General features: G+C 66.1%; 105 protein-coding genes, 1 tRNA gene and 3 riboswitches (2 of these 109 running past the window's edge). Of the genes, 54 read left to right on the top strand and 52 right to left on the bottom strand.

The window, feature by feature from the left end:
• Positions 1-2,188, top strand: the 3' portion of a protein-coding gene (locus ACZY0Q_RS18180) for a trehalase-like domain-containing protein (protein WP_463918890.1). It extends 452 nt beyond the left edge of the window; the window shows 2,188 of its 2,640 coding nt (coding positions 453-2,640); its start codon lies off the left edge, out of view; its stop codon occupies positions 2,186-2,188.
• Between the two features lie 127 nt (positions 2,189-2,315).
• Here the strand turns inward: ACZY0Q_RS18180 and ACZY0Q_RS18175 are convergent, their stop codons facing one another.
• The 4 genes from ACZY0Q_RS18175 to ACZY0Q_RS18160 form a co-directional block, all read right to left on the bottom strand.
• On the bottom strand, positions 2,316-3,464 hold the full coding sequence (locus tag ACZY0Q_RS18175) for an FAD-dependent oxidoreductase (protein ID WP_463918888.1): 1,149 nt from the start codon (positions 3,462-3,464) through the stop codon (positions 2,316-2,318).
• Between the two features lie 13 nt (positions 3,465-3,477).
• Complete coding sequence (locus ACZY0Q_RS18170; RefSeq protein WP_463918887.1) at positions 3,478-4,404, bottom strand: AEC family transporter; 927 nt, start codon at positions 4,402-4,404, stop codon at positions 3,478-3,480.
• 51 nt (positions 4,405-4,455) lie between these two features.
• Positions 4,456-4,881: an aspartate 1-decarboxylase gene (gene panD / locus ACZY0Q_RS18165; RefSeq protein ID WP_181037322.1), complete on the bottom strand. Its 426-nt coding sequence runs from the start codon at positions 4,879-4,881 to the stop codon at positions 4,456-4,458.
• A 109-nt stretch (positions 4,882-4,990) separates the two neighbouring features.
• A complete protein-coding gene (locus tag ACZY0Q_RS18160; RefSeq protein WP_463918885.1) occupies positions 4,991-5,914 on the bottom strand; it encodes a LysR substrate-binding domain-containing protein in 924 nt (307 codons plus the stop codon).
• A gap of 153 nt (positions 5,915-6,067) precedes the next feature.
• On the opposite strand from ACZY0Q_RS18160, the gene ACZY0Q_RS18155 reads away from it, so the two are divergent.
• On the top strand, positions 6,068-7,531 hold the full coding sequence (locus ACZY0Q_RS18155) for an amino acid permease (RefSeq protein WP_463918883.1): 1,464 nt from the start codon (positions 6,068-6,070) through the stop codon (positions 7,529-7,531).
• Between the two features lie 398 nt (positions 7,532-7,929).
• The gene (locus ACZY0Q_RS18150) at positions 7,930-11,460 is read left to right on the top strand and encodes a bifunctional proline dehydrogenase/L-glutamate gamma-semialdehyde dehydrogenase (protein ID WP_463918882.1); all 3,531 of its coding nucleotides are present in this window, start codon (positions 7,930-7,932) and stop codon (positions 11,458-11,460) included.
• A 617-nt stretch (positions 11,461-12,077) separates the two neighbouring features.
• Here the strand turns inward: ACZY0Q_RS18150 and ACZY0Q_RS18145 are convergent.
• On the bottom strand, positions 12,078-12,932 hold the full coding sequence (locus tag ACZY0Q_RS18145; protein ID WP_463918880.1) for a LysR substrate-binding domain-containing protein: 855 nt from the start codon (positions 12,930-12,932) through the stop codon (positions 12,078-12,080).
• 162 nt (positions 12,933-13,094) lie between these two features.
• Between ACZY0Q_RS18145 and ACZY0Q_RS18140 the strand changes: the two genes are divergently transcribed.
• Complete coding sequence (locus tag ACZY0Q_RS18140; RefSeq protein ID WP_463918879.1) at positions 13,095-14,480, top strand: MFS transporter; 1,386 nt, start codon at positions 13,095-13,097, stop codon at positions 14,478-14,480.
• Positions 14,481-14,582: 102 nt separating this feature from the next.
• On the opposite strand, the gene ACZY0Q_RS18135 is transcribed toward ACZY0Q_RS18140, so the two are convergent.
• Both ACZY0Q_RS18135 and ACZY0Q_RS18130 read right to left on the bottom strand, forming a co-directional pair.
• Positions 14,583-15,737 carry a N(5)-(carboxyethyl)ornithine synthase gene (locus ACZY0Q_RS18135; RefSeq protein ID WP_463918877.1) on the bottom strand — a complete coding sequence of 385 codons (1,155 nt, stop codon included), beginning with the start codon at positions 15,735-15,737 and terminating at the stop codon, positions 14,583-14,585.
• A complete protein-coding gene (locus ACZY0Q_RS18130; protein ID WP_185261864.1) occupies positions 15,734-15,871 on the bottom strand; it encodes a hypothetical protein in 138 nt (45 codons plus the stop codon). Before ACZY0Q_RS18130 ends, ACZY0Q_RS18135 begins: the two co-directional genes overlap by 4 nt.
• 199 nt (positions 15,872-16,070) lie before the next feature.
• Here ACZY0Q_RS18130 and ACZY0Q_RS18125 point away from each other — a divergent pair, with 199 nt between their 5' ends.
• A complete protein-coding gene (locus ACZY0Q_RS18125; RefSeq protein WP_463918875.1) occupies positions 16,071-16,448 on the top strand; it encodes a hypothetical protein in 378 nt (125 codons plus the stop codon).
• A gap of 39 nt (positions 16,449-16,487) precedes the next feature.
• Here the strand turns inward: ACZY0Q_RS18125 and ACZY0Q_RS18120 are convergent.
• Positions 16,488-16,561: transfer RNA gene (locus tag ACZY0Q_RS18120), tRNA-Gly, on the bottom strand.
• A gap of 250 nt (positions 16,562-16,811) precedes the next feature.
• Between ACZY0Q_RS18120 and ACZY0Q_RS18115 the strand changes: the two genes are divergently transcribed.
• On the top strand, positions 16,812-17,255 hold the full coding sequence (locus ACZY0Q_RS18115) for an SRPBCC family protein (protein ID WP_463918873.1): 444 nt from the start codon (positions 16,812-16,814) through the stop codon (positions 17,253-17,255).
• Between the two features lie 3 nt (positions 17,256-17,258).
• On the opposite strand, the gene ACZY0Q_RS18110 is transcribed toward ACZY0Q_RS18115, so the two are convergent.
• Positions 17,259-18,971, bottom strand: coding sequence for a CAP domain-containing protein (locus tag ACZY0Q_RS18110; protein WP_463918871.1), 1,713 nt, complete (start codon positions 18,969-18,971; stop codon positions 17,259-17,261).
• A gap of 138 nt (positions 18,972-19,109) precedes the next feature.
• Between ACZY0Q_RS18110 and dcd the strand changes: the two genes are divergently transcribed.
• A complete protein-coding gene (gene dcd / locus ACZY0Q_RS18105; RefSeq protein WP_463918869.1) occupies positions 19,110-19,685 on the top strand; it encodes a dCTP deaminase in 576 nt (191 codons plus the stop codon).
• Between the two features lie 48 nt (positions 19,686-19,733).
• On the opposite strand, the gene ACZY0Q_RS18100 is transcribed toward dcd, so the two are convergent.
• The 3 genes from ACZY0Q_RS18100 to ACZY0Q_RS18090 form a co-directional block, all read right to left on the bottom strand.
• On the bottom strand, positions 19,734-20,915 hold the full coding sequence (locus tag ACZY0Q_RS18100; RefSeq protein WP_463918867.1) for a cation:proton antiporter: 1,182 nt from the start codon (positions 20,913-20,915) through the stop codon (positions 19,734-19,736).
• Positions 20,916-20,920: 5 nt separating this feature from the next.
• On the bottom strand, positions 20,921-21,403 hold the full coding sequence (locus tag ACZY0Q_RS18095; protein WP_463918865.1) for a cation:proton antiporter regulatory subunit: 483 nt from the start codon (positions 21,401-21,403) through the stop codon (positions 20,921-20,923).
• A gap of 149 nt (positions 21,404-21,552) precedes the next feature.
• Positions 21,553-22,956, bottom strand: coding sequence for an MFS transporter (locus ACZY0Q_RS18090; RefSeq protein WP_463918863.1), 1,404 nt, complete (start codon positions 22,954-22,956; stop codon positions 21,553-21,555).
• 194 nt (positions 22,957-23,150) lie between these two features.
• Between ACZY0Q_RS18090 and ACZY0Q_RS18085 the strand changes: the two genes are divergently transcribed.
• From ACZY0Q_RS18085 to mnhG, 6 genes are read left to right on the top strand one after another with little or no spacing between them, the layout of a single operon-like run.
• Positions 23,151-26,195 carry a Na+/H+ antiporter subunit A gene (locus ACZY0Q_RS18085; protein ID WP_463918861.1) on the top strand — a complete coding sequence of 1,015 codons (3,045 nt, stop codon included), beginning with the start codon at positions 23,151-23,153 and terminating at the stop codon, positions 26,193-26,195.
• Entirely contained in the window at positions 26,192-26,785 is a 594-nt protein-coding gene (locus ACZY0Q_RS18080) for a Na(+)/H(+) antiporter subunit C (RefSeq protein ID WP_463918860.1), read from the top strand. The genes ACZY0Q_RS18085 and ACZY0Q_RS18080 overlap by 4 nt, the downstream gene beginning before the upstream one ends.
• A complete protein-coding gene (locus ACZY0Q_RS18075; protein WP_463918858.1) occupies positions 26,782-28,389 on the top strand; it encodes a Na+/H+ antiporter subunit D in 1,608 nt (535 codons plus the stop codon). Before ACZY0Q_RS18080 ends, ACZY0Q_RS18075 begins: the two co-directional genes overlap by 4 nt.
• A complete protein-coding gene (locus ACZY0Q_RS18070) occupies positions 28,386-28,931 on the top strand; it encodes a Na+/H+ antiporter subunit E (RefSeq protein WP_463918856.1) in 546 nt (181 codons plus the stop codon). Before ACZY0Q_RS18075 ends, ACZY0Q_RS18070 begins: the two co-directional genes overlap by 4 nt.
• The gene (locus ACZY0Q_RS18065; RefSeq protein ID WP_111908152.1) at positions 28,928-29,206 is read left to right on the top strand and encodes an MrpF/PhaF family protein; all 279 of its coding nucleotides are present in this window, start codon (positions 28,928-28,930) and stop codon (positions 29,204-29,206) included. The genes ACZY0Q_RS18070 and ACZY0Q_RS18065 overlap by 4 nt, the downstream gene beginning before the upstream one ends.
• The gene (gene mnhG, locus ACZY0Q_RS18060; protein ID WP_463918854.1) at positions 29,196-29,618 is read left to right on the top strand and encodes a monovalent cation/H(+) antiporter subunit G; all 423 of its coding nucleotides are present in this window, start codon (positions 29,196-29,198) and stop codon (positions 29,616-29,618) included. The genes ACZY0Q_RS18065 and mnhG overlap by 11 nt, the downstream gene beginning before the upstream one ends.
• Before the next feature lie 47 nt (positions 29,619-29,665).
• Here mnhG and ACZY0Q_RS18055 read toward each other — a convergent pair whose 3' ends face one another.
• Together ACZY0Q_RS18055 and ACZY0Q_RS18050 are read right to left on the bottom strand one after the other, a co-directional pair.
• On the bottom strand, positions 29,666-29,929 hold the full coding sequence (locus tag ACZY0Q_RS18055) for a DUF4235 domain-containing protein (RefSeq protein WP_058930858.1): 264 nt from the start codon (positions 29,927-29,929) through the stop codon (positions 29,666-29,668).
• Between the two features lie 41 nt (positions 29,930-29,970).
• Positions 29,971-30,513 (bottom strand): heme-degrading domain-containing protein, encoded by a 543-nt coding sequence (locus ACZY0Q_RS18050; RefSeq protein WP_463918852.1) that lies wholly within the window; start codon positions 30,511-30,513, stop codon positions 29,971-29,973.
• Positions 30,514-30,569: 56 nt separating this feature from the next.
• Positions 30,570-30,711, top strand: a riboswitch (TPP riboswitch).
• 65 nt (positions 30,712-30,776) lie between these two features.
• On the opposite strand from ACZY0Q_RS18050, the gene ACZY0Q_RS18045 reads away from it, so the two are divergent.
• The 6 genes from ACZY0Q_RS18045 to ACZY0Q_RS18020 all read left to right on the top strand — a co-directional run bounded on the left by ACZY0Q_RS18045 (position 30,777) and on the right by ACZY0Q_RS18020 (position 37,116).
• A complete protein-coding gene (locus tag ACZY0Q_RS18045; RefSeq protein ID WP_463918851.1) occupies positions 30,777-31,427 on the top strand; it encodes an ECF transporter S component in 651 nt (216 codons plus the stop codon).
• On the top strand, positions 31,427-33,100 hold the full coding sequence (locus ACZY0Q_RS18040) for an ABC transporter ATP-binding protein (protein WP_463918850.1): 1,674 nt from the start codon (positions 31,427-31,429) through the stop codon (positions 33,098-33,100). The genes ACZY0Q_RS18045 and ACZY0Q_RS18040 overlap by 1 nt, the downstream gene beginning before the upstream one ends.
• Entirely contained in the window at positions 33,097-33,891 is a 795-nt protein-coding gene (locus tag ACZY0Q_RS18035; RefSeq protein ID WP_463918849.1) for an energy-coupling factor transporter transmembrane component T family protein, read from the top strand. Before ACZY0Q_RS18040 ends, ACZY0Q_RS18035 begins: the two co-directional genes overlap by 4 nt.
• Positions 33,845-34,189 (top strand): SIP domain-containing protein, encoded by a 345-nt coding sequence (locus ACZY0Q_RS18030; RefSeq protein WP_463918848.1) that lies wholly within the window; start codon positions 33,845-33,847, stop codon positions 34,187-34,189. Before ACZY0Q_RS18035 ends, ACZY0Q_RS18030 begins: the two co-directional genes overlap by 47 nt.
• A gap of 112 nt (positions 34,190-34,301) precedes the next feature.
• The gene (locus ACZY0Q_RS18025; RefSeq protein WP_463918847.1) at positions 34,302-35,825 is read left to right on the top strand and encodes a UDP-N-acetylglucosamine 1-carboxyvinyltransferase; all 1,524 of its coding nucleotides are present in this window, start codon (positions 34,302-34,304) and stop codon (positions 35,823-35,825) included.
• A 64-nt stretch (positions 35,826-35,889) separates the two neighbouring features.
• Positions 35,890-37,116: a glutamate--cysteine ligase 2 gene (locus ACZY0Q_RS18020; RefSeq protein ID WP_463918846.1), complete on the top strand. Its 1,227-nt coding sequence runs from the start codon at positions 35,890-35,892 to the stop codon at positions 37,114-37,116.
• A 35-nt stretch (positions 37,117-37,151) separates the two neighbouring features.
• Here the strand turns inward: ACZY0Q_RS18020 and ACZY0Q_RS18015 are convergent, their stop codons facing one another.
• On the bottom strand, positions 37,152-37,775 hold the full coding sequence (locus ACZY0Q_RS18015; protein ID WP_463918845.1) for a LysE/ArgO family amino acid transporter: 624 nt from the start codon (positions 37,773-37,775) through the stop codon (positions 37,152-37,154).
• A 69-nt stretch (positions 37,776-37,844) separates the two neighbouring features.
• Here ACZY0Q_RS18015 and ACZY0Q_RS18010 point away from each other — a divergent pair, with 69 nt between their 5' ends.
• Positions 37,845-38,747 (top strand): LysR family transcriptional regulator ArgP, encoded by a 903-nt coding sequence (locus ACZY0Q_RS18010; protein ID WP_463918844.1) that lies wholly within the window; start codon positions 37,845-37,847, stop codon positions 38,745-38,747.
• A gap of 100 nt (positions 38,748-38,847) precedes the next feature.
• Here the strand turns inward: ACZY0Q_RS18010 and ACZY0Q_RS18005 are convergent, their stop codons facing one another.
• The 3 genes from ACZY0Q_RS18005 to ACZY0Q_RS17995 are packed head-to-tail and all read right to left on the bottom strand — an operon-like array spanning position 38,848 to position 40,720.
• Positions 38,848-40,056 (bottom strand): O-succinylhomoserine sulfhydrylase, encoded by a 1,209-nt coding sequence (locus ACZY0Q_RS18005; RefSeq protein ID WP_463918843.1) that lies wholly within the window; start codon positions 40,054-40,056, stop codon positions 38,848-38,850.
• Positions 40,053-40,466 carry a rhodanese-like domain-containing protein gene (locus ACZY0Q_RS18000; RefSeq protein WP_463918842.1) on the bottom strand — a complete coding sequence of 138 codons (414 nt, stop codon included), beginning with the start codon at positions 40,464-40,466 and terminating at the stop codon, positions 40,053-40,055. The genes ACZY0Q_RS18005 and ACZY0Q_RS18000 overlap by 4 nt, the downstream gene beginning before the upstream one ends.
• A complete protein-coding gene (locus tag ACZY0Q_RS17995; RefSeq protein WP_463918841.1) occupies positions 40,463-40,720 on the bottom strand; it encodes a DUF1737 domain-containing protein in 258 nt (85 codons plus the stop codon). The genes ACZY0Q_RS18000 and ACZY0Q_RS17995 overlap by 4 nt, the downstream gene beginning before the upstream one ends.
• A gap of 13 nt (positions 40,721-40,733) precedes the next feature.
• Positions 40,734-40,849, bottom strand: a riboswitch (SAM riboswitch).
• A 125-nt stretch (positions 40,850-40,974) separates the two neighbouring features.
• Between ACZY0Q_RS17995 and ACZY0Q_RS17990 the strand changes: the two genes are divergently transcribed.
• Together ACZY0Q_RS17990 and opgC are read left to right on the top strand one after the other, a co-directional pair.
• Complete coding sequence (locus ACZY0Q_RS17990) at positions 40,975-41,484, top strand: hypothetical protein (protein WP_463918840.1); 510 nt, start codon at positions 40,975-40,977, stop codon at positions 41,482-41,484.
• 86 nt (positions 41,485-41,570) lie between these two features.
• A complete protein-coding gene (gene opgC / locus ACZY0Q_RS17985; RefSeq protein WP_463918839.1) occupies positions 41,571-44,054 on the top strand; it encodes an OpgC domain-containing protein in 2,484 nt (827 codons plus the stop codon).
• 80 nt (positions 44,055-44,134) lie between these two features.
• Here the strand turns inward: opgC and ACZY0Q_RS17980 are convergent, their stop codons facing one another.
• The 6 genes from ACZY0Q_RS17980 to ACZY0Q_RS17955 form a co-directional block, all read right to left on the bottom strand.
• A complete protein-coding gene (locus ACZY0Q_RS17980; RefSeq protein ID WP_463918838.1) occupies positions 44,135-45,934 on the bottom strand; it encodes a glycoside hydrolase family 5 protein in 1,800 nt (599 codons plus the stop codon).
• A gap of 107 nt (positions 45,935-46,041) precedes the next feature.
• A complete protein-coding gene (locus ACZY0Q_RS17975; protein WP_463918837.1) occupies positions 46,042-47,244 on the bottom strand; it encodes an acetyl-CoA C-acetyltransferase in 1,203 nt (400 codons plus the stop codon).
• 103 nt (positions 47,245-47,347) lie between these two features.
• Positions 47,348-47,905, bottom strand: coding sequence for a GNAT family N-acetyltransferase (locus ACZY0Q_RS17970; protein WP_463918836.1), 558 nt, complete (start codon positions 47,903-47,905; stop codon positions 47,348-47,350).
• A 13-nt stretch (positions 47,906-47,918) separates the two neighbouring features.
• Positions 47,919-48,383, bottom strand: coding sequence for a pyridoxamine 5'-phosphate oxidase family protein (locus tag ACZY0Q_RS17965; RefSeq protein ID WP_463918835.1), 465 nt, complete (start codon positions 48,381-48,383; stop codon positions 47,919-47,921).
• An 84-nt stretch (positions 48,384-48,467) separates the two neighbouring features.
• On the bottom strand, positions 48,468-48,935 hold the full coding sequence (locus tag ACZY0Q_RS17960; RefSeq protein ID WP_463918834.1) for an NUDIX hydrolase: 468 nt from the start codon (positions 48,933-48,935) through the stop codon (positions 48,468-48,470).
• Between the two features lie 68 nt (positions 48,936-49,003).
• Positions 49,004-49,945, bottom strand: a complete 942-nt coding sequence (locus tag ACZY0Q_RS17955) for an aminodeoxychorismate lyase (protein WP_463918833.1) — start codon at positions 49,943-49,945, stop codon at positions 49,004-49,006.
• Between the two features lie 95 nt (positions 49,946-50,040).
• Between ACZY0Q_RS17955 and cls the strand changes: the two genes are divergently transcribed.
• A complete protein-coding gene (gene cls, locus ACZY0Q_RS17950) occupies positions 50,041-51,513 on the top strand; it encodes a cardiolipin synthase (protein WP_463918958.1) in 1,473 nt (490 codons plus the stop codon).
• Positions 51,514-52,054: 541 nt separating this feature from the next.
• Here the strand turns inward: cls and ACZY0Q_RS17945 are convergent.
• The 7 genes from ACZY0Q_RS17945 to ACZY0Q_RS17915 form a co-directional block, all read right to left on the bottom strand.
• On the bottom strand, positions 52,055-54,163 hold the full coding sequence (locus ACZY0Q_RS17945) for a chorismate-binding protein (protein ID WP_463918832.1): 2,109 nt from the start codon (positions 54,161-54,163) through the stop codon (positions 52,055-52,057).
• A gap of 99 nt (positions 54,164-54,262) precedes the next feature.
• Complete coding sequence (locus ACZY0Q_RS17940; RefSeq protein WP_463918831.1) at positions 54,263-55,273, bottom strand: bile acid:sodium symporter family protein; 1,011 nt, start codon at positions 55,271-55,273, stop codon at positions 54,263-54,265.
• Positions 55,274-55,434: 161 nt separating this feature from the next.
• A complete protein-coding gene (locus tag ACZY0Q_RS17935; RefSeq protein ID WP_463918830.1) occupies positions 55,435-56,058 on the bottom strand; it encodes a LysE family transporter in 624 nt (207 codons plus the stop codon).
• Positions 56,059-56,139: 81 nt separating this feature from the next.
• Positions 56,140-56,529: a type II toxin-antitoxin system VapC family toxin gene (locus ACZY0Q_RS17930; RefSeq protein WP_463918829.1), complete on the bottom strand. Its 390-nt coding sequence runs from the start codon at positions 56,527-56,529 to the stop codon at positions 56,140-56,142.
• Positions 56,529-56,837, bottom strand: a complete 309-nt coding sequence (locus ACZY0Q_RS17925; protein ID WP_463918828.1) for a type II toxin-antitoxin system Phd/YefM family antitoxin — start codon at positions 56,835-56,837, stop codon at positions 56,529-56,531. The genes ACZY0Q_RS17930 and ACZY0Q_RS17925 overlap by 1 nt, the downstream gene beginning before the upstream one ends.
• A gap of 89 nt (positions 56,838-56,926) precedes the next feature.
• Positions 56,927-57,745: a methyltransferase domain-containing protein gene (locus ACZY0Q_RS17920; RefSeq protein WP_463918827.1), complete on the bottom strand. Its 819-nt coding sequence runs from the start codon at positions 57,743-57,745 to the stop codon at positions 56,927-56,929.
• Positions 57,746-57,789: 44 nt separating this feature from the next.
• A complete protein-coding gene (locus ACZY0Q_RS17915) occupies positions 57,790-58,305 on the bottom strand; it encodes a MarR family winged helix-turn-helix transcriptional regulator (protein ID WP_463918826.1) in 516 nt (171 codons plus the stop codon).
• 213 nt (positions 58,306-58,518) lie between these two features.
• On the opposite strand from ACZY0Q_RS17915, the gene ACZY0Q_RS17910 reads away from it, so the two are divergent.
• Positions 58,519-60,723: an MMPL family transporter gene (locus ACZY0Q_RS17910; RefSeq protein WP_463918825.1), complete on the top strand. Its 2,205-nt coding sequence runs from the start codon at positions 58,519-58,521 to the stop codon at positions 60,721-60,723.
• A gap of 6 nt (positions 60,724-60,729) precedes the next feature.
• Here ACZY0Q_RS17910 and ACZY0Q_RS17905 read toward each other — a convergent pair whose 3' ends face one another.
• Positions 60,730-61,659 (bottom strand): NAD-dependent epimerase/dehydratase family protein, encoded by a 930-nt coding sequence (locus ACZY0Q_RS17905; RefSeq protein ID WP_463918824.1) that lies wholly within the window; start codon positions 61,657-61,659, stop codon positions 60,730-60,732.
• 128 nt (positions 61,660-61,787) lie between these two features.
• On the opposite strand from ACZY0Q_RS17905, the gene ACZY0Q_RS17900 reads away from it, so the two are divergent.
• From ACZY0Q_RS17900 to ACZY0Q_RS17840, 13 genes are all read left to right on the top strand, one after another.
• A complete protein-coding gene (locus tag ACZY0Q_RS17900; RefSeq protein ID WP_463918823.1) occupies positions 61,788-62,519 on the top strand; it encodes a TetR/AcrR family transcriptional regulator in 732 nt (243 codons plus the stop codon).
• 115 nt (positions 62,520-62,634) lie between these two features.
• Positions 62,635-62,994: a hypothetical protein gene (locus ACZY0Q_RS17895; protein WP_463918822.1), complete on the top strand. Its 360-nt coding sequence runs from the start codon at positions 62,635-62,637 to the stop codon at positions 62,992-62,994.
• 224 nt (positions 62,995-63,218) lie between these two features.
• Positions 63,219-65,090, top strand: coding sequence for a molecular chaperone DnaK (gene dnaK, locus ACZY0Q_RS17890; protein WP_463918821.1), 1,872 nt, complete (start codon positions 63,219-63,221; stop codon positions 65,088-65,090).
• A gap of 2 nt (positions 65,091-65,092) precedes the next feature.
• Entirely contained in the window at positions 65,093-65,779 is a 687-nt protein-coding gene (locus ACZY0Q_RS17885) for a nucleotide exchange factor GrpE (RefSeq protein WP_463918820.1), read from the top strand.
• Between the two features lie 141 nt (positions 65,780-65,920).
• On the top strand, positions 65,921-66,895 hold the full coding sequence (locus ACZY0Q_RS17880) for a DnaJ C-terminal domain-containing protein (RefSeq protein ID WP_463918819.1): 975 nt from the start codon (positions 65,921-65,923) through the stop codon (positions 66,893-66,895).
• A 15-nt stretch (positions 66,896-66,910) separates the two neighbouring features.
• Complete coding sequence (locus ACZY0Q_RS17875) at positions 66,911-67,336, top strand: heat shock protein transcriptional repressor HspR (RefSeq protein WP_308292606.1); 426 nt, start codon at positions 66,911-66,913, stop codon at positions 67,334-67,336.
• A gap of 370 nt (positions 67,337-67,706) precedes the next feature.
• Positions 67,707-68,972: an urea ABC transporter substrate-binding protein gene (gene urtA / locus ACZY0Q_RS17870; RefSeq protein ID WP_463918818.1), complete on the top strand. Its 1,266-nt coding sequence runs from the start codon at positions 67,707-67,709 to the stop codon at positions 68,970-68,972.
• Positions 68,973-69,005: 33 nt separating this feature from the next.
• Complete coding sequence (urtB, locus tag ACZY0Q_RS17865) at positions 69,006-69,890, top strand: urea ABC transporter permease subunit UrtB (RefSeq protein WP_463918817.1); 885 nt, start codon at positions 69,006-69,008, stop codon at positions 69,888-69,890.
• A complete protein-coding gene (gene urtC / locus ACZY0Q_RS17860; protein WP_463918816.1) occupies positions 69,887-71,032 on the top strand; it encodes an urea ABC transporter permease subunit UrtC in 1,146 nt (381 codons plus the stop codon). The genes urtB and urtC overlap by 4 nt, the downstream gene beginning before the upstream one ends.
• Entirely contained in the window at positions 71,029-71,832 is an 804-nt protein-coding gene (urtD, locus tag ACZY0Q_RS17855) for an urea ABC transporter ATP-binding protein UrtD (protein WP_463918815.1), read from the top strand. The genes urtC and urtD overlap by 4 nt, the downstream gene beginning before the upstream one ends.
• Entirely contained in the window at positions 71,832-72,524 is a 693-nt protein-coding gene (gene urtE / locus ACZY0Q_RS17850) for an urea ABC transporter ATP-binding subunit UrtE (RefSeq protein ID WP_463918814.1), read from the top strand. Before urtD ends, urtE begins: the two co-directional genes overlap by 1 nt.
• A 150-nt stretch (positions 72,525-72,674) precedes the next feature.
• Positions 72,675-73,046 (top strand): hypothetical protein, encoded by a 372-nt coding sequence (locus ACZY0Q_RS17845; protein WP_463918956.1) that lies wholly within the window; start codon positions 72,675-72,677, stop codon positions 73,044-73,046.
• Positions 73,047-73,205: 159 nt separating this feature from the next.
• Complete coding sequence (locus ACZY0Q_RS17840) at positions 73,206-75,131, top strand: FAD-binding monooxygenase (protein ID WP_463918813.1); 1,926 nt, start codon at positions 73,206-73,208, stop codon at positions 75,129-75,131.
• A 39-nt stretch (positions 75,132-75,170) separates the two neighbouring features.
• Here ACZY0Q_RS17840 and ACZY0Q_RS17835 read toward each other — a convergent pair whose 3' ends face one another.
• The gene (locus ACZY0Q_RS17835; protein ID WP_463918812.1) at positions 75,171-76,028 is read right to left on the bottom strand and encodes a prephenate dehydratase; all 858 of its coding nucleotides are present in this window, start codon (positions 76,026-76,028) and stop codon (positions 75,171-75,173) included.
• A gap of 160 nt (positions 76,029-76,188) precedes the next feature.
• Between ACZY0Q_RS17835 and gdhA the strand changes: the two genes are divergently transcribed.
• Positions 76,189-77,526, top strand: coding sequence for an NADP-specific glutamate dehydrogenase (gdhA, locus tag ACZY0Q_RS17830; protein ID WP_463918811.1), 1,338 nt, complete (start codon positions 76,189-76,191; stop codon positions 77,524-77,526).
• Between the two features lie 266 nt (positions 77,527-77,792).
• Positions 77,793-79,082, top strand: coding sequence for an ammonium transporter (locus ACZY0Q_RS17825; RefSeq protein WP_463918810.1), 1,290 nt, complete (start codon positions 77,793-77,795; stop codon positions 79,080-79,082).
• A 189-nt stretch (positions 79,083-79,271) separates the two neighbouring features.
• On the opposite strand, the gene ACZY0Q_RS17820 is transcribed toward ACZY0Q_RS17825, so the two are convergent.
• Positions 79,272-80,294, bottom strand: a complete 1,023-nt coding sequence (locus ACZY0Q_RS17820) for a family 43 glycosylhydrolase (protein WP_463918809.1) — start codon at positions 80,292-80,294, stop codon at positions 79,272-79,274.
• A gap of 151 nt (positions 80,295-80,445) precedes the next feature.
• Positions 80,446-82,110, bottom strand: coding sequence for an HNH endonuclease signature motif containing protein (locus ACZY0Q_RS17815; RefSeq protein ID WP_463918808.1), 1,665 nt, complete (start codon positions 82,108-82,110; stop codon positions 80,446-80,448).
• Between the two features lie 88 nt (positions 82,111-82,198).
• Here ACZY0Q_RS17815 and ACZY0Q_RS17810 point away from each other — a divergent pair, with 88 nt between their 5' ends.
• The gene (locus ACZY0Q_RS17810; RefSeq protein WP_463918807.1) at positions 82,199-82,975 is read left to right on the top strand and encodes an HNH endonuclease family protein; all 777 of its coding nucleotides are present in this window, start codon (positions 82,199-82,201) and stop codon (positions 82,973-82,975) included.
• Between the two features lie 12 nt (positions 82,976-82,987).
• Here ACZY0Q_RS17810 and ACZY0Q_RS17805 read toward each other — a convergent pair whose 3' ends face one another.
• Complete coding sequence (locus ACZY0Q_RS17805) at positions 82,988-86,470, bottom strand: DEAD/DEAH box helicase (protein ID WP_463918806.1); 3,483 nt, start codon at positions 86,468-86,470, stop codon at positions 82,988-82,990.
• Between the two features lie 192 nt (positions 86,471-86,662).
• Here ACZY0Q_RS17805 and ACZY0Q_RS17800 point away from each other — a divergent pair, with 192 nt between their 5' ends.
• The 4 genes from ACZY0Q_RS17800 (at position 86,663) to ACZY0Q_RS17785 (ending at position 89,967) form a co-directional block, all read left to right on the top strand.
• Positions 86,663-87,514, top strand: a complete 852-nt coding sequence (locus ACZY0Q_RS17800) for a DMP19 family protein (RefSeq protein ID WP_463918805.1) — start codon at positions 86,663-86,665, stop codon at positions 87,512-87,514.
• 230 nt (positions 87,515-87,744) lie between these two features.
• Positions 87,745-88,389 (top strand): protein tyrosine phosphatase, encoded by a 645-nt coding sequence (locus ACZY0Q_RS17795; RefSeq protein ID WP_463918804.1) that lies wholly within the window; start codon positions 87,745-87,747, stop codon positions 88,387-88,389.
• A gap of 155 nt (positions 88,390-88,544) precedes the next feature.
• Positions 88,545-89,123 (top strand): RNA polymerase sigma factor, encoded by a 579-nt coding sequence (locus ACZY0Q_RS17790; protein WP_463918803.1) that lies wholly within the window; start codon positions 88,545-88,547, stop codon positions 89,121-89,123.
• Positions 89,116-89,967 carry a hypothetical protein gene (locus ACZY0Q_RS17785; RefSeq protein WP_463918802.1) on the top strand — a complete coding sequence of 284 codons (852 nt, stop codon included), beginning with the start codon at positions 89,116-89,118 and terminating at the stop codon, positions 89,965-89,967. The genes ACZY0Q_RS17790 and ACZY0Q_RS17785 overlap by 8 nt, the downstream gene beginning before the upstream one ends.
• A gap of 16 nt (positions 89,968-89,983) precedes the next feature.
• On the opposite strand, the gene ACZY0Q_RS17780 is transcribed toward ACZY0Q_RS17785, so the two are convergent.
• Entirely contained in the window at positions 89,984-90,526 is a 543-nt protein-coding gene (locus tag ACZY0Q_RS17780) for a COG4315 family predicted lipoprotein (RefSeq protein ID WP_463918801.1), read from the bottom strand.
• A 212-nt stretch (positions 90,527-90,738) separates the two neighbouring features.
• Between ACZY0Q_RS17780 and ACZY0Q_RS17775 the strand changes: the two genes are divergently transcribed.
• Together ACZY0Q_RS17775 and ACZY0Q_RS17770 are read left to right on the top strand one after the other, a co-directional pair.
• Positions 90,739-91,239, top strand: a complete 501-nt coding sequence (locus ACZY0Q_RS17775; protein ID WP_463918800.1) for a sigma-70 family RNA polymerase sigma factor — start codon at positions 90,739-90,741, stop codon at positions 91,237-91,239.
• The gene (locus tag ACZY0Q_RS17770) at positions 91,236-91,901 is read left to right on the top strand and encodes an anti-sigma factor family protein (protein ID WP_463918799.1); all 666 of its coding nucleotides are present in this window, start codon (positions 91,236-91,238) and stop codon (positions 91,899-91,901) included. The genes ACZY0Q_RS17775 and ACZY0Q_RS17770 overlap by 4 nt, the downstream gene beginning before the upstream one ends.
• Before the next feature lie 88 nt (positions 91,902-91,989).
• On the opposite strand, the gene ACZY0Q_RS17765 is transcribed toward ACZY0Q_RS17770, so the two are convergent.
• On the bottom strand, positions 91,990-92,472 hold the full coding sequence (locus ACZY0Q_RS17765) for an SRPBCC family protein (RefSeq protein ID WP_463918798.1): 483 nt from the start codon (positions 92,470-92,472) through the stop codon (positions 91,990-91,992).
• A gap of 31 nt (positions 92,473-92,503) precedes the next feature.
• Entirely contained in the window at positions 92,504-93,499 is a 996-nt protein-coding gene (locus tag ACZY0Q_RS17760; RefSeq protein ID WP_463918797.1) for a DUF1206 domain-containing protein, read from the bottom strand.
• 75 nt (positions 93,500-93,574) lie between these two features.
• Between ACZY0Q_RS17760 and ACZY0Q_RS17755 the strand changes: the two genes are divergently transcribed.
• Positions 93,575-95,167 (top strand): hypothetical protein, encoded by a 1,593-nt coding sequence (locus tag ACZY0Q_RS17755; protein WP_463918796.1) that lies wholly within the window; start codon positions 93,575-93,577, stop codon positions 95,165-95,167.
• 108 nt (positions 95,168-95,275) lie between these two features.
• The gene (locus ACZY0Q_RS17750; protein WP_463918795.1) at positions 95,276-95,722 is read left to right on the top strand and encodes a hypothetical protein; all 447 of its coding nucleotides are present in this window, start codon (positions 95,276-95,278) and stop codon (positions 95,720-95,722) included.
• Between the two features lie 16 nt (positions 95,723-95,738).
• Here ACZY0Q_RS17750 and trmB read toward each other — a convergent pair whose 3' ends face one another.
• Both trmB and ACZY0Q_RS17740 read right to left on the bottom strand, forming a co-directional pair.
• Positions 95,739-96,662: a tRNA (guanosine(46)-N7)-methyltransferase TrmB gene (trmB, locus tag ACZY0Q_RS17745; RefSeq protein ID WP_463918794.1), complete on the bottom strand. Its 924-nt coding sequence runs from the start codon at positions 96,660-96,662 to the stop codon at positions 95,739-95,741.
• 19 nt (positions 96,663-96,681) lie between these two features.
• The gene (locus ACZY0Q_RS17740; RefSeq protein ID WP_463918793.1) at positions 96,682-97,101 is read right to left on the bottom strand and encodes a DUF1003 domain-containing protein; all 420 of its coding nucleotides are present in this window, start codon (positions 97,099-97,101) and stop codon (positions 96,682-96,684) included.
• Positions 97,102-97,202: 101 nt separating this feature from the next.
• On the opposite strand from ACZY0Q_RS17740, the gene ACZY0Q_RS17735 reads away from it, so the two are divergent.
• A complete protein-coding gene (locus tag ACZY0Q_RS17735) occupies positions 97,203-98,543 on the top strand; it encodes an MFS transporter (RefSeq protein ID WP_463918792.1) in 1,341 nt (446 codons plus the stop codon).
• Position 98,544: 1 nt separating this feature from the next.
• Positions 98,545-99,933 carry an MFS transporter gene (locus ACZY0Q_RS17730; protein ID WP_463918791.1) on the top strand — a complete coding sequence of 463 codons (1,389 nt, stop codon included), beginning with the start codon at positions 98,545-98,547 and terminating at the stop codon, positions 99,931-99,933.
• A 9-nt stretch (positions 99,934-99,942) separates the two neighbouring features.
• Here the strand turns inward: ACZY0Q_RS17730 and ACZY0Q_RS17725 are convergent, their stop codons facing one another.
• Positions 99,943-100,668 carry a class I SAM-dependent methyltransferase gene (locus ACZY0Q_RS17725; protein ID WP_463918790.1) on the bottom strand — a complete coding sequence of 242 codons (726 nt, stop codon included), beginning with the start codon at positions 100,666-100,668 and terminating at the stop codon, positions 99,943-99,945.
• A gap of 344 nt (positions 100,669-101,012) precedes the next feature.
• Here ACZY0Q_RS17725 and ACZY0Q_RS17720 point away from each other — a divergent pair, with 344 nt between their 5' ends.
• Positions 101,013-102,953 carry a DEAD/DEAH box helicase gene (locus tag ACZY0Q_RS17720; RefSeq protein WP_463918789.1) on the top strand — a complete coding sequence of 647 codons (1,941 nt, stop codon included), beginning with the start codon at positions 101,013-101,015 and terminating at the stop codon, positions 102,951-102,953.
• 133 nt (positions 102,954-103,086) lie between these two features.
• Here the strand turns inward: ACZY0Q_RS17720 and ACZY0Q_RS17715 are convergent, their stop codons facing one another.
• From ACZY0Q_RS17715 to ACZY0Q_RS17685, 7 genes are all read right to left on the bottom strand, one after another.
• Complete coding sequence (locus ACZY0Q_RS17715; protein WP_463918788.1) at positions 103,087-103,737, bottom strand: MBL fold metallo-hydrolase; 651 nt, start codon at positions 103,735-103,737, stop codon at positions 103,087-103,089.
• A 10-nt stretch (positions 103,738-103,747) separates the two neighbouring features.
• Entirely contained in the window at positions 103,748-104,743 is a 996-nt protein-coding gene (locus ACZY0Q_RS17710) for an aldo/keto reductase (protein ID WP_463918787.1), read from the bottom strand.
• Positions 104,744-104,828: 85 nt separating this feature from the next.
• Positions 104,829-105,467 (bottom strand): nucleoside/nucleotide kinase family protein, encoded by a 639-nt coding sequence (locus tag ACZY0Q_RS17705; RefSeq protein ID WP_463918786.1) that lies wholly within the window; start codon positions 105,465-105,467, stop codon positions 104,829-104,831.
• A gap of 9 nt (positions 105,468-105,476) precedes the next feature.
• Positions 105,477-105,866 carry a DMT family transporter gene (locus ACZY0Q_RS17700; RefSeq protein WP_463918785.1) on the bottom strand — a complete coding sequence of 130 codons (390 nt, stop codon included), beginning with the start codon at positions 105,864-105,866 and terminating at the stop codon, positions 105,477-105,479.
• Complete coding sequence (locus ACZY0Q_RS17695; RefSeq protein ID WP_248763758.1) at positions 105,866-106,189, bottom strand: DMT family transporter; 324 nt, start codon at positions 106,187-106,189, stop codon at positions 105,866-105,868. Before ACZY0Q_RS17695 ends, ACZY0Q_RS17700 begins: the two co-directional genes overlap by 1 nt.
• Positions 106,190-106,198: 9 nt before the next feature.
• Positions 106,199-106,264: riboswitch (guanidine-III (ykkC-III) riboswitch) on the bottom strand.
• 72 nt (positions 106,265-106,336) lie between these two features.
• Complete coding sequence (locus ACZY0Q_RS17690) at positions 106,337-106,867, bottom strand: ferritin (RefSeq protein WP_463918784.1); 531 nt, start codon at positions 106,865-106,867, stop codon at positions 106,337-106,339.
• Positions 106,868-106,951: 84 nt separating this feature from the next.
• Positions 106,952-107,602, bottom strand: a complete 651-nt coding sequence (locus ACZY0Q_RS17685; RefSeq protein WP_463918783.1) for a HutD/Ves family protein — start codon at positions 107,600-107,602, stop codon at positions 106,952-106,954.
• A gap of 72 nt (positions 107,603-107,674) precedes the next feature.
• On the opposite strand from ACZY0Q_RS17685, the gene ACZY0Q_RS17680 reads away from it, so the two are divergent.
• The 3 genes from ACZY0Q_RS17680 to ACZY0Q_RS17670 all read left to right on the top strand — a co-directional run bounded on the left by ACZY0Q_RS17680 (position 107,675) and on the right by ACZY0Q_RS17670 (position 109,695).
• Positions 107,675-108,514, top strand: a complete 840-nt coding sequence (locus ACZY0Q_RS17680) for an aminoglycoside phosphotransferase family protein (protein WP_463918782.1) — start codon at positions 107,675-107,677, stop codon at positions 108,512-108,514.
• Between the two features lie 89 nt (positions 108,515-108,603).
• Positions 108,604-109,203 (top strand): phosphoribosylanthranilate isomerase, encoded by a 600-nt coding sequence (locus tag ACZY0Q_RS17675; protein ID WP_463918781.1) that lies wholly within the window; start codon positions 108,604-108,606, stop codon positions 109,201-109,203.
• A gap of 90 nt (positions 109,204-109,293) precedes the next feature.
• Positions 109,294-109,695: a YccF domain-containing protein gene (locus tag ACZY0Q_RS17670; protein ID WP_058930936.1), complete on the top strand. Its 402-nt coding sequence runs from the start codon at positions 109,294-109,296 to the stop codon at positions 109,693-109,695.
• On the opposite strand, the gene ACZY0Q_RS17665 is transcribed toward ACZY0Q_RS17670, so the two are convergent.
• From ACZY0Q_RS17665 to ACZY0Q_RS17655, 3 genes are all read right to left on the bottom strand, one after another.
• Positions 109,692-110,126, bottom strand: coding sequence for a VOC family protein (locus ACZY0Q_RS17665; protein ID WP_463918780.1), 435 nt, complete (start codon positions 110,124-110,126; stop codon positions 109,692-109,694). The genes ACZY0Q_RS17670 and ACZY0Q_RS17665 overlap by 4 nt on opposite strands.
• A 60-nt stretch (positions 110,127-110,186) precedes the next feature.
• Complete coding sequence (locus tag ACZY0Q_RS17660; protein WP_463918779.1) at positions 110,187-111,056, bottom strand: DUF4031 domain-containing protein; 870 nt, start codon at positions 111,054-111,056, stop codon at positions 110,187-110,189.
• A 193-nt stretch (positions 111,057-111,249) separates the two neighbouring features.
• On the bottom strand, positions 111,250-112,359 hold the 3' portion of the coding sequence (locus ACZY0Q_RS17655) for an FAD-binding oxidoreductase (protein WP_463918778.1). It continues 225 nt past the right edge of the window; only the last 1,110 of its 1,335 coding nucleotides appear in the window; its start codon lies off the right edge, out of view — the gene reads right to left on this strand; the stop codon is at positions 111,250-111,252.

Below are 112,359 nucleotides of genomic sequence, written 5' to 3'. Positions count from 1 at the left end.
AGCGGTGGGTTTCCAGGAGGGCATTTGGATCGAACGAAAGCCGGTGGCCGTGTCCGTGCATACCAGGCCGGCCTCGCCGGAGGTGGTGCAGGGGGTGACGGAAACGGCGCGGGAGATCGCCAAGGCACATGGCCTGTTCTTCATCGTGGACGGTTCGGTCCTGGACCTCTCGGTCATGGAACCGGCCAAGGCTGACGCCCTGGAAAACCTCCGGTCCCGGCTGGGCGCCAGTGCTGCGCTGTACGCCGGGGACGCCTACAGCGACGAACTGGCCATCGCCACGCTCCGCGGCCCGGACCTGGGCCTGCGCGTGGGGCCGGGGGAGACCCGTGCTTTGCACAGGCTGCGGGACCCGGAATCCTTCGCCCGCGTCCTGGCCCTCCTGTTCGAGCTGCGGCGGGCCTGGCTTTTCGGCGAGGACGCAGTCGGGCTCGAGAGGCACACGATGATCGGCAACGGATCCTCCACCGCTTTAGTCACACCGGATGCCAAGGTCTGCTGGATGAGCCACCCGCTCCCGGATTCAGGGTCGCTGTTCGCCCACATCCTGGGCGGGGACGCCGCCGGGCACTTCTCCGTGGAGCCGCTCAAATCCTCGCAGGTTCTGGGCCAGCGCTACGTGGACAGCACCATGATCGTGGAGACGCGCTGGGCGGACGTGACCGTCACGGACTACCTGGAGCCGGCCCCGGAAGGGATCACCAGCCTGGTCCGGGTACTCTCCGGCACCGGCGGCGCCAAGATCGTCTTCGCACCCCGGCCGGACTACGCCAATGCCCCGTTCAGCATGGAGACGCGCGGCGATGAGCTGCATGTGGTGGGAACCTCCGATCCCATTTACCTTTTTGCGCCGGGTGTCAGTTTCACCATCGCCTCCGACGGCCTCCACGCCACCGCCACCGCTTCGGTCAACCTCCAGGACGGGCCGGTGGTCCTCAACCTGCGCTGCGGCGACACCGAACCTGCACAGGCTCACCACGGCGGCGAAACCGACCGGCGGGCGGGGGTGGCACTCCACTCCCGCCGCTGGGTGCAGGAACTGGAGCTGCCCTCGGTGAAGCCATCGCTGGTCCGCCGCTCGGCCCTGGTCCTCCGAGCCCTCGTACACGAGCCCACGGGTGCGGTGCTGGCCGCGCCCACCACGTCCCTGCCCGAAGGAATCGGAGGCACCCGGAACTGGGATTACCGCTACTGCTGGCTGCGGGACGGGTCCATGACTGTGAACGCGCTGGTGGACCTGGGATCCACGGCGGAGGCGGCCGGGTTCCTCAGCTGGCTGGGCCGGATCCTTGAGCACGCACCGGGCCCGGAATGGCTGCATCCGCTGTACTCGGTGACGGGGGCGCCGCTGTCCACGGAGGCCGTCATCGACAGCCTGCCCGGGTATGCGGGATCCCGTCCCGTCCGGATCGGCAACGCCGCGGACCACCAGGTCCAGCTGGATGTCTTCGGGCCGGTGGCAGAACTGATCGACAGTGTCAGCTCGCGGAACGGTGCCCTCGAGAATTACCACTGGGACCTTTTGGTGCAGATGGCGGCTGCCGTCCTGGCCCGGTGGCACGAGCCGGACCACGGCATCTGGGAAGCCCGGCGCCCGCCGCGGCACCACGTCTACACCAAGGTGATGTGCTGGGTGACGCTGGACCGCGCACTCCGGACCGCCGCCCGGCACGGCAGGACGCCGGACCCCTCGTGGGAACCCACAGCCCGGACCATCCGGGAGGAAGTCCTCCGCGAAGGCTGGGATGACTCGGCCGCGTCCTACACCGTGGCCTACGACAGCCCCGACCTGGATGCGGCCGTCCTGCATATCGGACTCTCCGGCCTGCTGGATGTCACCGATCAGCGCTTCCTGGACACCGTCACCGCCGTGGAACGGGAACTGCGCGTGGGCCCCACCGTGTTCCGGTACAGGTACGACGACGGCCTGCCGGGTTTGGAGGGCGGCTTCCACATCTGCACCACCTGGCTGATTGAGGCTTACGTTGCGGTGGGCAGGATCGAGGAGGCCTGGGACCTGTTCGACCAGCTGGTGAACCTCTTCGGCCCCACCGGCCTGCTGCCCGAAGAATACGATCCCAGTACCGAGACACACCTGGGGAACCACCCGCAGGCCTACTCGCACCTAGGGTTCATCCGCTGCGCCCGGATCCTGGACCGGCACAAGCCGGAAGCCAAAAGGCCGTAGCCCGGCGCGAACGTACAGTTGAGGCCCTGTTTCTATAGCTTTTTGGGGCCTCAACTGTACGTTCGCGCCAAAGGGCGTCGCGCCAAGGGGCGTCGCGCCAAGGGGCGCCGCGTCAAGGGGCGCCGCGTCAGCGGGCCGCGGAGAAGATCTGCGGGGCGGGCCGGGTCCCGGTGGCCAGGTCCGCGAGGATCCGCCCCACCACGGGAGTGAACTTGAAGCCATGCCCGGAGAAGCCGGCGCCGATGACCACCGGGCCGATCCGGTCGAGGATGAAGTCCTCATCCGGCGTGGTGGTGTACGTGCAGCTGATGGCCTCGAATGACTCGGCGTCCACGCCGGGCAGCCAGGTCCGGGCGTAGTCCTGCAGGGCCGCGAGCTGGACCGGCTCGGGGACGAAGGACCGCCGGTCCGGATCCACCACGGGGCCGACGCCGTGCCAGCCGGCTTTTATGCCTTCGCCCGGCGTCTGCATCCCATAGACGGGCGAATACCAGCCCTTGTAGACAGGTCCGGGTCCCGGACTGTGGTTGAAGCCGGGCCACACCGCTCCTTGGTCGGCAATGCGGAAGTGTGCCGGTTGCTCCTGGGTGACCGTGAGCCGGGGAATCGTGAGCTTCCCGCTTCCGGCCGCGCCGGACAGCAGCTTCTCCGTCCAGCCGCCGGCTGTCACCACGGCCTGCGCGGCGGTGACCACCTCTGTCCGTCCCGATGCGCCGGGGCTTCGGTCCGCCAAAGTGAGCCGGACGCCGTCGTCCATGATTTTCAGTTCCACTACCTGGGTGTGGTGCCGGATCTCGGCGCCGCGGGCTGCGGCGAGCCGCTGGAAGACGGGGAGCGCCGCCTCGGGATTCAGCTGGCCGCCGTCGGGCATGTAAAGGACCTGCTGGTCGAAGCGGATGCCGCGCCACCGCTCGGCGGCCTCCTCCGGCTTCAGGGACTCCGCCCGGAGGCCTGCCTCGGTGAGCGCCGCCTGCACCAGCGCGAGCCGCGGATCAGGGCCGTGGTTGACGATCCCCGTACGCGTGAGCAGCTGTTCGTCGCTGTCCTGCTCGAGCTCCTCCCACAGCGCCAGCCCCTCGGCCAGCATCGCCACGTACTCCGGCCGGTGGTAGCCCGGGTTCAGGTTGCGGGTGCTGCCATGCGATGCCCCGTTGTGGTGGCCGGGGCCGAACTGTTCCAGCAGCGTGACCTGCCGGCCCCGGCGGGCCAACGCCCAGGCGGCCGCGGAGCCCATTGCTCCGCCGCCGATCACAACAGTGTCCAGGATTGTTTCCATAGGGCTCCTCAGGTCAGTTAAGCAGCAGTGCGACGCCGATCATGGCGGGTACCGCCACCACCGTGGTGATCAGGACGGTGTCCTTGGCCACGGTGAGGCCGGTCTGGTAGCGGCTGGCGGCAACAAAAACGTTCTGCGCGGTGGGCAGGGACGCCACCACCACGGCCGCGAACAGGGCCGGGCCGTCGATACCCAGGGCAAAACGGGCAAAAACGTAGGCAATGGCCGGCTGGACCGCCAGTTTGAAGGCACTGGCCAGGAGGGTGTCCACGCGCCTGCCGGTGGCGGCCTGCAATGGCCGGCTGCCGTTCAGGCTCATGCCGAAGGCGATCAGCATGGCCGGAATTGCGGCACCGCCAATGAGGTGGATTGGCTCCAGGAGCAGCGGCGGAACCTCCCAGCCGGTCCCTGCCACCAGCAGGCCCAGGCCGGAGCCGACAATCATCGGGTTCCGCAGGATCATCAGGATGAATCCCCAGGGCGTGGTGCGGTGTGAGCTGGTACTGGCGTCCAGGATCATCAGGAAGATCGGCGTGAAAAAGGCCAGCTGGAAGATCAGCAGCGGCGCCACGTAACTGGCGTCGCCCAGGACGTAGACGGCGATGGGGATGCCAAGGTTCGCGGAGTTGGCCAGTGAAGCAGCCATCGAGGACATTAGTGCTTCCGGCAACGCGCGCTTCAGGACGAACTTCACGATGCTGAAGAAGATAAGGGCGGTGCAGACCGCGGACACCGCGGTGACCAGCAGCGGTTCAGCGAACACTTCCCCCAGCTGCGCCTTGCTGAGGGTCTCGAAGAGCAGGGCAGGGCTCGCCACGAAGAAGGTCAGGGCACTGAGGACCTGGCGGGCGTTGTCGCCAAGAATCCGTTGGCGGCCCACAAACCAGCCCACCATGATGATGAACCAAACAACAAAGAAGCCCTGCAGCACGCCTACCAAAACAAGCCTCCGAGGCTGCGGCGGCGGTGTCTGCCCGGACTCACGCTCCGGCTACAAGGCGGCGTTGTTAAGGGCGAACGGCGGGCGCATCAGGCCCGGCGTGTGGCACTCAGCGGGGTCGTTACCGATCTGGACAATCTTGTTGTCCTTATCCACATGGATGACCTTCGGGGTGTAGGCATGGGCCTCTTCCGTGGTCATCTGGGCATAAGTGATGAGGATGACAATGTCGTTCTCATGCATCAGGTGGGCTGCTGCCCCGTTGATGCCAATGACACCGGAGCCGCGCTCGCCGGCGATGGTGTAGGTCTCCAGACGTGCACCGTTGGTCACGTCAACGATGGCCACGAGCTCGCCGGGAAGGATATCGGCAGCATCCAGCAGGTCCAGGTCAACGGTGACCGATCCCACGTAGTGCAGGTCGGCATGCGTGACGGTGGCCCGGTGGATTTTGGACTTGAACATTGTGCGATTCATAACCCGCCCAGTCTAGCGCCGGCTCCCGGACCGCGCTGTGACGCAGTGAACATGGCGCCGGAGGCTGTTTCCCTCCACCTACCGGGCGAATGGCCGGACCATCCGGCACCTACCTGGCAGCGTCGTCGTCCGTCCTTGCTACGGAGATGGCGGTGGCTGCCAGCGTCTCGCGGGCGGCGAGGATGGCCGGCCGCTGCGCGCTGGCGCGGCGCACCGACGTGAACACGGTCCTGCGCGGGTGCCCCGGAAGATCCAGCAGCCGGGCGGTGGTGTCCCGCCCCGTCCAGACGAGGTCCGGCATCAGCCCCACGGCATTTCCGGACTCAATCAGCCTGATTTGCGCCTGCAGGTCTGCTGTTTCGAAGCGCACATCGGGCTCGAACCCGGCACTCCGGCAGGCCTGTTCCGCCCAGTGCCGGGATGCTGCACCGCGGGGCTCCATCACCCAGGGCAGCGTGGCAGTGTCCTCCAGCGTCGTGATGGGCGGCCGGCTGGAATCCGCCGGCGGAACGGCCAGCCGGATCGCATCAGTGGTCAGCTTGATGCGGTCCAGCTCCGGGTACCGCGGGGCGGCGTGACCCGGATACTGTTCGGCGATGACCAGGTCAAAATCGCGTGCCCACGTCTCATGAAGGGCCGTTTCGGGCTCGCGCTGGATCATTTCGATCCGGACCTCCGGGTACTCCGCCGTCATCCGCGTGAGCGTGTCAGGCATCAGCGCCAGGGCCGCAGACTGGAAAACGGCAATCCGGACCGTGCCCGTGACGGTGGTCAGCGACGCCGCCAGGTCCGCCTCCGCCTGCTCCAGGGTTTCGAGCAGCTGGGCGGTGTGGGCCACCAGGACCTCAGCCTGGGGCGTCAGTTGCACGCGGCGCCCCGTTTTACGGAGCAGTTCCACGCCCACTTCCTTTTCCAGCAGGGCCAGTTGCTGGGAGACCGACGACGGGCTGTACTGCAGCGCCTCCGCCACCTCCGCCAGCGTGCCCCGGATCTTAAGTTCGCGGAGAAGCCGCAAGCGGCGGACATCGAGCATGGCCACATTCCTTGATGAATCTAATGGATATAGGTTAGAAGTAGTCACTTTATCTAACGCAATTGCGCTTGCATACTGGTGTATCTGAGTTACGCCCGTCACAGCCTCTTCCGGGGCGCCGTGATGGGGCCGCACCCCACGTAGGAGTTCCTGATGAGCCCTAAAGATATGACCCAGTCGATCATGCGGCGCAAACCGCTCGACGACATCGAAGAAGAGAACAAGCACAGTGGTCTGTTCAAGTCCCTAGGGCTCTGGCAGCTCACGGCCATCGGCGTTGGCGGCATCATCGGCGTCGGCATCTTCTCCCTCGCTGGCCTGGTGGCCGCGGGCAGCGAAGGAAACCCGGGTGTGGGGCCCGCGGTGCTGATCTCGTTCCTGATTGCCGGCCTGGCGTCTGCTGCGGCAGCGCTGTCGTACGCGGAATTCGCCGGCATGATCCCTCGGGCCGGCTCGGCCTACACCTACGGCTATGTTGCGCTGGGCGAGGTGATCGGCTGGTTCATCGGCTGGGACCTGCTGCTCGAATACATTGCGATCGTGGCTGTAGTGGCCATTGGCATCTCCGGTTACCTGGAGGCGTTCCTGTCCGGAATTGGCATCCACCTGCCGGTGTGGATGACCTCGACGGCGGATGAGGGCAAGGGCGGCATCGTCAACATTCCCGCCATCCTGGTCTGCCTGCTGGTGACCTGGATCCTGTCCCGCGGAACGAAGGCATTCGGCCGGTTTGAACTCTATGCAGTAGCAATCAAGGTTGTCCTGATCCTTTTCATCATCGGGCTCGGCATCTTCTACATCGACACCAACAACTACAACCCGTTTATGCCCAGCGGATTTGGGCCGGTCCTGGCGGGATCGGCAACAGTGTTCTTCGCTGTGTTCGGCTACGACGCCATGAGCACCGCGGCCGAAGAGGCCAAGGATGGCAAGAAGCACATGCCCAAGGCCATCGTCCTGTCCCTGATCATCGCCATGCTGCTCTATGTCGCGGCCACCCTCGTCCTGACCGGCATGCAGAATTACAAGGACATCGACCCCAAGGCCGGCTTCGCTTCCGCGTTCACCGGGGTGGGCCTGCCCGTGATTGCCACCATCATTTCCGTCTTCGCCGTGCTGTCCATCCTCACGGTGATGCTGACCTTCCTGCTCGGCGTCACCCGCGTCTGGTTCTCCATGAGCCGCGATGGCCTGCTGCCCGGCTGGTTCGCCAAAACAGACCGGCATGGCACGCCGCAGCGCGTCACCTGGATTGCCGGCGTCGCCTCCGCCCTGCTGGCCGGCGTGTTCCCCATCAAGGCCGTCGCTGACCTCACGAACATCGGCATCCTGGCCGCATTCGTCGTCGTCTGCTTCTCAGTGATCGTATTCCGCTACAAGAAGCCGGACGCCCCGCGCACCTTCCGCCTGCCGCTGATGCCGGTCATTCCCGCTTTCGGTGTGCTCGCCTCCGCGTTCCTCATGTTCCAACTGCACTGGGAGACCTGGGCGCGGTTCGGCGTCTGGCTGGTCATCGGCCTGGCCATCTACTTCTTCTACGGCCGCAAGCACTCGCTGATGAACCCGGACAGCCCGCGCCACGAAGAAGCCGTGGAGATGCACCGCCCGCTCAGCTGACCCCGGCGTCCCCGCAGGCGTCCACCCGCCCGACCGATCCCGGACGCTCTCTCACTTAATGTACGTTTTTCCCTAACGCTCTCTCACTTTCGGGGCGCGATCGACGAACCCTCTCCCACGTCCTGTGGGGGAGGGTTTGTCCGTTTTTGTCCGTCTTTCGGGAGTGAGAGAGGGTTGCCCAAAAACCTGCGGTAAGTGAGAGAGGGTTGCCCGAAAACCTGCGTTAAGTGAGAGAGCGTTGCCCAAAATGGGGGGATTTCCCGAACGTTCGGACGGAAAATCGAAGCATTGATTTTTCTAACCTGTATTGCTCAGAAAACGTCGCTTTATCTTACGTGAACGGAAGATCATACTGAAGGAAAGAGCGACCTCACCAACGGAAAGAACGAGTGTTAGATATGACCAACATTTCAACGGAGCCCGGCGTCTTCACCGGGAAAACGGCCGCCGAACCGGCCGTTGCAGCCACATCCCACGTGCCCGAAGCCCAGGCCTTGGCCGGGGAAGCGATCGGGCTGGTGCGCCACTGGTTGACGGAAGCCGCCAAGGTCCCCGTGGATGCCTCCGCTGAACAGCTAGCCGGCGTTTTGAAGGACCCCAACGGGCTCGACTTCACCGTCGGCTTCGTGGACGGTGTGGTCCGCCCCGAAGACCTCCACGTCGCTGCCCGCAATCTTGCGGCCCTGGCACCCAAGGTCCCGGCCTTCCTGCCCTGGTACATGCGCAGCGCCGTCCGCCTCGGCGGCACCGTGGCGCCGGTCCTGCCGCAGGTGGTCATTCCGATCGCCCGCCGGGTGCTCCGCGAGATGGTGGGCCACCTGATCGTTGACGCCACAGACGCCAAGCTGGGCCCGGCCATCGCCAAGATCCGCAAGGACGGCATCAAGCTCAACGTGAACCTCCTCGGCGAGGCCGTCCTGGGCGAACACGAGGCGTCCCGCCGGCTCGCGGGAACCCACACGCTCCTGGCCCGCCCGGACGTGGACTATGTCTCCATCAAGGTGTCCTCCACTGTCGCCCCGCACTCCCCCTGGGCCTTTGACGAGGCCGTGGAGCACGTCGTTGAGAAGCTCACTCCGCTCTTCGCGAAAGCCGCGTCCTTCGCCGGCGCCGGGAAGACCGCCAAGTTCATCAACCTGGACATGGAGGAATACAAGGACCTGGATATGACCATTGCGGTCTTCACCAGGATCCTGGACAAGCCGGAGTTCAAGAACCTCGAGGCCGGCATTGTGCTGCAGGCCTACCTCCCGGATGCCCTTGCCGCCATGATCCGCCTCCAGGACTGGGCCGCCGAGCGCCGCGCCAACGGCGGCGCCGCCATCAAGGTCCGTGTGGTCAAGGGCGCCAACCTGCCCATGGAGCACGTTGAGGCCTCGCTGCACGACTGGCCGCTGGCCACCTGGGGCACCAAGCAGGATTCGGATACCAACTACAAGCGCGTCATCGACTACTCGCTGCACCCGGACCGGATCCGAAACGTCCGGATCGGGGTGGCCGGCCACAACCTCTTCGACATCGCCTTCGCCTGGCTGCTCGCCAAGCAACGCGGAATCGCGGATACCGCACAGCAGAGCATCGAATTCGAGATGCTGCTGGGCATGGCGCAGGGCCAGGCCGAAGCCGTCAAGAAGGACGTCGGCTCGCTCCTGCTTTACACCCCGGTGGTGCACCCCGCCGAGTTCGACGTCGCCATCGCCTACCTGATCCGCCGCCTCGAAGAAGGCGCCAGCCAGGACAACTTCATGTCCGCAGTGTTCGAACTCAGCGAAAACGAAGCCCTCTTCGAGCGCGAGAAGCAGCGCTTCCTCGCTTCCCTGGACAGGCTCGACGACGAGGTTCCGCCGGCCAACCGCCAGCAGAACCGCAGCCTCCCGCCGCAGCCCCTGCCGCACGATTCGTTCAAGGACACCCCGGATACTGACCCGTCGCTGCCGGCCAACCGCGACTGGGGCCGGGCCATCCTGGACCGCGTCCCGGCCTCGACACTGGGCAACGCCGCCGTCGAGGCCGCCACCGTTAAGGACGCGGACACGCTCAACGCCGTCATCGCCACTGCCGTAGAAAAGGGCAAGGCCTGGGGTGCCCTGTCCGGCGACGAGCGCGCAGAGATCCTGCACCGCGCCGGCGACTTCCTCGAGGCCCGCCGCGCGGACCTCCTGGAGGTCATGGCCAGCGAGACCGGCAAAACCATCGACCAGGGCGACCCCGAGGTCAGCGAAGCCGTGGACTTCGCCCACTACTACGCCGAGTCCGCCCGCAAGCTGGAAACGGTCGACGGCGCCACGTTCGTCCCTGCCAAGCTCACCGTGGTGACGCCGCCGTGGAACTTCCCGGTTGCCATCCCGGCGGGGTCCACCCTCGCGGCACTGGCCGCCGGCTCCGCCGTCGTGATCAAACCCGCCAAGCAGGCCCGCCGCAGCGGTGCCGTGATGATCGAGGCACTCTGGGAAGCCGGCGTCCCGCGCGACGTGCTGACCATGGTCCAGCTGGGCGAGCGTGAACTCGGCCAGCAGCTGATCTCCCACCCCGCTGTGGACCGCGTGATCCTCACCGGCGGCTACGAAACCGCCGAGCTGTTCCGCTCCTTCCGCAAGGACCTGCCGCTGCTGGCCGAGACCAGCGGCAAGAACGCCATCATCGTTACGCCGAGCGCCGACCTGGACCTGGCCGCCAAGGACGTGGCGTACTCCGCGTTCGGGCACGCCGGCCAGAAGTGCTCCGCCGCGTCCCTGGTGATCCTGGTGGGGTCCGTTGCCAAGTCCAGGCGTTTCCACAACCAGCTGGTTGACGCCGTCACCTCGCTGAAGGTGGGCTACCCGCAGGACCCCACCAGCCAGATGGGCCCCATCATCGAGCCCGCAAACGGCAAGCTGCTCAACGCCCTCACCACCCTCGGCGACGGCGAAACCTGGGCCGTGGAACCGCGCAAGCTGGACGAAACCGGGCGCCTCTGGAGCCCGGGCGTGCGCTACGGCGTCCGCCGCGGGTCCTACTTCCACCTCACCGAATTCTTCGGGCCCGTCCTGGGCGTGATGACCGCTGACACGCTGGAGGAGGCCATCGAGATCCAGAACCAGGTGGAGTACGGCCTCACCGCAGGCCTGCACGCCCTGGACCCGGACGAACTCGGCACCTGGCTGGACTCCGTCCAGGCCGGAAACCTCTACGTGAACCGCGGCATCACCGGCGCCATCGTCCAGCGCCAGCCGTTCGGCGGCTGGAAGAAATCCGCCGTCGGGGCCGGCACCAAAGCCGGCGGACCCAACTACCTCGTCGGCCTCGGGTACTGGGTAAGCGCCGAAGCTTCGGCCGCGGCAAGCGTCACCAACGCGGGCGTCGGCCGCATCCTGAACTCCGCGGCTGGCGCCCTGGAGCCGGCCGAACTGGAGTCGCTTCAGCGTTCGCTGGAGTCTGACGCACAGGCCTGGGCCGACGAGTTCGGCACCGCCAAGGACGTTTCCGGACTGAGTGCGGAGCGGAACATCTTCCGCTACCGTGCGCTGCCCGTCACCGTGCGGCTCTCCGAAGGTGCCCCGCTGGCCCAGCTGGCGCGGACTGTGGCCGCCGGCGTCCTGGCCGGTTCGGCACTGACCGTGTCCACCGCCGTCGAACTCCCCGCCCAGCTGCGCGCCGTGCTCACCGGGCTGGACGTCAACGTCACGGTGGAGTCCGACGCCGGCTGGCTGGCCTCGGCGGCACGCCTCGCCGCGGCGGGCAAACTGTCCGGGGCACGGATCCGCCTGATCGGCGGCGACGCCACCGCCCTCGCCGAAGCCACGGACGGGCGTCCGGACCTGGCGATCTACGCCCACGCGGTCACCGAGGCCGGCCGGGTGGAGCTGCTGCCGTTCCTGCACGAGCAGGCCGTCAGCATCACGGCCCACCGCTTCGGCACCCCGAACCACCTCTCGGCTGGGCTGATCTAGGGCGGACCGGCCCGGCAGACACGAAAAGGCCCGGTGGCCGCCTTCGGGCGGTTGCCGGGCCTTCGCTGTTGAATGGTTACGTAGTCTTGAATGGTTACGTAGTGATCAGGTGGCTGCGCTGGGGCGAGCCTGGAGACCGTTGGTAATTAGCCCAGATACCAGCCTGGGGGAGTCCACGATGCAGGAACATTGTGGGCCGAAAAATTTTCGCAACGGGTGCAGGTGTAGGCGACTTCGCCCAGTGTCCTGACCGCCCCGTCACGCCGGTAAACCGGTGGAATGTACGACTCCAGGTAAATGAATTCATCCGTGCCGCACTTGTCACACGTGGGCTTGCCGATGTATTCGGCAGCCCGCGAAATGCCGGTGTTGTGGTTGGAATGATGGGTGACCAGCGGCCGTGCAGTGCTATGTCGCTGGGTATATATGGTGTGCAAATGGGTATTCTCGGCTGTCGTCATTGGCTGCCTATCCCGAGTGCGGCCGCATCATGGGCTGCAGGGCGCACTCGTAGTGTTTACCGGCCACTGCTTGACCCCATGGATAATCCAGCATAGAGGAGGCGGGCTTTTACTTCAATGGTTCGTTTCCAGCCCTGATTCGCGCGGCAAATACGGTCAAACCGACTTCTTGAGCGTCCGCCCGACGATTGTCTGGGTCAGGGCGTCGATCACTTCAGCGTTGGCCAGCGGGTTGCGGATCAGCGTGAAATCGACGTCGCCCACCGGCGGAAGGTCGAACCGGCGGGTGATGACCAGCAGATCCTCGGGGACCAGCGACGTCGGCATCACGGCGACGCCGATGCCTGCCCGGAGCGCCGCCAGGACGCCGCTGATCTGCCGGGTGGTGCACGTGATCCGCCACGTCCGCCCGCTTGATTCCAGCGCATCGATGGCCAGTTTCCGGCTGAGGCTGGGGGAGGGGTAGGCGATCAGGGGTACGGGATCCCCGGGCTCCAGGGACGTCTGCTCCAGCCCCACCCAGGAGAAGGTGTCGTGTTGGACCACGGTGCCGTCCTTGACGCCGGCCACCCACTTCACAAACACCAGATCCAGCTGGCCGGCGTTGAGTTTCTTGTACAGCTGGTCGCTCTGGCCAACCGTGAGCTCAAGGTTGATCTGCGGGTAGACCTGGCGGAACTCACGAAGGATCCGGGGGAGGCCGGTGATGGCCAGGTCATCGGCGGTGCCGAAACGCAGCCGGCCCCGCATGGCCGAGCCGGAGAAGTACCGGGTGGCGGCATCATGGGCCGACAGGATGGTGCGGGCGAAGCCGGCCATCGCGTCACCGTTGTCCGTCAGGCGCACATCGCGGGTGTCCCTGCTGACGAGGTGGCGCTTGGCCGCCGCCTCCAGCTTGCGGACATGCTGGCTGACAGTGGGCTGAGCCAGGCCCAGGCGTTCCGCTGCCTTCGTGAAGCTGAGCGTCTCGGCCACAGCAAGGAACGAACGGAGCTGGGCGGGTTCGAACACGATGGACTCCTCTTGCTGCCGGGCCGGCTGTACACCCACGTCAGCGCGGGTGATATTACGCTTTGTAATGGTAGTTATAGACGCGATAGGGCTACATAATCGCCTGGAACCAGCCTAGCGTGGGAAGCATCCCAGTCCGCCCGCTTCCCTGAGGACATCCCTGTGGCACCCCCATCGCCAACGTCGGCAACCGTCAGCCAGCCCGTCATCGACTCCGCCTCCGCGTCCGCTTCCGCCGCTTCCACCCAGACCCAGCCCATCGCCGTCGTCAGTGAACACCTTCCCTGGCGGCACACGTTTATCTCCCTGCGAGTCCCCAATTTCCGCATCTTCGCGATCGGGCACTTTGTCGCGGTCATCGCCCTCTGGATGCAGCGGATCGCCCAGGACTGGCTGGTGCTGGAACTGTCCGGTTCCGTCACCGCCGTGGGCATCACCGTGGCGTTGCAGTTTATGCCGTCGCTGCTTTTGGGGCCGTGGGGCGGCATGATGGCGGACCGGTTCGCCAAGCGCAGGATCCTGATCCTGTGCCAGAGCCTCGCCGCGGTCCTCGCGGCGGCACTCGCGGTGCTTGCCCTGACGGGAGCCATCGAAGTGTGGCACGTCTACGTCATCGCGCTGCTGCTGGGCCTGGTCACAGTACTGGATCAGCCCGCGCGCCAGGTGTTCGTCAACGAGCTGGTGGGTCCCAGGTACCTCCGGAATGCCATCAGCGTCAACTCCACCACGTTCCAGCTGGGCGGCCTGATCGGCCCGGCGCTGGCAGGACTGCTGCTCACCGCCGTGGGCGCCGGCTGGGCCTTCGCCGCGAATGCGCTGGCGTGCTGCTCCACGGTGACCATGCTGCTGCTTCTGCGCAAGGACGAGCTGTTCCTCAGCGCTCCCGCCCCCAAGAAAAAGGGCATGCTGCGTGAGGGGCTGCAATACGCTCTCAGCAAGCCCACTATCTACTGGCCATGGCTGATGGCCGGCTTCATCTCCGTCTTCGCCATGAGCCTGCCCGTCCTGCTCGCCGCCTTCGCGGACCGCGTGTACAACGTCGGTGCAGGCGGCTATGGCCTGCTGAACGCGCTGGTGGCACTGGGTGCGTTGGCCGGTGCTGTCGCATCGACCCGGCGCCGCCAGTTGCGGCTCCGGTCCGTGGTTTTCTGCGCCGGAATGTACGGCCTGATGCTGTGCCTGGCCGCGCTGGCGCCGTCCATGGTGTGGTTCAGCGTGGTGATGGTCCTGTCCGGATTCTGGTGCCTGATGTTCCTGACCGGTTCCAACCAGCTGGTCCAGATCAGCTCCAACATGGGCATCCGGGGCCGGGTGATGAGCCTTTACATCATGGTGCTGATCGGCGGCCAGGCCATCGGCGGGCCCATGCTCGGCTGGATCGCCGAGCACGTGGACCCGCACGTGGCACTTATGGTGTCCGGCGGGGTGCCGGCGCTCGCCGCGGTGACTGTCGGCGTCGTCCTGGCCCGGAAGGGCGCGTTGGCCCTCAGCGTGGACCTCAAGGACCGCCGCCACCCGGTGCGGATCGTCAGCCGGGCGGCCGCGTAAAAGCCTGGCGTAGAAGGCGCGAACCAAGGGCCGCGGCGTAGGCGCCGCGGCCCTTTGGCGCACGCTAGGCCGGCAGGTGCCAGCTAGGCCCTGAGTCGCACGCTAGGCCGGCAGGTGCGGGTACTCGGCCCCGCGCCGCTGGAACTCCAGCACGTCCTTGTTGAGGACCACACCCTCGCGGATCTCGATGGAGCGGGCAATGGTTTCGTTTCCGTCCCACGCCTCCGGGCCGCCGATGACCGTCTCAAGGAACGGCAGCAGGGCCTGGCTGATCTCCCAGCTGGAGGAATTCCAGAGGTAGGACGGGCTGTGGTCCACCGCGTAGTAGTTGATGTGGTCGCCGATGGTGAACATCGGTTCGGCAAACGTGGTGGAGCGCGCCCAGCTGAAGCCCATGCCCTCGTCGCAGGACACATCGACCACAAGGCTGCCCGGGCTGAACGCCGCGAGGTCCTCGGTCCGCAAGTACGTCAGCGGATTGTTCGGGTCCTGCAGCGTGCAGTTGACCACGATGTCGCTTTCGGCCAGGAAAGGCGCCAGCGGAACCCGGCCTCGCTCAGTGATGACCTGGCTCAGGAAGGGAGCCTTGTCGTCGTGATCAAACTGGACAATGTTGACCGAGTGGATCGGGGCGCCGACGGCGGCGACTCCCCGGTTGGTAAGCACCTGGACATCGTGTATGCCGTGGGCGTTCAGCGCGGTCACGGCGCCGCGGGCGGTAGCGCCGAAGCCGATCACCACGGCACTGAGCCGGCGGCCGTAGTCGCCGGTGGAGCCGGTGAGTGAGAGCGCATGAAGGACCGAGCAGTACCCGGCCAGCTCGTTGTTTTTGTGGAACACGTGAAGTCCGAAGCCGCCGTCGCTCGCCCAGTGGTTCATCGCTTCGAAAGCAATCAGCGTGAGCTTCTTGTCGATGGCCAGCTGCGTGATGGCACGGTCCTGGACACAGTGCGGCCAGCCCCAGAGGATCTGGCCGTCCCGCAGTTCCGCGAGGTCCTCGGGCTGTGGCTTGGGCAGGAGGACGACGTCGGCCTCCGCCAGCAGCGCTTCCTTGGTGGCCATTTTGCCCACCAGTGTTCCGAGGTGGGCATCCGAGACGCCGAAGCGCTCGCCGTAGCCCTGCTCCAGGATGATGCGCTGGCGGAGTTCAGGAGCGATCCGCTCGAAATGCAGGGGGTGGATGGGGAGGCGGCGTTCGTCCGGTTTCCGGGTGGAGGCCAGGACGCCGAGGGTCAGGTGGCTCTGTTTGCCACTCACTTCTTTTTTGCGGCCTTGGACGTGACGTCCAGGGAGGTGGCCGGGGCTCCGGCGGCCCGCTTGTCGGCGCGCTTTTCCTTGATGGACTTGCCGGCTTTTTTGGATGCTGCTTGACGCGGGGACTTGTCAGCCATGATTGCTCCTGTAGCGGAACCGAAGAGGTTCCTGACTTCTGACGATACACGGCAGGGCCTAACGGCCACCGGAGGATGACCGTACAAGAGTTGGAACCCGCCCGCCGGCGCGCCGGCCATTGTGCCCGCGGGTTCCCGGTGTGAAAATGGCGCTCTGGGCACTGTGCGGGGCAGGCCTGCGGGAGTACGGAACAGCATCATGGGAACTATCACGATTGAAAGTACGGTCCTTGTCCCCTATGGCCGTCCGGAGGTCTACGCGTTCTGCGTGGATGTCCAGGCCCGCTCGGCACTTCCCGGCCAGGAGGGCGTGGTGTTCCATGTCGACCACCAGGTGGCTGACCGTTCCTGGACCGAAACACACGAAACCCGTACCGAAACCATCACCTGCTCCTGCGTGGTGTATCCCGTCGCGGACAGCACCCGGCTGACCGTGACTGCGCAGTACGTTCCCAAGGGAATCGGGCGCATGTTTTCCGGTGCCAAAGAGGGTGCCTACCGGAAACAGGAGGCGGCCAGGCTGGCGACGCTGAAGAAGGCCGTGGAACGGGACATCAGAAAGGCCCGGAGCAGCTAGGAATCGCTGCGGCGCGGCGAAGACCATGGTTCGAGATTTTGGAGCGGCTGACGGGAATCGGACCCGCGTATCAAGCTTGGGAAGCTAGCGCTCTACCATTGAGCTACAGCCGCATCGCCCCGTTTTGAGCGGGGCAGAACTTAGCTTAGCGCAGATGCGATCCAGCGTCCGCAACCGTGGCCACGCACCGGCCGCGTGTCCGCCGGGATGGACGGTACCCGCCGCGTCATCCAGTAACTCTTCAATAACGGCGCTGCCGGTGGCTAGGTCCGGGGCGGACCGAGTGGCTACTCTGAACCCGTTAGCTGCGGTTTCATGGGGGAGGGGCGGGCTACCACTGACCGCCGCTAACTAAGGACTCCCATGGCATTTGCAGAGCACGAGGTACTTATCCGGTGCGACGCAATGAGCGTGTATACGTTCCTGGTGGACGGAATGAACCTTCCGCAATGGCGCAGGGGCATCCGCAGCGTTGGCCTGGTATCCGGTGCCGCCGGAACCAAGGGTGCCGTCTACCGGCAGACCACCACGGGCCGGTCAGGCCGGACCATCCCCTCCGATTTCGAAATAACGCAGGCCAGGCCGGGCGCCGAGATCCAGTTCCGGGTGATTTCCGGACCGTCGCAGCACTCCGGCGGCTATTACCTCAGCACCGAACCGGCCGGCACCAGGGTCAGGTTCGCCCTCGAGTACCAGCCCAAAGGCCTCCTGGGCCTGATGAACACCGGAATCCAGCGCGCCATCAAGGCCGAAGTGTCCCAGCTCGCGCGGCTCAAGGATGTCCTGGAACTACGGTCGGCCGCCTGAGGGCTACTGCGCCAGCCGCTGGCCCGTCCAGCTTCCGGTGATGTTCGACGGCGATGCCAGGGTTCCGGTGCTCAGGTTCCAGTACTGCACCACGTCATTGGCCCGGCGCAGTGCCACTCCCGTGGAGTTCAGGGCTGTCACGTCACGCAGCGGACGGATTCCGGTGACATCAGTCCAGCCGGTGGTGACGGTGAGGCGGGCTTCGGCGCGTGGCGCCGGAGTGCCAGCGCCGCGGTAAAGCAGCACACCGCCGTCGGACTTTATGGCCAGGAGATCCTGGAAACCGTCGGCGTCATAGTCCACCATGGCGAGCTTCCTGGCCGATACGCCGCTGGCTATCTGGGTGCGCGTGGACACGTCGGCCAGGCCCACGTTCGGGTAGAGGAACAGGTTGCCGGCGGTGTCCAGGGCGACCAGCTGCGGAAGCCGGTTGTTGGCACACCAGCCGCCCACGGCCAACGTCATGGTTTCCCAGCCAGACTGACCCAGCGCGAACGAGGTTTGGAACCCTCCGGCGGCGATACCCCGGTGAAGCGTCAGCCGGCCGTCGATCCACTGCGTCAGGAGGTCATAGGCGCCGTCGCGGTCCCAGTCCGTGGTGAACACTTCCTTGGCCGTTCCGAACCCGGAACCGATGACCTTGGCAGCACCAAAGGTCATGTTCCCTGTGGAGGGGCGGTTGATGAGCTGGCCTGAGGCGTTGATGGTCACCAGATCAGCCGCACTGTTGATCGCTGCGCTGCTCAAATCCAGGGTGGGCGGCATGTGTTTGACGGCGGGATCACACAGGGTGGGCGCCGGGGCGGGAAACGCGCCCCCGCCGGCGGAACCGCCCCCGGGGGAGGTGACGGTGCCGGCGGGCAGGGTGGCGTAGCCGAAAAAGTTAACAACGCCCCAGATCGTGTAGAGGCTGTTGGTGTAGGAGATCCCGGCGCCCATGACGTTGAATCGCGGATCGAGGAGCATCGCGTTGTGGCCGGGCGAGGTTTTCCACCATTCCACCAGCATTGCCGCGTTCCGGTCCGTGCGGATGGCGATGACCTCGCCGGCGCTGGTCGGGTTCAGGGCCCGGGGGTCGGTCCAGAAGCTGGCGCGGTGCTCGATGACATCCCGGGACGCGATGCTGTCGGACCACTCCTGCGCCATGCCGGCAACAGTGGGGTGGTACTTGACCGGCGCCAGGCCATTCGCCGCCCGGTATTTGTTGATTTCGTTGAAAACGGTGAGGATGGCGGCCGTGTTGCTGTCCGGCACCAAGGCTTCGGTGCCCAGGGATTCGGTTGTGAGGGATTCCGTGGCGGGGGCTGGCGGGGTGGGAGCCACAGTTTTGTTGGGGGCCAGTTCTGCTTCGGGGGCCCAGAGGGGCGGCAGGTAGGGCGGCTCGGGCGTGACTGGTTCGGAGGCGGCGGTCAGGGGTGCAGCCGCCGTCGCCGCCAGCGGCGCCGTTGCGGCCCGTTCCCCGGCAGGCGAGGCCGGTGTGATCACGGGTTCCACGGCTGGGGCGAGCAGGGACCCGAGGTCGCTATCCGCGTCGGCTGCGCCGCCGTCGTCGTCCGCTGTTCCCGCCGGGCTCAACGTGACCGCTCGCGGCCCCAGGGCGCCCGCCTGGACTGGCGGCCCGTCCGCCGGCGGGCCGGAATACATGCCGGCGGCCGGGGACACGAGGGCGAGCGCGCACAATATCGCCACAACGGCGGGCGCCGCAAATTTATTCAAAACCAACCCCAGATCAGTTCAGTTGTACCAACCGGGAGACCATCCGGTGGCTGTCATTCTGAGGCAACATTAGCCCCAGCAGGTGACAGCTACAACGAAAATGTGTGCGGTGTGGACAACGCATAGTAATTTGGGACGGTGCTGATCTCTGACCGCGACATTCGTGCCGAACTAGACTCCCAACGGATCGTCCTCGAACCGTACGATCCCGCGATGGTCCAGCCATCGTCGGTGGACGTGCGGATCGATCGTTTTTTCCGACTCTTCGACAACCACAAGTACGCGCATATCGACCCGGCGGAAGAGCAGCCCGAGCTGACCCGGCTGGTGGAAGTGGAGAGCGGCGAGCCGTTCATCCTGCACCCCGGCGAGTTTGTGCTGGGCTCCACCTACGAGACCGTCACGCTGCCCGACGATATTGCTGCGCGGCTGGAAGGCAAGTCCTCGTTGGGCCGCCTGGGCCTGCTCACTCACTCCACGGCCGGGTTCATTGATCCGGGATTCTCCGGCCACGTCACGCTGGAACTGTCCAACATGGCCACCCTGCCCATCAAGCTCTGGCCCGGTATGAAGATCGGCCAGCTGTGCTTCTTCCGGCTGACCTCTGCTGCGGAGTTTCCCTACGGCTCTGGCGAATACGGCAACCGTTACCAGGGCCAGCGCGGGCCGACAGCCAGCCGCAGCCACCTGAACTTCCACCGCACCGAGGTCTGAGCCCCCTCAGTGAAGGGTTGGTCGAGGCGTGAGTGGTTGGGCCGGGGCCTACGCCTTCGCGGGCAACCGGGCTGGCCCGCCGAGGGCCTTCAGTGCCGGCTCCACATAGCGCGCTGCCAGCGGCCCGAGGATGGCCATGATCAGCACGTAGGCGGTTGCCAGGGCGGCGAGGTCGTCCGGGACCACGCCTGACGCAACGGCCAGCCCGGCGATCACGATGGAAAATTCGCCGCGGGCAATCAGGGCGGCGCCGGCACGGAATCGCCCCGGACGGGCAATGCCGGCCCGCTTCGCGGCCCAGATGCCAGTGAGCATCTTGGTGGTGGCCGTGATGACCGCCAGGATCAGGGCCCAGCCGAGTACGGGCGGGATAGTGGTCGGGTCTGTGTTGAGCCCGAAGGCCACAAAGAAGATGGCCGCAAAAAGATCCCGCAACGGTTCCAGGATCCGGGTGGCGCTGTGGGCGGTGGCCCCCGAGATGGCGATGCCCAACATAAACGCGCCCACCGCGGCCGAAACCTGCAGGGCGGACGCGATGCCAGCCACCAGCAGTGCAGCGCCGAGCAGGTTGAGCAGGAAGACTTCGGAATTTTCGCTGTGCACGGCCTGGGACACCCGGTGGCCGTGGCGGAGCGCCACCATCAACACCACGGTGACCACAGCCAGGGAGATCCCCACGGTGGTGAGCCCGCCCAGGAAGCCCACGCCGGCCAAGGTTGCGGTGAGGATGGGCAAGTAGACGGCCATGGCCAGGTCCTCGAACACCAGGATGGACAGCACTACGGGGGTCTCGCGGTTACCGATCCGGCCCAGGTCCGTGATGACCTTGGCGGCGATCCCGGAGGACGAGATGTACGTGACACCGCCCATGACCATGGCGCCCACCAAGCCCCAGCCGAGCAGGAGTGCCAGTCCCGCGCCGGGAACGAAGTTCAGCACCAGGTCAAGAACACCGGCCTGCCAGGACCTGCGCAGACCGGTGAAAAGCTCGGCAGCCGTATATTCCAAGCCGAGCATAAGCAGCAGCAGGATCACGCCGATCTCGCCCGAGAGATGTGCGAATTCGTGCATACCTTCGAGCTTGACCACGCCGCCTGCGCCGAAGGCGAGTCCGCCAACGAGGTAGAGCGGGATGGGTGACATTCCGATCCGTCCGGCCAGCCTGGCCAGTAGGCCAAGGCAGAACACAACGGCCCCCAGTTCAATGAGGGTCAGGGCCAGCGGGTCCATAGCGCTCAGCCGTTGCGCAGGATGTCGGCCGCCGAATCGAGGCCTTCTTGCGTTCCCACTGCGACCAGGAGGTCACCGGAGTGAAGGACGACGTCGGGTCCCGGCGACGGGACCACCTCGCCTTCCCGCATGATCGCCACGATCGAGACTCCGCAGCGGGTACGGATGCAGGCCTTTCCCATGGGCTGGTTCTGGAACGGGGATTCCGGAGCGATGGAGAACTGCCGGGTTACGATTCCCGGGATTTCCTTGTGTTCCTCGCTCAGCTTCATGGCCAGGTGCTGACCGCCCAGGAGGTTACCCAGGGCGGCAGCCTCATCTCCGGTCAGGGGAATCGACGCCTGGCAGGTGTCGGGATCGTCCCAGGTGGAAACGATGAGTTCCATCGTGCCCTCCCGCAGCTCCACCACGCCGATGCGGCGGCCGGAAGCCGTCATGAAGTCCTTCCGCCGGCCCAGGCCGGGGAGGTCAGTCTCGTCCACGTTCATGCCTCCAGCCTAGTCTCCACAAACGCATTTCGGGTGGGTGCGCGCAGGGCGGCGCGGGCGGGGCTTAAGTGTCCGTTCGCGCTTCAAGCGGGCGGGGCTTAAGTGTCCGTTCGCGCTTCAAGGGGGCGGGGCTTAAGTGTCCGTTCGCGCTAGGAGAGGGGAACGACGGCGATGGCGGTCTTGTCCGGGGACTTGACGGGGAGCAGGACCAGCAGGCCGGCGAGCAGCACCACCATGATGCCCAGGATGCCCCAGCGCTGGGCCTCGCCGGGCGCCACCAACGGGGTGGCCAGCGTGATGCACAGGGTGAACAGCGCCGGCGCCAGGAAACTGACGGCGCGGCCGGTGGTGGCGTAGAGGCCGAACAGCTCGCCGGACTCGCCGTGGGGTGCCAGCCGGGCCAGGTAAGCCCGCGACGAGGACTGGGCGGGCCCCACAAACAGGCACAGGAACAGCCCGAAGACCCAGAAGGTGGTGGTGCCTGCCCATGCCGTGCCAAGGAAGTTGTAGTCTCCGTTGCCGAGGACCAGGATCATGGTGCCGGCGATGAGCAGCCCCACCAGGGACCCCACAATCACGGCCTTGGGCCCCACCCGGTCGTCCAGGAACCCGCCGATGACCGCCCCCACGGCCGCCACCACGTTCCCGAAGATGGCGAAGAAGATGACCTGTGGCAATTCGAAGCCGAACGTGCCGGCCGCGATGATCCCGCCGAACGTGAACACGGCAGCGAGGCCGTCGCGGAAGACGGCGCTGGCCAGGAGGAAGTAGATGGTGTGCGGGCTGGTGGCATAGATTGCCTTGATCCGGCGGAACAGCAGGCGGTAGGAGGCCAGGAAACCCAGCGGTTGGGCCCGTGCCGGCCGCGGGAGTTCCGGGACGGCGAACAGCACCGGCAGGGCAAAGATGAAGAACCACAGGGCCGAGAACACGGCCACCAGCCGGATGTTCAGGCTGTCCTCTGTGGATGCGCCGAACCAGTCGAAGCTCGGCTGCACAAAGAGCTGCAGCACAACCAGCAGGGCCACAATGCCGCCCAGGTAGCCCATGCCCCAGCCGAATCCGCTGACCTTGCCGATGTTCTTCGGCGTGGAGATCTGGGCCAGCATGGCGTTGTAGTTGACGCCGGCGAATTCAAAGAACACGTTCCCCAGTGCGATGAGGGAAACGCCCAGCAGCAGGAACTCCGGCCGCGGGAACACAAAGAAGCACAAGCCCGTCAGGATCGCGACGGCGGCCGTGTTCACACCCAGCCACAGCTTGCGGCGCCCGCCGTTGTCCGAGCGCTGCCCGGTCACCGGAGCGAGCAATGCAATGGCGATCCCCGCAATGGCCAGTGCACTGCCAAGAACGGCAGACGCCTGGTCTTTGCCACCGAAGGCGTTGGAGGTGAGGTAGACGGTGAAGACGAAGGTGGTCATGACCGCGTTGAAGGCGGCCGAACCCCAGTCCCAGGCGGCCCAGGCGAGCACCCGGCCCTTGCCGGTGGCCTGGGTTCCGGACGCGAGTTCCGATGACGGCTGCATGGCCTCAGGAGCGCTGGCGGTGTTCATAGGCTGAATCGTATCCGCCCCCGGCGAACAAGGCGGTGATGATACGCCGGACAACCGGGAAATTCCAGGGATGCACGGTCCGGTGCGGGAAAAGTGTCAGTGGTGCCTTGATAAACTGTGGCCACCGAACCTTACGAATGAACCGCCTGCCCTAACTTTTTGATAATCGAATCCCTGACGTTGCGGAGATACCAGTGATCACAGTCCTTGCCGTGCACTTTGCGGTGGCTGCCGTGGCGCCGTTTCTCTTCAGGGCGTGGGGCCGCAACGCCTTCTACGCGCTGGCGGCTGTGCCCGCTGCATCCTTTGTCTGGCTGCTGTTCCAGCACGCCGCCGTGTACTCGGACGCCGGCGCGGTCTCGGAGGTCTTCCCGTGGATTCCCGGGCTAGATCTTGAATTCGCCTTCCGGCTTGATCCCCTTGCCTGGGTGATGTCGCTCCTGGTCCTGGGCGTCGGTACCCTGGTGCTCGTTTACTGTGCCCGGTACTTCAGCCCCAAGGACCAGGATCTCGGCGGCTTCGGCGCCCAGTTCCTTGCCTTCGCCGGCGTGATGTTCGGCCTGGTGATCGCTGACGATCTTCTTCTGATGTTCATCTTCTGGGAACTCACCACCATCCTGTCCTACCTGCTGATCGGGTTCGCCCGCACCAGGCTGGCGGCACGGCGTTCGGCCCTGCAAGCGTTGATGGTCACCACCGCGGGCGGCCTGGCCATGCTGGTGGGCCTGATCATGCTCGGCCAAAGCGCCGACACGTACCGGATCTCGGCGATTCTGGCGCAGGCTCCCACGCTGATCAACGGACCTTCCGGCGCAATCGTTGCCGCCGCCGTCGTTCTTATCCTTGCGGGCGCCATCAGCAAGTCCGCGCTGGTTCCCTTCCACTTCTGGCTTCCCGGAGCCATGGCAGCCCCCACCCCGGTGAGCGCATATCTGCATGCCGCGGCGATGGTGAAGGCCGGGATCTACCTGGTGGCACGGCTCGCCCCGGGATTTTCCGACACCGCCTACTGGCAGTCCATCGTGCTGGGGCTTGGCCTGGCCACCATGCTGGTGGGCGGCTACCGGGCGCTCCGGCAGACCGACATCAAACTCATCCTGGCCTACGGCACCGTCAGCCAGCTCGGGTTCCTGACCATGGTGGTGGGGCTGGGCACGCCAGACGCCGCCCTCGCCGGCCTCGCGATGCTCCTCGCCCATGGGCTGTTCAAGGCCACCCTGTTCCTGGTGGTGGGCATCATCGACCACCAATCCGGGACCCGCGACGTTCGCCAGCTGTCAGGTGTGTTCCAGCAGTCCCGGGCGCTCGGAATCGTGGCAGGCATCGGTGCCGCCTCGATGGCCGGCGTCCCGCTGCTCGCCGGGTTCGTGGCCAAGGAATCCGTCCTGGAGGCCTTTGTCCACCACGCGTCCGACGGTAAGGCGTGGAGCATGGTGGTGCTCGGGGGCATCGTCCTGGGGTCCATTCTGACGCTCGCCTACAGTGCCCGCTTTATGTGGGGGGCGTTCGCGGTGAAACCCGGGATTGATCGGACCAAGTTCAAGGCCGTCAAGCCGTCCTTCCTGGCAGCCCCGGCTTTCCTCAGCCTCCTCAGCATCGTCTACGGCCTCTGGCCGGCGCCCGTGGACGCCTGGGTCCAGCCCTACGCCGCGCTGTTCGCCTCCACCGCGTCCGACGCCGGCACACCGGCCGAGCAGGCAGGCCACCTTGCGCTGTGGCACGGTTTGACACCCGCCTTGGGACTGACCGCCCTCACGTTCGCCCTGGGCCTGGCGATGTACTTCGGACGAACCCTGGTGGCCCGCGCGCAGTCCCGCGTGCCGGGCTGGATCGACGGCGACCGCATCTACCAGCTCACCATCGGCGCCCTGGACGACACCGCCGTCTGGATCACGGGCCGCACGCAGCGTGGTTCCCTCTACTTCTACCTCGCCGTTATCCTCACCATGGCATTCGTCCTGCCGCTGACGGCCATGCTATTGGCGGGCAAGCCACTTCCGGACAACCTGTACTTCATCGATCCCTACTCGCCGCTGCAGCCCGTGGTCGGGGCAGGAATTGTGATCGGCGCACTGGCCGCGGTCAAGGCCAACAAACGTTTCCTCGCCGTGCTGATGGTGTCCGTGACCGGTTACGGGATCGCCCTGATGTTCGCGCTCCAGGGCGCACCGGACCTGGCCCTCACGCAGATTCTCGTGGAAACGATCATCCTGGTGGCCTTTGTCCTGGCCATGCGCAGCCTGCCGGCCGAACTCCGCGACCGCACCGGCGGCAAGTACCGGGTGGTCCGGGTGATCATCGGGGCGGCGTTCGGAGTCACCATGGTCTTCGCCGCCATCCACGCCATGGGCGCCCGGGTGGCCGTGCCGGTGTCCCTGGAATTCCCCCGCCTCGCCTACGAAGGCGGCGGCGGGCTGAACATCGTCAACGTGACCCTGGTGGACATCCGTGCCTGGGACACTTTCGGCGAAATATCCGTCCTTGCCCTGGCCGCCACAGGCGTTGCCAGCCTCATCTTCGTCCGTGGCCGCGGGGACCGGAGCCGGGTCTCCGAACCGGTTGCCGAGGGAAGCGTAGGCCGCCAGACGGCGGTGGATCCTGGGTCGCGGGAGGCTGCGGCGCTGGCCATCAGCCGAAAATTCGCCGCCTCGGCCCGGGACGCCTGGATCGTGGCGGGGCGGACCCTGGCACCGGAACGGCGCTCCATCATCTTTGAAGTGGTCACGCGGCTGATTTTCCACTCCCTGATCATCTTCTCGCTATACCTCCTCCTGGCCGGCCACAACCTGCCCGGCGGCGGCTTCGCCGGCGGCCTGACAGCCGGACTTGCCCTGGCCATCCGCTACTTGGCCGGCGGCCGGTTCGAACTCCGCGAGGCCACACCCGTGGGCGCCGGAACGCTGCTGGGGATCGGGCTCGCCACCGCGGCGGCGTCCGGGGTGGTGCCGCTGCTGCTGGGCGGCCAGGTATTCCAGACCGCCATCATTGAACTCTGGCTTCCGGTGTTCGGGGACATCAAGTTCGTCACATCCACCATCTTCGACATCGGCGTGTACATCGTGGTGATCGGCCTGGTGCTGGACGTGCTGCGCAGCCTGGGCTCCGAGATCGACGAACACTTCGAAGAGCAGCGAACTGCGCCTGCCGAGGACTCACCAGACGACGACGCCGATGCGACCGCCCTGATACAGGAACCCGTGGGCATCCCCGCCGAAACCACCGCGAAGGGCCAAGGATGAGCGTCAACCTGACCCTGCTGACCGTGATGGGTGCCCTGTATGCGTGCGGCATCTACCTGATCCTGGAACGCAGCCTCACCCGGGTGCTGCTCGGGCTGATGCTGCTGGCCAACGCCACCAACCTGCTGATCCTGGCCACCGGCGGCTATGCCGGCCTGGCACCCCTGTACAACAAGGACACCGGCGCGCAGGAGTACGCGGACCCCCTTCCGCAGGCTCTGATCCTCACATCGATCGTGATCTCCTTTGCCGTGACGGCCTTTATGCTCGGCATCATCTACCGCACGTGGGTCCTGGCCCGCCAGGATGAGATCCAGGACGACGTCGAGGACCTCCGCGTCGCCGAGACGCCCCGCTTCGACGCCGAGGACGATGCCCCCATCCCGGCCGAGACTTCCGAGTTTCCCCTGACCATGCTGGGCAGCGACGGGAGCACGGTCTCAGACCACTCCTCGACGCCGGACGGCCCGGAAGCCGCCGGGGGTTCCGTGACGGTCGGTGCCAAGACGATTCCTGCCGCGGATGCCGCCGCTGAAGAGCAACCCGGCTCGCAGAACGTAACCCCTGGTCCCGAAGGAGGTGTGAAGTGAACATTGCAAGCTTTGCCCCGCTCGCCGTCGTACTTCCCATCCTCGGTGCCGCCCTCACCTTCCTTTTGATCCGGCACTCCCGCGCCCAGCGCGCAGTGAGCATCGGCGTGCTGTCGGTGACGCTTCTGCTGGAGTGCCTGCTGCTGGCATCTGTGTGGGACGGCGGAACGGCCGCCGTGCATATCGGTGGCTGGCTGCCGCCGTGGGGCATCACGATGGTAGTGGACCAGTTCTCGTCGCTCATGCTCGTGGTGTCGTCCGCTGTCAGCCTCGCCGTGCTGGTCTACGCCACCGGGCAGGGCATGGCCGACGGCGACCAGGACGCGCCGGTATCGATCTTCCACCCCACCTACCTGATCCTGGTGGCCGGCGTCTCCAACGCCTTCCTGTCCGGGGACCTGTTCAACCTGTACGTCGGCTTCGAGATCCTGCTGACGGCAAGCTATGTGCTGATGACACTGGGCGGAACCGGCCCCCGCATCCGCGCCGGTGTCACCTACGTGGTGGTCTCCGTGGTGTCCTCGGTGCTGTTCCTGATCTCCATCGCCATGGTCTACGGCGCCACCGGAACCGTGAACATGGCCGACCTCGCCATCAAGCTCGCGGACCTGGACGAGGGCACCCAGACCCTGCTGCACGTTATGCTCCTGGTGGCCTTCGGCATCAAGGCGGCCGTATTCCCGCTTTCGTTCTGGCTGCCTGACTCCTACCCCACCGCGCCGGCGCCGGTCACCGCCGTGTTCGCTGGCCTGCTGACGAAAGTGGGCGTCTACGCGATGGTGCGCACGGAGACACTGCTTTTCCCCGGCGACAGCCTGAACACTCCGCTCATGGTGGCGGCGCTGCTGACCATGGTGGTGGGAATCCTTGGCGCCTTGGCCCAGAGCGACATTAAACGTTTGTTGTCCTTCACCCTGGTCAGCCACATCGGCTACATGGTGTTCGGCCTGGCGATGTCCTCGGTGGCCGGGCTGGGCGCCGCCGTGTTCTACGTTGCCCACCACATCACCATCCAGACCAGCCTTTTCCTGGTCACGGGCCTGATCGAACGCCGCGGCGGCAGCTCCTCCGTGGACCGGCTGGCAGGCCTGGCCAAGCTGTCACCCATCCTGGCCCTGCTGTTCTTCATCCCCGCCATGAACCTGGCCGGCATCCCACCGTTCTCCGGCTTCCTGGGCAAGGTGGGACTCATCCAGGCAGGCATCGAACTGGGCACGCCCCTGGCCTACGCCCTGGTGATCGGCGGCGTTGTCACCAGCCTCCTGACCCTGCTGGCCGTTGCGAGGGTCTGGAACCGCGCGTTCTGGCGCAAGCCCTCGGACGCTGAGCACCCGGATCCCGTCCTGCTCGCTGAGCCCGAGGATTCGGACACCGGCAGCCGGGCCGGCCGCAAAAACGTCACACTGCTGCCCCGCACCATGGTGGGCTCAACCCTGGGCCTGGTGGTCCTGGGGGTTTCCCTCACAGTCTTCGCCGGCCCGCTGTTCAAAGTTTCGGACCAGGCCGCCCACGAAATGCTGGACCGGTCCGCCTATATCCAGGCCGTACTCGGCGAGGACACCCAAGTTCCCCCGCTGGCACTGAAAAACGGAGGGGGCAAATGAGCCGCCGCCGGATCTCCCTGCGCCAGGAACTGCCCCTGCTGGTATGGCTGGTGATTGTCTGGGCAGCCCTGTGGCAGGACTTCAGCCCCGGCAACCTGCTCTTCGGCGCCTTGCTGGCCGTCCTCGTGGCCCGGATGTTCTACCTGCCGCCGGTGGAACTCAGCGGCCGCTTTAACATTCTTCACGCAGTGCCGTTTGCCCTGCGTTTCCTGGGCAGGGTGGCGGCAGCCAGCGTTGAGGTTATGTATCTGGCTGCTGTCCGCGGCCCGCGGGTGGTCAATGCCGTCGTCGCGGTGCCGTTGCGGAGCCACCAGGACCTGATGGTCACCGCTACCGGGCACGTGATCTCGCTGATCCCGGGCTCCCTGGTGGTGGAAGTGGACCGGTCAACGTCCACCCTGTACCTCCACGCGCTCAACGTCAGCAGCCCGGAAGAGGTCGCGAGCCTCCGCGAGGAGGTCCGCTCCATCGAAGCGGGCCTGATCAGGATCATGGGCACCCGCGACGAACTCGAAGCAATCCGGCAGGAGACCGCAGCATGATGCAGACCGTCCTGGCTGTCACGGCAGTCATTCTTTCGTTGGCAGCGGCAGGAGCCATCATCAGGATCTCCCGCGGCCCGTCGCTGCTGGACAGGGTGCTGGCCTCCGACGTCCTGCTCGCGATCCTCGGCGCGGCCCTGTGCATCGACATGGCCGTCAACCGGCACCTGAACAACCTGATGCTGCTCGTGGCGCTGTCCATCGTCGGCTTCATCGGGTCAGTGACGGTTGCGCGCTTCGTGGCCGACCGGCGGGAGCAAGCCAATGAGTCCTGAGGCCAGCGTGGTTGATAACGTCATCGATACCGTGTCCGCGGTTTTCCTGGTGCTGGGCGCCTTCATGTCGCTCGCCGCCGCCGTCGGGCTTCTCCGTTTCCCGGACCTGCTGAGCCGCATGCATGCGGCCACCAAGCCCCAGGTGCTAGGGCTGTTCCTGCTCCTGGCGGCCATCGGCCTGCAGCTGCGCACCTGGTGGGTGTGGCCAGTGCTGCTGGTGGCCTGGATTTTCCAGCTGCTGACTGTGCCGGTTTCGGCCCATATGGTGGGCCGCGCCGGTTACCGCACCAAACACCTGCACCGCGAGCTCCTCAGCTCCGATGAACTCGAAGCCGTGGTTCAGAAGACGGCCCAATCAGCCCGGGATGAGTCATCCAGGGATGAAGCGTCCGACGGCGGCCGGCGGGACTGAAGGTCAGTCGCCGGCGGCCTGCGCGCCAGGGTTAGGCGTTGCCAGGGTTAGACGATGTCCTGGGACTTGGCAAAGCGGGTGATGGCCCGCTGCGTGCCGCGGTTGGCAAGCACCTGGATGATGGTGCTGACCGAGGCCGAAATGAGCGCGAACGTCAGCGCCGAGCGCAGGGTGGTGGGAGTGTCTTCGTCCTTGCCGGTGGGGGGCTTCCGGCCGGTGGACTTTTCCCACACGGTATTGACCACCTTGGTGCCGACGAATCCGGCGCCGAGGCTGATAGCCGTGCCGAGCAGCTTGATGAACAGGTTCATTCGTAGAACTCCTTGTGAGCGGATCCGGGACTGTCTTTAGCCTAACCCGGCTGCATGGACTCCAGAATCTCCCGCAGGGCTTCCACCACAAGATCGTGGTCCAGCATCTGGGGCAGGCCCGAGACCGTCACCGTGGCCACGGCGCCCACGCCGGCGACGTAGACCGGGAAGCATCCGCCGTGGGCCGCGTAGACGGTTTCGTCGTACCAGCCGTGGTCCTCGATGCGGCCGCCGTGCAGCCTGCCGCGGAGGCCCACCAGCAATGACGGGATCTCGTATCTGGCGGCGGTGCGCTGCTTGGCCCGGATCCAGTGCTCGTTGTCGGGGGTGGCGCCGTCCAGGGCCACGTGGAACAGGACCTGCTCGCCCTTGGTGATGTCGATCGCGATGGGCAGCCGGCGCGATTTGCCGAGCTCCACCAGCAGCAGCCCCAGGTTGAGGGAATCATCCCTGGTGAAATGGGGAAACTGCAGCTCGCTGATCTCGCCCTCGATGCGGGTAATCAGGGCCTCCAGGAGCCCCGCCGGCTGAGGCACCGTCGCATCGGGATTGAACGCAGTCACAGTCGGGTTATTGGCAGTCATGGCCCACAATCTACTCCTCCCGCGGTGTAAACTTGACCACGCCCATCAGGGCAGATTTATTACGACAGGGGAGCGCCGCCGTCGGACATCACTGGCTTTGCCAGGGAACCGCAGGTGGGCGCTGAGAGTGCGGACAGCCGCAGACCCTCGAACCTGATCCGGTTAGTACCGGCGCAAGGGAGTCGAGTTCTCGAAGTGTCCGGCCAACGGCGGCAGCGCCGCACACCGGGGCACTTTCCCCTCCTGTTCCTCAGGAGGACCGAATGACAACTGCAGCAATCAAAAAGACCGGCAATACCTGGCGTGTTGTGGACATCGTGGTGGCGGCGCTCATCGCCATCACCGGCGGCGTGATCTTCTGGGCCTGGTCCCAGGGCGCCGGCATCGTTTCCGCCCCCATGAACGCCGTTTACCCCCCGCTGACCGGCCTGATCGCCGGCGGCTGGATGATCCCGGCCGTGCTGGGAATGCTCATCATCCGCAAACCCGGTGCGGCGCTCTTCTGCGAAGCGGTGGCCGCCACCGGCGAACTCATCATGGGCTCGCAGTACGGCGCCACGGTGCTGATCTCCGGAATCCTGCAGGGCCTGGGCGCTGAACTGGTGTTCTTCCTGCTGGTGTACGGCAACTTCCGGTTCAAGTCCTTCCTGCACCAGAAGTACAACCTCATCGCCGCGCTGCTGGCCGGTGCCGGGGCGGGCCTGTTCTGCGGCCTCAATGACTCCTTCCTCCCGTGGGGCTGGAACATCGCCTACGAGCCCGCCGACAAGCTCGCGTACATCGTGTTCTGCACCATCTCCGGCGCGGTGATTGCGGGCGCCTTGTCCTGGATCGCCACCCGCGGCCTGGCCAAAACCGGCGTGCTGAGCTCGTTCGCGTCCCGGAAGGCAGCGTCGGAGCCCGTCTTCAACTGATGACCGCTTCCAACGCCGGCACTTCCGGAGTGCGCCCCGCCGCGGTGTCCGCCCGGGGCTGGGGCTGGCGGCATGCCGGACGGTCCACCCCCGCCGTCCGCGGGCTCGACCTCGACATCGCTCCCGGCGAGCGGGTGCTGCTGCTGGGCCCGTCAGGCGCGGGCAAGTCAACGCTGCTGCACGCGCTCGCCGGGGTGCTGGGGGATGAAGGGGACGACGCCGACGAAACCGGTTCGCTGCTGATCGACGGAGTGGTGCCCCGCGGGCAGCGCGGCCGCTCGGGGCTGATGCAGCAGGATCCGGAAACGCAGGTGGTTTTGTCGCGCCTGGGTGACGACGTCGCCTTCGGTGCCGAGAACCTAGCCGTGCCGCGGGATGAGATCTGGCGGCGCGTCCATGAAGCGCTCGACGACGTCGGGCTGCGAAGTGCCGGCGCAGGGTTGAACGCCGGTGGCGGAGCCGGTCTTAATGCCGACGGCGGAGCCGGTTTGGGCGCCGACGGCGGGACTGGTGCCGCCGGGCTCTCGTTGGAGCACCCGACGTCGGCCCTGTCCGGCGGACAGAAGCAGCGCCTGGCGCTGGCTGGGATCCTCGCGATGCGGCCCGGGCTGATCCTGCTGGACGAGCCCACCGCGAACCTGGATCCAGCCGGCGTGCTGGAAGTCCGCGACGCCGTGGGCCGCTGCCTGGACAAAACCGGCGCCACACTCGTTGTGGTGGAGCACCGCGTGTCCGTCTGGAAGGACCTGGTGGACCGGATTGTGGTGCTGCAACCGGGCTCAGCAGGAGGTTCCGCAGCGGGCTCCGCTGGAGGTTCCGCCGGCACGTCCGCAGTCCTGCTGGACGGGCCGCCGGACCAGGTGCTGGCGGAGGCCCGGGAGATGCTGATCGGCGCGGGCGTCTGGGTGCCGGGGTATGTTCCGGCAACGCGCCGCCGCACGTCCGCAGGCTCCGGTGAACTGCTGCTGGCCGCCGAGGATCTGGCTGTCTCCCGGGAGCGTCCGCGGCGCCGCGGCTTCCGGACCATCCCGCCCGTGCCGGTACAGCAGGGCATCACGGCCCAGGTCCGTTCCGGCCACGCACTCACCGTCACGGGGCCCAACGGCGCCGGCAAGTCAACGTTCGCGCTGACCCTCGCCGGACTGCTGGCGCCGGTGGCGGGGAAGGTGTCCGCCGCCGTCGAGCTTTCCGAGGGGGCAGGGATCGACCCCTTCAAATGGAAGGCCAACCAGCTGATTTCCCGCATCGGAACCGTGTTCCAGGAACCCGAACACCAGTTCGTCACCGGCCGCGTGCTGGACGAACTGATGTTCGGTCCGCTGCACCTGGGCCATGGCGAGGAGCGGGTTGATGAACTGCTGGAACGGCTGCGCCTGACGCACCTGGTGGACGCCAATCCGTACACACTGTCCGGCGGCGAAAAGCGGCGCCTGTCGGTGGCCACCGTCCTCGCGGCACACCCGCGCGTGCTGGTGCTCGACGAGCCGACGTTCGGCCAGGACGCCAATACGTGGGCCGAGCTCGCATCGTTCCTCTCCGAACTGCTCGACGCCGGGACCTCCGTGGTTTCGGTGACCCACGACCAGGAATTCAGTGCGGTCCTGGGCGGGGCCGAACTGCGGCTCGGCCCGGCCGCACGCGGCGGCGCCCGCCAGGCAGCAGGTGCGGCATGAGGGATGCCCTGACCCTCCGTGGCAACCAGGCGCTGCTGACGCGCGCCAACCCGCTGGCCAAGTTCGCCGTCGTTTTCCTCATCACCCTGGTGCTGGCGCTCTCCATCGACTGGGTGTCGGCCTCGGTGGCGCTTGCGGCTGAGCTGGCGCTCTTTCCGCTGGCCGGCCTCACCCTGCGCCTGCTGTGGCAGCGCGGCTGGCCGCTCATGATCGCGGCCGCCTTGGGCGGCTGGAGCACGGCGATCGTCGCGGCGGACAGCGGCGCTGTACTGCTCGACGTCGGGATCTGGTCCATCAGCGAAGGTTCCCTGCAGCTGGGGATCGGTTTTATGCTCCGCGGCCTGGCGATAGCGCTGCCGGCGATCCTGCTGATGACCTGCACAGACCCCACTGACCTCGCCGATGCGCTGGCCCAGAAGGCCCGGCTGCCGCACCGGTTTGTCCTCGGCACGCTGGCCGCGATGCGGCTGGTGGGACTGATGGCCGAGGAATGGCAGACCATCGGCATGGCGCGGCGGGCCCGCGGGGTGGGCTCGCAGGGCAGCCCGCTGCAACGGCTGCGCGCCACCCTCGGGCAGAGTTTTGGGCTCCTGGTCCAAGCCATCCGCCGGGCGTCCCGGCTGGCCATCACCATGGAAGCGCGCGGTTTTGGCACCACGCAGCGGACGTGGGCCCGGGAATCCACATATTCGACGCTGGACGCCTGGGTGCTGGTGGGCGGCGTGCTGATCGCGGCGGCCGCAGTTGTTGCTGCAGCCGTATTGGGGACCTGGAACTTCGTCTGGCGGTAGCTGGCGTGCTCTGCGGGTAACCGCCTGGCGTGAATACCAGCACGACGCCGATCCGTCGCTGGAGCTGCGCACCGGAGGGTCCGACGTCGTCAGCTGGATTCCGCGCACGCGCGACGGCGCTGCGCTGGTGGATGAGGTCTGTGACGCGCTGACGCCGGACGTTGTTTCGGTGAGCGAGGACTACTTTTGGGTGGCCTGCGAGGCATCCAGCACGCGGGCTATCGTCAGGCACCTGCGCAAGGTTCTTGGCGTGGACAAGCAGCGGATCAACGCGTTGGGGTACTGGCGGGTGACGTAGGGCCTCACCGCGCGGTTTGTCGAATATCGCATGGGGCGGGTATTCTGGCCGCCATGCCGCGCATGGGACTTCGAAACACCACTTAATAGCTCACCTGTGATATTTTTTACCTATGATTCAGGAAACCGCCGAGCATATCGCCGCCACACTCAGGGACGCCAGGACTGAGAAGGGATGGACCCAGGGCCAACTCGCCGGCGCGCTGGGAACCAGCCAAAGCGCCGTCGCGCGGATGGAGCAGGGCAAGCAGAACCTGAGCCTGAAAATGATCCAGCGGCTTGAAATGATTCTCGACCGCAGCATCGTCAAAGTGGGCAAACCGCAGATGACGCACCTGCGGATCGAAGGCGGCCGCACGCTGTCCGGGGCAGTGGATGTCAACAGCAGCAAAAACGCCGGTGTGGCGCTGCTGTGCGCCAGCCTGATCAACCGCGGCACCACCGTCCTGCGCCGCCTCGCCCGGATCGAAGAGGTCAACCGGATTGTGGAGGTCCTGACCAGCATCGGCGTCGAATGCACGTGGCTCAACGACTCAGACCTCCAGCTCCGTCGCCCCGCCGTCCTGGACCTCGACGCCATGGATGTGGACGCCGCGCGCCGCACGCGCAGCGTGATCATGCTCCTGGGCCCGCTCCTGGACGAATCCGCGGAATACCGCCTGCCATATGCCGGCGGGTGCGACCTGGGCACGCGCACCGTTGAGCCGCACATGCAGGCGCTGCGCCAGTTCGGTCTCACAGTGGAAGCGACTGCCGGTTTCTACGCCGTGCAGGCTCCGCCGCCGGACACTCACGACCGCTCCTTTGTGCTGACGGAGCGCGGGGATACCGTGACCGAGAATGCGATCATGGCAGCGGCGCACCGCCGCGGCACCACAGTCATCCGCAACGCCAGCCCCAACTACATGGTCCAGGACCTCTGCTTCTACCTTGAGATGCTGGGCGTGAAGATCGACGGCGTGGGCACCACTACGCTGAAGATCACCGGGCTGCCGCTCATCGACGTCGACATTGAGTATTTCCCGTCCGAGGACCCCATTGAGGCCATGAGCCTCATCACCGCCGGCATCGTCACCAACTCAGAGGTGACTATCCGCCGCGTCCCCATCGAGTTCATGGAGATCGAGCTGGCCACGCTGGAGCAGATGGGCCAGCAGCTGGAGATTTCCGGCGAGTACGTGGCGCGCAACGGCCGCACACGGCTGGTGGATGTGACCACCAAGCCGTCCGAGCTGCGGGCCCCGGAGGACAAGATCCACCCCATGCCGTTCCCCGGCCTGAACATCGACAACCTGCCGTTCTTCGCGGTCATCGCCGCCAATGCCCATGGCCAGACCATGATCCACGACTGGGTCTACGAGAACCGGGCCATCTACCTCACCGAACTCAACCGGCTCGGCGCCCAGGTGCAGCTGCTGGACCCGCACCGGATCTACGTCAACGGCCCCACGAAGTGGCGGGCCGCCGAGGTGGGCTGCCCGCCGGCACTCCGCCCCGCTGCCTGCCTGCTGCTGGCCATGCTTGCGGCGCGGGGAGTCTCGGAGCTGCGGAACATCTACGTGATCGAGCGCGGCTACGAGGACCTGGCGGAACGGCTCAACACCATCGGCGCCAAGGTGGAGTACTTCCAGGACTAGCGCACGGCAGAATCCGCCGGCCCGCGGACTGCCACGTCCTTGCCCGTTGCCGCACAATATAAGCATGCGTACATTCGGCGTCGAGGAAGAGCTCCTGATCGTTGATCCGGACACGGGTGAGCCGCTTGCCCTCGCGGATGCGATGCTGTCCGGCCGGCGGATGGCCGCCGACGATGCCCCGGAACATCCCTTGGCGCTGGCAGCCAAGGAAATAACCGTTCACGACGACGGGACCGGCCTGACTGCCGAGCTGAAGCTTGAGCAGATCGAGACCCAGACCCGGCCCTGCCTCGAGTATGCAGAACTGCTACAGCAGATCCGGGCCGGCCGGCTGCTGGCGGACGAGGCGGCCATTAAGAACGGTGCCAGGGTCGCCGCGCTGGCCACGTCTCCGTTTGGCCTGGCGAGCCACACCACCCCGGACGCCCGCTATGCCCGGATGCTCGAACGCTTCGGCCTGACCGCGCAGGAGCAGCTGACCTGCGGCTTCCATGTCCACACGTTCATCGAATCCAAGGACGAGGGCGTGGCCGTGCTGGACAGGATCCGGGACAAGCTGGCAGTCCTCACGGCACTGAGCGCGAATTCGCCGTTCTGGAACGGGATGCCCACGGGATTCGAGAGCTACCGCACCCAGGCCTGGAATCGGTGGCCCATGTCCGGACCCTCGGCCATTTTCAGCACCTACTCCGCATACCGGAGGGTCGTAACGCGTCTGCTGGACAGTGGCGTGCTTCTGGATGAAGGCATGATCTACTTTGATGCCCGCCTGTCCCGGAACCATCCCACCGTTGAGGTCCGCGTGGCCGATGTCTGCCTCCGCGCCGAGGACGCGGCCCTCATTGCCGTCCTGGTCCGGGCCCTGGTGGAGTCGGCCAGCCGTGAATGGCGCGACGGCGTGGAACCGGCCCCGGTGCCCACGGTGCTGCTGCGGATGGCGGCCTGGCAGGCGAGCAGCAGTGGCCTGGTCGGCGAGCTGCTGGATTTTGGCACGTTCAGGCCGGCGCCCGCCGTCGACGTCGTCCGGTCTTTGGTGGATTATCTGGCGCCTGTCCTCGCCGAGCAGGACGAACTTTCCCTGGCACGGCAAGGTGTCGAGGACATCATTGCCCGCGGCACCGGCTCCACCGAACAGCGCAGGGTGCGGGACGCGGTGATGGAAAAATCAGCGCCCGACGACGGCGGGCTGGGGGCCGTAGTTGCCCACGCCGTGGGTGTCACCATGCGTGGCACCTCCGGGCTGCTGGAGGCGGACGAAGTCCCGGAGTTGCTGCGCGTGCGCCAGTCCTGACTTCCCGGGACCTTCGCGTCAAGAATCAAACGACTTCACGCACCGATCGCCAGGCGTATCCCCAGCGTGAGCATGACAGCGGCGACGAGTCCGTCCAGGATGCGCCACGACGAGGGCCGTGCAAAGAAGGGCCGAAGGGCCCGCGCGCCGAAACCCAGCGCGCTGAACCAGGCAATGCTGGCGGCGATGGCTCCGCCCCCGAACCACCACCGCAGATCCTGCGCCTGCTGGTTGGCCACCGATCCGAGCAGCAGCACGGTGTCCAGGTAGACGTGGGGATTGAGCCAGGTCAAGGCCAGCACCGTGCTGAGGGCGGCGCCGAGGCCGACGGCGGGTTGCCGCCCCGATGCCGTCAACGCCCCCGGACGAATCGCCCGGCGCGCGGCCATGACGCCGTAGCCCACCAGGAAGGCGGCTCCGGCAAACCGAACCACGTCCACGACCACGGGGCTCGACTGGAGCAGCGCCCCCACTCCGGCGATGCCTGCGGCGATGAGCAGCGCATCGGAGACGCTGCAGACCAGGACGACGGCGGCCACATGCTCGCCGCGGATGCCCTGCCGGAGCACAAAGGCGTTCTGGCTGCCGATGGCCACGATCAGGGCGAGGCCTGTGCCGAAACCCAGTGCGGCGGGGCCTAGAAATGCAGTCAGATCCATATCCTCCAACGTACGGGCCGGACTAGGATTACTCCAGCTAAATATTCTTATCTCTATTAAGGAAAGCTAATGAAGATGTTCCAGTTTGAGCAGCTCCGGACCTTCGCGGCAGTCGTGGACGAAGGCACCCTTGAGGCGGCGGCGCGGAGCCTGTACGTCACGCCGTCGGCCATTTCCCAACGGCTCAAGGCGATGGAGGACGCGGCCGGCCAGATCCTGCTGCAGCGCACCAACCCCGTCCGGCCCACAACAGCCGGGGAAGCCATCCTGCGGTTCGCCAGGCAGGTCCGGCAGCTCGAATGGGACGCCCAGCAGGAGCTCGGGGCGAACCAGGACCGGCCGACGGCGCCCATCCCCTTGGTGGTGAACGCGGACTCACTCTCCACCTGGTTCATGCCGGCGCTGGCAAGTCTTCCGCCGGACCTCGGCGCGTGCTTCGAACTCCGCCGGGAAGATGAACAGCATTCCACCCAGCTCCTCCGGACAGGATCGGTGATGGCCGCGGTAACCGCAACGCCGGAACCGGTCCAGGGCTGCAGTGTGGAACCGCTGGGTTCCTTGCGGTACCGCGCGGTGGCAAGCCCCGGGTACCTCCTGCGCTGGTGGCCCGACGGGCCGGAACTTGCTGCAGGAAGCCTGGCTCCGGTGGTGGACTTTGACCGCAAGGATGACCTGCAGGACGGGTTCTTCCGCAGGCTGACCGGCGCGGAAATGGCGGCACCGCGGCACTATGTGCCGTCGTCGGCCGAGTTCGCCCAAGCCATCCGGCTGGGACTGGGGTGGGGGCTCCTGCCGGATCAGCAGTGCCTGGCCGACATCCGGAACGGCGGCCTCGTGGAGCTGGCACCGGCCGATCCCGTGGACGTGTTGTTGTACTGGCAGCGGTGGAAGATCGACTCGCCGGTGCTCAACCAGCTCTCCGCGGCGGTCCGGGAGACGGCGGCCCGGCAGCTCCGCCAGCCAGGCGCCTGACCGAGCACAAAGCTAAGCGCGAACGTACAGTTGAGGCCCTACAAGCCTATAGAAACAGGGCCTCAACTGTACGTTCGCGCCACGCTAGCGCCAACCAGGACTAGATGTGCTTCAGGGCCTGCTCAAGGTCGCCGATGAGGTCGTCCACGTCCTCCAGGCCCACGGACAGCCGCACCACGCCGTCGCTGAGCCCGATGGCGGCACGGCCTTCGGGACCCATGGCACGGTGCGTGGTGGTGGCCGGGTGGGTGATGAGGGACTTGGCGTCGCCAAGGTTGTTGGAGATGTCGATGATCCGCAAGGCGTCCAGCAGCGCAAAGGCGGCTTCCTTGCCCGAGCGGCCACCCGTCGTCGCAAGTTCCAATGTGAGGACGGTGCCGCCGGCCTTCATCTGCTTGGCGGCGAGCTCGTACTGCGGGTGTGACTTGAGCAGCGGGTACTTGACCCAGCTGACGGCCGGCTGCTGTTCGAGCCATTCGGCCAGCCGCAGCGCGGACGCGGACGAGTGGTTCACGCGCAGCGCCATGGTCTCCAGGCCCTTGGTGAGCACCCAGGCGTTGAATGCGGAGAGCGCCGGGCCCGTGTGCCGCATGAGCTGCTTGACCGGGCCGTCGATGAATTCCTTCGTGCCCAGGATGGCGCCGCCCAGGACGCGTCCCTGGCCATCGATGTGCTTGGTGCCGGAGTACACAATCACGTCCGCGCCGAACTGGCCGCAGCGCTGCAGCAGCGGAGTGGCAAAGACATTGTCCACGACGACGGTGGCCCCGGCGGCGTGCGCGAGCTCGCTGACCGCGGCGATGTCCACGATTTCCTGCATCGGGTTGGACGGCGATTCGAAGAACACGGCGGTGGTGGGCTCCGACAGTGCGGCAGCCCACTGATCCAGGTCCGGGCCGTCAACAAACACGGTTTCCACGCCCCAGCGCGGCAGGATTTCGTTCAGGATCACAAAGCAGGAGCCGAACAGGGAACGCGCGGCAACCACCCTGTCCCCAGCCGCCAAGAGGGCACCCAGAGCGGTGAACACCGCTGACATGCCCGACGCCGTCGCGAAGCACGCCTCGGTGCCTTCGAGCAGGCGGAGGCGTTCCTGGAAGGTGGCCACGGACGGGTTGCCGTACCGGGAGTAGACGAAGCGTTCGTCCTCGCCGGTGAAGGCACGCTCGGCGGCGGCAGCGGACTCGTAGACGAAGCCCGAGTTCAGGAAGACCGGTTCGGTGGTTTCCTGGAAGTTGGTGCGGTCCAGCCCGCCTCGGACGGCCTGCGTCTCGGCGCTCCAGCCGGCGGCGTCTTCGTTGAAGGTCACTTGGCAATTCCAAGGTTGGTGGGCAGGCCGCGGTTCTTCCAGCCGTTGACGGTGCGCTCGCCGTACCGGTCCGGCTCGCCTTCGAAACCCTCCAGGACGTTGTAGGAGGTGAAACCGGCCTGCGTCGCGGCGACGGCGGCGGCGATGGAGCGCTGGCCCGAGCGGCAGAGGAACACCAGCTCCGTGCCGTCGTCCTCCGGCGCCTGCTGTGTCAGGTCAGTGATGAAATCCGGGTTGGGGATGCCGCCCGGGAACGTCCACGGAATGAACAGGGGATCGTTGTCCGTGGCCTTGGTATCGGGGATGCCGATGTGGGCCCATTCGCCCTCGGTGCGGACGTCCACCAGGATGGCGCCCAGCTCCAGTTTGGCCCAGGCTTCCTGCGGGGTGAGGTCTCCGGCGTAGCTCACGCGTGGCCCTCGCCGTCGAACTCGAGGTCTTCCACGGCGGTGGCGACGGCGGCATCCGCACTGGCGATCGCCGTCGGGAGGATCAGTGCCTGGGCAACAATCACGCCTCCGCCGTTGAACGTCGCGGCCGGGCTGCCGTGCAGGACATACCCTTCGGCCAGGGCAGTGGAAATCCGTTCACAGAAAGACCTGTCATCCGGCCCGGTGACAAGCCGGTACAACAGTTTCTCTTCAGGGGCGGGGGCGTCAGACACGACGGAACTCCTTCTTTCACGCTTGCAGCTCGAATTGGTCGATATGCCGAGTATTCACCTGAGGCACCCCGCCGCGAAAGGGAGGGTTGCCGACCGGCCAGTCAGGGCTTGGCGCCGGTTCTCATTACTCCCCAAAAACGTAACACCCGCCCCGCTCTGCCGCACGGCCGCCGTCGTCATGTTCCGTAACCAACGCGAATTTCCGTAACCCCGCCGTGCTTCCGTAACCCGGGCGCCGACGGGACAATCGGGTCATGGGGAAGATGCGGGGCCACTCACTGACGGGCGCCTGGGCACGGGTTTTGGCCGTGGGGCTGTGCGCCGTGCCGGTGCTCCTGGGCGCGACAGGCTGCCGGGACATTTTCGCTCCGCCGCCCTGCATGCCGCCGGAGTTTTCCATCTCGCCGGCCGCCGCGAAACCGGGTGACCAGGTCACCGTCAGCGCGCCGGACACCACCTGCGATGCCCGCTACGGCGCCGACGCGCGGGTCCAGGCGGAATTGCTGGATCCGTACGGCACCACCGTGCTGCAAGAGCTCGCTCCCATGACCGACGACGGCGGCTTCACTTTGGTGTTCACCGTCCCGGCTGGCATGGCACCCGGGACAGCCGGGGTCACGGCCTACCCCTATGGCGTGGACTGGTGCGACGACACCGGGGTGAACAACAGGGCGGGGGCCGGACCGCAGACCCTCGTCGGAGTCGCCTGTGCGCAGCGGCTCGTGCCGCTGTTGGTCCTGGGACCCGAGACTAAGCAGGGCTGAACCGGACCAAAGGCGGAGGCAGATAGAGTTTGCAGAGGCACCGGCCACCGTCTTTGAAGCAGCCGTTCTTGGGGGATTACACCAGTATGCCAACAGCCACCGCTCCGACCCGCAACGCCAGCCTTGCCGGCCCTGCCAAGCAGACACGGCTGCGGGCCGCCGTCGTGCTCCTGCTCACCGTCCTGCTGGCTGTCCTGGCGATGGGACTTACCGCCGGCACCGCCCGCGCTGCCAGCACAGCTCCGGAGCCGGGAAAGCCGCTGCTGGGCGCTGTCCTTGAATGGGGCGAGGATTCGGCGGCCAGCTTTGCCGAGCGGCTGGGAGCGACGCCGGCCCTGCTGGGCCATGACATTTCCATCCCCTTCCGTTCCTCGGAAACCACCGCTATCCGGCAGTTCCTGGACCAGGCTGCAGCCCTGGGCTCCCATGCCATGCTCACCGTCAAACCCACGGTTCCGCTGCAGCAGATCGACGACGCCGCCGCCCGGTCATTTGCCGCCGAGATCACCAGGATTTCCGCGGGTTTCCGGGGCCAGGTGCTGGTCCGCTTCGCCCCGGACATGAACGGGAGCTGGCTTGACTGGGGGCAACAGCCGGCCGCCTACCGGGCCGCCTTTAGGGCAGTGGCTGCGGAGTTCAAGGAAACGGACGACGCCGGCACCGTGATGGTGTGGGCACCCTTCCTGGGGCGGGACTACCCCTTTGACCGGAACCGCAATGCCCCCGCTGCCGGCAGCGAGGGCTTGGCCCTGTTGGACACGAACGGCGATGGCACCTGGGACGGCACCGACGGCGCCTACGCGCCTTACTATCCCGGGGACGACGCCGTGGAATGGGTAGGGCTGTCCGCCTACCACGACGACACCGCGGGCACGGCCGCCGTCAACACCGTGGCCGCCCCTGGGGAACTGGCAGGCATGCTGACCGGAGTGGGCAACGAGGACTTCTACGCCACCTACGTGGAGCAACGGGACAAGCCGTTCCTCCTGCAGACCGCGGCCTTCTACAGCCCCGCTGCCGGCGGCGCCGCGGAGGCCGACATCAAACGGGGCTGGTGGGACCAGACACTCGAAACTGCGACGTCCGGACAGTTCAGCAAGACCGCTGCCGTGGTTTGGGACGAACGGACCAGCACCAGGGACACCGGCGTAGCCAGCATCGACTGGACCATCACGGGAAACGCCGACGTGGCTGCAGCGGCACGCGCCCGGCTGGACGGGTCCGGCCTCGTCACGGGTCCGGTCGAGGGAATCGTCTCCGGCAAGGAGTATGCCCAGGCCAACACCCTGACGGGCGTGGCGGCCTGGAGCGTGGGCGCGGCCCTGCTCATCTTCCTTGTTGTCCTGTGGCAGGTCCCGCGGCGGGTGACCGCCGTGGCTGCCTGGGGTTACAACGACCCGTCAAACCGGGATGCCCGCGTGGACCTGCTGCGCGGGGCAGCCATCGTCTTTGTGGTGGTGAACCACCTGGGCCTGACGTCCCTGTTCCAGCTCCTGACCCAGGAAGCGGTGGGTTTCGTCTCGGGCGCGGAGCTGTTTGTGCTGTTCTCCGGACTGGTGGTGGGCATGGTCTATGGCCCACGGGTCAAGGACGACTTCGGCACGGTGGTTGACCTGACGTCACGGCGCGCGGGCAAGCTCTATGTCACCGCCCTGGTAGTGCTGGTGGGCATTTTCCTGGTTTCCCTGTTGCCCATCTTCCAGACGGATCCCCTCACCACCTACACCGACCAGGGAACAGGAGGGGCCGGCCATGCCGCGTCCGGCCGGACCTACAACCTCTATGCCGGCATGGAATCGCTTTTTCAGTTCCCCGTTCCGCCCCAGGTCCTGCCGGCCATCCTGCTCCTGCAGTTCGGGCCGTGGCAGTTCAATGTGATGGGCCTGTACGTTGTCCTCCTGCTGGTCAGCCCGCTGATCCTCGCCGCCCTGAACCGCGGCCGGGCGCTGTGGGTACTGGCGGCAACGCTGGGCGTCTACGCAGCGGGCGCGGCCACCCGGACCAGGCTGCTGCCTTCCCAGTTCGAGGATTCATTTCCGCTGCTGGTGTGGCAGGTGCTTTTTGTGATCGGCCTGGTGGCAGGTTTCCACCGGCGGAAAATCGTTGCATGGCTCTCGGCCCACACCTGGGCGGTGGCAGCCTGCTGCGGGGCCGCCATGGTTTTCGCGTTCCTGTCCTGGGGCAACCCTTATCTTGCCAACGGGTTTGACCTGCGGCTGGGCGTCATCCCGGATTCCCTGTACCGGGCCATGTATGACTCCTTCTTTGCCCGCACCTACCTGGCGCCGGGACGGCTGCTGAACGTCGTGGTCCTGGTGGTAGCGGCCTACGCTTTCCTCACGGCCTACTGGAAGCCCACCGAGCGTGCCTTCGGATGGTTTCTTATCCCGCTGGGCCGGGCCACGCTCTACGTCTTTGTTATCCACGTGGTCCTCATCGCCGTGGTTGCCAACATCCCGGCCCTGCAGCAGGGCGACATTCTCCTCAACACGGCTGCCTACGCTGTAATCCTGGGGCTCCTGTGGGTCATGGTCCGGACGCGCTTCCTGTTCAAGATCATCCCCACCTGACCTGGCACCACATGACCTGACCTGACCCCACCTGGTCTGGCGTGACGCCAGCTGGCTTGGCCCGCCGGGTTACCGGAGTTTCACTGGTCGTGCAGTTCGCGGGTCAGGAGTTCCTGGAGGGCCGTATTGGGTTCGGTGGGTTTGCCGGCGCCGCTCAGATAGAGCCCCATCCGGGCGCCGTGGTATTCCCAATAGGCGAAGCTCAGGTTGTTTTCTTCCAGGAGCGCCAGCATGTCGGTGACCCACTGGCCGCCGCCCTTGCCCTCCATCTGGAAGGCCTGCCGGACCAGGCCGAATTCCAGGACCGACATCGGCACGTTATTGTCCTTGCCGAACTGCACGTTCTTCGCCATCTCATGGGCCAGATAGGCCTTGTCGCGTGCCATGAATCCGTCGCCGGCGGCGCCAGGCGACTCGGCGTAAACATCGAGCTGGAGGCAGATCACGGGGAGAGCGCCGGTTGAGGGTGCAATATTCTCACCCCGCATTTGGCCCTGAATGCGGTACTTGTTACCGGGCACTACCTTGAACAGGTGTGCATCGTTGCTCCATCCCGCGATCGACCCGGTGCCCGCGGCGTCGCTGATTGAGAGGCCGCCGTTGTCCTGGTAGCCGGCCGCCTCCCGTGCGAACCCGGCCGGTGACGCCGGATCCCCGCCCACCTCCCATTCTTGCCAGTCCAGCGTCCCGGCGCTGTCCAGGCGGTCAGTGGCGATCTGCCGGATTTCGGTGCCGTCAGGGCTGTACTCCGTCACCGTGATCGCGTCGAAGTAGGCCTTTCCCCGCATGCCGCCCTGGGAAATGACCAACGGGGTGGCCGCTACCGCTTTGCTGTCGGTGATCGCGACGATGCCGCTGTCGTAGGTCCTCCAGTCCGACGTTCCAAGGGGCAGCGATGGACTGGTGACACGGCTTTCCGTCAGCTGCACCCTGTCCCCGGTCGGCAGGATCACGTTCGGATCAGGGTAGCGGCCGCCGTCCTTGATCGGTCCTTCAACCCAGGACGCGTACTGGTGGGTGTACTTGATGGGCTCGTAGAAATGGAAGTCGTACACAACGTTTTTGTCGTCGACCAGAAAATGCTGATTGATTCCGGCAGTGCCGTAGCGGCCATTGACCCCGTACACCCCGCCCACCACCAGCAGATGGTTCGAGTCCACTGACCGCACCACGGCCACCAGTTCCCGTGCAAAGTCCTGCCACTGCTGACCAGTCGCATCCGTTGTCACGGGCTGGTTGAGCAGATCGTAAGCGGCAACGGCAGGCTCATCCTTGTACCGGGTGGCGATTTCGCGCCACAGGTCGGCATTTTTTTGCCGCAGCGCCGGATCGGACCAGATATCGAAGTTGACGGCGTCCCCGGTGGGATCCAGCCAGAAGCCGCCGATCGGCGTATGCAGATCCAGGATCAGGCGCATTTTCTGTTGCCGCGCCCAGGCCACGTTCTGGTCCAGCCACTTCAAGAAGACCGTAGGGGAGTCGGCGTACCACTCACCGGCAAAGGCGAAGCGGATGGCATTGAAACCCATCTGCCTGGCGCGCCCGAAGTCTGCCTCCGAATGGTCGCGGGTGCTGAGGAGATCGGACCCATCGATGTTCTTGTGGTACAGGTTGGAGAAGTTCACGGCCTTCAGCCTCGTAGGCTCGCCGCCGAGAACCAGACCCGTACCCGCGGCGGTCACGAACTGCGGGGGAGATGGTGCTTTTGGCGCCGACTCGCCCTCTTTGGTCCCGTTCAGCGCGCACCCGGCAACAACCAGCAGCGGAACCAGCACCAGCAGGAGCGTCCACAGCCACCACGGCCGCCGGTGCCCGTTCGGCGGCCACCAACGACGGCGCGGTGTCCGTTCCGGTCCGTGCGGCTGAGTGACCCCGGGCATCGAGAGCTCCCTCGTTCGGCGGGTAGAGGGCCAGCCTATTAGCTCGCGCAGCGCCTGTCGTGGTCTTTTCCATAAAGATTCACGATTAGGTAGCCCCCCGTAAGCCCCTAGCCGCGGGCTTTGAGGATCAGGGCATCGCCCTGGCCGCCGCCGCCACACAGGGCAACCACGCCTGTCCCGCCGCCGCGCCGGTTCAGCGCCAGCGCCTGATGCAGGACCAGGCGGGCCCCCGATGCGCCCACCGGGTGGCCCAGGGCGATGGCGCCGCCGTCGGCGTTGATCCTGTCCGCGTTGATCCCCAGGTCTTTGGCGGACTGCAGTACAACCGACGCGAAGGCTTCGTTGATCTCGATCAGGTCCACGTCGTCAATGCTCAGCCCTTCAAGTTTCAGGGCCCGCTCAATGGCGCGCGACGGCTGGGAATGCAGGGACCCGTCCGGTCCGGCGGTCTGGCCGTGGCTCCCGATCTCCGCGATCCAGCTGAGGCCTGCCGCCTCCGCTGCTGACTTGCTGGCCACCACCACGGCGGCCGCGCCATCGGACAGTGGGGACGCAGAACCGGCGGTGATGGTGGCGGCCGGGTCCTTGGAGAAGGCTGGCTTCAGTGCCGCGAGCGTCTCGAGGGTGGTTTCGGCGCGGATGCCTTCGTCGGCAGCAATCACGACGGCGGGTCCCCGGCGCTGCGGGACCTCCACCGGAGCGATCTCTTCAGCCAGGATGCCGGCCTCCCGGGCGGCCTCGGCCCGCTGGTGGGAGAGGGCGGCGACGGCGTCCTGGTCCTCACGGCTGATGCCGAGGCGGGCGTTCCCGGCGTCGGTGGCGGACCCCATCAGTTCGCCGGAAACGGGGTCCTGCAGGCCGTCAAAGTTCAGGGCATCCAGCAGCGGCGCATCGCCGATCGCCACGCCGCTGCGAAGCCGGGGCAGCAGGTGCGGGGCGTTGGTCATGGACTCCTGGCCTGCCGCCACAATGAACTCAGCCTCTCCGGCGCGGATCATCCGGGCGGCATCGATCACGGCGGTCAGCCCGGACAGGCACAGTTTGTTGATGGTCACAGTGGGCACATCCCAGCCGATGCCGGCGGCAAGGCTGGCCTGCCGGGCGGGCCCCTGGCCCGCGCCCGCCTGGATGACCTGGCCCACGATGACGGCCTGGATCTGTTCCGGCGCCACCCCGGACCGTTCCAGTGCGTTCCGGATGGCGTGGGCACCCAGTTCGCTGGAGGTGAGCCCGGAGAGGCCGCCGCGGAACTTGCCGAAGGGGGTGCGTGCGCCGCCCAGGATGACGGGGATGTGAGCGTCGTTGCTCATGGGTGCCTTTCGATTGCGGATTCAGGAGTGCTTGGGGCCAGCTTAGGCGAACCCTGGGCGCCGCTGAGATGCCCCAGCCGCTGTGGATTCGGCTGCGGTGGGCTCAGCCGGGGAGGAGCAGCTGGTGGAGCAGGTGGTCCTGCCAGCGGCCGGCAATTTTCAGGTACTGCGGGGCTACGCCTATTTCCCGAAAGCCGGCGCGGCCGAGGATCTTGCGTGAGGGCTCATTGTGGAGCAGCGTTGCCGCCTGGATGCGGTGGAGGCCCAGTTCCGTCCGGGCATGGTCCGCGGCAAAGCGGACTGCCGCAGTCCCGATGCCCCGCCGGTTGAGGCTGGAATCGACCCAGTACCCGAGGTTGGCGTTGAGGAACGGCCCACGCACGATGCCTGTGAGCGTGACCGCGCCGAGGATGTAAGCGGGATCATGGTGGTCCACCAGCACCCACGGAACTTCCTGGCCAACGGCGTGCTGGGCGAGCTTGGCCCGGATGATGTCCAGTTGATGCCTGGGCGTGAAGAAGGCTTTGTCCCGCTCCGGTTCCCAATGCGCGAGGTGCTGGCGGTTTCGGAGGTAGGCCTCGCTCAGCCCGGCGGCGTCGTTACGCAGGAGCAGCCGGATTTGGACCCCGGGGACAAGGAGGGCCGGGGCATCGCTAAGCAAGAACTCTCCCGCGCTACTCGAAGGAAGCACGACGGCGGTCCGACAACCGGGTGTTCCAGACGTCCGGTTTGGTGACCTGGAAGCGGCGGCCCGTCAGCGCGAGCGGGGTTAGCCGGATGTAGTAGTCCTTGGGTCCGGGCTGCCAGGGCTCCAGGCGCAGGGCGTCGACGGCGTCCTTGTCTGCCTGGGCCTCGATCACTTTGGTGTCTCCGCGCACCACCACACTCCAGGCCATCTCCGTGTGGGGATCGTATCCATCGATCTCCAGCGCCGCTGGACGGTCCGCCTGGGCACCCCACAGTTTGGAGCCACCTGCGCTGCGGAAGACGATGCTCCTGCGGTCCAGCACGTAGTTGACCGGAAAGATCTCCGGATGCCCGTCCACTACAAGGGCCAGGCGCCCCAGGATGTCATCGGCCAGCAACTCCCAGCATTCGTCGAAGGTCAATGTGTTGGTTGGGTCCGTGTGAGAGTTCATGCACCAAACCATACGGACCTGCGCGACGGACCGACAGGGCCGTTCCGCCCGACGGTCGCCGGCGCGGGTTTGGGAAGGTTCAATTCAGTGCAGTTCAAGACGCTCCAGCAGCGCGTCCAGGATGGGAAGCTGGCCCTTGACCAGCTTGCCGCGGGCATCGGTTTCCGTCACCCACCGGGCATCGTCCACCTCGGGAAAGTCCTGGATAATGCCGGATCCTCTGGGCCACTCCAACGGAAACGTGTTGCTCACAATCCGTTCGGGCTCGAAATCAGACTCAGCGGCGAACACCGTAATGATCTTTCCCGAAGGTTGGCGGAAAGCCCCCAGCTCAAAATAGTCAACGGCTGGCGGCGGCGTGCCGATCTCTTCGGTGAATTCCCGAAGGGCGGCCAGCAGGGGTTCCTCGTCGGGAAGGTATTGGCCCTTGGGAACGGACCAGGACTGGGTCTGTTTGCGCGCCCAGAACGGTCCGCCCATGTGGGCTATCCATACATCCAGCCCGTCTGCGCCGCGCCGGTACAGCAGGATCCCTGCGCTGCGAACCGGCATAGCGTCAGGCCTCCCTGTTGAACGTCGGAAAACTGCTGGATCCCGGAAGACTGTTGAATCCCAGCAAACTACTGAATCCCGGCAAGCAATGTGTTGAGTTCCGCGGTCAGCTGCTTCTGTACAGCCGGGGTCCCCACCTCCTTGCCGTCAATGTGGTTCACCGGGGCGAGCAGCCTGATGCTGGAAATCAGCCATACGGCGTCGGCGTCCAGCAGGTCCTGCGGTTCCAGCGGACCATACCCGAGCTCCCAACCGGCCGCTTTGGCAGCCGCGAACAGGGCCCCCTGGGAGGTCCCGGGGAGGATCCCGCTGTCCAGCTGCGGGGTGATGAGCCGGCGCACCGTGCGGGTGCCGCCGGCGCCGTCGTCGGACGTTTCCAGATGTGCCAGCAGCACAGTGGACGTGGGGCCTTCCAGGACCCGGCCGTCCGAGGACGTGAAGATGACGTCGTCGGCGCCTTGTTTGTGGGCGTACCGCAGGGCGGCCATGTTCGTGGCGTAGGACAGGGTCTTGGCGCCAAGCAGCAGCCACGGGGCGCGCTCAGCCACGTCGCTGTCGTAGCCGCGATCCAGGAGGATGACGTCGATCCCGGTTTCGCGCTGCCGGCGGCCGAGGGCGCCCACCGGGGAGACTTGAACCCAGCAGGTAGGGGACTCCGCACCTTCCGGGCCACGGGTGACCACGAGTTTCACCACCACTTCGTCCTCGGCCGGCGAGGCAGCGGGGTGCTGGTTACGGTGCTCCGCGACGCCCGTTCCGATGGCCGCCCGCCACGTATCCTGCTCAGGGATCAGCAGGTCAAGGGCCTGGGCCGACCCCCTCAGCCGGTCCAGATGCGACTGCAGCTTCCGGACTGCGCCGCCCACCGCGAGCATGGATTCGAACACGCCATCGCCGCGGGTGGCGCCCTGGTCCGTGGCCATCAGCTGGGGCTTGGAAGAGTCGGCCAGCCGGCCGTCCGGGAACGCGGGGTCAAGGAAAACGAGCACCACGGGCGCAGGAGAAGTCATGGCTCCAGCTTAGTAGGGCCCGCCGCGGCTAAGCTGTGGTCATTGCCCCGCCGGAACAGGTCCGCGGGTGCACGCAACCCGGGGGTATTCCAGTGCTGTGGCCAGTTTCGCTTGTGGATACCGCGCCGACGTGGCTGGTGGTGGTGCTCAGCATCGCAGACCTGGTGATCCGGGTTCTGGCCGTCGGCATCATCCCCGGCAACAGGCGCCCCACCACGGCCATGGCCTGGCTGCTGGGCATCTTCTTTATACCGTTCCTGGGCCTGGTCCTTTTCCTGCTGTTCGGAAACTTCAAGCTCTCCAGCCGCCGCCGCCAGCAGCAGGAGATCATCAACACACGGGTGCGGTCCGGCATCTCCGCGCTCGCCGACGTCGTCAGTGAATACACAGGGCCTGAATGGGTGAAGTCCGCTGGAGAGCTGAACAAGCGGCTCGGCTCCCTCCCCATGGTGGACGGCAATTCAGTGGACCTCATTCCCGGGTATCCGGACTCGATCCTGGCCATGACCGAGGCTGTGCGCAAAGCCAAGAAGTTTGTTAACGCCGAGTTCTACATCATGAGCACGGACCACATCACCAATGACCTGCTGACCGCCCTCGAGGAAGCGGCCGAGCGCGGAGTGGAAGTCAGGGTGCTGTTCGACCACATCGGCACACTCCGGGTCAAGGGGTACGGGAACTTGCTCAAGCGGTTGCGGGCCGGCAAGATCCAGTGGAAGCGCATGCTCCCCCTGCTGCCCACCCACGGCCAGTGGCGGCGCCCGGACCTCCGCAACCACCGCAAGATCATGGTGATCGACGGCGAACTCGCCTTCACAGGCTCGCAGAACCTGATCGAGCCCTCCTACAACAACCCGAAACACCGCAAAGCCGGCCGCGAATGGGTGGAGCTGATGGCCTGCCTCCGCGGACCGATCGTCACCACTCTCAACGTTGTGTTCGCCACGGACTGGCTGAGCGAAACCGACGAGTCCCTGGAACACCAGCTGCAACTCCCGGCCAACCCCGAACCGGGCAACGTCACGGCCCAGGTGGTGCCCAGCGGTCCCGGGTTCATCACGGAAAACAACCTGCGCCTCTTCAACACCCTGATCTACTCCGCGCAGCACCGGATCTCCATCTGCAGCCCGTATTTCGTGCCCGATGACTCCCTGCTCTACGCCATCACCACCGCCGCCCAGCGGGGCGTGGACGTGGAGCTGTTCGTCTCCGAAAAGGGTGACCAGTTCCTGGTCCACCACGCCCAGCGCTCCTATTACGAGGCACTGCTGGAGGCCGGCGTCCGGATCTACCTCTACAAGGCACCCTTTGTACTCCATGCCAAGCACTTCACCATCGATGACGAAGTGGCCGTGCTGGGCTCCAGCAACATGGACATGCGATCCTTCTCGCTGAACATGGAGGTCTCGGTGATGCTGCTCGGCGCGGAAATCGTCAACAACATGCGCGCGGTGGAAGACACATACCGCGACATTTCGAAGGAGCTCAAGCTCGAGGACTGGGTCCAGCGACCCCTCGCGGCCCGGTACATCGACAACGTGGCCCGGCTGACGGCTACCGTCCAGTAAGCCTGCAAATCGCGGCGCGTTCAGCTGATTGCGCACATGGCTCCGACCAGCGCCAACCGATCTTGACCAAAGATTGAGCCGTTCCGGGCTGGAGTGCCGCAGGAAGGGCGACTAGTCTGGGAATACTGGTTCATGAATCTGGCCCAGACCATCAGCGAACGTATCCTGCCTGTCTGTCGACAGCGCCGCGGGGAGCTGACAGATATGCCACAGACCAAAACAGCGCGGTTCTGGTTTCGGATGACCATAATGTCCTTCGTCCTGCTTGCCGCCGTCACCCTCGTCCAGGTTTCCGCTTTTGCTGTGGACCTCGATAGAACATGTGAGGCCGCTGGCCAGCCGCTGGACTTCAACTACCGCCTTCGACATGCGACCGACGGGACCCTGGCCTTTCCGCTGCACAACAGATGTAACCACCTGTATGACACGGTTCCGGAATGGGTCAATCCTGTCCTGACCATCCTCGCAGCAGCGCTGGCCATCGCCCTGACCGGGGCGCTGGTCACCTACGGAGCCAAGCCGGTGCCGTCATCGGGCCTGCCTAGCCGCCAGGAAAGTCCGCACCCAGCGCGGAAAGCACACCGTGCGCCTTCACGCGGATTTCGTCGTACTCCTCGTCAGGTACCGAGTCGGCAGTGATGGCGCCGCCGATGCCGAGGGTGAGAGCCGCCGTCGCCCCTTGGCCGCCGCTGCCACCGGCCTCCGCGGTGGTGACCAAAGTACGGATCGCCACCGCCAGGTCCGTGGCCCCGTTGAGCGAAAAATAGCCGATCGCGCCGGAATACAGGCCCCGCGGGCCTTCCTCCAGCCGGTCCAGGATCGCCATGGTGCTGATCTTCGGGGCGCCGGTCATGGAGCCGGCAGGGAAACATGCGGCCACCGCCTCGGCCCGCGGCGAGCCGGGCAGGAGCCGCGCGTCGATGGTGCTGACCATCTGGTGCACGGTGGCGTAGCTTTCGATCTCGCACAGCCTGCTGACTGTCACCGATCCGGGCTCAGCGAAATGGCTGAGGTCGTTCCTCAGCAGGTCCACAATCATGATGTTTTCCGCGCGGTCCTTCAGCGAGGCCGCCAGGTCCTCCCGCAACTGCCTGTCTCGCTCCGGATCAGCACCCCGGCGGCGGGTGCCCTTTATCGGTTCGGCCCGCATGCCGCCGTCGGACGTTATCCTCAGGAACCGCTCCGGCGACGTACTGGCCACCGTCAGCCCGCCGAACCGAAGGTAGCTGGCGAACGGCGCGGGGTTCTTCCGCCGCAGCGCGAGGTACGTTGGCCAAGGGGCCGCCGCGGCGGCGGGCAGCCGGGCCGTCAGCGTGGTGGTCAGGCACACCTCGTACGAGTTACCCTCATGGATTTCGTGCTGGGCGGCCGCGATTTTAGCCAGGTAGGAGGGCTCCGTGTCGCGGCTGCTGAACGCGGGCACAATGGGATGTACGACGCCGTTGCTGCCGCCGGCGTGCGTAGTTCGGGCACCTGATTCCGGCGTACTCCCGGCGACGGCGATGGCGACGGCAGCGCGGGCGTCGGCCACCCAGCTGTCGGCGTCGGGCGCTTCCAGGGCCAGGAGCCAGGCCGTTCCTTCAGCGTGGTCCAGAACGACGGCGCGGCCCGCGAAGATCAGGGCCGCATCCGGAGTCGGCGCCGCTACGTCCGTCCCGCCGGTTTCGCGCTTGAGCTCATAGCCCAGGCAGCCCAGCCAGCCCAGGGTGAAGTCGCCCGGGTAGCCGTCCGGTGTGCGGACTGCACGGCGTCCCCACACGGTGTCCAGCCAGCGGAAGAACGGTCCCGGGACACGTACCGTGGCGGAGCCTGCCGTGATGACGCTTTCGCCGGACCGGTGCGTGACCGCCTGGCCGAAGGTCCCGCCGTCGTCCGCAAGGATGCTGAAGCGGCTGCGCTCGGTGTTGGCGATGCCCGTGTTTGCGATGTCTGAGTTGGCGATGCCTGCATTGGAGGAGTCCAGCCAGACGGCGTTCGCTGAGCCGCCGTAGAGGTTCTCGAAGAGGGCGGCGGCGTCAGGCCTGGCGTCCAGCCGTTCTGCACGCAGCCTGAGGCCGCGGCGGGCGGCAAGCTCGGGAACTAGCGCCGGTCCGAGGGCGGGCAGGTACGCGAGGGCCTGCATGACGTCGGTGGTGGCGGAACCATCGGCATTGTTGAGTACGCGGATATCGGCTTGCTGGGGGACGTCGTCGGCGGCGAGCCACGCGTCTTCCTGCTCAGCCCATTGGTCCCAAAACGGCTCATATGTCCCGCCGTCGCGCTCCAAGGCCCGCTTCCGGCGGATGTCGTCCGGCGAGTCGGCCCAGATGACAGCGCTTAGCAGAGGCCGGGCGTTGGCGGCGGCCGCCCCCACTCCCTCAATGATCACGATCTCGGCGGGCAGCGTGACCCGGGTGTCGCCGTCGTAATGCGTGTCCCAGTCCCAGCTGGTCCAGCTGGCGGGCTCGGCGCGGCTCAAGGGCGTGAGTACGGTGGAAACGTAGCGCTCGATGCCCGCAGTGAGGCCGTTCCAGCCCGGGTAGATGTCCTCCAGGTGGAACAGCGAGACTTTGTGATGGTTCCGCAGCTGGGCGGCGAGCTCGATGGCCAGCGTGGTTTTCCCTGCGCCGGATCGCCCGTCAATGGCGATGATCACAGGTGCGGGGGTCATGAAATAGAGCGTACCTGCTGCTGCATCAGTTGCTGACGTGGCGCCGCCTTGCCGAGGACCGTGCGGACATACGGCCGCACTGCCGCAAGGCAGCCCTCGCTAGTCGTCCCGCAGCGGGCGTCGGGCCAGCCAGGCTGCCACGATCGCACCGGAGATGTTGTGCCAGAGCGAGAATACGGCGGACGGCAATGCGGCCAGCGGGGTGAAATGCGCGGTGGCCAGCGTGGCGGCCAGGCCCGAGTTCTGCATGCCGACTTCGAAGGCGAGCGCCCTGCGTGCCTTATCGTCCAGCCGGCCCAGTTTGCCGGCCAGGTAGCCCAACCCCAGGCCAAAGCCGTTGTGGAGGACCACTGCGAGGAAGACAATGCCGCCCGCGGCCACGATTTTGGAGGCGCTGCCAGCCACAACAATCGCAACAATGAAGGAGATGACGACGGCGGATGCCCAGGGCAGCGCCGGCAGCAGCTTGGCGATGAGGTTCTTGAAGAACAGCCGCGCCAGCAACCCGGCGATGACGGGCAGGAGCACTGTCTTGAGGATGTCCAGAACCATGCTCCCGGCGTCGATTTCCAGGAAGGAACCGGCCAGGAACAGGACCAGCAGCGGCGTAACCACCGGGGCGATCAGGGTGGATACCGAGGCCACGGCTACGGACAGGGCCACGTCCCCCTTGGCCAGGAAGGCCATCACGTTGGAGGCTGTGCCGGACGGGGCGCAGCCCACCAGGATCAGGCCTACGGCAAGCTCGGGCGAAAGGTGGAGCGCCACGGCTATCAGCCAGCCCGCGCCCGGCATGATCACGTAGTGCGCCACAATCCCCAGAACCACTGCCCAGGGGCGCTTGACCACCGAGGCGAAGTCCGGCGGGGTCAGGGTCAGGCCCATGCAGAACATGATGATGCCCAGCAGGTACGGGACGCTGGGCCCCAGCGGCTGGAACGCGGCCGGCGCAAGGAAGCCGGCGACGCCCGCCACGATCACGAGTACCGGGAAGATCGTGACGGCAAGCCGCGCGATTTTCGCTTCGGCGGCCAGCGCCGGGTTTGCGGGTACTGGGGCGTGATCAGTGCCGGGTTCTGTCGATTTGGGGGATTTGGTTGCCTCAAGCATTCATCGATCGTGACATTGATGTCCGGCAGGTGGCCACTTCATGACCATGGGCCGGGCAAAAATGTCAGACATGTGTGGCCGGTATGGCGTGCTGCGTGATCCGGCCTGGGTGGTCGGGCCTGCTTGGTCAGGCCTGCTTGGTCAGGCCCCAGTGATCAGCGCTAGTGGATCAGCGCGAGGAGAATGCCCACCGCCACAAAGAGCACCCCGAAAATGCGGCTAAGGATCTTCTGACCGCGGGCGTTGTGCGTGAAGCGCTGGAAGGATTTGGCGGCAAAGGCGAAGAAGAACCACATGACCAGGATGTCGATCACCACCACGGTGGCCGTGAGCACAAGGTACTGCGGCAGGAGCGGCTGTTCCGGGCGGATGAACTGTGGCATAAACGCGAGGAAGAAAACGATGGCCTTCGGGTTGAGCAGGTTGACCCAGAGCCCGCGCCGGAACATTGACCAGGCGGGCTCGTTCCCGAGGGCGGCGGCCTGTTCCTGGTCCAGTTCCGGTTTGCTCAAGAACTGCCGGATGCCCAGGTACACCAGGTAGGCGGCCCCGGCGTAACGGATCACGTTAAAGGCCACCGGCGAGCTTGCCACCAGCACGCCGACGCCCAACGCCACGATCACCACGTGGACAACCAAGGCTGCCTGCTGGCCAAGGATGCCCCAGATGGAGCGACGGAACCCTGACGTCAGTGAGTTGCTCATGGTGTTGATGGCACCGGCGCCCGGCGTGAAGCTGATCAGGGCACCGGCGCCCGCAAGGGCGAGCCAAAGGGAGAATTGCACCTGCCAAGTTTAGTGCCATCAGCACCACAAGAGTGCCGCTCCTACTGCAGGGCTGCAGCCCTCACTACAGGAATGCAGCCGTCACCACAGGGTGGTCACCGGCTCGAAAGCGTGAAGGTCCTGATCTGCCGTCACCAGCGTCAGCCCTTCCACCATGGCCTGCGCGGCCAGGATCCGGTCAAAGGGGTCCTTGTGTTCCCAGTCCAGCTGGCCGGCGGCCAACGCATGCGGTGCTGAGATGGCCAGCTCAGAGGCATAGAGGTGGGCCACCTGCCGTCCGAAGCTTGCCACTATCGCTGCCCCCGCCGGCAGCTTGCCTTGATGGTGTTTGTAGGACAGCTCGAATGCGGTCATGGGCGACACGTAGACCGAGTTCTCGAGCTTGGTGATGGCGTTCCTGGCCTTGGCGGACAGCTTCTTGGGTTCGGCGATGGCCCACAGGAAAACATGGGTGTCCAGGAGCAGGCGCATCAATGGTCGCCGCTCACTTCACCCATTTCCTCGTCGGTCCACGGTTCGTAGAACCCGTCAGGGATCTGGAGGGGCGCCAGGAAGCCCAGTTCGCGTTTGTGGGGGCGCTCAATTTTCACCAACCGGGCCACCGGGCGGCCTGCCTTGGCAATGACCACATCCTCGCCGTTTTCCACCAGGTTCAACAGCTCTGACAGGCGGGTCTTTGCCTCTTGGACGTTGTATTGCCCCATGTTGACCAAGTCTAGTTGGTCAACCTCAGCCGTGTAAGGCTCAGCCCAGTATTCGTTCTCTCCGTAATGGCTCATATTCCGACGCTATGGCCGCCAGGGCGGATCGGATAGGCGCTGTTGTGGCTATGTGGAAATCAAGCCTGTGGAAATTGCGCCTATGGAAATCATGCCCGGGCGATGACCTCACCGTTCGGGATCAGGAACCAGCCGTCGTCGGTGGATCCCCAGCGGTGCCAGCCCGCCGAAATCCGGGCCAGGTCCGCTGGATTTGCGAAGCCGTACTCCAACGCCTGCTCCGCGAAGGCCGAGTGCAGCACCCGTTCGCCCCAGACTCGGGCCTGCCATCTCCGCTGTTGCCCGGTGGCATACAGCCAGTTGCTGCTGGTGGGCGCCACGTCGCCGAAGCCTGCGGACTGGACCCAGGACACGAGCCTGCGGCCCGCGTCGGGCTCGGCCCCGTTGCGGCGGGCGATCCGCTGGTACAGGTCCATCCATTCGTCCAGCTCAGGGATGGCGGGGTACCAGCTCATGCCGTGGAAATCGGCGTCGCGCACTGCCACAATGCCGCCCGGCTTCGCTACCCGGCGCATCTCGCGCAACGCCTCCACCGGGTCTGTCAGGTGCTGGAGCACCTGGTGGGCATGGACGACGTCGAACGTTTCGTCCTCGAAGTCGAGGTCGTAGATGTTGCCGGCCAGGAACTCCGCATTGGCCGCGCCGCGCTCGGCGGCCAGTGCCGTGGCCTGGGCGATGATGTCCGGCGACCGGTCCAGGCCGGTGACCTTTCCGGGCGAGACCAGCCCCGCGAAGTCGCAGGTGATGCTCCCCGGGCCGCAGCCGACGTCGAGCACTGAAACCCCGGGCGTGAGGTGGGGTATAACAAAGGCGGCGGAGTTCTCCGCGGTCCTGGAGGCGTGGGCGCGGACCACCGACTCGTGGTGGCCGTGCGTGTACACGTCGTCGTCAGGCTGCTGCGTACTCATAATGAAACGCTACCCCTCCGCAGTGGAAAACGGACGGAACCTTCCTACTTGGACGGGGCGGGCGCGGCCGGGCCGCCGTCGGATGCTTCCGCGCGGGCCGCGACCGTGGCGTCCACCATGGCTGTCATGAACCGGGTGACGAGCTCCAGTTCGGTGGGGGAGAAGTCCGCCATGGCGGTACCCATGTGGCGTGAAAGCGGCAGGAACATGGCGCTGCCGTCCTGGAACGCCTTGGGTGTCATGCGGAGCTGGACCTGCCGTCGGTCCGGGCCCAGGCGTTCCCTGACCACATGCCCTGAATTATCCAGCCGGTCGATGAGGGCGGTGGTGGCGGGCGAGCTGAGGTTGAGTTCCTTGCGCAGGATGCCCGGCGTGACCACCTGGCCCTTAGCGGTGTGCCGCATGATCACGGCGAGCGCGTTGAGGTCCGTGCGGTGCATATCGTTGCGGCCGCCGGCGGTGTCCACGTAGCGGTTGGCCTCCAGCGTGAAGTCCTGCAGCAGGCGGACCAGGGCAAAGGGTGCGGAGTCCGGTGGGCGCTGAAATGCTTCGTCCGTCATGTCGGTCCCGCCTCCGCTCGCTTGCCTGGTGCTCGGGCTAGCTGGTGCCCGTGATCGTGTCTGGTGCCCTGAGGGATATTACTGCAGCGACGCCAGATGCCTGGTTTCAGCAGGAAATCCATAGTATTTATCTCCGAAGTATTTATCTCCATAGTGGAGATACTCTAGGATGGAGTAAAGTCTACCGCGTCCATCCCAAGCGAAGCAGGAATCATGAAATCCAGTCCCCAACACAGCGCGAGGGTTCCGTTTTGGCTTCGCTGGCTCCTTCCCGTTTCGTTGGTGCTCACGTGGCTGGCCATCGCCGGGGTGGGAGGACCCACATTCGGCCGGCTCGACGAGGTCTCCTCGAATGACCAGGCTTCCTTCCTGCCGGCCAGTGCCGAAGCCACCGAGGCGCAGGACTGGCAGGCGAAGTTCCGGGATTCAGACGAAGTCCCGGCCGTCATCGTTATCGAAAACGACGCCGACATCAGCCCCGCCGAGCTTGGCGACCTGGCAGCCCTGAAGGCCGGGCTGGAGGGCCTGGAACTGGGCAGTGCCGTGATCGGACCCATCCCGTCCGAGGACGGCAAAGCGGTCCAGTTCATCGCCCCGATCGGGTCCGCCGGCGAGCTGAAGGAATCCGTCCAGGAATTGCGGAACTTCCTGGCGGAGTCCGCGCCTGAAGGCATGCAGACCTTCGTCACCGGCCCTGCCGGACTGACGGCAGACCTGGTCAGCGCCTTCGCCGGCATCGACGGCATCCTGCTCCTGGTGGCACTCGGTGCGGTCTTCCTGATCCTGCTGACCGTCTACCGTTCACTCCTCCTGCCCATCGCGGTGCTGCTCACCTCCGTCTTTGCGTTGTGCGCCGCCATCCTGCTGGTGTTCGGCATGGCCAAGCTCGGCTGGATCCAGCTGAGCGGCCAGAGCCAGGGCATCCTGTCCATCCTGGTGATCGGCGCGGCCACGGACTATGCCCTGCTGTACGTGGCGCGGTTCCGTGAAGCCCTAACCCACACGCGCAACCGGACCGCAGCCGTGCTGACCGCGTGGAAGGTTTCGTTCGAACCGATCCTGGCCTCCGGCGCCACTGTCATCATCGCCTTGCTCTGCCTGCTGTTCTCCGACCTGAACTCCAATAAGGCCTTGGGCCCCGTTGCTGCGGCGGGCATTCTTTGCTCGCTGTTCGCCGCGCTGACCCTCCTGCCCGCACTGATGGCGCTTCTCGGCCGGGCCGCGTTCTGGCCGTTCCGTCCCAAGCTGGTTCCGGCGGGCGAGCGTGAACCCGAGCTGGTCACGGGTCTGGAAGGGCAGAAGGGCATCTGGCGGGCCACCGGTTCGCTGGTTTCCCGCCGTCCGCGCACGGTCTGGGTGGCCTCGGTCCTCCTCCTGCTGGTGGCTTCGGCCGGCGTTTTGCAGCTGAAGGCCAACGGAGTGCCGCAGACCGACGTCATCCTCACCGCGTCCAATGCGGTGGACGGCCAGGACGCGCTGGCGCGGCATTTCGACGCCGGCAGCGGCAGCCCCGCCGTCGTCATTGCGGATGAAAGCAAAGCCGAACAAGTGCTGGCAAAGGTCAAAGCGGCCGACGGCGTGGGGGACGCGTACCTCCTGGCTGAAGGCAGTGTGCCGATCACCGGCGCCCCCGGCGCTCCCAGCGCGCCGGACGTCCACGACGGCAAGGTTTTGATCAACGCCACGCTCAACTACGCCGCGGATTCCACTGAGGCGGAAGGTGTGGTCAAGGCGCTGCGCGAGGAAATAAAAACGGTCGATGCCGGGGCCTTGGTAGGCGGCGTGACCGCCACTGCCCTGGACACCAACACCACTGCCCAGCGCGACCTGGTGATCATCATCCCCATCGTGCTGGCGGTCATCCTGCTCATCCTGATGCTGCTGCTTCGCTCCGTGGTGGCGCCGGTCCTGCTGGTGCTTTCGGTGGTGCTGTCATATGGGGCGGCGATGGGCGTCTCGGCCCTGGTCTTCAACCACCTGCTGGGCTTCCCCGGCGCTGACGCCACTGTGCCGCTGTTCGGGTTTGTTTTCCTGGTTGCCCTGGGCGTGGACTACAACATCTTCCTGATGAGCCGGGTGCGGGAGGAGTCGCTGAAGCACGGGACCCGGCCGGGCATCTTGCGCGGACTCGGCGTGACCGGCGGCGTGATCACGTCTGCCGGTGTGGTGCTCGCCGCCACGTTCGCCGCGCTGGGCGTCATTCCCATCATGTTCCTGGTGCAGCTCGCCTTCATTGTGGCGTTCGGCGTACTGCTGGACACCGTGCTGGTGCGCTCGCTGCTGGTCCCCGCGCTGGCGTACGACATCGGCCCGCGCATCTGGTGGCCCGGAAAGCTGGGGCGGCCGGAGCTGGATGCCTCCGCGCTGCGGGACGACGAAGCCCGTCAACCCGAGTCAGAGAGTGCCGGCCGCCGCTAGGGCGGCCTAGGATTGCGCGCGCCACCAGGCCACTGTGGCCGCGGCCGCCTCGGGCAGGGGCGTCGGCCGCAGGCCAAGCGCGGCCTCGCTGGCGGCGGAGTCCATCACAAACGGCTGCTCAAACTGGTAGAGCATTTCCGCCAGTTCCCGCATGTCCTTCGAGAACACACCCATGGCCCGGAGCGCCCAGCCGGGTATGGCCCCCATTTTCGGCGCCTGTACTTCGCCGGCCTCGGTGAACGCTGTGGCCAGCTGCCGCTGTGTGACTGCCGGACCCGTGGGCGAGTGCCACACCTTGTTCCACAGCGACGGCGTTTCCGCCGCATGGATCATCGCCGCGGCCAGGTCCGGGACGTACGTGAACGAATGGGGCTGGTCGGTGCTGCCGATGACCCACAATTTTTTACCGGCCAACACTGTGGGGACCACACGCTCGCCGCCATGTGAGGTCCGCACCCGTGGGCCAAAGAAATCGCCGGCAACTACGCTGACGGTGTTGGCAGGGGAGGCGTCCCGTGCCGCCAGGAGCTTGGTCCGAACACCCCGTTTGCCGCCCTCGGCAGTCCGCGGACCCGCCTCTTTCATCGGTCGCTGCGGCTCGCTGTACGAGTAGAGGCTTTCGGGGAAGACCACGACGGCGTCCGCCCCGGCTGCCGCAGTCAGCACCGTTTGCTCGGCCGCCGGCAGTTCGTCTTGCCAGGCATCCACGCTGTAGGAGGAGCCGTGGATGCAGTGGAAGACGGCCGTTGCGCCCGCGAAGGCGTCCCGCAGTTGGGCGGCATCCTGGACGTCCGCTTTCACGCGCTCCACCAGCGGATGCTCCGGGCCGCTGCCGGAACGGGTGAGGATTCTGACCGTTTTCCCCTGCTCCGCGAGATGCTCTGTGACCGTCCAACCTACGGGGCCGGCTCCGGTAACAACATAGACGTCGTTCATGACTTCTCCTCAAGGATTCTCTTATTAGAGAGCACTGCTCTCCAATAAGAGTGCGCCGGCCAGGGGGAACTGTCAAGAGCACTGCTCTCAATTGTTGACACTGCTCTGACTTGTGCCATGCTGGACCGATGAACGACCCTGCCGTGGACGCGGAAACCACCCTTCGGACGCCGCGGGAGCGCGCCCGCGCCCAGACCATTGCTGACATTGTCCGGCTGGGCCGGGAGCATCTGGCCACGCAGGGTGCGGCAGCGCTGTCCCTCCGCGCCGTGGCGAGGGACCTGGGCGTCGTCTCGTCAGCCGTCTACCGTTACGTGGCCAACCGGGACGAGCTCCTCACGCTCCTCCTGGTGGACGCCTACAACGAGCTTGGCGATGCCGTGGATGCTGCCGTCAACGCAGTGCCGGAGCGTGACTTTGCCGGCAGGTTCAAGGCGCTTGGCCGGGCCGTACGGACCTGGGCGCTGCGGGAACCCGCGCGCTACGGACTCCTGTTTGGCAGTCCGGTGCCGGGATACCAGGCTCCCGCGGGCCAGGCCACGCCGCCGGGAACGCGCGTGATCTACCGCCTGATCGTCATTCTCGACGGCGCCCACCGGGCAGGTGCGCTGACCGCGGCGGCGCCCGCCGCCGTCGTGCCTTCCGCCTTGTCCGCCGATCTGGAAGCAATCCGCAGCGAACTCGGGCTCGCCATGCCGGACGAGCTCCAGGCGAACGGTGCCCTGGTGTGGACGTCGCTCTTCGGCGCCGTGAGCTTTGAGGTCTTTGGCCAATATGGAGCGGATACCTTCCGTGCCCCCGACGAACTCTTTGAGCACCACCTCACCGTCCTTGCGGGGGTGGCGGGGCTCGGGGCCTGACAGATACCCGCAGAACGCCCCGGCTTCTGGCGCCACCCCTGTTTAGGCCGCCTCCGGCTGAGTAGACTCCAAATGCGCCCGGATGGACGCGGGAACTCGAAGGAGAGATCACGTCATGAGTGAGAACACCGCACCTGAAGAAGAACGCCGCAAGGGCAGCACCGAACCCGGCATGGAGGGCGAAGGTGACCAGTATGAGGAGGCCGACTTCGGCGAGGCCGGCGTCGGCGGCGCGGAAAACCAGCCCGCGGAAGGCGACTATTCGGAAGGCGATTACGGCGAGGCCGGCGTCGGCGGCACGGGGAGCCAGCCCGAGGAGGGTGACTATCCGGAAGGCGACTACGGCGATGCCGGCGTGGTGGGCGGCGCGGAGAACCAGCCCGAGGAAGGCGACTATCCCGAAGGTGATTACGGCGACGCCGGCTCCGTTGACAGCGCGCGCGAGGTGGAAGTGGACGAGGACAAGAACCCGTAGCGGCCGTTCACGCACAGCGAACTACTGTCCGGGAAGCAGAATTTCGGCCGAAAAACCCCGTAAATCCAGGGAATTCCCTACAGGTGCCGTGACATATAAATCCAAAGTTGAGCGGACTCCGCTCAACTTTGGATTGACATGGCCAGCGCCATGAGTAAAGTTGAGTGCAGAACGCTCAACACTCGGGCGCCAGCAAGTTTCCAAGGAAAAGAAGGAAGCAACACATGTCACGTGCAGTAGGTATCGACCTCGGAACCACTAACTCCGTCGTCTCCGTTCTCGAAGGTGGCGAGCCCACCGTAATTGCCAACGCCGAGGGTGGCCGCACCACGCCGTCCGTCGTTGCATTCTCCAAGTCCGGCGAAGTCCTGGTTGGCGAGATCGCCAAGCGCCAGGCCGTCAACAACATCGATCGCACCATCGCTTCCGTCAAGCGCCACATGGGCACTGACTGGTCCGTTGGCATCGATGACAAGAAGTACACCGCGCAGGAAATCTCCGCCCGTGTGCTCATGAAGCTGAAGAACGACGCCGAGTCCTACCTTGGTGAGAAGGTCACCGACGCCGTGATCACCGTTCCGGCCTACTTCAACGACGCCGAGCGCCAGGCCACCAAGGAAGCCGGCGAAATCGCGGGCCTGAACGTCCTGCGCATTGTCAACGAGCCCACCGCGGCTGCACTGGCCTACGGCCTGGACAAGGGCAAGGAAGACGAGCTCATCCTGGTCTTTGACCTCGGCGGCGGCACGTTCGACGTCTCCCTGCTCGAAGTGGGCAAGGACGAAGACAACTTCTCCACCATCCAGGTCCGCTCCACCGCAGGCGACAACCGCCTCGGCGGCGACGACTGGGACCAGCGCGTTGTGGATTACCTGCTGAACCAGCTCAAGGTCAAGGGCATCGACCTGTCCAAGGACAAGATCGCCCTTCAGCGCCTCCGTGAAGCCGCTGAGCAGGCCAAGAAGGAACTCTCTTCTTCCAGCAGCACCAACGTTTCGCTCCAGTACCTCTCCGTCACCCCCGACGGCCCGGTCCACCTGGACGAGCAGCTGACCCGCGCCAAGTTCCAGGAACTCACCAAGGACCTGCTGGAGCGCACCAAGAAGCCGTTCCACGACGTCATCAAGGAGGCCGGCATCAAGCTTTCCGAGATCGACCACATCGTCCTCGTCGGCGGATCCACCCGTATGCCCGCCGTCTACGACCTGGTCAAGGAACTGGCGGGCGGCAAGGAGCCGAACAAGGGCGTCAACCCGGATGAAGTTGTGGCCGTTGGCGCAGCACTCCAGGCCGGCGTTCTGAAGGGCGAGCGCAAGGACGTCCTGCTGATCGACGTCACCCCGCTGTCCCTGGGCATCGAAACCAAGGGTGGCGTGATGACGCACCTGATCGAGCGCAACACCGCCATCCCCACCAAGCGGTCCGAGACCTTCACCACGGCTGATGACAACCAGCCGTCCGTGGCCATCCAGGTCTTCCAGGGCGAGCGCGAGTTCACCCGCGACAACAAGCCGCTGGGCACGTTCGAGCTGACCGGCATCGCGCCGGCTCCGCGCGGCGTCCCGCAGGTCGAGGTCACGTTCGACATCGACGCCAACGGCATCGTCCACGTCTCCGCGAAGGACAAGGGCACCGGCAAGGAACAGTCCATGACCATCACCGGCGGCACCGCGCTCTCCAAGGAAGACATTGAGCGCATGGTCAAGGACGCGGAGGAGCACGCAGCCGAGGACAAGGCCCGCCGCGAGGCGACCGACACCCGCAACACTGCCGAGCAGCTCGCGTACTCCGTGGACAAGCTGATCGCCGACAACGCCGACAAGCTGCCTGAAGAGGTCAAGACCGAGGTCCAGGCCGACGTCGACGAGCTCAAGAAGGCCCTCGAAGGTACCGATGACGCAGCCGTGAAGACCGCGTTCGAGAAGCTCCAGGCTTCCCAGACGAAGCTCGGCGAGGCCATCTACGCCCAGGCCGGTTCGCCGGACGGTACCACCGGCGCTGCAGGTGCCGAAGGCGCCGCTCCCGCAGGTGACAAGGCGGCCGACGAGGACATCGTTGACGCCGAGATCATCGACGAAGACGAAGCGAAGAAGTAGCCATGCCGCACCACGGTAACGAGGAAGAGCACAACTCTTCACCAGACCAGGGCAGCGGCCACCAGGAGCCGGTCATCCGGGACAACCGCAAGGTTGATCCGGTGACCGGACAGGCCCGGCACCCGGAGGGCGAGCAGCCCGCTGACGCGCCGAAGGGCGAGCCTGTGGACGGCGAGCTCGTCGACAGCGATGGCGATGCACTCGCCCAGGCCGAGGAAATCCTCAACGGCATCGAGGTGCCGGCTGAGGAATCGGTGGCACAGGGTGCAGGACAGGCCGAAGCCGCCGAGCTGAAGAACGATCTCCTCCGCCTCCAGGCCGAATACGTCAACTACCGTAAGCGTGTGGAGCGCGACCGGGCCGTGGCAGGGGAGATGGCCGTCATCGGCGTCCTGAATTCCCTGCTTCCGGTACTTGACGACGTCGACGCCGCTCGCCAGCACGGTGACCTGACCGACGGCCCGTTCGCCGCGATCGCCACCAAGCTGGAGAACGCGCTGAAGACGTACGGCCTGGTCCGGATTGATGAGACCGGAGTGGATTTCGATCCCACGATCCACGAGGCCCTCATTCAGCAGCCCGGCGAAGACATCGAGGTTGACACCGTCAGTCAGGTACTCCGCTCCGGCTACAAGTCAGGCGAACGCGTCCTCCGGGCCGCACAGGTCATCGTCGCAGTTCCGGCCTAGCATTACTCCGGTGGTTGAGCTTGGGGCCACGACCGCAGGGTTCCCTGACCGAGCTTGCGAGGTTAGGGAACGATTGGGGAGCGAGACCCAGGTTTCGGCAAGCTCAACCACCGACCCATAACTTTTTGAAAGGAAACGCCATTGGCTAGCCAGGATTGGGTGGACAAGGACTTTTACGCGATCCTTGGTATCGCCAAGGACGCTTCCGACGCCGACATCAAGAAGGCGTACCGGAAACTTGCCCGCCAGCACCACCCGGATACGAACTCGGGGGACGCTGCGTCGGAGAAGAAGTTCAAGGACATCTCCGAGGCCTACTCGGTGCTGTCGGATCCGGACGAGCGCCAGCAGTATGACGCCATCCGGGCTATGGGTGGCGGCGCGCGGTTCGCTCCCGGCGGGGCCGGCGGCGGCAACGGCGGCTTCGAGGACATGTTCGGCGGTCTGTTCACCGGCGGTCCGGGGCGCCAGCCCGGCGGCTTCAACTCGTCAGGCGGCATCCCGCCCGAGTTTGCTGACCTGTTTGGCGGTGGCGGCTTCGGCGGCCAGACCGGCTTCCAGCGTCCGCCTTCCAAGGGTGCCGACCGTACGGCGACCACTAGTATTTCCTTCTCAGGCTCCATCCGTGGCACCACCATCGGCCTGCGCGAACCCAGCGGTGACGTCATTGACGTCCGCGTTCCCGCCGGCATCAAGGACGGCCAGAAAGTGCGCGTCCGCGGCAAGGGGCAGCCGGGACCCGCCGGCAACGGCGACCTCATGGTGGCCGTGTCCGTCAAGCCGCACGAGTTTTACACGCGCGACGGCGACAACCTCCGCATCCATGTCCCGGTCACCTTCCCGGAAGCTGCCTTGGGCGCCGACATCCAGGTCCCCACCATCGACGGCGAAACCGTCAAGGTCCGTGTTCCGGCCGGCACACCGTCCGGGCGCACGCTCAGGGTCAAGGGCCACGGGGTGAAGACTTCGAAGTTCACCGGCGATCTCCTGGTGACTATCGACGTCGCGGTTCCCAAGAACCTGAACAAGGAAGCCGAAGCAGCAGTGAAGGCCTTTGCAGAAGCCACGGCCGACGCCGACGTCCGTGAAGGCCTGGCCGCCAAGGCCCGGCTCTAAGCAACGGAGCCGACAGTGGATATCAGCGCTGACCAGCCGATCTTCGTGATCTCCGTCGCGGCTGAACTGGCGGATATGCACCCGCAGACGCTCCGGCAGTATGACCGGCTGGGCATTGTTTCGCCCAGCCGGGCGCCGGGGAAATCGCGCCGTTATTCGCAGCGGGACATCAACATGCTGCGTGAAGTCCAGCGGCTGTCCCACGAAGGCGTCTCGCTTGAAGGCATTAAGCGGATTCTTGAGCTCGAGAACCAGGTGGCCGCGCTGCAGCGCAGGGTGAGCGAACTGACCGAGGAGCTGGGCCGCCGTCGTGATCCCCTTGATTCGCGGATCTTCGCGGCCGGTGCCGCCGGCGACGTGGTGAGCCTGGCCCGCGGCCAGCGCCCCCGCGCCCGCTCGCAGGCCGTGGTGGTCTGGCGGCCCAGGGCGCTGGGCGAATAGTCGCCACCCAGGCAGTCGGTCGACGCATAAATAGCCCTGTCCGTAGCTTGAGTGCTGCACATAGCCGCAGGTGAGACCCGTTTAACGGCGCCCAGACCGGATTGTGTCCGGCGGCCGGGCGAAAGTTACGACGGGGCAGGTTTCCCGCAGGTTAACTCTCCCAGCCCCCGCTTTCTCGCGGTTTTCCCCCGCACGCCTGCCGTGCGCCTCAACTCCCGGGGGCCCTGCGAGCCGCCCCGAAACGGTCTCGAAACCAACCGGGCAGGTGCCGAAACAATTCGCTCCTACGTTCATCGCAAGGGGTCACATCTGACGGACCTCGGAGGCGAGCCGCTGCCCAGCGCAGTGGCGGAGTGAGAAGCAGGTACACATGAGGGTTTCGGTCACCAAACGCGCTTTCCTTCCTCTGGCGGCAGCCGCCATGGCCACAGTCCTCGCAGGTTGCGGCAGCCAGATAGCCGATCCGGCGTCTGCTGGCTCCGCCGCGAGCAGCGCCACCTCCTGTGTTGACACCTCGGGCATCAGCGTCAAAGTGGGGTTCATCAACTCCCTGTCAGGCACCATGGCAATCAGCGAGAGCACCGTCTTCGACTCCCTGACCCTGGCCGCCGAGGAGATCAACGCTTCCGGCGGTGTCCTGGGCAAACAGCTTGAGGTCATCAGTGAGGACGGCGCCAGCGAACCGACCAAGTTCGCGGAACGTGCCGGGAAACTGATCCAGCAGGACTGCACGGCCGCGGTATTCGGCGGCTGGACCTCGTCAAGCCGCAAGGCGATGCTCCCCGTGGTTGAGGCCAACGACGCGCTGTTGTTCTATCCGGTGCAGTACGAGGGCCTGGAGTCGTCCAAAAACATCTTCTACACCGGGGCCACCACCAACCAGCAGATCATTCCTGCCTTGGACTACTTGGCGGAACAGGGAACCAAGTCACTCTTCCTTGTTGGCAGTGACTACGTCTTCCCGCGAACAGCCAACAAAATCATCCAGGCCTACGCCGCGGCCAAGGGCATCGAAGTCCTCGGCGAGGAGTACGCGCCGCTGGGCTCCACGGAATTCTCCACCATCGTCAACAAAGTCCGGGACTCCAAGGCCGATGCGGTCTTCAATACGCTAAACGGCGATAGCAACGTGGCCTTCTTCCGCCAGTACAAGAGCGTTGGCCTGACGGCGGACAGCATGCCCGTGGTCTCCGTTTCCATCGCCGAGGAGGAAGTCCCCGGCGTCGGCCTGGACAACGTGGAAGGCCAGCTGACTGCCTGGGATTACTACCAGACCCTGGACACGCCGGCCAACAAGAAGTTTGTGGCGGCATTCAAGGCGAAGTTCGGCGCCGAGCGTGTGACGAGCGACCCCATGGAAGCGGCCTACACCTCGCTGTACCTCTGGAAAGCCATGGTGGAGAAGGCAGCTTCATTTGACGTGGACAAGGTACAGGCCGCCGCGGACGGCGTGACCTTCGAAGCGCCTGAAGGCCTGGTCACCGTCAACGGGGAGAACAACCACATCACCAAGACACCCCGCATCGGCAAGATCAATTCGGCGGGCCTGATCGACACGGTCTGGTCTTCGCCCGCTCCGGTTGAACCGGACCCGTACCTGGCCACCTACGACTGGGCCAAGAGCCTGGCCAAGTAGCGGCCGCGGAACATCGACGAAAGGCCTGCTGGAATGGAACTCCTCATAGGGCAGATGTTCGCCGGACTCAGCCTGGGCTCCGTGCTGCTCCTGGCGGCACTGGGACTGTCATTGACCTTCGGCCAGATGGGGGTCATCAACATGGCCCACGGTGAGTTCATGATGGCCGGGGCGTACACGGCCTTTGTGGTCCAGCGGGCCATCTCCGACGCGGGCGTATCGCTGCTGGTGTCCATTCCCGCAGGCTTCCTGGTGGGAGGTGTCCTGGGGCTGGTGCTCGAGGCGGTGCTGCTGCGCCGCATGTACCACCGGCCCCTGGACACACTCCTGGTCACATTCGGGGTGGCCCTCATCCTGCAGCAGGCCGCACGTGACATTTTCGGCGCACCCAGCGTCGATGTCCGCGCACCGGCGTGGCTGCAGGGGAATATCGAGTTGCTGGGCGCTCCCATCCCGCTGACCAGGCTCTTCATCCTGGGGCTTTCGCTGCTGTGCCTGGCCGGACTGGTCCTCCTCCTGAAGGCCACGCCACTCGGGCGCCGTATCCGCGCTGTTGTCCTGAACCGGGATCTCGCGGAGACGAGTGGGGTGTCAACCCGGCGCAGCGACCAGCTGACATTCTTCATCGGTTCGGGCCTGGCCGGCATCGCCGGCGTAGCCGTCACCCTCATTGGTTCAACCAGCCCCTACCTGGGCACCAACTACATAGTGGACGCCTTCCTGGTGGTGGTGGCCGGGGGCATCGGCCAGATCAAGGGAGCCGTCATCGCCGCCTTTGCCTTGGGAGTACTGCAGTCCGTCTTCGAATACTCGACGACGGCCAGCATTGGCAAGGTCCTGATCCTGATCGTGATTGTGGTGTTCCTCCAGCTTCGGCCGCAGGGCATCTTCAGCCTCAAAACAAGGAGCCTGGCATGAAAAGCCTGTTGCGCGGGCGGTTGGGAACAGCAGCCGGATTCACCCTTGGCGCAGCCCTGCTCCTGGGAGTTGCACCCGCGGTGCTTCCGGCGTTCAACCTTGGCCTGCTGGGGAAGTTCCTCTGCTTTGCGATCGTTGCAGTTGGCGTCGGCCTGGCCTGGGGGCGCGGCGGCATGCTGACCCTGGGCCAGGGCGTGTTCTTCGGGCTTGGCGCCTACATCATGGCCATGCACATGAAGCTGGCCGACGCCTCGCTCTTCGGTGGCTCAGGTGTGCCGGACTTTATGTCCCTCTACGGCAGCGGCGAGGTGCCCGGCTGGTGGGAACCGTTCCGGAGCCCCGCGGTGACGCTCCTTGCTGTGGTCCTGGTTCCGGGCCTCGTGGCACTTGTCCTGGGCTTGGCGATCTTCAAGCGCCGCGTCAAAGGTGCCTATTTCGCGATTCTCAGCCAGGCGCTAGCGGCCGCCTTCGCCGTATTACTGATCGGCCAGCAGGCTACAACCGGCGGTTCCAACGGACTCAACGGATTCCGCTCCTTCTTTGGTTTTGACCTGCAGGACCCGAACAACAAGCTCATGTTGTACATGATCGCGGCGGTTGTCCTGCTGCTGTCGCTCGCCATTGCCCGGCAGCTGATGCACAGCCGGTTCGGTGAGCTGCTGGTGGCGGTCCGTGACCAGGAGGAGCGCGTCCGTTTCCTGGGCTACGATCCGGCGACCGTCAAGACCGTCATCTACGTGGTCGCCGCGGTCCTTGCAGGCGTTGCGGGGGCCCTGTTCGTCCCGCTCGTCGGGATCATCTCGCCTGCGGACGTGGGCGTGATCCCGTCCATCGCATTCCTCATCGGCGTCGCAATCGGCGGCCGCGCCACACTCCTGGGGCCCGTCCTCGGCGCTGTCTGCGTCGCTGCCGCCCAGTCCAGCCTGTCCTCAACTTTCCCGTCCTTCTGGGTGTACTTCCAGGGCCTGCTGTTTGTCCTGGTCATCGGATTTATGCCGGGCGGGCTTGCGTCTTTGCCGTCGCTGGTGGGCAGATGGCGCAGAACACCGCCCCCAGCGCCGTTGCCCGAAGCTCCTGGTCCCGAAGCTCCTGGTCCCAATCTTGAAGTCAAAGCCACCAAGCCTGAGGAGGTCAGCAGATGACGACGCCCACGCTGCTCCCTGACGGGGAGCCGCAGGCCGGGGGATGGCGCCGCGGCCGGCCAAAGTACCTTGAAGTCCGCAATCTCTCGGTTTCCTTTGACGGATTCCTCGCCGTGGACAACGTCAACCTTGATGTGATCCAGGGCGACCTGCGGTTCCTGATCGGGCCTAATGGTGCCGGGAAAACGACAGTAATCGATGCCATCACCGGCCTGGTGCCGGCTACGGGTTCTGTGAACCATACCGGCACAGAGATCCTCGGCCGGAAAGTGCACCAGATTGCCCGGCTGGGTGTGGGGCGCACCTTCCAGACCGCAAGCGTGTTTGAGAACCTCTCCGTACTCCAGAACCTCGACATCGCCGCAGGCTCCGGCCGGAGCCCGCTCCAAATGCTTCGCCGACGGAAGTCCGTGGACCCGGCCGTGGAGGAGGCGCTGGAGATCATCGGACTGGAAGGCGAGGCGGACAAAAAGGCAGGCATCCTGGCCCACGGACAGAAGCAGTGGCTGGAAATCGGCATGCTCCTGGTACAGAACTCGGACGTGCTCCTCCTGGATGAGCCCATCGCGGGAATGAGCCAGGATGAGCGCGGGGAAACCGGCGAGCTGTTGCGCCGCATTGCGGCCAACCGCATCACCCTGGTCATCGAGCACGACATGGACTTCGTCCGGGAGTTCGCCACGTCCGTCTCTGTCCTTGCCGCGGGCAAGGTCCTCAGCGAAGGAAGCGTGGCGCAGGTGCAGGCAGATAAGAAGGTGCAGGACGTCTACCTGGGGACGTCGGGAACGGAAGGACACTGATGCTGGAAATTGAAGACCTGCAGACCGGTTACGGCCGCACCCAGGTAATTACCGGGGTGAGCGTGACGGTCCCCGATGGGGCGGTTGTCTCGGTGCTGGGGCACAACGGCGCCGGCAAAACAACATTGCTGCGCGCCGTCGTCGGGCTCCTCAAACCCATGGCCGGACGCATCACCCTGGATGGGGAGGACATCTCGGGCCTCCGCCCGCACCAGCGGGTGGCGCGCGGCATGGCCTATGTACCGCAAGGCCAGCAGTCATTCGGGCAGCTGTCCGTTATGGAGAATCTGCAGCTCATCGCTGACGGGCGCAGGAACGGCACTGTACGCGTGGCAGAGGCCCTCGATATGTTTCCTGCGCTCAAGCCGCTGCTGGCACGGCGGGCCGGGCTTCTGTCCGGTGGCCAGCGGCAGCAATTGGCCATTGCCCGGGCGCTGATCACCGACCCGCGCCTGCTGATTCTCGACGAACCAACCGAAGGGATCCAGCCCAACGTTGTGGCCGAGATCGAAGCAACCATCGTCAAGCTGTCCCAGCGCAACGGCATGAGCATCCTCCTGGTGGAGCAGCACGTCGGTTTTGCCCTCCATGCGGCGGACAGCTACTACGTCCTGTCGGCCGGAAAGGTCTCCTCCTCAGGAGCCGGCGGCGCCGGATCGGCGGGCAATGTGCGGCAGGCAATGCTCATCTGAGGCAAGAACAACGCTTGTCCCATGCCGGAAAAGCGAGTACCCACTACTCGTGACCCGACAACCCCTATTGGCTTCAATGGAACTTCAGCTGGTCTCACAGCGCAGGTTCGAGGTTCTGGGGGTTTTCGCGTGTTTGGTTCTTCAGTCGTTATGTTCGCAGGGTCCAGTGTTGGGCTGATCCTGCTTGCCATCGGTCAGACCGTCGTGGTGGTGTGCATGTGCTTTGACATGGTGCGGGCGCTGTCCGTGCCGAGGTCGCACCGGCGCTACGTGGCCAGCACGGTCTTCCGGACGCTGGCCGTTCCGGCCATTATTTCCACCGGCATGAGCGTGCTGATCGACGCGCTGGCGTGGTCCTGGATGGACGTGGCCATGTCTATGTTCGTGATGGTGGCGATCATCTTCCGCCTGCACCACGACAAGGACGAGGACAGCTGGTGGAAGGGCAAGGGCAAGAAACTCGCCCGCTGGGCCCGCCGCCAGTTCAGCCCCGGAACGTCGGCAGCGCCGGCGATGGGCTAGCGCCTCCGGTGGTCCCCGGCTCACGGTCGCAGGGGCCGGTTGTGGCTTGCATCACGTACGCGTAGAATTCCACTTCAGTGCATCTATTCGTATATGGAACGTCAAGTTCTATTATCGAACTACATGCCACCCAGCCACACAACGAAGTGAGGAAAACCCGTGCAGTTCCACCACCACGGTTACGTATCCGGTGACCCGCGGGTCCAGCCAGCATCCGGCATCGGTTTGGACCGGCCTGCCGAGCTCCCCGAAGAAGTGGACGTGCTCATCGTGGGCACCGGCCCCGCGGGCATGCTCACTGCGGCCCAACTGTCCCGGTTCCCCGGCGTCACCACCCGCATTGTGGAGCGCCGCCCGGAGCGGCTCGCCATCGGCCAGGCGGACGGTATCCAGGCCCGCAGCGTCGAGACTTTCCAGGCGTTCGGTTTCGCGGAGCGCATCATCGCCGAGGCGTACCGCATCACCGAAATGGCGTTCTGGAAACCGGACCCCGCCGATCATTCCCGGATTGCCCGCGCCGCCCGCACGCCGGACGACCCCACGGGGATCAGTGAGTTCCCGCACCTGATCGTCAACCAGGCCCGCGTGCTGGACTACTTCGCCGAGTTCATGGCCAACGCGCCTGCACGGATGTCGCCCGACTACGGCTATGAGTTCCGCAGCCTCGAAGTCGGCGACGGCGACTATCCCGTCACTGTGAGGCTCGTCCACACTTCAGGCCCTGACGAGGGCCGGGTGCGGGTGGTCCGGGCCAGATACGTCGTCGGCGCGGACGGCGCGCGCAGCAAGGTGCGCGAATCGATCGGTTGCACCATGGCTGGCGACCAGGCCCATCACGCGTGGGGCGTCATGGACGTCCTCGCCGTCACGGACTTCCCCGACATCCGCACAAAATGCGCCATCCAGTCCGGTGCGGGCGGCAGCATCCTGCTGATCCCGCGCGAAGGTGGCCACCTCTTCCGCATGTACGTTGACCTGGGCGAGGTCGCGCCGGAGGACCGCGGGGCCATACGCAGCACCACCATCGAGCAGATCATCGGCCACGCGAACACCATCCTGCACCCCTACACCCTGGACGTCCGCAACGTCGCCTGGCACAGCGTGTATGAGGTCGCCCACCGCCTGACAGACAGGTTCGACGACGTCCTGCCGGACCAGCGCGGCACGCGCACACCCCGCGTGTTCATCACCGGCGATGCCTGCCACACGCACAGCGCCAAGGCCGGCCAGGGCATGAATGTCTCTATGCAGGACGGTTTCAACCTCGGCTGGAAGCTCGGACACGTGCTCGAGGGCCGCAGCCCGGCAAGCCTGCTGGCCACGTACTCGGCCGAGCGCCAGGTGGTGGCGAAGAATCTGATCGACTTCGACAAGGAGTGGTCCACCATGATGGCGAAGAGGCCCGAGGAGTTTGCGAACCCCTCCGAGCTTGAGGACTTCTACGTCAGCACGGCCGAGTTCCCCGCGGGCTTTATGACCCAGTACACGCCGTCCATGGTCACCGCAGAACCGGTGTACCAGCACCTGGCCACCGGTTTCCCCATCGGCAAACGGTTCAAGTCCGCGCCCGTGGTGCGCGTGTGCGACGGCAACCCGATGCATCTTGGCCACCACGCCACGGCGGACGGCCGGTGGCGCATCTACGTCTTCGCCGACGCGGCGCAGCCAGGATCCGAAAAGCAGGGCCCGCCGCCGTCCGTCGTCGACTTCGCCGAGTGGATGGCGAAGTCGCCCCAATCGCCGCTGGCCGCGACGCCGTCGGGCGCTGACCGGGACGCGTGGTTCGACGTGAAAGTCATGTACCAGCAGGACCACACAAACGTTGACATCGGTGCTGTTCCGGCAGTGTTCAAGCCGTCGGTCGGGCCGTTCCAGCTGACAGACTACGAGAAGGTCTACGCCGCCGATCCCGCAGCTGACATCTTCGAGCTCCGCGGCCTGGACCGCGGCGGCGTGGTGGTGGTGGTGCGGCCGGACCAGTACGTGGCGAACGTCCTACCATTGGGCGCGACGGCGGAACTCGCCGCGTTTTTCGCCCCGATCTTCCCTCGCAGTGAGAAGGGGAATGTGCATAACGAGGCATGACCGCGGCTTCGGTCCGCCGCCTGATTCGCTGACTGGGTTTCAGGCCGTGACGGTCTGCGCGGTCCGGAACTCGGCAGCCGGATAGACACCCAGGATGCGGACTTCGGTGGTGAAGAAGTCCAGCTCCTCAAGGGCCAAGCGCAACGGCACGTCCTCGGGGTGGCCTTCGACGTCCACCATGAACATCGTGGCGGCGAATTCGTCGCCCACCATGTAGCTCTCCAGCCGCGTCATGTTCACGCCATTGGTGGCGAACCCGCCCAGTGCCTTGAACAGGGCCGACGGGACGTTCCTGACGCGGAACACAAAACTGGTCACCGCCGGCCCAGGCAGTTCTTCCCGGGTTGGCAGTTCCTTCTCCCGGGCCAGGACCACAAAGCGGGTGGTGTTGGACGGGTCATCCTCGACCCGTGACGCCAGCACCTCGAGGCCGTAGATCTCGGCCGCGAGCGGGGGAGCGAGGGACAGTTTGGTGGGGTCGTTCCACTCCCGAACCTCCCGGGCGGATCCGGCAGTATCGCCGGCGATGACAGGACGCAGCCCGGCCTCCCGGATCAGGCGGCGGCACTGGCCCAGGGCGTGGATGTGGCTGTGGACCTCGGTGGCCGCCTCGATGGTGCTGCCCGGAATGCCCAGCAGGTCAAAGTGGATAGGCAGGAAGAACTCGCCCACGATCTGCAGGTGCGATTGGGGGAGCAGGATGTGGATGTCCGCCACCCGGCCGGCGATCGAGTTCTCAATCGGGATCATCGCCAGCTCAGCCTCGCCGCTGGAGACCAGCTCGAAGGCGTCCTCGAAGCTGGCGCAGGGAACGCTTTCCAGCTGGGGGAACATTTGCATGCACGCGATATTGGAGTTGGCGCCGGGCTCACCCTGGTACGCAATCTTCTGGGCCATGGTCCGTATGGTTTCACGGCTGGTGCCCACCGGCCCAACCCGCCCGCAGTAATATCGCCATTCGGGCGGAGAAGCCGATTGCGACTGCCGCAAAAAGTTCAATAACGGCAATCGTTGGTACCATGCTGAGTTGAACATTCAATGATTTTGAGGAGGCGACGTGGACGCTCGGCTTGAGGCCATCCGGAATACGGTATTGGCGCGGAACCCCGGTGAAGCTGAATTCCACCAGGCGGTGACCGAGGTTTTTGAGAGCCTTGGCCCTGTCCACGACCGGCACCCCGAGTTGCTTGAAGCCGCCATCCTGGAGCGCCTTTGCGAGCCTGAACGGCAGATCATCTTCCGCGTTCCGTGGACCGACGACTCCGGCCGCGTGCAGATCAACCGCGGCTTCCGCGTTGAATTCAACTCCGCCCTTGGCCCCTACAAGGGCGGCCTGCGCTTCCACCCCTCCGTCTACCTGGGCATTGTGAAGTTCCTGGGCTTCGAACAGATCTTCAAGAACGCGCTCACCGGCATGCCCATCGGCGGCGGCAAGGGCGGCTCGGACTTCGATCCGCGAGGCCGCAGCGATGCCGAAGTGATGCGGTTCTGCCAGTCGTTCATGACCGAGCTCTACCGGCACATCGGCGAGTACACCGACGTGCCGGCCGGGGACATCGGCGTCGGCGGCCGTGAAATCGGGTACCTCTTCGGGCAGTACAAGCGCATCACCAACCGCTACGAATCCGGGGTCCTCACCGGCAAGGGGATGTCCTGGGGCGGCTCCCTGGTGCGGCCGGAAGCCACCGGCTATGGCACCGTCATCTTCACCCAGGAGATGCTGAAAACCTGTGGTTCGTCGTTCGACGGGCAGCGCGTGGTGGTGTCGGGTTCCGGCAACGTGGCCATCAACGCCATTGCCAAAGCGCAGACGCTCGGCGCCAGTGTGGTGGCCTGCTCCGACTCCTCTGGCTACATCGTGGATGAGGCGGGGATCGACGTCGCACTTCTTCGTGAGGTGAAGGAAATTGAACGCGGCCGGCTCAAGGATTACGCAGTGCGCCGTCCCGGTGTCTCCTATGTGGAAGCCGGATCGGTGTGGGATGTCGACGCCACTGTGGCGCTTCCGTGCGCCACGCAGAACGAGCTCGACGGCGATGCTGCCGCGCGGTTGGTGCGCAACGGCCTGGTCGCGGTCGGCGAAGGCGCCAACATGCCCTCCACCCGTGAGGCTGTCTCGGTGTTCCAGGATTCCGGTGTGCTGTTCGGGCCGGGCAAGGCCGCGAACGCAGGCGGCGTGGCGACGTCGGCGCTGGAGATGCAGCAGAACGCCAGCAGGGATTCCTGGTCCTTCGAGCACACGGAACAGCGGCTCACCGAGATCATGGTGGGCATCCACCACCGCTGCGCGTCAACCGCGGACGAGTATGGCGACCCCGGCAACTACGTGCTCGGCGCCAACATTGGCGGCTTCGTCAAGGTGGCTGACGCCATGCTCGCGCAGGGGCTCATCTAGCGCGCACCCCACGCTGGCGCCCCGAGCGGCCACCGACCCAGCAGGGGTCGGTGGCCGCTTGCGTTGTTACCTGTGAAACTCGCGTGCCCGTGAGTGAAACGTTGATTTAACCAGCTAGAAACCCATCGCGGAACTGCAGCCATACAGTTGGAACCAGACGGCAATAACTGCCCTCCAATGAACGTGGAACTGGCTCCGCGTCCCTCCTCCCGAGCGGCTCTGACGGCAATTCCCGTTCTCTCTTCGCATCACGAAAGGGGTTTCCCATGGATTCGGGAAATGTCGCTTGGATTCTGGCCAGCTCAGCGCTGGTCTGTATGATGATCCCTGCCCTGGCCCTGTTTTACGGGGGTATGGTGGGGTCTCGTCGCATTCTCAACATGATGATGATGTGCTTTGGCGGCGCGAGCCTGGTGGCAGTGCTCTGGGCGCTCTTCGGCTATTCGATGGCCTTCGGAAACTCCGTGGGCGGCCTCGGACTCATCGGGGACATCACGGAATTCCCGGGCATGGGACAGCTGCTCGCCGCAGACGAGGCAGCCTCCATTCCGGTGGTCCTGTTCGCCGCTTTCCAGCTGTTCTTCGCCTGTGTCACGACGGCCCTGGTTGCGGGAGCGGCAGCCGGACGTATGAAGTTCGGCGCCTGGATGCTGTTTGCCGGAATCTGGGCAACCATCGTCTACTTCCCCATCGCACACTGGGTGTTCGCTTTCTCCTCTGCTGACGGCAGCGTCACGGGCGGCTGGATTGCCAGCGGCATCAAGGCAATCGACTTCGCCGGTGGAACCGCCGTGCACATGAACGCCGGCGCCGCGGCGCTTGCACTGGCACTCGTGCTCGGCAAAAGCTCCGGCTGGCCCAAGATGGAGCACACCAAGCCGCACAGCCGGCCGCTTGTGCTCGTGGGCGCGGGGTTGCTCTGGGTGGGCTGGTTCGGTTTCAACGCAGGCTCCGCACTCTCGGCGGGGCAGTCCGCCTCCGTTGTTTTCCTGAACACCGCGGTGGCAGCTTCGGCCGGGCTCCTCGCCTGGGCGCTGGTTGAGCGCCTCCGCCACGGCGCAGCCACCAGCATGGGCGCGGCATCCGGCCTGATCTCGGCCCTGGTTGCCATTACGCCTGCTTGCGGCGCGGTCAGCCCGCTGGGTGCACTGGCCATCGGCGCCATTGCCGGTGCCGTCTGCTCCCTCGCCATCGAACTGAAGTTCCGCCTCGGCTACGACGATTCGCTCGACGTCGTTGGCGTTCACCTTGTGGGCGGCATCATCGGCACCTTGCTGATCGGCCTGTTTGCCACGGATGCGGCTCCGAACGGAGTGAACGGCCTCTTCTACGGCGGCGGCCTTGAACAACTGGGTATCCAGTCGCTGGCCACAGTTGCCGTCCTGGTCTACTCGTTTGGCGTCACCTGGATCCTGGCCAAGATTCTCGATCGCATCGTCGGCCTGCGGATCAAGCCCGAAGACGAACTCCGCGGCATCGACATCGCCGCGCACTCGGAACTTGCTTACCTCACTGATGAAGACCCGGTGGAGCTCGGTTCGCCGCAGCGGGCCTGAAATCCAGTGGGGCCTGAACTCGAATAGATAAGTCCGGGCGGCGCCCATTGGCGCTGCCCGGCGCGAGCCCGGCTAAGGGCCGAACATCGGACCGGTGCCAGCAGCCGCTGGCTTATAGTTCCGTAGTTCGGCCTTTTGTCGTGCCGGCCTCGACGCCCTGTTCTCGAGCCCGCTTCGGATGCTTCGGCGTCAGATGGTTGTGCAGACGAGGTCGCCGTTGCGAACTTCCAGGACGGCGGCACGGACGTGGCTGAGGTGGGTCTTCGGGTCTGCTGCCATGGCGTCAATGTCCTCGCCATTCCAGTGCGGATGCGTGAAGTAAATGATCAGGGCTCGTTCCCTGCCGTCCGCCGCTGCGTCCAGCGGCACAACGTCCGCATGCCGTCCTGCTACTGGACCGCCGTCGGCCGTTTCAGGATCCGTCAGGATGAGGCCGTTAAGGTACTTCTGCCGGGTCCAGCCACCAGAGGCATCCTCGGAACGGTAGACCGCCTGGCCGCGCCACTCGTCCACAATCATCCAGAACCGGCCGCCGAGCTTGAAGACTTTGGGTCCTTCGTGCGGGCGCCCGCCGATGGTCAGGCCTTCAAGAACCCACGACGTCGGATCGGCAGGCGTGCTGGTTACCGCGCTGTACGTGTTGGATCCGCGGGCCTCGTCCTTGTACCAGAGTCGGTGCCGGCCATCACCGCAAGGGGCCACAGCCGCATCGATGACGCGAGGGGAGTCCAGATCGATAGGCCCCAGGTGTTCCCAGGTAACCAGGTCCCGGCTGGCGAGCTGGACGATAGAGGCGGTGCCGGTCCAGTCCGTACGGACGCCGCCGAGCACCGTCAGGTACATGATCCACTGGTCGCCGATCCGGACGACGTCGGGCGCCCATAGCGTGGCAGGAAGCTCAATTCCCGGCGGAACCAGTCCGTCCAGCGTTCCTTGATACGCCCAAGTGAGGCCGCTGTCGGATGAGCGGGCCACTCCAATGGCCGTGCCGTGGACCCACTCGACGCCGGTCAGCCCGGTTTCCGTGGCCCGTCGCTGCGTGTAGAAGAGCACCCAGTCTCCGGTCAAGGGGTCGGGCACCAATACGGGATCTGTGGGGCCGTCCCAGATGGGATCCCGGTAGGGAGTCCTGAAGGCATCAGCGCTGAGTGGCACGACGCTGGATGCTGCAGGTTCACGGATTGAATCTGAAGCGGCGGCTTCGGTGCGCACGGGAATCTCCAGGTGGATGCGAAGTCAGAATTCCCTACAGCATATGCGGGAAAGTGCTTTCCCGCAGCGGCTTCCCGGCTGCGTGACAGGCTCAGCAGTGCGTGATGGGGTTCAGCCTGTGCGTGACAGGGCTCATCCAGTGCGTGGGGGCTCAGCCAGTGTTAGCGCAGGGGACTGGAGGTGCCGCACCGGCCCCGGGCTGATGTGTAAGCCAGAGGAAGTCGGGTACGGATGGGAAAGGTGCCGGCTCTGCTTCTTGGAGGCGGCGCAGCCATTCCGGCTCCGGCTCCGGCTCCGGCGCTGCCGGCTGATGGCGTTCGGGCAGGGCGGGGCCAGATTCCTTATGGGGGAGTTGGTTCACTATCTGGTTCGCTATCTGGTTCGGCCAGATAGGTGGTTCCCAGTCCGGGTGTTCGCTGGCGTAGTGGCGGCCCGTGGGTGATATCCAGCCGGGTGGTTCGGTGGAACTCGCCGTGCTGGGTTTCCAGGGTGTGGTGTGTTTGAGCCGGTGGTGCTTGGGGCACGGCTGACCCAGATTGCTGATCCCGGTGGTTCCGCCCTGGTGCCAGGCGAGGAGGTGGTCAGCTTCGTTGTCCAGGGACTGGTTGCTGCAGCCGGGGAACGGGCACTTCCCATCCCGCAATCTAAGCCATTGGCGCATCGCTTTGGGTATCCGGTAGCTGTCACGGCCGATTTCCAGCGGTGCTCCGTCGCGGGGGTCGGTCAGGACGCGGTGGAACGAATCGGCGCCGTCGGCAATCAGCTGGCGGGCCATGGATGGCGGAATCGGGCCGTACCCATCGAGCGTCGCGGGTTCATCGGTCAGACCCATCAGCGCGAAGACCGGCACCGTGACCAGGACCTGGGCCTTGGGTGACGGGATCAGATCGGCATGCCCGCCCAGAAGCCAAGCCGCGGCGCTGTCGGCGCGGAGTTGGGTGAGGGTCCTGGACTCGCTGGGTCCCTGCAGGGCGCGGGCGGCGGCGGTGGCGCGGTCCCAGATCCCGGAGGCCTGATGGGCCGGGAGGTAGGCGGAGAGCCAGGCCATGCCGTCACGGTCCGGAGAGTACTCCAGCCGACGGTCGGCAATGCTGCGGGTGTGGCGTTTTTCGATGCTGTCCGGGTGGTGGCGTTCGCGCCAGGTCCGGGCTTTGGCGCGGAACCGGGACGGGATCATCTCCCCGGCCGGGTTCCGCGCCGGGTTGGGCGCGCCCGGGTCCAGGAAATGCGCTTCCAACGCCCGAGCACCCACGGCGTCCAGGTTGAGGGTTTCGTCCACCATGATCCGGGCGTGCTGCCACGAAATGGTCCCCGCTTCCAGGGCGGCCAGCGTCAAAGGCAGAGCGGTGGTCAGGCGGTGTGCTTCGCCCAGCAGCGCGTTACCCGTGCGTTCACTGACGGTCAGGGCGCAGGCGACCTCGGCCACGATGCCCATGTCCTGGGCGGTCTGCTCCTGCGGGGAAGTGATGGGGGCCGCGATGGTCTGGGCGGCCTCGTCGTAACCGCTGGCTGCATGGACCTTCACGGCAGCGAGCATGGCTTCCATCCCCACGGTCCCCGACAGGACGGTCAGGCAAAGCTCAGCCTGCCGGCGGGCCAAGTCCCCACACCTGGCGGATGGACCACTCACTGAAGGGGCATCAGTGGGACCAGTTGCAGACGGACCAATTGCCGCCGGGCTGGCGGCCGGGCCCGCGGCCAGGCCCGCGGCCAGGCCAGCAGCCGGATCCGCGGCCGTCGCTCGAAGCGCCCCGGCCAGCTGCAAAGCAGAGGCCGCGATGGTCTCCAGAATCTCTGCCGCTGCCGTGTTGTCCATACCTCCATCATGACGAGGGGGTACGACATTCAATGGTGACAGACCCCACACCCCGGCATGACAGGTGAGAACGTCCCGCGCCAGTAGCGTGTTCATCTCCGCCGCACTCCTGAAGGACATAACCATCAACCGCTCCGCCGCCACCAAAGCACTGACTCTGTTGACCAGCCTGTTGCTCGCAGGCGCCCTGGCCGGTTGTGATGCCGCGGCCCAGGCCGCAACGCAGGCCGCAAACAAGGTGGCCGAAGCTGTCAGGGAAGCACCGCCGTCGGGAAACCCCGGCGAGTCATCTGTGAGCCCGGCCGACGTGGCAACGGCCCTCGCCCAGCTGGAAACCATCCCGGTGAAGGGTCGCGCCCCCAAGACCGGCTACACCCGCGAGGAATTCGGCCCCGCGTGGGCCGACGTCGACCGAAACGGCTGCGACACCCGAAACGACATCCTCGCCAGGGACCTCGAAGATGAGACGTTCAAGCCCGGTACACAGAACTGCGTCGTTGCCACCGGTACGCTGGCCGATAAGTACACCGGCACAACCATCAGCTTCGTCCGCGGCAACACCACCAGCTCCGCCGTCCAGATCGACCACCTCATCGCCCTCAGCGACGCCTGGCAGAAGGGCGCCCAGCAGCTCAGTGCCGAACAGCGCAGGCAGCTGGCCAACGATCCCCTGAACCTGATGGCTGCCGACGGGCCTGCCAACAGCGCCAAGGGCGACAAGGACGCGGCCACCTGGCTCCCGCCAAACAAGGCGTTCCGGTGCGAATACGTAGCCCGCCAGACCGCAGTGAAGGCCAACTACAGCCTGTGGGTCACCCAGGCCGAGCACGACGCGATCGCCGGTATCCTGACAGCCTGCAGTTAGGCTTGGCCGCGCTCAGTCCTTGAACAGGCCCGCGAGGTCCTCAGCCGTGATCGAACCGCTGGACAGGGCGTCGCCCTCCATCACATCCGCGAACAGCTGCGACTTCCGGGCTTTCAGGGCCATGACCTTTTCCTCGATCGTGTCCTTGGCCACCAGCCGGTAGACCATCACGTTCCGCGCCTGCCCGATCCGGTGCGTCCGGTCCACGGCCTGCGCCTCCGAGGCCGGATTCCACCAGGGATCCAGCAGGAACACGTAGTCGGCCTCAGTCAGGTTCAGGCCAAAGCCGCCGGCCTTCAGCGAAATCAGGAACACCGGCGCGGTGCCGTTCTTGAATTCGTTCACGACGTCGGTACGGTTCCGGGTGCCGCCGTCGAGATAGCAGAACTCGATCTTCTCCTCCACCAGCCGCTCCCGGACCTTGCCCAGGAAACCGGTGAACTGGCTGAAGATCAGCGCCCGGTGGCCCTCGGCCACCAAGTCCTCCAGCTGCTCAAACAGCACGTCCAGCTTCGAAGAGCGGACGCCTGACAGTGACGGATCCACCAGGGAGGCGTCCAGGCTGAGCTGACGCAGCAGGGTCAGGGACTGGAAAATGGTGAACCGGTTCTTGTTCGCGTCCTCGATCAGGCCCAGGATCTTCTGCCGCTCGCGCTGCAGGTGCGTCTGGTAGATCTTCTGGTGGCGCGGGTTCAGCACCACCTCAAGGATCTGCTCCTGTTTCGGCGGCAGGTCCTGGATGACCTGGTCCTTGGTGCGGCGCATCATGAGCGGACGGACCCGACGGCGGAGCTTGTCCAGCTGCCCCTTGTCGCCGTTCTTTTCCACCGGCTTCTGGTAGTACTCGGCGAACCGCTTGGGGCTGGAGAACAGGCCCGGCGCCACGATGGACGTCAGCGCCCAGAACTCCATGAGGTTGTTCTCCAGCGGCGTGCCGGTGATGGCCAGCTTGAAGGCTGCGGGCAGCTTCCGGGCGCACTGGTAGGCCTTGGACTGGTGGTTCTTGACGAACTGGGCTTCGTCGAGCACCAGTCCCGCCCAGGTCTTGGAGGCGTAGGAATCGTAGTCGATCCTGAACAGCGCGTAGGACGTGATCACGATGTCCGCGCCGGCGAGTTCAACAGCCGCATCCTGGCTGTTCTTGGCAAAGGTTTCGCTTACGATGCGAACCGTGAGGCCGGGAGCGAAGCGTGCGGCTTCCGCCGCCCAGTTGCCCACGACGCTGGTGGGGGCCACCACCAAAAAGGGAGTCCCGCCGTCGGGCGCTGGAACGTCGGGCGCCGGAACTGGCGCCCCGACAGAATCAGCACCCCCAGAGACATCAGCACCCTCAGAGACAGAAGCCGCCTGCTCCTTCGCGGCGCACATCAGGGCGAGGGCCTGCACGGTCTTGCCCAGTCCCATGTCGTCCGCGAGGATCCCGCCCAGGCTGTGCCGGTACAGGAAGCTGAGCCAGTTGAAGCCCTCAAGCTGGTACGGCCGGAGCTCGGCATTGAGGGTGGGAGGCAGCGGCAGCCCGTTGATCCCGCCTTCGAGCAGCCCGCCCACGGCCTCACGCCAGGCTGCTGCCTGCTCGTCCACGATGCCGAGCTGCGCGAGCTCGTCCCAGAGCCCGGCCTGGAAGCGGCTGATCTGCAGCGGGGCGTCCTTGTTGTCCTGCAGCGAGCGCGCTTCCTCGATCAGGGCGCGCAGCTGGTGCAGTTCGGGGAGGTCCAGCGAGAAGTAGGCGCCGCTGGGCAGGAGCATCTTGGTCTGGCCCGCGGCCAGCGCGGAGAACACGGCGGCGAAGGAGACCGGCTGGCCCTCGAGCGAGATCTGGATGCCAAGGTCGAACCAGTCGCGCTGTTCCGTGGCTTTGGTGGAGATGGAAACCACCGGCGCTTCCTCGGCCTCGCGGTAGTCGGCGATGTCCCCGGCAGTGTCCACTGAAACGTCCGGCGCGTTCCGGAGTTCGGGCAGGACATCCTCGGTAAAGGCCAGTGTGTCCAGGCCGCTGAGTTCGGCGGACGCGGACAGGCGCGGCGTGCCCCAGCCTCCGGTGGCTGATTCAGCCAGGGCCGGAACAACGTTCCACGGCTGGCCGATGCCCTCCAGGATGCGGGCCTCGGCGGTGTCGTCACGGTAGCCGTGGTCGCCGGGGTGACGCCACAGCGGTTGGGCCGTGACCAGCTTTCCGGACTTGTAGTGCCATTCCCAGTGCAGGCGGACCCGGTGGTCCGCGCCGTAGTTGGCCAGCAGGGAGAGGGTGGGGAGGGCCAGCGCGGGCAGCGCCACCGACTCATCCGTCGCGGTGACCCGGGCGGCCTGCTTGAGCTTCGGGTAGAAGCCGGTGAGGAAGCGGGTCTCGTCCTTCGCCGGGATATGCAGGGGGCTGCCGGCCGTCACGAAGGTCAGCAGTTCCTCGCTCAGCCCGTTCTCCAGCGGGGCCAGCGTGATCACGTTGTCCGCGGAAACACCCGGCAAGGCCTCCCCGCCGGTGGTCAGGAAGATGCCGTGCGCGGGGCGGCCAATGGTCCCTACCGACGCCGGATCAACGTCTTCCCCCTCAACGGTGATGGTGGGCGAGAGCTCCAGCCCGCCGCCGTCGGCCGTTTCGTTTGGGGACTGCCCCGCCGCAGGTTCGTGGCCGTAACGGCTCAAATTAAGCCCGACGGCGGCGGGGGACTCCGCGAGCCGCACCGGCTCAGTGCCGCGGCTGTGAACCAGGGCGAGGCCGATCTTTTTGGCGTCGGTGAGCAGGCTCCACATGTTCTTCCCGGCGAACGTGTTCAGCCCCAGCCACAGCGCGGAGGAGTTGTGGACCCGGTTGGCGGCGGCGGTGTGTGCGGCCAGGAATGCCTGCATCCACTCGATGTGCGCCTCGTTGCATTCGCGGCGGAAGTTCAGGTAGCTCAAGGTGTTCCAGGAGACGTCGCCGCGGATCCACTTGCCCTTGGCGCCCATGATCACGGGCCGGGCCTTGAGCTGGCGCACGCTGCGGAGCGGATCGCGGCGGCCTGTGTAGGAGAAGTGCGGCGCCGGTTCCTCGATCTCGAACTGGAGGGCCAGCGGGATGCCGCTGATGGACTGCGTGATGCCCGGCTGTGAAATGAGCGGGCTCAGTGCCTGCTCCCAGTCGGCCAGGTCCAGGCTGACGGGCTGGCGGGAAAGCCGGGAAACGTCAGCGGGGGCCAGCAGCTGGACGCGGATGGCCGGGTTGTCCTCGGCGGCGAACAGCAGCGCGGCCACGTGCTTGCAGTCCTTGCGGACAGGGCAGCTGCAGACGCCCACGGTGCAGCTCCAGCCGCCCGATTTACGCACTAGCTTGGCCGTGGTGGAGTAAGGGACGTCGGCACCTCCCCGGACCTTGCCCAGCATCAGCCCGGTGGCGGCGTCGAACGACATTCCGGAAACCCGGCTGCCCATGGCATACGCCAATCCGGCCGCGAGGGAGCGGTCGTTAATGGCGGGGGTCTGTATTGCCAGTGCCGCACTCTCGTCCGGTTGGGATGGCATGGTGCGCGCTACTTTCAGCTGGCCACGGGGGTGCCGTGTCCGATCGGAGGTTATCTGCTTCATCTTAGTTCGCCCGGCGGGAGCCTGAAACTTCGCCTGACGTTCACTTCCGCCTCAACACACCGCCGCCCCCGCCGACGTAGCGTGAAAGTGTCCTGAGCAGCACCGAAGCATTCAGCAGTGAGGAATCCCATGACCATGAGCCAGAACCCTGTCGTCCTGACCAAGGCCAGCATCGATGCAGGCAGCGAGGAGGTCGTAGGTGCCAACGTTTACGTGGTGAACGCCATGTACGGGAAACTGCTCGACGCCGGCGAGATCGCGCCCGCGGCGCTCGGCAGCTACTACGTGGACTTCTACGTCACGCAGTCCCTGGAGGGCGGCTTCGCCCAGTACGTGTTTACCGCGGACCGCGACGAGGTGGACCCGCTCATCCGCGGGGGCCTCGCCGGCATGGGCGCCACCGCCCACCTGGAGCTCTTCAACCGGACTGTTGCGGCGTTTGATGCCTTGTCCGACGAAGACGAAGAGCGCTACCTCGACGGCGACCTGGACACTGAGGAAGAGTCCAACGATGCCGTCCGCACCATCGAAGAGCTCGACGGCGAGTTTGAGGAACTGTTCGAAACCGAAAACATCACCGCCCTCAACGCCGCCTGGCTCCTGCGCCAGGACGGTCTGCTGGTGCTCGACGAAGAGGAGCTCGACGCCTACATCGAGCGTCAGGTGGCACTCATCCCGAACCTCGAGGAGCGCCAGGCCGCTGCGGACGAGGAAGCGCTGGAGGACGCCCCGGATTTTGAGGTCATCATTCGCGAGCTGTGCGACATCGCCGGCTACACGCTGCAGAAGATCACCATGGGCGACCCGAACTACATGCACGACGGCGAGAAGACGCTGGCCTGGCATTTCACCACGGACCACGGCGACTTCATCATGGTCGAGGAAGAGGACGAGGCGTTCATGATCAACCCGGAGACCCAGGAAATCGTGGCCGCCGTTGAGTTCGAGGAAGCGGACGACGACGAGATGATCGACGCGTAGGACCCTCGCCTCGGTCCCGGGCCGGGTTCGTCGGAAATTTCCGGCGACCCCGGCCCGCCGTTGTTCCTGCTCTTAAGTGTTCCGGTCCACACGTCCATGCGGCTGAAAGCCGGCACTGGAAAAAGAATTTGGGCGGCGCCGTAACTTTCCCGGTCCGGCCATCGATGTAGGGGGTGATGGGTTCCTCACGGAGCCGGATCTGAATTGTTCTCTAGGTTTTGGAGTGTCATATGTCGTTGTTCACTGTTCTCGCCACCAGCAAAATCGCCGCCGGAGTTCTCGCAGCGGGCACCCTGGCCGTCGGTGGAACCGGCGTCGCAGCTGTTTCCGGCGCCCTCCCGGCCGACGCACAGCAGACCGCCCACGAACTGCTCGGCGCCCCGGCCCCGAAGCTGGCCGCTGACGCCACCGAGTCCGCCTCCGCGAACGTTTCCGGCGATGCGGCAGTGACCGGCGAAGCAGCCGTCTCCGGCGATGAGGTCGCAGCCGAGGCCAACGCCTCCGCAGCCGCCGGCACCGCGGTTGACGCTGCGGGTGCCGCAGCCTTGGGCCTCTGCACCGCGTTCACCAACGGTGGACTGAACGAAGCCTCCGAGGGCTTCTCGTCGCTGGTCATCGCCGCCGAGGGCGCTACCAATGTTGACGCCTTCTGCGCCGACGTTGTTGCGAAGGGTGCCGGTTCCGCTGACGCCGACGCTTCCGGCGAGGGTTCCGCCGCCGCCAAGGCTGAGCGCCCCGAACTGCCCGCAGTGCCGGCAGTCCCCGCCGTTCCGGCCGTTCCGGGTGTCGACGGCGTGCCCGCCGTTCCCGCCGTTCCTGCTGTTCCGGCCGTGCCGGGCGACGTTGTAGACGTTCCCGCCGTTTCGAACCGCTAGGACCTGCTCAGCTAGTGTGGACTGCGGGAACCGGCTCCGGACGGACCGGATTCCCGCAGTCCACATAGCAGCAAGATTGCTGCCGAACAGCAGCCGACCGATAGCAGCGGAGCACACCGCGCCGAATACCGGGACGAGCGAGTCCGCTGCCCGGGATGGAGGAGCCACTGGTGCTAGACACTTTGGCCGAAGAAGACATAGACACATTTGCAGACACTGCCGGTGCTGATCCGGCTGTGCTCTTCGGTGCTGTCTATCGAACCTTTGCCGGAGCGGTCCAGGGCTACCTCAAAGCCCGCGGCGTGGACGATCCCGAGGCTGTCACCCAGGACGTGTTCCTGGCGTTTTTCCCGAAGATCGGTGAGCTGACCGGCGGGCTGCAGGGTGCCAAGTCGTTGGTTTTTTCCATCGCCCACGCCCGGATGGTGGATTACTACCGGCGGGTTGAACGCCGGCCGGAGTTCACTCCGTACGACCCCCTGCAGGACGGGCGCAGCACGGCGTCCGCGGAGGATCACGCCTTAGGCCATAGCGGCGGCGCACCTGCCCTGCTTGAAGGCCTCGCCGACGACCACCGCGAGGTCCTGGCACTGCGGGTGGTGGCGGACTTATCCATCGAACAGGTGGCCGGCATCATGGGCAAGTCCCAGGGTGCCATCAAGCAGCTCCAACGCAGGGCGCTGCAAAACCTCAAGGACCAGACTCTTAGAAGAAACCAGGCAGACCATGAGTGACACCGCAGGCACGTGCAACGGTTCCCGCGACGACGCTTCTGTTGACCGGCTGCTGCTGGAGGCAGGGCTGGACGACGACGGCGCCCTCCGCCCCGCCCTGCTGGAACTCCGTGCGCTCGCAGCCGAGCAGCCGGAGCCCTCCGCTGCAGTCGCGGCGCTCATGATGCCTGCCGTGACACAGACTGCTGTCCCGACGTCGGCTTCGGCCCACTCCGCAGCCACCCGGCACCTGGCGGTGGTCCCTGAAACCGCTGCAGTTTCTCAGCCGCAGCCCGCCGCGGCCCTCACCGCGGATGCTGCGGGGGCAGCGGACGAGCCCGGCGCGGCACCCGACGAACTAGCCGCCCGCCGTCGAACCCGTCGCAGGATCACCCTCACCACGCTGTCAGTCGCCGTCTCGTTGGCGGCCGGCGGCGCCGTTGCCGTTGCCTCTGACCAGGGGATCAGGGATTCCATTGGCCAGGTCAACCATGCAGTCACATCCTTTGTGTCCTCCGTTGGTGGCGGACCTGCCCCTGCGCCGGCGGAGACCCCGGGGCCGGTCCAGCCCGGCGCCCCTGCCGTAGGGCCCACCGGACCGGCTGTCACTGTGCCGGTTCCGGCCGCTCCGGGATCCGGTTCGAGCCAGGCCACGCAGCCTGCTCCCGCCCCCTCGGGTTCAGCGCCGGCGGTGCCCCTGCCAGATCTTTCGCTGCCTGAAACCGTCGTGCCGGGTGTGCCGGGTGGGCCACTAAACGGCGAGGGGCAGCCCCCGGCCCTGCCCCTGCCGTCCGCGCCTCCAGTCCCGCTACCCGGCATCCATCCGAAAACTGCCCCGGCCCCCTCGCCGTCGTCGTCCCCGTGACTGAGCGTGCCTGCCGTCAGTAGCCTGACGCCGCCGCCTTGATCATTTCCCCGGCCGGCGTGGCCAGATACCAGACGCTGTTGACGCCCTGCCCTAGGATGTCGCCGGAATTCTTGTCCTGCGCGAAGTAGTACAGGGGCAGCCCATTCAGGGTCACCTGCTTGGCCCCGTCCGGCGTCGTGATGGTCCCGAGTGTGCCGGTGATCCCTTCAGCGGCGGGCGTCGCTGCGGTAGTGAGGAGCGGCGGCCACGCGGTGAGGCACCCTCCGGTGCAGGCGCTGGTGCCGGAGTCCTTCACGTCCTTTGTGAAGAAGTACAAGCTCATGCCCTTGGCGTCCACCACGATGTTGCCTGCGGTGGAGGATGCTGTCTTGAGGGCGACGGCGGCCGCTGCGGTGGTGGTGGTGCCAGCCGTTGGGGCGGCGGATGTGGCCGCGGGACTCGTGGCCGACGGTGTGGGCGCCGCCGTTGTTGTACTGGTTCCAGGGCTGCCGCCGCAGCCGGAAAGTGCGGCCGCGAGGGCCAGTGCGGCAAGGCCTATGCCTAGATGCTGTTTCATCGGAGTGCTCCTCGGCTGGGGCCCGGCGCGGATCACCGGACGCTAACCGGTACGACGCGCAAGGGTGAAGAATGGTTCAAGAACCAGCCCCCTGTTTCCGGCGCCAGTTCCGAGGGACCACGGCCAGTGAACCTTTTGGCTGTGGGGGACGTCGTATCAGCCGGAATGTACAGTGACGGCCGGGACGGGAACCAGGGACAGGAGGGGGCGGCATGCCGCTGGATGAGGACGTGGTGGCTGCGATCTACCGCGAGCACGGCGCAGCCCTGCGCCGCTTTGTCCTCAGCGCATCCCGCGATCCACAGCTGGCCGAGGACGTGGTCCAAGAGACCGTGCTGCGCGTCTGGCAGCAGGCCCCGGATATTACCGGGAGCCTGCGCAGCTACCTGTTCCGGACCGCCCGGAACATCATGATCGACAACTACCGCAAAGCCCAACGGCGCCCGGCCGAAGTGGTGGAACGCGATCTCGCCGATCCCGCCCAGGCCGTGGAACGCGTGGATGAACTCCTCAACCGCGTGCTGATGGAGGAGGCGCTGCTCCGGCTCAGCACCGAACACCGCGAGGTCCTCGTGGCACTCCACTACCGCCGTTTCACCGTCAACGAGGCCGCCGTGCAGCTGAACATCCCGAGCGGAACCGTGAAGTCCCGGGCCTACTACGCAGTCCGGGCGCTGCGGACCATCCTGGACGAAATGGGGGTGGAACGGTGAACGCTGCTGAGCTGCATCACCTGCTGGGCGCCTACGTGCTCGGCGGGCTTGACCCCGCGGATTCGCAACGTTTCGAAGCCCATCTCGAGTCCTGCGCGGAGTGCCAGGCCGAACTCGCCGAGCTCGAAAGCCTGCCGGCCCTGCTGGACGCACTTCCCGTCCCGGACGCGGTGGCGCTGACCGGGGGTACACACCCCGGGGTGGCCCCTGAGGCAGCCAGCTCAGTGCCCCTCACGGTCCTCGATGAACTGGCCACCCGGCGTCGTAAATTACGACGGCGGTGGGCGGCGCTGGTGGGCGCCGTCGCCGCCGCATGCCTCGCCTTGGGCCTGGCCGCTGCGCCGCTGCTCAGCCGGCCGCCGGCGCCGGACGCCAGCTACTCGGTCCAGTCCGGCAATGGCCTGCAGTTCAGCATCGACCTCGCCAAGAAAACGTGGGGCACCGAGCTGGCCGTGAACGGCAGCAAGCTGCCGCTGGACGGAACCCTCTCGCTCTGGATCCGTGACCGCGACGGCGGCGAGGACCGGGCGTGCGCCTGGACCGCCACGCCCAGCGGGAGGGCGAAGGTCACGGGGGCTACGCCCGTTCAGCTGGCCAGCATCGCCAGCCTGGAGCTGCGGGATGAAACCCAGCGGGCGGTTGCTACCATCACGGTGCCGTAATCCCACGGCCGGTGATCACAGGGCTTGTGATCACAGGGCTTGTGATCACTGTGCTTGTGATCGCCAGCCTTCGACCACCGGTGTTTGGTTAGTGTGCTTGGATGTCGCGGAACTCGGCTACCAGCCCGGGGTCCTCACAGGCGCGGGCAAACGCGTCGATCCTCCTGTTGATCTCACGGCCCAGGAGCCAGGCGCCCATCCGCTCAGCCACCGGCCGCAACCAGGCCGGGCGGCACGAAAAGGTGTACTTCCAGACGGCGCGGGTGCCGCCGTCGTCCGCGGTGAAACGCCAGCCGCCACCGAAATTCCCGAAGAACCACGGTCCGGACACCATGGTCATGCCCACGTTCTTGGGTGGCGCGTAGGAAACGTACTCGCTCACCATCACCAGGCCAAGGCGGGACACGGTCCGCGTCCGGACGCCCTTTCCGGCGGAGGTCGCGCTGTTCAGGAAACCCTGGGCAGAGATGAACGGGTCCCATTTGAGCCGGAACGCACCGGTGGTCTGGGAGAAGGCGAAGGCCGTCTCCGGATCGAGGCGGATGTGGCGTTCGGCGCGTACCTGGGGCATGCTCCCACCCTAGCCGTGGCGGGCAACGGCGCTAATGGTTCATATTCGCCAGGCGCGCCCGAACCACCATGTAGACGCCGTAGCAGATCAGTCCGGCGCCCACCGCTGCAAGCAGGTACACGCCGAAGGGCTGCTCCCGCAGCGCCTTGAGCCCGCCGTCAAGGCCCGTTGATTCCTCCGGGTGCGCGCGCAGGGTGGCGATCGTGATGAGCAGTCCGGTGAGGAACAGGACAATCCCCTTGGCAACGTACCCCGTCACGCCCAGCACGCTGACGGCGGTGCGGGCCCTTGGATCCGCAGGCATCTTGAGGTGGTCTTCGAAGGACTTCTTGATGCCACGGATGCCATAGATCACCCCGGTGACGGCCATTCCCACCCCCACCAGGACCAGGAGTACCATCCCGCCGGGCGCCTTCATCACGGCGGCGGTGAAGTCGCTCGCGGACTTCTGGTTGTCACCGCCGGAACCGCTTCCCAAGGCAAAGGAGGCAAGCGTCAGGGCCAAGCCGGCGAATACCACAGCCTGTGCTGCTGACTTGGCCTTCTTGCCCGCCTTTTCCTTCGTGGGCAGTCTGTTGTAGTCGAAGATGGCATCGCTGGTCTGCCACAGCGCAAGGGCGGCGCAGGCGGCAAAGCTTGCCCAGAGGAGGAACGGCCCGGCGGGCTGGCTGGCGAGCTCTGACACGGCGCCGCTGAAGTCGGCGCTCCCGCCGCCCCCCATGGCGAGCCGGATGGCGATGAGTCCTACCAGGAAGTGCAGGACTCCGCTGGCTGCGAACCCTGCCCGCGCGAACAGTTCCAGCGTGCGTGAATTAGTGGCACCCTCCGCCGCATCGGCGGCCTGCCTGAGTTCTCTTTTGATGGCGGTTCCTTCTGCCGGCGCCGCAGAGGCGCATATTTGTGTGCCCCCTGCACAAGCCCCATCGTGCCACGCTTGGCAACCCGCGAACAGTCCCGATCCGCCCACCCAGTTCCGTCCCGGACCTGGTGAGGGATGGGTTTTCCCGCGATGGGTAGTGATCCCCATCGCGGGAGACTTGCTGCCGTGCAACGATATGTCCAGCGATAGATCTAATTCTTATTACTCTCCGGGGGAGACACCATGACTTTTTACGGCGCGGACGTCAGCCAGCTTCGGGAGCTGGCGAAGGCTGTTGACAAGGCGGCGGCGCTGCTCAGCAGCCGAGCCAGCTCCCTGCAGGGCCAGATCCAGTCCGCGCCGTGGAAGGGCACGGACGGCGAGCTGTTCCGGCAGGACTGGTCCGGCAACCACCGCCCCAGCCTGGAGCGGGTGGCATCCAGCCTCCGCCACAACTCCAAGCTGCTCCTGCAGCACGCAAACGAGCAAGAACAGTCCTCTGCCGAGACCGGTGGCGGCAGCGGCGGCGGTGGCACCAGTGCGCTGGACAGGCTCAAGGACCTGGGCAGCCGCGCGAAGAACTGGCTGGAGGAACAGGCAGCGAAGGCGGCAGCGGCCGAGGCCCACCGCGAAGAGCTGAAGCAGGGCATGGATGACATGCTCAAAGCCAGCCCGGAGGAGCAGGCCAAGTGGTGGGCCGGCCTGTCGGAGGAGGACCGTCAATACCTGATCGAAGGCGTGGACGAAGACGGCCGCCCCCTCGCCGCAGACCTCATGAAGATGGACGGCGGCATTCCTGAGTCCGCCCAGGAGCTGGCCAAGACCCATCTGCAGGAACTCGGCAAGCCGGACATTCCTGTCTACACGGAGTCCGGCAAAGCCTCCCTTGACGCCCGGGTTGCCTGGTTCCATGCCGGCGCGGAGGTAGGCACCGTGGTGGTGGAGAATGCGGACGGTTCGGCCACCATGAAGGTGTACGGAAATGTGGGCGTGGGAGTCAACGACACCACCGGCACCGCCGGAGTCACGCTGAACGGGGAAGCCTCGCGCGAGTTCAAATTCGGTAGCGTGGAAGAGGCCATGGCCGCCCGCAACCAGATTTATACGGACCTCCCGCCGGACAGCGTCGGTGAGATCAAGGATGTAGCGGGCAACCCGCCTGGCTACATCCTGGACACCATCAACGATGCTGCGGACGACAACGGCTCCACCGGCCACGACGACAAAGCCAAGGGAACGCTGTCCCTGGAAGCCGAGGGCGAAGCCGGCCCCGCTTCAGGCTCGGCGAAGCTGGATCTCGCCTACGAGCGGAACCTGACGGACGGCACGGCAACCGCCAGCGCCGAGGTGTCTGCCCAGGGCAAGCTGAACCTTGACGGCAGGGTGTTCGAGGCCTCGGGTAAGGGCGGCCTGGAAGTAAACCTGGATAAGAACGGCAACATGGAATCGATCGCCGTATCCATGGAGGGCACAGTTGCGGCGGGCGCCACCGCGGGTCCCGACCTCCAGGGCGCCAAGGCTGAGTCCAGCGTGACTGTAGGCGCACAGGGCACCGTGAAGATCGCTGTCGATTACACCCCAGAGAACGCGGCCGTGATCGACAGCTACATGCGCAATGTAGCGATGGGAGACACGGTTGCGGCCGGTCAGGATGCCGCCAAGCTCTACGAGGCAGGTTCCGCCACGGTCCAGGAGAACCACGTGGTGACAGCGTCCAACGAGTTCGGCGTTGACCTCAAGGCCGGCGAGGTGGAGGTCAAAACGGAGAACAAGGCAACCACCAACGTGTCCACGTACTATAAGGTCCCGAACGATACGAAGCTCGAGAAGCTCTGACGTCCTGTGCCGAATCCGTCCCGTAGACCTATTCCCCGAGTTTTTGCGGCGCCATTTTGGGCACTACCGCCAGCCAGCCCGGCCAAGACTTACCGCTAAGGAGCAACCATGTCAGTGCATATCGAATCCCCGCTGGGATTCACGGCAGACTTCCCCGAGCACACCCAGGTTCTGGAGGATTCCACAGCCGGGCCCAACACCGAGCAGTATGGCCTGCTGGGAGGGGTCTTGGTCACAGTCATCAAGGATGACACCTCGGTCACGGATGCCCCCCAGGCCAACGGCTGGGCACACCTCATGTCGGGCTTCTACCTTGAAGACCGCGCAGGGACCCTGCTGACCGAAGGCGAACTGAACCTCCCCGGCAAGTCCTCGTACGCCGTCGTGGTTGGCTACGCGGATCACTTGGGTGAGGCCCGAGTCGCAGCAACTGTCGGCGTCTGGGAGAACAACCGTTTCATCGGCGTTGTGGTGATCTGGCCGTACACGAACCCGGAGATCGAGCCGCGGCTGGGGATGCTCAAGGAGATCGTCGCCGGCATCAGCGTGAGCTGACCTCAGTTTCCAGGGCTCAGCGCCGGCGGTAGCAGAGGTCGAAGATCAGCCGGCCGGCTTCGTGGGCCTTCGCCTCGAAACTCGTGCGGATCCGGCCTTCGAAGCGCGGCGCCCAGCCGCCCGTTTCATCCACGCCCTCATTGGGGCCGGTATGTGCGGTGCTGACCGGCGCCCGGCCTTCGCGGACGGGCGCGCCGCCCACCAGCGTTTCGACGCCGGATTGCCACACCTGGGTGAGCGGGCTTTCGGGTCCGTGGCGCTCGCCGGTGTGGAGGTTTTCGAAGTCCGGCGAGTCCGCGAGGACGTCGCGGACGTGGACGGCGTAGTTGGACCAGTCAGTGGCGACCCGCCACAGGCCGCCATTGGTGAGTGCCCGTGCTGCAAGTTCGGCAAACTCCGGCTGGATGAGGCGGCGTTTGTGGTGCCGTGACTTATGCCAGGGGTCGGGGAAGAATACCCACAGTTCGCTGACGGAACCTGCCGGCAGCATGGTGGCGAGGACCTCGGGCGCGTTGGCTTCCACCACGCGGACGTTGTTCAGCCCGCGGCTGTTGATCTTGATGATGGTGTTGGCCAGGCCCGGGGTGTAGACCTCCACGGCCAGGAAGTCCGTGTCCGGGTTCTCCTCGGCCGCGTGGCAGATGGCATCGCCCAGCCCCGAACCGATTTCAACAATCAGCGGCGCCTTGCGGCCGAACTCGGCCTCGGCGTCGAAGGTATAGTCCGGGTGGACCGACGTGTTGGCAACGTGCCGGGGCACGTCCAGCGCCCACCGCTCCGAGTGCTCTTCCCACGCCGTCTGGCGGCGACCCTGCAGGCGGGTCCCGCGGCGCACAAAGCTCACAGGCCTGCCGCCGTAAGTGCCGAAGGACGCCTGGGTTCCGGGCGTCACCGGGCGCGGGACATGCGGAGGCTGGGGGGATTCTGGGGATTCGCTCATCCCTTCCAGAATAGAGGAGTCAGTCCCGGACCAGCTTGCCGACAGCCAGGGAGCGCAGTTCCCGCAGGATCTCCAGCTGTTCGTCGTTGATAGTGGTAAGCCGCTCAATCTCCGCCTTGGCCTTCACGTTTGTGTCGTAGTCGTGCTGTGCCATGGCCGCAGCAATGGCATCCTGGCGCTTGGCTGCGATGAGGAGAATGGCACCTTGAAGTCCGGCAAGCATGGACAGGAACAGGTTCAACAGGATGTACGGATACGCGTCCCACGCCTGGGACGCCAGAATCCAGGAGTTCAGGGCAGCCCACACCATCATGAACGCGATGAATCCTGCGACGAACCGCCAACTGCCCATGCTGTTGCGCATAACATCCGCGGCGCGTTCGCCCCTGCTCAGGGTTGCTTTGTGTGCGGCATGCCAGGTCTCTCGCGGTTCGCTCATGCGCCAAGCGTAGGCTCTTCCGCGTTTCCCGCAGCCCCGGCCGACGCGCCACCCGCCCACCCGTCGGGACAAAACAGGCCACAAGTGCGCGCAATGACAGAATGGTCCCCGTGACCCGTGCTGACAACGTTGAAGTGCCTGGACTGCTGATCGACGCCGAAATCGACGACATCCCGCCAGCAGCCCCGACGCGTCTTCCGGGTCAGTCTGGCAGCGGTCCGGAAAGCCCGCAGAGCAGCCCGCGTGCCCTCGCATATCTGGCTCTATGCCTGGTGTTTATCGGGCTGAACCTCCGCACGGTTTTCTCCAGTTTCGCCGCGGTCCTTCCGGAGATCACGTCCGACGCCGGCCTCCCGGGCTGGGCAGTCGTGGTGCTCACCACCGTCCCCGTCACGCTTCTGGGTGTCTTCGCGCCGCTGGCGCCCGTCCTGGCGCGCCGGTTTGGCGCCGAACGCGTCCTGCTCGGCGCCATGGCTGTGCTCACGGCGGGGCTGCTGCTGCGGCCCGCGGACATCGGCGGCCTGGTGCCAGGTGCCGGCCACCTCCCAACCCTGCTGGCGGGAACGGCCGCCTGCGGTGCCGCCATCGCCCTGTGCAACGTGCTGCTGCCGGGGCTGGTGAAGCGAGATTTCCCGCACCGGCTGGGCCTCATGGGCGGGCTGTACACCACGGCCATCTGCGCCTCGGCCGCCCTCGGAGCCGGCTTTACCTACCCTGTCTTCGCGGCGACGGGGGAGTGGGGCTCGGCGCTGTGGTTCTGGGCGGTCCCTGCCGCCGTCGTACTTTTGCTGTTCCTTCCGGTGGCCTTGCGCCAGCATCCCGTCCGGCACCAGGCCGGCCACCTCGGCGTCAACGTGTGGCGTTCGGCGGTGGCGTGGCAGGTGACCATCTTTATGGTGCTGCAGGCCATGATGTCCTTCAGCGTTTTTGCCTGGCTGGCGCCGATCCTGCGCGAACGCGGCCTGGACGGCGGAACGGCCGGCCTGATGGTCTCTCTTTCGATCGTGCTCCAGATGCTGGGCTCGCTGTTTGCCCCGGCGCTGGCGGCCAGATTCCGTGACCAGCGCGCCATCGCAGTGGTGGTGGCGCTGATGACCGGAGGCGGGTTTGCGCTGAGCATTTTCGGACCCCTGGAACTCATCTGGGTGTGGACCGGGCTGCTGGGCCTGGGGCAGGGCAGCCTCACCGCGGTGGCCCTGACCATGATTATGCTGCGGACCCGCGACGGGCACACCGCCGCGCACCTGTCCGGGATGATGCAGGGCGTGGGCTACGGGTTGGGTTCCACCGGCACGCTGATGGTGGGCCAGCTGCACCAGGCCACGGGATCGTTCGCCGCCGCCGGGGTGCTGTTCCTCGTGGTGGGTTCGCTGGCCGCGGTGTTCGGTTACCGCGCGGGCCGGAACCGCTACATCGGCGACGCCAACCGGACGCGTCGATAACGTGCGCGATTCCACGCTCCCAACTACAGACCCCACCGCCGGGATCCTGCAGCGACCGTACCTGTGGGTGACCATCGGCGCGTGTGCCCTGGTGTTCCTCGCGGCGTTCGAATCGCTCGCGGTGACAACCATCATGCCCGTCGTCAGCCGCGAGCTCGACGGTGCCAGTTTGTATGCACTGGCCTTTGCCGGTCCGCTGGCCACCGGCGTGATCGGCATGGTGGCGGCCGGAAACTGGTCGGACCGCCGCGGGCCAACGGTCCCGCTGTATGCCTCAGTTGCCCTATTTGTGCTGGGTCTGATCATCGCCGGTACCGCCGTGTCCATGCCCATGTTGGTTGCCGGCCGCCTGGTGCAAGGGCTCGGCGGTGGAGCGTTGACTGTTGCGCTCTACGTGGTGGTGGCCCGCGTCTACCCGGCCGTCCTGCACCCCGGGATCTTCGCCGCCTTCTCCGCCGCCTGGGTGATCCCGTCCCTCGTGGGCCCGTTCGCGGCCGGCATCGTGGCGGAGATCCTGAGCTGGCACTGGGTGTTCCTGGGCGTGGTGGGCCTGGTGGTGCCCGCCCTCGTGATGATTGTTCCGGTGCTCCGCGGCATCGACCGGCCAGCTGAGCAGACCTCCGGGCAGACAACAGTCCCGCCCTGGGCGCTGGGCCGCCTGGCCTGGGCGGCGCTCGCCGCACTCGCTGTACTGGGGCTGAACCTCTCCGCCGGAGTCACTATCGCGGGCTTCACCGCCGCGCCGGCCCTCCTGGCTGCGGCCGCCGTCGTGATTGCCCTCATAGCCGTGCGCCCACTGGTACCCCGCGGCACACTGCTCGCCCGCCGCGGCCTGCCCAGTGTGATCCTGACCCGCGGCCTGGCGTCTGCCGCGTTCTTCGGCGCCGAGGTCTACCTGCCGTACCTGCTGATCGAGGAGTACCAGTTCCCGCCGACGTTCGCCGGCCTGGCGCTCACGGGAGGCGCGTTATCGTGGGCCGCCGCTGCCGCCGTCCAGGGCCGCCTCGGCGCCCGCCTGCAGCACCGGCTGGCCGTGCGCATCGGCTCAGCGCTGGTGCTGGGGGCCATCGTCCTCACGTTGGCGACGTCGGCATTCCACTGGCCTGCCGCCGTCGCGATTGCCGGCTGGCTCTTCGCCGGCGGCGGCATGGGGCTGCTGTATCCGCGGCTCAGCGTGATGACACTCGCCATGTCCAGCAAGGAAAACGAAGGCTTCAACAGCTCGGCGATGTCCATCTCGGACTCGCTGGGCGGGGCGCTGGCGCTCGCCGCCACGGGCATCGTGTTCGCGGCATTTACGACGACGGCGGAATCGTTCGCCGGGGTCTTCGCACTGACGGCGCTGGTGGCCGTCGCCGCGGTTGCGGTGGCGCCGCGGGTTTCACGCTAGCCAAAAAACTCACGCCAGCCGGGTGGCGCGGAGTACGGTGTCCCCGATCACGGCCTCCTCGCCGTCCGGACCTGACGCCGCCCGCTCGCGTGTGGTGTTGACCTCCAGCTGCCAGCCCGGCGAGTCCAAGCCGAGTTCGGCGACGAGCTGGGCCGGGGTGTAGAACATCTCCGGCCTGGTGTGGTTTCCCCACGGCGGCAGGCGGTGCGGATGATGGCCCACGATCAGCAGTGTGCCGCCCGGCTTGACCGCCGCAGCCGCCGTCCGCAGCGGACCCTGCCACGCCAGGTGCGGGGAATGCAGGAACTGGGAGGTCACCAGATCGAAGGTTGCGGCGGGCTGCCACTCCTCCAGGTCACACTGTTCCCAGTGGATGCGGCTGGGAATTTCACCGGCTCCCTCGGCGTGCACACTCTCACGGTCCAGAGCCGATTTTTCGTGGGTTGCAGCCCGTTCCAGCGCGACGGCGGAAACGTCGACGGCGGTGACGGTCCAGCCTTGCTGGGCAAGCCAGATGGCGTCGGCCCCTTCGCCGCAGCCCAGGTCCAGTGCCTTGCCCGGCCTCAGTCCGGCGCCTTCGCGGACCAGTTGCGGGTTTGGTTTGCCGCTCCAGAACTTCGGCTTGCTCCGGTACCTTTCGTCCCATGCCTCGGCGGCACTGCGCTGCCGTGCATCCTCAGGCCGGGTGCCGCCGTCGTCCGTTGCGTGGTGGTGGTCCGCACCCTGTTCCGTCATGCCTCAAGCCTGCGCCTGCCGGGCACCCAAAGGCAACGTCCGCACCTCCTGCAACACGTAAGTGAAAGAGGCCCGAGCGCAGGGATGGTACGCTTAGGGGACTTGATGTGCAGTGATGCCCGCTTTGCTCCTGAATTTTATGGAGTCCCTTGATTTGGGAAGCGGGTTTTTTCATGTGAGAGGCACATCCTGCGTCGATGAACGCGTTCCATTTGGTCCCAGCCGCCGCCCTGAATTGGGCAGCAGCACGGTTGATCACCTGACTTTTCTTCGGCGAAACCCTTGAGCCAACCGGCATCGGGGGCCGATATCCGTATGGATACCGCCTGAAAGACCTTGAATATATGACTACTTTTGCTGCCCTTGGCACGCCCAAAGAACTTGCCGACACCCTCACCGCCCAGGGAATTGTTGAGCCGTTCCCCATCCAGGTCAAGACCCTCCCGGACACCCTGGCCGGACGCGACGTCCTGGGCCGCGGCCGCACCGGCTCCGGCAAGACCATCGCTTTCGCCATCCCGCTGGTGGCACGACTCGCTGCGCGGGAAGCCAAGCACTTCCGCAAGCCCGGCCGCCCCATGGGCCTGGTCCTCGCACCGACCCGCGAGCTCGCCACCCAGATCAACGCCACCATCGAGCCGATGGCCGAGGCCATGGGCCTGACCACCACCGTGATTTACGGCGGCATCTCCCAGGCCCGCCAGGAAAAGGCACTGCGCGCCGGCGTCGACATCGTCATCGCCTGCCCGGGCCGCCTGGAGGACCTGATCCGCCAGCGCATCCTGACCCTCGAAGGCGTCGAGATCACCGTCCTCGACGAGGCCGATCACATGGCCGACCTCGGCTTCCTCCCGGTGGTCAAGAAGCTCATGGACATGACCCCCAGCCAGGGCCAGCGCCTGCTGTTCTCCGCCACCCTGGACAACGGCGTGGACAAGATCGTCCAGCGCTACCTGTCCAACCCGCTAACCCACGCCGTGGACGAATCACAGGCCGCCGTGACCACCATGGAACACCACGTCCTGGTGGTCAACGACCAGACCGTCAAGAAGCAGCTGATCGTTGAGCTCGCTTCCGGTGCAGGCCGCCGCGTGCTCTTCATGCGGACCAAGCACCACGCCCGCAAGCTGGCCAAGACCCTGACCGACGCCGGAATCCCCGCCGTCGATCTGCACGGCAACCTCTCGCAGAACGCCCGTGACCGCAACCTGGCCGAGTTCTCCTCCGGTGACGTCCGCGTCCTGGTGGCCACCGACGTTGCAGCCCGCGGCGTTCACGTGGACGACGTTGAACTGGTAATCCACGTGGATCCGCCCACAGAGCACAAGGCATACCTCCACCGCTCAGGCCGTACAGCCCGCGCAGGTTCGGATGGCACTGTTGTCACGCTGACCCTCCCGGAGCAGCAGTCCGACGTCAAGAAGCTGATGAAGGCTGCCGGCGTCGAGGTCAACTTCGAGCGCGTTACCGCCAACTCCCCGCTGGTTGCCGAGCTCGTGGGCGAAATGGCTGACAAGATCGATCCGCGCACCCGCGCCGCTCTTCTGGCCAAGAAGTCCGCAACGCAGGGTGGCGGCACCTCCACGGGTGCCAACGCCGAGCGCAAGCGCGCCCGCCGCAGCCAGGAAGGCCCCACTGCCGGTGGCCGTGGCGGCCGTGGCGGACGCGGACGCGTCTCCGCTGAGCCGACGCGCTCCGATCTTCCCCGCGCCGAGCGCCGCGCTGTTGCCTACGAAGGCCGCACCGAGGCACGGGCAGCATTTGACCGTGTAGCTGAGCAGAATGAGGACCGCGCCATTGCAGCAGCAGCTGCTCGCCGCAATTCCCGCGGCCACGGCGCCACCGGCTCCACGCACCGCAACGACGTCCCCGCAGCAGGTGGCCGTGCAGCGGCTGGCCGCGGTTCAGACGGCCGTCCGGATTCACGCGTTACCCGCAGCGATGCTCCCCGTGGCGGCACGGGCCGCCCGGCTACCACCGGCGGACAGCGCGGCGGACGTCCGGCAACGGGCCAGCGCGCAGCCGGAGCCCGCACTGCAGGCGCCGGTGCAGGTGCCCGCACGGGTGGATCCGGCCAGGGTGGATCCGGCCAGCGCGCCGGAGCCTCCACGGGCAACGGCGGCAACGCCGGCAACAAGGCTGTTTGGTCCTCCAACACCGGCGGCACGTCCGGTGGCTCGTACGCCGGCAACGGCGGCGGCAATGGTGGCGGCGGTGGCCGTCCGGCACGCAGCGGTCCCCGCCGAGCGTCGGCTCCTGCCTCGAACGAACGCCGCAGCCGCTAGGAATCGTGTTTTCGCTACGTAAAGTAGCTGGCGATACGCAGAATGCCGGACGCGACGGATATATCCGCAGCGACCGGCATTTCGCGTAGCGCAAATCACGAAGCGCAGCGCCAGCCTGGAAGCGTTGTGAAAGCTACCAGCCGCGGGCGCGCCACTCCTCAAGATGCGGGCGTTCCGCGCCCAGGGTGGTGGGGCTGCCATGGCCCGGATGCACCACGGTGTCATCCGGGTAGGCCTCGAACAACCGCGCGGTGACGTCGTCCAACAGCGACGTGAACCGCGCCGGATCCTTCTGGGTGTTGCCCACGCCGCCCGGGAACAACGAGTCTCCGCTGAAAATGTGGGCAGGGCCTTCGGGGTCCTGATACACAAACGCCATGGATCCCGGGGTGTGGCCGCGCAGGTGCACGGCGGTCACGTCGAAGCCGTCGAAGTTGCCGACGTCACCGTGGTCCAGCAGTACGTCCACCTTCACCGCGAGTTCCGGGGCATCATCCGTTCCGGCTGCCGTCCTGGCTCCGGTCGCTTCCACCAATGCCGGCAATGCGCGGACATGGTCCCAGTGCTGGTGGGTGGTGGCGATGAGCGCCAGCTTGGGTTTGGCCGCCGTATCCGCGGCGGCATCCTGCAGCATCGCCTGGATGGCCGGGAGATCGTCCGCGGCGTCGATCAGCAGCTGCGCGCCGCTGGCCTTCGCGGTCAGCAGATACACGTTGTTGTTCATCTCGCTGACGGAGATGCTGCGGATGGTGATGTCGCGTAGGTCGTGAATGAGCGTATCCATGGGCTTCAGTCTATTCACGGCCCTGGGACACCCAGTTCGGGTCCGCCGAGCGGGAGCCGATGACGGCGTCCGCGGCCTGCTCCAGCGCCTCGAGTTGCGCCGGGGTCAGGTCCAGGGTGAGTGCGCCCAGGTTTTCGTCGATCCGGTGCGTCTTGCGCGTGCCGGGGATGGGGACCACGGTCAGTCCCCGCCGTTTGCCCTGCTCCAGAAGCCACGCGAGTGCCACCTGGGCGGGCGTAGCGGACAGCTCGGCGGCCACCGACCGCACGGTGGCAACCACTCCCTGGTTGGCATCGGCGGCGTCCGCGGCGAACCGCGGGATCCGGCGTCGGAAGTCGTTGGCTCCCAAACTCGAAGCGTCCACCGTGCCGGTGAGGAATCCCCGGCCCAGTGGCGAATACGGCACAAAGCCCACACCCAGGCTGGCCGCGGCAGGAACTACGTTGCGTTCCACGTCACGGCTCCAGATGGACCATTCGCTTTGGACCGCGGCAATGGGGTGCACGGAGTAGGCTTCGGCCAGCTCCTGCGCGGTCACCTCTGACAGGCCAAGGTGTTTGACCTTGCCCTGCTGCACCAGCCCCGCCATGGCCTCCACGGTTTCCACAATCGGAACGCGGAGGTCACGGCGGTGCATGTAGTAGAGGTCGATCACGTCCGTGCCAAGCCGCTTCAGGCTGGCATCGACGGCCTGCCGGACGTAGGCGGCATCACCCCGGACGTCCGTATAGCCGTCAGCCGGCGAGCCCACCAGGGAAAACTTGGTGGCGAGCTGCACTTCGCCCCGGCGCTCCTTCAATAGCTGCGCGATGAGTTCCTCGTTGCTGCCTCCGCCGTAGATGTCCGCCGTGTCAATAAAGCTGACGCCGGCATCCACCGCATGATGCAGCGTTTTCAGGGCGTCGTGTGGGTCAACCTCGCCGTAGACCGGGGTGAGGGCCATCCCGCCGAAGCCCAGGGGGCTGACGGTGAGGCCGTCGCCGAGGTGTACCGATGGTGCCGTCATGGGGGCGCTCCGTTCGTTGTGAACTCTCGTCCCAGCCAAGAACCCCGACCCCTGCCCCAGTATTCCTAGACAGTGCCCAGTATCCCTAGCAGGCGTCCTGGCCCCACGGGATGATCCGGTCGGCGCCCTGGCGCGTGGCTGCGATCATCACAGCGTTCGCCTCATCGGGTCCCGCCGCCCACTCCTCCGCCGCGGTCCGCTCCATGCCGAATTCCACATGCCGGTCCACCAGCCGCGCCAGCCGCAGGGCGGGAGGGGTGTCCATGAACCAGACCTCATCCAGCTGCGCCCGGACCTCTTTCCACTCGGGCGTCTCGGCCAGCAGGTAGTTTCCTTCGGTGATCACCAGCGGCACTGACGCCGGGACCGCGATGGACGCCGCCACCGGCTCATCCAACGTCCGCCGGAACTCCGGTGCGTACACCACTGCCTCGTCCCGGCGCACAAGCCGCTGCAACAGCGACAGGTAGCCGCCGACGTCGAACGTGTCGAGGGCACCCTTTCGCTGCCGCAGCGGTGTGCCGTCAATGATGGAGTTGCCCAAGTGGAAGCCATCCATCGGCACCACGACGGCGAGGCCGGCGCCGAACTCCCGCTGCAGCCGGGCCGCGAACGTGGACTTGCCGGAGCCGGGCGCGCCGGTGATGCCCAAAACGGTCCGCCGGCCTCCGTCGAGTCTGTGCCGCAGGGCGGCGAGTGCGTGCTGTACCTCGGGGGAGTCCATGGCAAAAGCCTAAACCGGCCGCTGGTCCTGCCCGGTTTTCGCGGGCACGGACGGGACGGCGGCAGGTGAAGCCGGCAGGGACTTCAAGCCCGCGGCACAGCCCACAATCCCGGCGATGAAGAGCACCTTCAACAGGCTGAAGGGTTCGACGCCGGTGGCCATGGCCCAGCCCACTGTCAGGGCAGCGCCGATCCCCACCCAGACGGCGTAGGCCGTGCCGAGCGGAATGCTGCGGATGGCCAGGCCGAGACCGATCATGCTCAGCGTGGCCGTCACGGCGAAAACAAGCGTGGGCAGGGGGCGGGTGAAGCCGTCGGACTGGCCCAGGGCGGTGGCCCAGACGGCTTCCAGCACCGCAGAGGCCAGCAGCATCAGCCAGGCAGCGGAACGCTTGTTCATTACGCCACCACCTTCAGGCCAACCACGCACGCGGCGATCCCGGTCAGCAGCAGGAGACGCGCCGTCGTCGGACGTTCCGCCTTGGTGATGATCGCGTAGGCGGAGGTCAGCACTACGCCCACGCCCACCCACACGGCGTACGCGGTGCCGGTGGGGATGGACTGCATGGCGATGGCGAGGCCGGCCATGCTGGCGAGGACGGAGACCAGGAAGAGGAGGGCGGGGGCGAGTCGGCGCCGGCCGGAAGCCTGGAAGGTCCGGTGCAGGGCAGCGGCCCAGACGGCCTCCAGTGCTCCGGAAAGAATGAGGATTAACCACGACATGACAGATCCTTTGGCCAGTCTTGTCGCGTGCCGGGTACTGAACCGTCGTCCGGAGGGTCCTGTGCGGAGCCTTGAACCCAGCATAGCAACGCCCGACGGCGGGTGGCCGGGTTGGTGGCCAACCTCACCGCCGGGCGGGGCAGGACCTTAGAGAGCGCCGCCGGCAGTCTCCGGCGCGGAGGAGTCGCGGCCGCCGTTGCCCACGGTTTCGCGGGCGATGAAGTTCTCGATGTCGAACAGGTTGTCCGCGCGCTCGGCGATGTTCAGGAGGGTGGTCATGGAAGCGACCTCCTCCACCTGCTCCTTGAGGAACCAGAGCATGAACTGCTCGCCCAGGGCGTCGTCCTCGGTGCGGGCCGCACGGAACAGTGCCTCGATCGCGGCCGTGACTTCCTTCTCCTGCTGCAGTGCCAGGGCCAGCGGCTCGGTCACGGAGGAGAAGTCGTTGCGCACGGTGGGGACTCCCGGGATGGTGAACTCAATGTCGCGGTCCAGCATGTACTGCACCATCATCATGGCGTGGTTCCGCTCTTCCACCGACTGCCGGTAGAAGTAGCGTGCCAGCTGCGGGAGATCCTGGTTGGCGAACCAGGTGGCCACGGCAATGTACTGCTGCGAGGCCGCGAACTCGTTGCCGATCTGGGTGGACAGGAGTGAGTTAAAGGGTGTGGAGGTCATAGCCAGAGTCTAGGAGCGCCCTGCGCCGCTGACCAGTGTGGAAAGGCTCAGATAACGAAGGCGAGGCTAGCCTGCAGGCCTGGATCAGGCACTCACGCGGTCGATCGAAACCACGGCCAGGAAGCCGCGGCCCAGGACCTCGGGGGTCCGGTTATCGGAGCCGACGACGGCGTCATAGCGGTTGAGTGCCTCGGGCTCGGTGGGTGCCGGGGCGGCTGCGTCGCCGTCGGCTGCGTCGGCTTCGGCGGTCTCTGCGGTCTCCGCGCTGACGCTGAGGGTGCCCGCGCTGACGGTGGCCTGGCCCTGCAGCAGCACAGCGAGCTGGCCCTCAAAAACCGGGTGCGCGCGCTTCTTGGAGAGCTCGATGATGGACGTGAAGCCCTTGAATGAACCAGTCCGGGCGATGACATTGAGGTCGCGGATGTCCCCGGTGGGCAGGGCCCCATGCGCAGCAGCCTCGCCCGAGAACCTGAACGGCCGGTACTTCTCCAGCGGGTGCTCGGCGCCGTCCACGGTGAGAAGGAGCAGTTCGCCGTCGATCACGGTGAGCACACGTTCCATGCCCGGGAACGCCGAGAAATCCCCGGCCTTGCTGACATCGGCGATGCTGACTCGCCAGTCCCAGGCGCCGTCCTGCGCCGAGGCGGCCTTCGGGTGGCTGGCAAGCTCCCGGGTCACCCCGCCGCCGTTGCGCCACGGTTCGGACCTGAGTTCTGCGAAGCGGATGATCTCCATCGGACCAGCCTAGTTGTTTGGGCGACCCCTCCTGTGTTTGGGCGACCCGGCCACGCGTGCCATGCTGGGCGAATGCGCCAGGGAATCACCGAGGAACAGAGCCGGCTGCTGAGATCCTGGCTTGGGGAATTCAGCGTGGTGCGGGATCACTCCTGGCCACTGCAGGACACCAACGTCCTCCACGTCGCCACACGGCCGGGCGAAGAATTCATCGTCAAGGCGAGCACCGCAAGCCACCATATACACCGCGAGATCGCCGCCCATGCCCGCGGTTTCGAAGGGCTCCACGGCCGCGTACCGGTGTTGCGGCACGCCTCGGGGGAGGCAGGGATCCTGGTGACGGAATTCCTGCCGGGGATCCTGGTTGAGTGGACACCGGCCGAGGACGAGCCGGAAACGTACCGCCAGGCGGGGGAGCTGCTGGCGAGGATTCATCGGCCCGCAGGGGAATCGTCCACCTACGCAAAAGCCCTCACGGCGAAGACCCGGGCATGGATGGAACGCGCTCAAGGGCTGCTGCCGGAATCGCAGCTGGACAGCTTTGAACAGGAGCTGGATGCACTGCGGCCGGGCGTGGTGCAGCTCGTGGCAACGCACGGCGATTACCAGCCAAGGAACTGGCTCCAGGACAACGGCCAGATCAAGGTGATCGACTTTGGCCGCGCCGAACTGCGTCCCTGGGTGCACGATCTGGTGCGGCTCAGTCACCAGCGGTTCGTCCAAAGGCCCGACCTGGCGGACGCGTTCCATGCGGGTCTCGGCAAAACGGTGGCACCGGCGGACGCGGACGTGTGGCGGCTGGAGAACCTGAACCAGGCCATCGGCACGGTGGTGTGGGCCAACCAGGTGGGCGACACGATGTTTGAACGGACTGGCCGCACCATGGTGGAACGCGTGCTGTCCGGCGCTTGAAATAGAACCACCCAACGTCGGCACAGGGGGCACTTGCCTGTTACTCTCCTCCGGGGGGAGTACGCGAAGACAGCCTGAAGGAGCCCGGAATGTTCGTCAAAGTGTGTGGACTCAGTACGCCCGAATCCGTCCGTGAAGCAGTGAACGCCGGGGCGGACGCCGTCGGCTTTGTCCTCACCGCGAGCCCGCGGGTAGTCTCGCCGTCGCAGGTTTCCACTCTTCTGGCCGATGTGCCGGAAGAGGTACTTGCCATCGGCGTTTTCCGGCATGAACCTGTCGCCGATGCCATTGCCATCGCCCGTGCCGCCGGACTCGAGTGGGTCCAACTCCATGCAGACCTCACCCCCGAAGACGTCGCAACAGTTCACGACGCCGGCATGAAGCTGATCAGGGCGGTCACCATGGCAGCCACTGCGGACGCGTTCGCCAACTGGGGCGAGGAACTCCTCCTGATTGACGCCGCCGTGCCCGGCTCCGGAGAGTCCTGGGACTACGCTTCCATGGTGGATGTGACGGCGCTCCAGGACCGCAAATGGCTGCTGGCCGGCGGGCTGGACCCGGACACCGTGGCGCACGCCGCCGCAGCCTCCGGCGCCTGGGGCGTGGACGTCAGCTCCGGCGTCGAGGTTTCCCGTGGCGTGAAGGACCTGGCGAAGATCCGGGCCTTCGTGAAAGCGGCCAAGGGCTGAGTCCCGGTCCACGTTCCAGGTCCAAGTTTCAGGGTCCAATCAGGGCAGACCCCTACGTCTTTGTCAGACCCCGCGGGGCACAATGGACAGATGAAGACTCTGCTCAACATCATCTGGCTGGTATTCGGCGGACTCTGGCTTGCCCTGGGCTATTTCCTGGCCGGCATCATCTGCTGCCTGCTGATCGTCACCATTCCGTGGGGCATCGCGTCGTTCCGCATCGCGGCGTACACGCTCTGGCCCTTCGGGCGCATGGTGGTGGACAAGCCGGGCGGAACGGGTGTGTTCTCGCTCCTGGGGAACGTCATCTGGCTGGTGGTGGCCGGCATCTGGATCGCGATTGGCCACGTGGTCACGGCCATTGCCATGGCAGTCACCATCATCGGCATCCCGCTGGCTATCGCCAACCTCAAGCTCATCCCCGTCAGCCTGATGCCGCTGGGCAAGCAGATCGTTCCCACCAACAGCCCGTTCGTTACCGCTTACCGCTAGCCAGCGGCGTTCGGAGGGGTTTCGCTGAACCCGGGGACCAGTCCTTGGGCTTCGAGCTCCTCTGAACGCAGCGCACGCAGCACACAGAACTCGTTGCCGTCCGGGTCAGCCATGACCACCCAGGTGACGCCAGGTCCCTGCCCGACGGAAATGCGCGACGCGCCAAGGACTTCCAGCCGCTGCACTTCCGCGGCCTGGTCGTCCGGGCGCAGGTCCAGGTGAAGCCTGTTCTTGAGCTCCTTGCGCTCGGGCACCTTCAGGAACAGCAGGTCCGGGCTGACACCGTCGGCCGGGCTGCCTGCGGGCGGCTCCAGCACGATTTCGTCGTCCACCTCGTACGTGCGGCGCCACCCGAGGGCCTTCTCCCAGAAATCGGCCGGCACTTTGGGGTCGGTTGAATCGATGCTGATGGCCTGGATGCGTAGGTTCATCCGAGCAGTCTTGCACCGGCCGCGTCGACCGTAAAGGCTTCCGGCGGTTGCGCGGAAGCGTCAGGCCAGCTCGCCCTGCAGGTTCCGGCGGGCGGCGTCGAGCCACAGTTCCCGTGCGCGGTCGCTGTGGAACAAGGGGTCCAGTTCCAGCAGATGACGGACGACGGCGGCGCGGCCGGCTGCGAAGTCCGCGTCACCGATGTGCGCGTAGTCTTCCCGGACGGCCGCCACATACCTGGCGTACGGCTCAGGTTCGCCGCCGAGAACCGACAGGTCCGCGTCGCAGAGGAGGGCACCGTCGTCGTCCCCTGGTTCCGGGCGATGGTCCGACGTCAGCCTCACCAGCCGGGCCACTTCGTCGATCTCGGACGCCGGGAGACCTGCGTCCGCGAGACGCTCCTCGGCGAGACGGGCCGATTCCTCCTCGTCCTGGCCGGCGACCCCGCGGTAGACGGCGTCGTGGAACCAGGCTGCGAGCAGCACGGTCCGTGATGGATCGGCGGGGTCCGCGAGCAGGTCCAGGGCCTCCAGTACTGCCAGCAGGTGCGTGCAGCCGTGATACCGGCGGTGGTCCTCGCTCCACCGGTCCAGCAGGTCCAGGAAGAGGGCGTCGTGGCCGGGCATGATGGCTTCCCAGCGGTTCAGCAGCGGCACTTTGAGGGACTTGTTGCGCTGCCGGGCCGGGATGCGCAGCCCGCTGGCGATCAGCTTGCGGACCAGGATCCGGGCCTCTACCGGGATGGCGCCCGCGGCTACGAGGTCATCGAACCGGCGCTCGGCGACGTCGTAGTGGTCACCGTCGAACGCCCGGTCCGGGATGCCGGCCGCGGCGGCGAAGGCGTGCAGTTCGGCCAGTGATGAGTCCGAGATGAGGTGCGAAAAATGCGTGCCGTGGGCTGGCCACAGCGGCGGATCAAGGTAAATCGCCATGGGGGAAGTCTAGTGCGGCACTGCTCTGCGCCGGGGCCACACGCTCCTGCCCGGTTACCGGCGGGCGCGGCGGCCAATCCGGGCAGACACGCCGTCCTCCACGGTGTGTCGCAGTGTGTCGCGGCAGGCAACTGGGCAGGAACGCGCTTGGCAGTCCGGCACACCCCGGGTCACGAACGGCATCAGGAACGAGTCAGGAGCCCGCCGGCAGGATGTTCTGGTTGCCTTGGAAGACGTTCCGCGGATCGAAGTCCCGTTTGACCCTGGCCAGCCGTGCATAGTTCCCGTTGCCGAACGCGGCACGGATGCGCTCCTGGCCTTCGTTGCCGATGAAATTGAGCCACACGCCGCCCGATGCATAGGGCGCAATCTTGGCGCGGAAGTCCTTCACCCAGGCCTTGGCCAGCTCGCCTTCCTCGGGTGTGGGGGAGATGCCGTAGGGGTGGCTCACCCAGGCCGCGTTCCGGTTGATCAGGGGAGTGGCTGCCCCCGCGTTGCCGCCCACCGCGCCTCCCCACCGGGCGATGAGCTGCTGGGACGTGGCATCGGGGAGGTTGTGGGCCGACTCAACAAAGAGGTCCAGGGCCGCATCGGGAAGTTCGTCGTGGTAGTCCGCGCTCCAGTAGTTGTAATGGTCCGGCGGATCGTCGATGGAGCCGTTGAACTCTGCATACGGTGTGTCAGCAACCAGGTCAACGGCCGGCCCGAGCTCGCGGAACGGCCGGGCATGTTCGGAGCCTTCCTCCGCCTCACCCGCGTAGACGTAGCCGATGGCGACGGCCATTTTTCCCACCAAATGCCCAGGCACAAACGGCTCCGGCGGAGCGGTCAGGTACAGCAGCCCCAGCCCGACGCCATCGGGGGCTGCGAGGGCCAGGTCCCGGTACGCGCGGGAGACGTCCGTGGCCTCTTCGCCGGGCCACAGCCATAGACCGGCATGCACCGTGGGGCCGAGCCGGTGCGCCTGGAAGGTGAAGGACGTGGCCACGCCAAAATTGCCGCCGCCGCCATGGAGGGCCCAGAAGAGTTCGGGGTTTTCCCGGGCGCTCGCGGTGACACGATCGCCGTCGGCCGTCACCAGGTCCACAGAGACGAGACTGTCGCAGGCGAACCCGAAGGAGCGCTCCAGCCAGCCGGATCCGCCGCCCAGGGTGAAGCCGGCGACGCCGGTGGTGGAGGCCCGCCCGCCGGTGACGGCCAGGGCGTGCTCCTGGGTGGCGTGGTCGAACTCGCCCCAGGTGACGCCCGCCCCGGCGGTGACGATGCCGGATTCGGGGTCCACGTCGATCGACTTCATGGGCCG

This window comes from Pseudarthrobacter lactosi (genome assembly GCF_055412785.1).
Note: the sequence above shows the minus strand (reverse complement) of the source record. Positions and strands in the feature narration are given on the sequence as shown.

Excerpts from the sequence above, each read along its gene's own strand:
- mnhG (WP_463918854.1), top strand. The coding sequence starts at position 29,196 with ATGAGTCCTGAGGCCAGCGTGGTTGATAACGTCATCGATACCGTGTCC.
- ACZY0Q_RS18040 (WP_463918850.1), top strand. The coding sequence starts at position 31,427 with ATGACCGCTTCCAACGCCGGCACTTCCGGAGTGCGCCCCGCCGCGGTG.
- ACZY0Q_RS17815 (WP_463918808.1), bottom strand. The coding sequence starts at position 82,110 with ATGGACAACACGGCAGCGGCAGAGATTCTGGAGACCATCGCGGCCTCT.
- ACZY0Q_RS18100 (WP_463918867.1), bottom strand. The coding sequence starts at position 20,915 with ATGGACCCGCTGGCCCTGACCCTCATTGAACTGGGGGCCGTTGTGTTC.
- ACZY0Q_RS18175 (WP_463918888.1), bottom strand. The coding sequence starts at position 3,464 with ATGGAAACAATCCTGGACACTGTTGTGATCGGCGGCGGAGCAATGGGC.
- urtE (WP_463918814.1), top strand. The coding sequence starts at position 71,832 with ATGCTGGAAATTGAAGACCTGCAGACCGGTTACGGCCGCACCCAGGTA.
- ACZY0Q_RS17775 (WP_463918800.1), top strand. The coding sequence starts at position 90,739 with ATGCCGCTGGATGAGGACGTGGTGGCTGCGATCTACCGCGAGCACGGC.
- ACZY0Q_RS17915 (WP_463918826.1), bottom strand. The coding sequence starts at position 58,305 with ATGACGGACGAAGCATTTCAGCGCCCACCGGACTCCGCACCCTTTGCC.
- panD (WP_181037322.1), bottom strand. The coding sequence starts at position 4,881 with ATGAATCGCACAATGTTCAAGTCCAAAATCCACCGGGCCACCGTCACG.
- ACZY0Q_RS17825 (WP_463918810.1), top strand. The coding sequence starts at position 77,793 with ATGGATTCGGGAAATGTCGCTTGGATTCTGGCCAGCTCAGCGCTGGTC.
- urtC (WP_463918816.1), top strand. The coding sequence starts at position 69,887 with ATGAAAAGCCTGTTGCGCGGGCGGTTGGGAACAGCAGCCGGATTCACC.
- dnaK (WP_463918821.1), top strand. The coding sequence starts at position 63,219 with ATGTCACGTGCAGTAGGTATCGACCTCGGAACCACTAACTCCGTCGTC.
- ACZY0Q_RS18045 (WP_463918851.1), top strand. The coding sequence starts at position 30,777 with ATGACAACTGCAGCAATCAAAAAGACCGGCAATACCTGGCGTGTTGTG.
- ACZY0Q_RS18080 (WP_463918860.1), top strand. The coding sequence starts at position 26,192 with ATGAGCGTCAACCTGACCCTGCTGACCGTGATGGGTGCCCTGTATGCG.
- ACZY0Q_RS18065 (WP_111908152.1), top strand. The coding sequence starts at position 28,928 with ATGATGCAGACCGTCCTGGCTGTCACGGCAGTCATTCTTTCGTTGGCA.
- ACZY0Q_RS17665 (WP_463918780.1), bottom strand. The coding sequence starts at position 110,126 with ATGAACCTACGCATCCAGGCCATCAGCATCGATTCAACCGACCCCAAA.
- ACZY0Q_RS17885 (WP_463918820.1), top strand. The coding sequence starts at position 65,093 with ATGCCGCACCACGGTAACGAGGAAGAGCACAACTCTTCACCAGACCAG.
- ACZY0Q_RS17685 (WP_463918783.1), bottom strand. The coding sequence starts at position 107,602 with ATGGAGATCATCCGCTTCGCAGAACTCAGGTCCGAACCGTGGCGCAAC.
- ACZY0Q_RS18035 (WP_463918849.1), top strand. The coding sequence starts at position 33,097 with ATGAGGGATGCCCTGACCCTCCGTGGCAACCAGGCGCTGCTGACGCGC.
- ACZY0Q_RS17765 (WP_463918798.1), bottom strand. The coding sequence starts at position 92,472 with ATGCCCCAGGTACGCGCCGAACGCCACATCCGCCTCGATCCGGAGACG.
- ACZY0Q_RS18020 (WP_463918846.1), top strand. The coding sequence starts at position 35,890 with ATGCGTACATTCGGCGTCGAGGAAGAGCTCCTGATCGTTGATCCGGAC.
- ACZY0Q_RS17785 (WP_463918802.1), top strand. The coding sequence starts at position 89,116 with ATGAGTGACACCGCAGGCACGTGCAACGGTTCCCGCGACGACGCTTCT.
- ACZY0Q_RS18160 (WP_463918885.1), bottom strand. The coding sequence starts at position 5,914 with ATGCTCGATGTCCGCCGCTTGCGGCTTCTCCGCGAACTTAAGATCCGG.
- ACZY0Q_RS18015 (WP_463918845.1), bottom strand. The coding sequence starts at position 37,775 with ATGGATCTGACTGCATTTCTAGGCCCCGCCGCACTGGGTTTCGGCACA.
- ACZY0Q_RS17750 (WP_463918795.1), top strand. The coding sequence starts at position 95,276 with ATGTCAGTGCATATCGAATCCCCGCTGGGATTCACGGCAGACTTCCCC.
- ACZY0Q_RS17960 (WP_463918834.1), bottom strand. The coding sequence starts at position 48,935 with ATGCCGGTTCGCAGCGCAGGGATCCTGCTGTACCGGCGCGGCGCAGAC.
- ACZY0Q_RS17670 (WP_058930936.1), top strand. The coding sequence starts at position 109,294 with ATGAAGACTCTGCTCAACATCATCTGGCTGGTATTCGGCGGACTCTGG.
- ACZY0Q_RS17795 (WP_463918804.1), top strand. The coding sequence starts at position 87,745 with ATGTCGTTGTTCACTGTTCTCGCCACCAGCAAAATCGCCGCCGGAGTT.
- ACZY0Q_RS18010 (WP_463918844.1), top strand. The coding sequence starts at position 37,845 with ATGAAGATGTTCCAGTTTGAGCAGCTCCGGACCTTCGCGGCAGTCGTG.
- urtD (WP_463918815.1), top strand. The coding sequence starts at position 71,029 with ATGACGACGCCCACGCTGCTCCCTGACGGGGAGCCGCAGGCCGGGGGA.
- ACZY0Q_RS17755 (WP_463918796.1), top strand. The coding sequence starts at position 93,575 with ATGACTTTTTACGGCGCGGACGTCAGCCAGCTTCGGGAGCTGGCGAAG.
- trmB (WP_463918794.1), bottom strand. The coding sequence starts at position 96,662 with ATGAGCGAATCCCCAGAATCCCCCCAGCCTCCGCATGTCCCGCGCCCG.
- ACZY0Q_RS17990 (WP_463918840.1), top strand. The coding sequence starts at position 40,975 with ATGGGGAAGATGCGGGGCCACTCACTGACGGGCGCCTGGGCACGGGTT.
- ACZY0Q_RS17690 (WP_463918784.1), bottom strand. The coding sequence starts at position 106,867 with ATGACCTCCACACCCTTTAACTCACTCCTGTCCACCCAGATCGGCAAC.
- ACZY0Q_RS17715 (WP_463918788.1), bottom strand. The coding sequence starts at position 103,737 with ATGGATACGCTCATTCACGACCTACGCGACATCACCATCCGCAGCATC.
- ACZY0Q_RS17910 (WP_463918825.1), top strand. The coding sequence starts at position 58,519 with ATGAAATCCAGTCCCCAACACAGCGCGAGGGTTCCGTTTTGGCTTCGC.
- ACZY0Q_RS17925 (WP_463918828.1), bottom strand. The coding sequence starts at position 56,837 with ATGAGCCATTACGGAGAGAACGAATACTGGGCTGAGCCTTACACGGCT.
- ACZY0Q_RS17900 (WP_463918823.1), top strand. The coding sequence starts at position 61,788 with ATGAACGACCCTGCCGTGGACGCGGAAACCACCCTTCGGACGCCGCGG.
- ACZY0Q_RS18070 (WP_463918856.1), top strand. The coding sequence starts at position 28,386 with ATGAGCCGCCGCCGGATCTCCCTGCGCCAGGAACTGCCCCTGCTGGTA.
- ACZY0Q_RS17705 (WP_463918786.1), bottom strand. The coding sequence starts at position 105,467 with ATGGACTCCCCCGAGGTACAGCACGCACTCGCCGCCCTGCGGCACAGA.
- ACZY0Q_RS17975 (WP_463918837.1), bottom strand. The coding sequence starts at position 47,244 with ATGAGCAACGACGCTCACATCCCCGTCATCCTGGGCGGCGCACGCACC.
- urtB (WP_463918817.1), top strand. The coding sequence starts at position 69,006 with ATGGAACTCCTCATAGGGCAGATGTTCGCCGGACTCAGCCTGGGCTCC.
- ACZY0Q_RS17720 (WP_463918789.1), top strand. The coding sequence starts at position 101,013 with ATGACTACTTTTGCTGCCCTTGGCACGCCCAAAGAACTTGCCGACACC.
- ACZY0Q_RS17955 (WP_463918833.1), bottom strand. The coding sequence starts at position 49,945 with ATGACTTCTCCTGCGCCCGTGGTGCTCGTTTTCCTTGACCCCGCGTTC.
- ACZY0Q_RS17695 (WP_248763758.1), bottom strand. The coding sequence starts at position 106,189 with ATGTCGTGGTTAATCCTCATTCTTTCCGGAGCACTGGAGGCCGTCTGG.
- urtA (WP_463918818.1), top strand. The coding sequence starts at position 67,707 with ATGAGGGTTTCGGTCACCAAACGCGCTTTCCTTCCTCTGGCGGCAGCC.
- ACZY0Q_RS18125 (WP_463918875.1), top strand. The coding sequence starts at position 16,071 with ATGGGAACTATCACGATTGAAAGTACGGTCCTTGTCCCCTATGGCCGT.
- ACZY0Q_RS18150 (WP_463918882.1), top strand. The coding sequence starts at position 7,930 with ATGACCAACATTTCAACGGAGCCCGGCGTCTTCACCGGGAAAACGGCC.
- ACZY0Q_RS17940 (WP_463918831.1), bottom strand. The coding sequence starts at position 55,273 with ATGCTTGAGGCAACCAAATCCCCCAAATCGACAGAACCCGGCACTGAT.
- ACZY0Q_RS17800 (WP_463918805.1), top strand. The coding sequence starts at position 86,663 with ATGACCATGAGCCAGAACCCTGTCGTCCTGACCAAGGCCAGCATCGAT.
- ACZY0Q_RS17675 (WP_463918781.1), top strand. The coding sequence starts at position 108,604 with ATGTTCGTCAAAGTGTGTGGACTCAGTACGCCCGAATCCGTCCGTGAA.
- ACZY0Q_RS18095 (WP_463918865.1), bottom strand. The coding sequence starts at position 21,403 with ATGAACGTGGACGAGACTGACCTCCCCGGCCTGGGCCGGCGGAAGGAC.
- ACZY0Q_RS17980 (WP_463918838.1), bottom strand. The coding sequence starts at position 45,934 with ATGCCCGGGGTCACTCAGCCGCACGGACCGGAACGGACACCGCGCCGT.
- ACZY0Q_RS18155 (WP_463918883.1), top strand. The coding sequence starts at position 6,068 with ATGAGCCCTAAAGATATGACCCAGTCGATCATGCGGCGCAAACCGCTC.
- opgC (WP_463918839.1), top strand. The coding sequence starts at position 41,571 with ATGCCAACAGCCACCGCTCCGACCCGCAACGCCAGCCTTGCCGGCCCT.
- ACZY0Q_RS17945 (WP_463918832.1), bottom strand. The coding sequence starts at position 54,163 with ATGACCCCCGCACCTGTGATCATCGCCATTGACGGGCGATCCGGCGCA.
- ACZY0Q_RS17930 (WP_463918829.1), bottom strand. The coding sequence starts at position 56,529 with ATGCGCCTGCTCCTGGACACCCATGTTTTCCTGTGGGCCATCGCCGAA.
- ACZY0Q_RS17780 (WP_463918801.1), bottom strand. The coding sequence starts at position 90,526 with ATGAAACAGCATCTAGGCATAGGCCTTGCCGCACTGGCCCTCGCGGCC.
- ACZY0Q_RS17790 (WP_463918803.1), top strand. The coding sequence starts at position 88,545 with ATGGAGGAGCCACTGGTGCTAGACACTTTGGCCGAAGAAGACATAGAC.
- ACZY0Q_RS18090 (WP_463918863.1), bottom strand. The coding sequence starts at position 22,956 with ATGAACACCGCCAGCGCTCCTGAGGCCATGCAGCCGTCATCGGAACTC.
- ACZY0Q_RS17965 (WP_463918835.1), bottom strand. The coding sequence starts at position 48,383 with ATGAACTCTCACACGGACCCAACCAACACATTGACCTTCGACGAATGC.
- ACZY0Q_RS17835 (WP_463918812.1), bottom strand. The coding sequence starts at position 76,028 with ATGGCCCAGAAGATTGCGTACCAGGGTGAGCCCGGCGCCAACTCCAAT.
- ACZY0Q_RS17680 (WP_463918782.1), top strand. The coding sequence starts at position 107,675 with ATGCGCCAGGGAATCACCGAGGAACAGAGCCGGCTGCTGAGATCCTGG.
- ACZY0Q_RS17700 (WP_463918785.1), bottom strand. The coding sequence starts at position 105,866 with ATGAACAAGCGTTCCGCTGCCTGGCTGATGCTGCTGGCCTCTGCGGTG.
- ACZY0Q_RS17805 (WP_463918806.1), bottom strand. The coding sequence starts at position 86,470 with ATGCCATCCCAACCGGACGAGAGTGCGGCACTGGCAATACAGACCCCC.
- ACZY0Q_RS18050 (WP_463918852.1), bottom strand. The coding sequence starts at position 30,513 with ATGACTGCCAATAACCCGACTGTGACTGCGTTCAATCCCGATGCGACG.
- ACZY0Q_RS17905 (WP_463918824.1), bottom strand. The coding sequence starts at position 61,659 with ATGAACGACGTCTATGTTGTTACCGGAGCCGGCCCCGTAGGTTGGACG.
- ACZY0Q_RS18130 (WP_185261864.1), bottom strand. The coding sequence starts at position 15,871 with ATGGCTGACAAGTCCCCGCGTCAAGCAGCATCCAAAAAAGCCGGCAAG.
- ACZY0Q_RS17845 (WP_463918956.1), top strand. The coding sequence starts at position 72,675 with ATGTTCGCAGGGTCCAGTGTTGGGCTGATCCTGCTTGCCATCGGTCAG.
- ACZY0Q_RS17725 (WP_463918790.1), bottom strand. The coding sequence starts at position 100,668 with ATGACGGAACAGGGTGCGGACCACCACCACGCAACGGACGACGGCGGC.
- ACZY0Q_RS17740 (WP_463918793.1), bottom strand. The coding sequence starts at position 97,101 with ATGAGCGAACCGCGAGAGACCTGGCATGCCGCACACAAAGCAACCCTG.
- ACZY0Q_RS17895 (WP_463918822.1), top strand. The coding sequence starts at position 62,635 with ATGAGTGAGAACACCGCACCTGAAGAAGAACGCCGCAAGGGCAGCACC.
- ACZY0Q_RS17660 (WP_463918779.1), bottom strand. The coding sequence starts at position 111,056 with ATGGCGATTTACCTTGATCCGCCGCTGTGGCCAGCCCACGGCACGCAT.
- ACZY0Q_RS18115 (WP_463918873.1), top strand. The coding sequence starts at position 16,812 with ATGGCATTTGCAGAGCACGAGGTACTTATCCGGTGCGACGCAATGAGC.
- ACZY0Q_RS17920 (WP_463918827.1), bottom strand. The coding sequence starts at position 57,745 with ATGAGTACGCAGCAGCCTGACGACGACGTGTACACGCACGGCCACCAC.
- ACZY0Q_RS17735 (WP_463918792.1), top strand. The coding sequence starts at position 97,203 with ATGGTCCCCGTGACCCGTGCTGACAACGTTGAAGTGCCTGGACTGCTG.
- ACZY0Q_RS17760 (WP_463918797.1), bottom strand. The coding sequence starts at position 93,499 with ATGGGGATCACTACCCATCGCGGGAAAACCCATCCCTCACCAGGTCCG.
- ACZY0Q_RS18055 (WP_058930858.1), bottom strand. The coding sequence starts at position 29,929 with ATGAACCTGTTCATCAAGCTGCTCGGCACGGCTATCAGCCTCGGCGCC.
- ACZY0Q_RS17710 (WP_463918787.1), bottom strand. The coding sequence starts at position 104,743 with ATGACGGCACCATCGGTACACCTCGGCGACGGCCTCACCGTCAGCCCC.
- ACZY0Q_RS18025 (WP_463918847.1), top strand. The coding sequence starts at position 34,302 with ATGATTCAGGAAACCGCCGAGCATATCGCCGCCACACTCAGGGACGCC.